104 protein-coding genes, 1 tRNA gene and 1 riboswitch (2 of these 106 cut by a window edge) are annotated in these 115343 nt (G+C 70.7%); of the genes, 45 read left to right on the top strand and 60 right to left on the bottom strand.

Annotated features, from left to right (window positions below):
• Positions 1–839: the 3' portion of a nucleoside-diphosphate kinase gene (locus AB0M95_RS06695; RefSeq protein ID WP_358512186.1), read on the top strand. The gene continues 28 nt to the left of window position 1, outside the view; only the last 839 of its 867 coding nucleotides appear in the window; its start codon lies beyond the left edge, outside the window; the stop codon is at positions 837–839.
• A gap of 79 nt (positions 840–918) precedes the next feature.
• On the opposite strand, the gene AB0M95_RS06700 is transcribed toward AB0M95_RS06695, so the two are convergent.
• Both AB0M95_RS06700 and AB0M95_RS06705 read right to left on the bottom strand, forming a co-directional pair.
• Positions 919–2058: a peptidogalycan biosysnthesis protein gene (locus tag AB0M95_RS06700; protein WP_363760476.1), complete on the bottom strand. Its 1140-nt coding sequence runs from the start codon at positions 2056–2058 to the stop codon at positions 919–921.
• Entirely contained in the window at positions 2058–2948 is an 891-nt protein-coding gene (locus AB0M95_RS06705) for a GNAT family N-acetyltransferase (RefSeq protein ID WP_363760479.1), read from the bottom strand. Before AB0M95_RS06705 ends, AB0M95_RS06700 begins: the two co-directional genes overlap by 1 nt.
• Before the next feature lie 330 nt (positions 2949–3278).
• On the opposite strand from AB0M95_RS06705, the gene AB0M95_RS06710 reads away from it, so the two are divergent.
• The 4 genes from AB0M95_RS06710 to AB0M95_RS06725 are packed head-to-tail and all read left to right on the top strand — an operon-like array spanning position 3279 to position 9660.
• Positions 3279–4373: a hypothetical protein gene (locus AB0M95_RS06710; protein WP_358512177.1), complete on the top strand. Its 1095-nt coding sequence runs from the start codon at positions 3279–3281 to the stop codon at positions 4371–4373.
• The gene (locus AB0M95_RS06715; protein WP_363760482.1) at positions 4370–6247 is read left to right on the top strand and encodes an aminotransferase class I/II-fold pyridoxal phosphate-dependent enzyme; all 1878 of its coding nucleotides are present in this window, start codon (positions 4370–4372) and stop codon (positions 6245–6247) included. Before AB0M95_RS06710 ends, AB0M95_RS06715 begins: the two co-directional genes overlap by 4 nt.
• Positions 6248–6263: 16 nt before the next feature.
• Complete coding sequence (locus AB0M95_RS06720) at positions 6264–8438, top strand: DUF4910 domain-containing protein (protein WP_363760485.1); 2175 nt, start codon at positions 6264–6266, stop codon at positions 8436–8438.
• Complete coding sequence (locus AB0M95_RS06725) at positions 8431–9660, top strand: MFS transporter (RefSeq protein WP_363760488.1); 1230 nt, start codon at positions 8431–8433, stop codon at positions 9658–9660. The genes AB0M95_RS06720 and AB0M95_RS06725 overlap by 8 nt, the downstream gene beginning before the upstream one ends.
• Before the next feature lie 11 nt (positions 9661–9671).
• Here the strand turns inward: AB0M95_RS06725 and AB0M95_RS06730 are convergent, their stop codons facing one another.
• Together AB0M95_RS06730 and AB0M95_RS06735 are read right to left on the bottom strand one after the other, a co-directional pair.
• Positions 9672–10871, bottom strand: a complete 1200-nt coding sequence (locus tag AB0M95_RS06730; RefSeq protein WP_363760491.1) for a hypothetical protein — start codon at positions 10869–10871, stop codon at positions 9672–9674.
• A gap of 209 nt (positions 10872–11080) precedes the next feature.
• Positions 11081–11224: a hypothetical protein gene (locus tag AB0M95_RS06735; RefSeq protein ID WP_358512162.1), complete on the bottom strand. Its 144-nt coding sequence runs from the start codon at positions 11222–11224 to the stop codon at positions 11081–11083.
• A 730-nt stretch (positions 11225–11954) separates the two neighbouring features.
• Here AB0M95_RS06735 and AB0M95_RS06740 point away from each other — a divergent pair.
• The 4 genes from AB0M95_RS06740 (at position 11955) to AB0M95_RS06755 (ending at position 16464) form a co-directional block, all read left to right on the top strand.
• Positions 11955–13280 (top strand): MFS transporter, encoded by a 1326-nt coding sequence (locus AB0M95_RS06740; RefSeq protein WP_363760494.1) that lies wholly within the window; start codon positions 11955–11957, stop codon positions 13278–13280.
• Positions 13281–13559: 279 nt separating this feature from the next.
• Positions 13560–14321: a hypothetical protein gene (locus AB0M95_RS06745; RefSeq protein WP_363760497.1), complete on the top strand. Its 762-nt coding sequence runs from the start codon at positions 13560–13562 to the stop codon at positions 14319–14321.
• Positions 14318–15547, top strand: coding sequence for an argininosuccinate synthase (locus AB0M95_RS06750; RefSeq protein WP_358512153.1), 1230 nt, complete (start codon positions 14318–14320; stop codon positions 15545–15547). Before AB0M95_RS06745 ends, AB0M95_RS06750 begins: the two co-directional genes overlap by 4 nt.
• On the top strand, positions 15544–16464 hold the full coding sequence (locus tag AB0M95_RS06755) for a methionyl-tRNA formyltransferase (protein ID WP_363760500.1): 921 nt from the start codon (positions 15544–15546) through the stop codon (positions 16462–16464). Before AB0M95_RS06750 ends, AB0M95_RS06755 begins: the two co-directional genes overlap by 4 nt.
• 79 nt (positions 16465–16543) lie before the next feature.
• Here the strand turns inward: AB0M95_RS06755 and AB0M95_RS06760 are convergent, their stop codons facing one another.
• Positions 16544–16927: a RidA family protein gene (locus AB0M95_RS06760; RefSeq protein ID WP_363760503.1), complete on the bottom strand. Its 384-nt coding sequence runs from the start codon at positions 16925–16927 to the stop codon at positions 16544–16546.
• A gap of 618 nt (positions 16928–17545) precedes the next feature.
• Between AB0M95_RS06760 and AB0M95_RS06765 the strand changes: the two genes are divergently transcribed.
• Together AB0M95_RS06765 and AB0M95_RS06770 are read left to right on the top strand one after the other, a co-directional pair.
• Positions 17546–17998: a type II toxin-antitoxin system CcdA family antitoxin gene (locus AB0M95_RS06765; protein ID WP_363760506.1), complete on the top strand. Its 453-nt coding sequence runs from the start codon at positions 17546–17548 to the stop codon at positions 17996–17998.
• A gap of 490 nt (positions 17999–18488) precedes the next feature.
• A complete protein-coding gene (locus AB0M95_RS06770) occupies positions 18489–19649 on the top strand; it encodes a DUF262 domain-containing protein (protein ID WP_363760509.1) in 1161 nt (386 codons plus the stop codon).
• A gap of 50 nt (positions 19650–19699) precedes the next feature.
• Here the strand turns inward: AB0M95_RS06770 and AB0M95_RS06775 are convergent, their stop codons facing one another.
• The 14 genes from AB0M95_RS06775 to AB0M95_RS06840 all read right to left on the bottom strand — a co-directional run bounded on the left by AB0M95_RS06775 (position 19700) and on the right by AB0M95_RS06840 (position 36635).
• Positions 19700–19903 carry a hypothetical protein gene (locus tag AB0M95_RS06775; RefSeq protein WP_363760512.1) on the bottom strand — a complete coding sequence of 68 codons (204 nt, stop codon included), beginning with the start codon at positions 19901–19903 and terminating at the stop codon, positions 19700–19702.
• A gap of 216 nt (positions 19904–20119) precedes the next feature.
• Positions 20120–20920: a thiopeptide-type bacteriocin biosynthesis protein gene (locus AB0M95_RS06780; protein ID WP_363760514.1), complete on the bottom strand. Its 801-nt coding sequence runs from the start codon at positions 20918–20920 to the stop codon at positions 20120–20122.
• A gap of 16 nt (positions 20921–20936) precedes the next feature.
• Entirely contained in the window at positions 20937–22187 is a 1251-nt protein-coding gene (locus tag AB0M95_RS06785) for a lanthionine synthetase C family protein (RefSeq protein ID WP_363760812.1), read from the bottom strand.
• Positions 22082–25003, bottom strand: coding sequence for a lantibiotic dehydratase (locus AB0M95_RS06790; protein WP_363760517.1), 2922 nt, complete (start codon positions 25001–25003; stop codon positions 22082–22084). The genes AB0M95_RS06785 and AB0M95_RS06790 overlap by 106 nt, the downstream gene beginning before the upstream one ends.
• A 70-nt stretch (positions 25004–25073) precedes the next feature.
• Positions 25074–25208: an FxLD family lanthipeptide gene (gene fxlA, locus AB0M95_RS06795; protein WP_363760520.1), complete on the bottom strand. Its 135-nt coding sequence runs from the start codon at positions 25206–25208 to the stop codon at positions 25074–25076.
• 31 nt (positions 25209–25239) lie between these two features.
• Complete coding sequence (gene fxlM, locus AB0M95_RS06800; protein ID WP_363760523.1) at positions 25240–26466, bottom strand: methyltransferase, FxLD system; 1227 nt, start codon at positions 26464–26466, stop codon at positions 25240–25242.
• 537 nt (positions 26467–27003) lie between these two features.
• Complete coding sequence (locus AB0M95_RS06805; protein WP_363760526.1) at positions 27004–27291, bottom strand: hypothetical protein; 288 nt, start codon at positions 27289–27291, stop codon at positions 27004–27006.
• A complete protein-coding gene (locus tag AB0M95_RS06810) occupies positions 27288–27701 on the bottom strand; it encodes a hypothetical protein (RefSeq protein WP_363760529.1) in 414 nt (137 codons plus the stop codon). The genes AB0M95_RS06805 and AB0M95_RS06810 overlap by 4 nt, the downstream gene beginning before the upstream one ends.
• The gene (locus AB0M95_RS06815) at positions 27689–27982 is read right to left on the bottom strand and encodes a hypothetical protein (protein WP_363760532.1); all 294 of its coding nucleotides are present in this window, start codon (positions 27980–27982) and stop codon (positions 27689–27691) included. Before AB0M95_RS06815 ends, AB0M95_RS06810 begins: the two co-directional genes overlap by 13 nt.
• Positions 27983–28364: 382 nt before the next feature.
• Positions 28365–29603 carry a helix-turn-helix transcriptional regulator gene (locus tag AB0M95_RS06820; protein ID WP_363760535.1) on the bottom strand — a complete coding sequence of 413 codons (1239 nt, stop codon included), beginning with the start codon at positions 29601–29603 and terminating at the stop codon, positions 28365–28367.
• A 144-nt stretch (positions 29604–29747) separates the two neighbouring features.
• Complete coding sequence (locus AB0M95_RS06825; RefSeq protein WP_363760538.1) at positions 29748–30989, bottom strand: cytochrome P450; 1242 nt, start codon at positions 30987–30989, stop codon at positions 29748–29750.
• On the bottom strand, positions 30990–32135 hold the full coding sequence (locus tag AB0M95_RS06830; RefSeq protein WP_363760541.1) for an acyl-CoA dehydrogenase family protein: 1146 nt from the start codon (positions 32133–32135) through the stop codon (positions 30990–30992).
• Positions 32119–33303, bottom strand: a complete 1185-nt coding sequence (locus AB0M95_RS06835; RefSeq protein ID WP_363760544.1) for an acyl-CoA dehydrogenase family protein — start codon at positions 33301–33303, stop codon at positions 32119–32121. The genes AB0M95_RS06830 and AB0M95_RS06835 overlap by 17 nt, the downstream gene beginning before the upstream one ends.
• Positions 33300–36635, bottom strand: a complete 3336-nt coding sequence (locus AB0M95_RS06840) for an amino acid adenylation domain-containing protein (protein WP_363760547.1) — start codon at positions 36633–36635, stop codon at positions 33300–33302. The genes AB0M95_RS06835 and AB0M95_RS06840 overlap by 4 nt, the downstream gene beginning before the upstream one ends.
• 300 nt (positions 36636–36935) lie before the next feature.
• Here AB0M95_RS06840 and AB0M95_RS06845 point away from each other — a divergent pair, with 300 nt between their 5' ends.
• From AB0M95_RS06845 to AB0M95_RS06905, 13 genes are all read left to right on the top strand, one after another.
• The gene (locus AB0M95_RS06845) at positions 36936–39308 is read left to right on the top strand and encodes an amino acid adenylation domain-containing protein (RefSeq protein ID WP_363760549.1); all 2373 of its coding nucleotides are present in this window, start codon (positions 36936–36938) and stop codon (positions 39306–39308) included.
• 416 nt (positions 39309–39724) lie between these two features.
• Entirely contained in the window at positions 39725–40147 is a 423-nt protein-coding gene (locus tag AB0M95_RS06850) for a hypothetical protein (RefSeq protein WP_363760552.1), read from the top strand.
• A complete protein-coding gene (locus AB0M95_RS06855; RefSeq protein WP_363760555.1) occupies positions 40144–41163 on the top strand; it encodes a BtrH N-terminal domain-containing protein in 1020 nt (339 codons plus the stop codon). The genes AB0M95_RS06850 and AB0M95_RS06855 overlap by 4 nt, the downstream gene beginning before the upstream one ends.
• Before the next feature lie 28 nt (positions 41164–41191).
• Positions 41192–42547, top strand: a complete 1356-nt coding sequence (locus tag AB0M95_RS06860; RefSeq protein WP_363760557.1) for a DegT/DnrJ/EryC1/StrS family aminotransferase — start codon at positions 41192–41194, stop codon at positions 42545–42547.
• Positions 42544–43446: a transketolase gene (locus AB0M95_RS06865; RefSeq protein WP_363760560.1), complete on the top strand. Its 903-nt coding sequence runs from the start codon at positions 42544–42546 to the stop codon at positions 43444–43446. Before AB0M95_RS06860 ends, AB0M95_RS06865 begins: the two co-directional genes overlap by 4 nt.
• Complete coding sequence (locus AB0M95_RS06870; RefSeq protein WP_363760563.1) at positions 43443–44435, top strand: transketolase C-terminal domain-containing protein; 993 nt, start codon at positions 43443–43445, stop codon at positions 44433–44435. Before AB0M95_RS06865 ends, AB0M95_RS06870 begins: the two co-directional genes overlap by 4 nt.
• 19 nt (positions 44436–44454) lie before the next feature.
• Positions 44455–44619 (top strand): lysine biosynthesis protein LysW, encoded by a 165-nt coding sequence (gene lysW, locus AB0M95_RS06875; RefSeq protein ID WP_358512104.1) that lies wholly within the window; start codon positions 44455–44457, stop codon positions 44617–44619.
• Positions 44616–45485 carry a lysine biosynthesis protein LysX gene (gene lysX, locus AB0M95_RS06880; protein WP_363760566.1) on the top strand — a complete coding sequence of 290 codons (870 nt, stop codon included), beginning with the start codon at positions 44616–44618 and terminating at the stop codon, positions 45483–45485. The genes lysW and lysX overlap by 4 nt, the downstream gene beginning before the upstream one ends.
• Positions 45473–46516 (top strand): N-acetyl-gamma-glutamyl-phosphate reductase, encoded by a 1044-nt coding sequence (gene argC, locus AB0M95_RS06885; RefSeq protein ID WP_363760569.1) that lies wholly within the window; start codon positions 45473–45475, stop codon positions 46514–46516. The genes lysX and argC overlap by 13 nt, the downstream gene beginning before the upstream one ends.
• Positions 46517–46528: 12 nt before the next feature.
• A complete protein-coding gene (locus AB0M95_RS06890) occupies positions 46529–47380 on the top strand; it encodes a [LysW]-aminoadipate kinase (RefSeq protein ID WP_363760572.1) in 852 nt (283 codons plus the stop codon).
• The gene (locus tag AB0M95_RS06895; protein WP_358512092.1) at positions 47380–48522 is read left to right on the top strand and encodes a M20/M25/M40 family metallo-hydrolase; all 1143 of its coding nucleotides are present in this window, start codon (positions 47380–47382) and stop codon (positions 48520–48522) included. Before AB0M95_RS06890 ends, AB0M95_RS06895 begins: the two co-directional genes overlap by 1 nt.
• Positions 48519–51818: an amino acid adenylation domain-containing protein gene (locus AB0M95_RS06900; protein ID WP_363760575.1), complete on the top strand. Its 3300-nt coding sequence runs from the start codon at positions 48519–48521 to the stop codon at positions 51816–51818. Before AB0M95_RS06895 ends, AB0M95_RS06900 begins: the two co-directional genes overlap by 4 nt.
• A complete protein-coding gene (locus tag AB0M95_RS06905; protein WP_363760578.1) occupies positions 51815–52717 on the top strand; it encodes a thioesterase domain-containing protein in 903 nt (300 codons plus the stop codon). Before AB0M95_RS06900 ends, AB0M95_RS06905 begins: the two co-directional genes overlap by 4 nt.
• A gap of 95 nt (positions 52718–52812) precedes the next feature.
• Here AB0M95_RS06905 and AB0M95_RS06910 read toward each other — a convergent pair whose 3' ends face one another.
• Entirely contained in the window at positions 52813–53511 is a 699-nt protein-coding gene (locus AB0M95_RS06910; RefSeq protein WP_363760581.1) for a response regulator transcription factor, read from the bottom strand.
• 385 nt (positions 53512–53896) lie between these two features.
• The gene (locus AB0M95_RS06915; RefSeq protein WP_358512081.1) at positions 53897–54256 is read right to left on the bottom strand and encodes a VOC family protein; all 360 of its coding nucleotides are present in this window, start codon (positions 54254–54256) and stop codon (positions 53897–53899) included.
• Between the two features lie 1965 nt (positions 54257–56221).
• On the opposite strand from AB0M95_RS06915, the gene AB0M95_RS06920 reads away from it, so the two are divergent.
• A complete protein-coding gene (locus AB0M95_RS06920; protein WP_363760584.1) occupies positions 56222–56962 on the top strand; it encodes a sulfotransferase family protein in 741 nt (246 codons plus the stop codon).
• A 1032-nt stretch (positions 56963–57994) separates the two neighbouring features.
• Complete coding sequence (locus tag AB0M95_RS06925; RefSeq protein ID WP_363760587.1) at positions 57995–59143, top strand: PLP-dependent aminotransferase family protein; 1149 nt, start codon at positions 57995–57997, stop codon at positions 59141–59143.
• Between the two features lie 134 nt (positions 59144–59277).
• Here the strand turns inward: AB0M95_RS06925 and AB0M95_RS06930 are convergent.
• The 3 genes from AB0M95_RS06930 to AB0M95_RS06940 all read right to left on the bottom strand — a co-directional run bounded on the left by AB0M95_RS06930 (position 59278) and on the right by AB0M95_RS06940 (position 61632).
• Positions 59278–59354 (bottom strand) — tRNA-Lys (locus AB0M95_RS06930).
• A gap of 179 nt (positions 59355–59533) precedes the next feature.
• Positions 59534–60172 (bottom strand): hypothetical protein, encoded by a 639-nt coding sequence (locus tag AB0M95_RS06935; protein ID WP_363760592.1) that lies wholly within the window; start codon positions 60170–60172, stop codon positions 59534–59536.
• A 301-nt stretch (positions 60173–60473) separates the two neighbouring features.
• A riboswitch (cyclic di-AMP (ydaO/yuaA leader) is annotated at positions 60474–60614 on the bottom strand.
• 178 nt (positions 60615–60792) lie between these two features.
• The gene (locus AB0M95_RS06940) at positions 60793–61632 is read right to left on the bottom strand and encodes a LysR family transcriptional regulator (RefSeq protein WP_363760596.1); all 840 of its coding nucleotides are present in this window, start codon (positions 61630–61632) and stop codon (positions 60793–60795) included.
• A 94-nt stretch (positions 61633–61726) separates the two neighbouring features.
• Between AB0M95_RS06940 and AB0M95_RS06945 the strand changes: the two genes are divergently transcribed.
• A complete protein-coding gene (locus tag AB0M95_RS06945) occupies positions 61727–62449 on the top strand; it encodes an SDR family oxidoreductase (protein ID WP_363760815.1) in 723 nt (240 codons plus the stop codon).
• A 475-nt stretch (positions 62450–62924) separates the two neighbouring features.
• On the opposite strand, the gene AB0M95_RS06950 is transcribed toward AB0M95_RS06945, so the two are convergent.
• Together AB0M95_RS06950 and AB0M95_RS06955 are read right to left on the bottom strand one after the other, a co-directional pair.
• Positions 62925–63323, bottom strand: coding sequence for an OsmC family protein (locus tag AB0M95_RS06950; RefSeq protein ID WP_358512063.1), 399 nt, complete (start codon positions 63321–63323; stop codon positions 62925–62927).
• Positions 63324–63352: 29 nt separating this feature from the next.
• Entirely contained in the window at positions 63353–63628 is a 276-nt protein-coding gene (locus AB0M95_RS06955) for a hypothetical protein (RefSeq protein ID WP_363760599.1), read from the bottom strand.
• A 237-nt stretch (positions 63629–63865) separates the two neighbouring features.
• Between AB0M95_RS06955 and AB0M95_RS06960 the strand changes: the two genes are divergently transcribed.
• Entirely contained in the window at positions 63866–64243 is a 378-nt protein-coding gene (locus tag AB0M95_RS06960) for a phage holin family protein (RefSeq protein ID WP_363760602.1), read from the top strand.
• 124 nt (positions 64244–64367) lie between these two features.
• Here AB0M95_RS06960 and AB0M95_RS06965 read toward each other — a convergent pair whose 3' ends face one another.
• Entirely contained in the window at positions 64368–65378 is a 1011-nt protein-coding gene (locus AB0M95_RS06965) for a LacI family DNA-binding transcriptional regulator (RefSeq protein ID WP_358512055.1), read from the bottom strand.
• Positions 65379–65556: 178 nt separating this feature from the next.
• On the opposite strand from AB0M95_RS06965, the gene AB0M95_RS06970 reads away from it, so the two are divergent.
• Positions 65557–66459, top strand: coding sequence for an amidohydrolase (locus tag AB0M95_RS06970; protein WP_363760605.1), 903 nt, complete (start codon positions 65557–65559; stop codon positions 66457–66459).
• Complete coding sequence (locus AB0M95_RS06975; RefSeq protein ID WP_358512050.1) at positions 66456–66965, top strand: cysteine dioxygenase family protein; 510 nt, start codon at positions 66456–66458, stop codon at positions 66963–66965. The genes AB0M95_RS06970 and AB0M95_RS06975 overlap by 4 nt, the downstream gene beginning before the upstream one ends.
• A 28-nt stretch (positions 66966–66993) precedes the next feature.
• Here AB0M95_RS06975 and AB0M95_RS06980 read toward each other — a convergent pair whose 3' ends face one another.
• On the bottom strand, positions 66994–68064 hold the full coding sequence (locus tag AB0M95_RS06980; RefSeq protein WP_363760608.1) for a glycerophosphodiester phosphodiesterase: 1071 nt from the start codon (positions 68062–68064) through the stop codon (positions 66994–66996).
• A gap of 120 nt (positions 68065–68184) precedes the next feature.
• Between AB0M95_RS06980 and AB0M95_RS06985 the strand changes: the two genes are divergently transcribed.
• Together AB0M95_RS06985 and AB0M95_RS06990 are read left to right on the top strand one after the other, a co-directional pair.
• Entirely contained in the window at positions 68185–69228 is a 1044-nt protein-coding gene (locus AB0M95_RS06985; protein ID WP_363760818.1) for a LacI family DNA-binding transcriptional regulator, read from the top strand.
• A gap of 234 nt (positions 69229–69462) precedes the next feature.
• Positions 69463–70059, top strand: a complete 597-nt coding sequence (locus tag AB0M95_RS06990) for a TetR/AcrR family transcriptional regulator (RefSeq protein ID WP_363760611.1) — start codon at positions 69463–69465, stop codon at positions 70057–70059.
• 84 nt (positions 70060–70143) lie between these two features.
• On the opposite strand, the gene AB0M95_RS06995 is transcribed toward AB0M95_RS06990, so the two are convergent.
• The 4 genes from AB0M95_RS06995 to AB0M95_RS07010 all read right to left on the bottom strand — a co-directional run bounded on the left by AB0M95_RS06995 (position 70144) and on the right by AB0M95_RS07010 (position 73761).
• Entirely contained in the window at positions 70144–70506 is a 363-nt protein-coding gene (locus tag AB0M95_RS06995) for a hypothetical protein (RefSeq protein ID WP_363760614.1), read from the bottom strand.
• Positions 70507–70644: 138 nt separating this feature from the next.
• The gene (locus AB0M95_RS07000) at positions 70645–71520 is read right to left on the bottom strand and encodes a carbohydrate ABC transporter permease (protein WP_358512029.1); all 876 of its coding nucleotides are present in this window, start codon (positions 71518–71520) and stop codon (positions 70645–70647) included.
• The gene (locus AB0M95_RS07005) at positions 71517–72404 is read right to left on the bottom strand and encodes a sugar ABC transporter permease (protein WP_358512027.1); all 888 of its coding nucleotides are present in this window, start codon (positions 72402–72404) and stop codon (positions 71517–71519) included. Before AB0M95_RS07005 ends, AB0M95_RS07000 begins: the two co-directional genes overlap by 4 nt.
• 64 nt (positions 72405–72468) lie before the next feature.
• Positions 72469–73761, bottom strand: coding sequence for an extracellular solute-binding protein (locus tag AB0M95_RS07010; protein ID WP_363760618.1), 1293 nt, complete (start codon positions 73759–73761; stop codon positions 72469–72471).
• A gap of 298 nt (positions 73762–74059) precedes the next feature.
• Here AB0M95_RS07010 and AB0M95_RS07015 point away from each other — a divergent pair, with 298 nt between their 5' ends.
• The 3 genes from AB0M95_RS07015 to AB0M95_RS07025 all read left to right on the top strand — a co-directional run bounded on the left by AB0M95_RS07015 (position 74060) and on the right by AB0M95_RS07025 (position 77790).
• On the top strand, positions 74060–74680 hold the full coding sequence (locus tag AB0M95_RS07015; RefSeq protein ID WP_358512021.1) for a pentapeptide repeat-containing protein: 621 nt from the start codon (positions 74060–74062) through the stop codon (positions 74678–74680).
• Between the two features lie 783 nt (positions 74681–75463).
• Complete coding sequence (locus AB0M95_RS07020; protein WP_363760621.1) at positions 75464–75607, top strand: hypothetical protein; 144 nt, start codon at positions 75464–75466, stop codon at positions 75605–75607.
• A 131-nt stretch (positions 75608–75738) separates the two neighbouring features.
• Positions 75739–77790: an ABC transporter ATP-binding protein gene (locus AB0M95_RS07025; RefSeq protein ID WP_363760624.1), complete on the top strand. Its 2052-nt coding sequence runs from the start codon at positions 75739–75741 to the stop codon at positions 77788–77790.
• Between the two features lie 41 nt (positions 77791–77831).
• On the opposite strand, the gene AB0M95_RS07030 is transcribed toward AB0M95_RS07025, so the two are convergent.
• A complete protein-coding gene (locus AB0M95_RS07030) occupies positions 77832–78254 on the bottom strand; it encodes a MerR family transcriptional regulator (RefSeq protein ID WP_363760627.1) in 423 nt (140 codons plus the stop codon).
• An 80-nt stretch (positions 78255–78334) separates the two neighbouring features.
• Here AB0M95_RS07030 and AB0M95_RS07035 point away from each other — a divergent pair, with 80 nt between their 5' ends.
• On the top strand, positions 78335–78481 hold the full coding sequence (locus tag AB0M95_RS07035; RefSeq protein ID WP_363760630.1) for an aldo/keto reductase: 147 nt from the start codon (positions 78335–78337) through the stop codon (positions 78479–78481).
• Positions 78482–78541: 60 nt separating this feature from the next.
• Here the strand turns inward: AB0M95_RS07035 and AB0M95_RS07040 are convergent, their stop codons facing one another.
• The gene (locus AB0M95_RS07040; RefSeq protein ID WP_358512006.1) at positions 78542–79198 is read right to left on the bottom strand and encodes a TetR family transcriptional regulator; all 657 of its coding nucleotides are present in this window, start codon (positions 79196–79198) and stop codon (positions 78542–78544) included.
• Positions 79199–79268: 70 nt separating this feature from the next.
• On the opposite strand from AB0M95_RS07040, the gene AB0M95_RS07045 reads away from it, so the two are divergent.
• The gene (locus tag AB0M95_RS07045; RefSeq protein ID WP_363760633.1) at positions 79269–80585 is read left to right on the top strand and encodes a GH1 family beta-glucosidase; all 1317 of its coding nucleotides are present in this window, start codon (positions 79269–79271) and stop codon (positions 80583–80585) included.
• A 45-nt stretch (positions 80586–80630) separates the two neighbouring features.
• Here the strand turns inward: AB0M95_RS07045 and AB0M95_RS07050 are convergent, their stop codons facing one another.
• Positions 80631–81530 carry a hypothetical protein gene (locus tag AB0M95_RS07050; RefSeq protein WP_363760636.1) on the bottom strand — a complete coding sequence of 300 codons (900 nt, stop codon included), beginning with the start codon at positions 81528–81530 and terminating at the stop codon, positions 80631–80633.
• Positions 81531–81913: 383 nt separating this feature from the next.
• Here AB0M95_RS07050 and AB0M95_RS07055 point away from each other — a divergent pair, with 383 nt between their 5' ends.
• Positions 81914–83350: an aldehyde dehydrogenase gene (locus tag AB0M95_RS07055; RefSeq protein ID WP_363760639.1), complete on the top strand. Its 1437-nt coding sequence runs from the start codon at positions 81914–81916 to the stop codon at positions 83348–83350.
• 269 nt (positions 83351–83619) lie between these two features.
• Here AB0M95_RS07055 and AB0M95_RS07060 read toward each other — a convergent pair whose 3' ends face one another.
• Genes AB0M95_RS07060 through AB0M95_RS07070 form a run of 3 tightly spaced genes read right to left on the bottom strand, consistent with a single transcriptional unit; the run spans position 83620 to position 85759 of the window.
• Complete coding sequence (locus AB0M95_RS07060) at positions 83620–84747, bottom strand: acetate kinase (protein WP_363760642.1); 1128 nt, start codon at positions 84745–84747, stop codon at positions 83620–83622.
• Positions 84744–85517 carry an alpha/beta fold hydrolase gene (locus AB0M95_RS07065; protein ID WP_363760645.1) on the bottom strand — a complete coding sequence of 258 codons (774 nt, stop codon included), beginning with the start codon at positions 85515–85517 and terminating at the stop codon, positions 84744–84746. Before AB0M95_RS07065 ends, AB0M95_RS07060 begins: the two co-directional genes overlap by 4 nt.
• Complete coding sequence (locus AB0M95_RS07070) at positions 85484–85759, bottom strand: hypothetical protein (RefSeq protein WP_363760647.1); 276 nt, start codon at positions 85757–85759, stop codon at positions 85484–85486. The genes AB0M95_RS07065 and AB0M95_RS07070 overlap by 34 nt, the downstream gene beginning before the upstream one ends.
• Before the next feature lie 249 nt (positions 85760–86008).
• Between AB0M95_RS07070 and typA the strand changes: the two genes are divergently transcribed.
• Entirely contained in the window at positions 86009–87862 is a 1854-nt protein-coding gene (gene typA / locus AB0M95_RS07075; RefSeq protein ID WP_363760650.1) for a translational GTPase TypA, read from the top strand.
• A gap of 102 nt (positions 87863–87964) precedes the next feature.
• Here the strand turns inward: typA and AB0M95_RS07080 are convergent, their stop codons facing one another.
• The 4 genes from AB0M95_RS07080 to AB0M95_RS07095 all read right to left on the bottom strand — a co-directional run bounded on the left by AB0M95_RS07080 (position 87965) and on the right by AB0M95_RS07095 (position 91374).
• Complete coding sequence (locus AB0M95_RS07080) at positions 87965–89206, bottom strand: family 16 glycosylhydrolase (RefSeq protein WP_363760653.1); 1242 nt, start codon at positions 89204–89206, stop codon at positions 87965–87967.
• Positions 89207–89352: 146 nt separating this feature from the next.
• The gene (locus AB0M95_RS07085) at positions 89353–90240 is read right to left on the bottom strand and encodes a polysaccharide deacetylase family protein (RefSeq protein WP_358511980.1); all 888 of its coding nucleotides are present in this window, start codon (positions 90238–90240) and stop codon (positions 89353–89355) included.
• A 32-nt stretch (positions 90241–90272) separates the two neighbouring features.
• Positions 90273–90578, bottom strand: coding sequence for a hypothetical protein (locus AB0M95_RS07090; protein ID WP_358511977.1), 306 nt, complete (start codon positions 90576–90578; stop codon positions 90273–90275).
• A 172-nt stretch (positions 90579–90750) separates the two neighbouring features.
• Positions 90751–91374 (bottom strand): XRE family transcriptional regulator, encoded by a 624-nt coding sequence (locus AB0M95_RS07095; protein ID WP_363760656.1) that lies wholly within the window; start codon positions 91372–91374, stop codon positions 90751–90753.
• An 85-nt stretch (positions 91375–91459) separates the two neighbouring features.
• Here AB0M95_RS07095 and AB0M95_RS07100 point away from each other — a divergent pair, with 85 nt between their 5' ends.
• Positions 91460–92302 (top strand): DMT family transporter, encoded by an 843-nt coding sequence (locus AB0M95_RS07100; RefSeq protein ID WP_363760659.1) that lies wholly within the window; start codon positions 91460–91462, stop codon positions 92300–92302.
• A 132-nt stretch (positions 92303–92434) separates the two neighbouring features.
• Here AB0M95_RS07100 and AB0M95_RS07105 read toward each other — a convergent pair whose 3' ends face one another.
• The gene (locus tag AB0M95_RS07105; RefSeq protein WP_358511969.1) at positions 92435–93028 is read right to left on the bottom strand and encodes a sigma-70 family RNA polymerase sigma factor; all 594 of its coding nucleotides are present in this window, start codon (positions 93026–93028) and stop codon (positions 92435–92437) included.
• Positions 93029–93313: 285 nt separating this feature from the next.
• On the opposite strand from AB0M95_RS07105, the gene AB0M95_RS07110 reads away from it, so the two are divergent.
• Complete coding sequence (locus tag AB0M95_RS07110) at positions 93314–94387, top strand: PLP-dependent cysteine synthase family protein (RefSeq protein ID WP_358511966.1); 1074 nt, start codon at positions 93314–93316, stop codon at positions 94385–94387.
• A gap of 111 nt (positions 94388–94498) precedes the next feature.
• Here AB0M95_RS07110 and ftsY read toward each other — a convergent pair whose 3' ends face one another.
• The 11 genes from ftsY to recG form a co-directional block, all read right to left on the bottom strand.
• Entirely contained in the window at positions 94499–95674 is a 1176-nt protein-coding gene (gene ftsY / locus AB0M95_RS07115; protein WP_358511963.1) for a signal recognition particle-docking protein FtsY, read from the bottom strand.
• 112 nt (positions 95675–95786) lie between these two features.
• On the bottom strand, positions 95787–99467 hold the full coding sequence (gene smc, locus AB0M95_RS07120; RefSeq protein WP_363760663.1) for a chromosome segregation protein SMC: 3681 nt from the start codon (positions 99465–99467) through the stop codon (positions 95787–95789).
• 243 nt (positions 99468–99710) lie between these two features.
• Positions 99711–99905 (bottom strand): hypothetical protein, encoded by a 195-nt coding sequence (locus AB0M95_RS07125; RefSeq protein ID WP_114027795.1) that lies wholly within the window; start codon positions 99903–99905, stop codon positions 99711–99713.
• 189 nt (positions 99906–100094) lie between these two features.
• The gene (locus tag AB0M95_RS07130; RefSeq protein ID WP_363760666.1) at positions 100095–100385 is read right to left on the bottom strand and encodes an acylphosphatase; all 291 of its coding nucleotides are present in this window, start codon (positions 100383–100385) and stop codon (positions 100095–100097) included.
• A complete protein-coding gene (gene mutM / locus AB0M95_RS07135) occupies positions 100382–101257 on the bottom strand; it encodes a bifunctional DNA-formamidopyrimidine glycosylase/DNA-(apurinic or apyrimidinic site) lyase (RefSeq protein WP_363760668.1) in 876 nt (291 codons plus the stop codon). The genes AB0M95_RS07130 and mutM overlap by 4 nt, the downstream gene beginning before the upstream one ends.
• 3 nt (positions 101258–101260) lie before the next feature.
• Positions 101261–101974, bottom strand: a complete 714-nt coding sequence (gene rnc, locus AB0M95_RS07140; protein WP_358513019.1) for a ribonuclease III — start codon at positions 101972–101974, stop codon at positions 101261–101263.
• Between the two features lie 263 nt (positions 101975–102237).
• Positions 102238–102417 (bottom strand): 50S ribosomal protein L32, encoded by a 180-nt coding sequence (rpmF, locus tag AB0M95_RS07145; RefSeq protein WP_358511951.1) that lies wholly within the window; start codon positions 102415–102417, stop codon positions 102238–102240.
• Position 102418: 1 nt separating this feature from the next.
• Positions 102419–103000: a DUF177 domain-containing protein gene (locus AB0M95_RS07150; protein ID WP_363760671.1), complete on the bottom strand. Its 582-nt coding sequence runs from the start codon at positions 102998–103000 to the stop codon at positions 102419–102421.
• Between the two features lie 48 nt (positions 103001–103048).
• Positions 103049–103525 carry a pantetheine-phosphate adenylyltransferase gene (coaD, locus tag AB0M95_RS07155; protein WP_358511945.1) on the bottom strand — a complete coding sequence of 159 codons (477 nt, stop codon included), beginning with the start codon at positions 103523–103525 and terminating at the stop codon, positions 103049–103051.
• 16 nt (positions 103526–103541) lie between these two features.
• Positions 103542–104111, bottom strand: coding sequence for a 16S rRNA (guanine(966)-N(2))-methyltransferase RsmD (gene rsmD / locus AB0M95_RS07160; protein WP_363760674.1), 570 nt, complete (start codon positions 104109–104111; stop codon positions 103542–103544).
• A 433-nt stretch (positions 104112–104544) separates the two neighbouring features.
• Positions 104545–106737 (bottom strand): ATP-dependent DNA helicase RecG, encoded by a 2193-nt coding sequence (gene recG, locus AB0M95_RS07165; protein ID WP_363760677.1) that lies wholly within the window; start codon positions 106735–106737, stop codon positions 104545–104547.
• A 457-nt stretch (positions 106738–107194) separates the two neighbouring features.
• On the opposite strand from recG, the gene rpmB reads away from it, so the two are divergent.
• Together rpmB and AB0M95_RS07175 are read left to right on the top strand one after the other, a co-directional pair.
• Complete coding sequence (gene rpmB, locus AB0M95_RS07170; protein WP_114028028.1) at positions 107195–107380, top strand: 50S ribosomal protein L28; 186 nt, start codon at positions 107195–107197, stop codon at positions 107378–107380.
• A 105-nt stretch (positions 107381–107485) separates the two neighbouring features.
• Positions 107486–108145, top strand: a complete 660-nt coding sequence (locus AB0M95_RS07175) for a hypothetical protein (RefSeq protein ID WP_363760680.1) — start codon at positions 107486–107488, stop codon at positions 108143–108145.
• On the opposite strand, the gene thiD is transcribed toward AB0M95_RS07175, so the two are convergent.
• The 3 genes from thiD to AB0M95_RS07190 all read right to left on the bottom strand — a co-directional run bounded on the left by thiD (position 108142) and on the right by AB0M95_RS07190 (position 111847).
• Positions 108142–108948: a bifunctional hydroxymethylpyrimidine kinase/phosphomethylpyrimidine kinase gene (gene thiD, locus AB0M95_RS07180; RefSeq protein WP_358511933.1), complete on the bottom strand. Its 807-nt coding sequence runs from the start codon at positions 108946–108948 to the stop codon at positions 108142–108144. The two genes, AB0M95_RS07175 and thiD, sit on opposite strands and share 4 nt — an antisense overlap.
• A gap of 54 nt (positions 108949–109002) precedes the next feature.
• A complete protein-coding gene (locus AB0M95_RS07185; protein WP_363760683.1) occupies positions 109003–110751 on the bottom strand; it encodes a hypothetical protein in 1749 nt (582 codons plus the stop codon).
• 121 nt (positions 110752–110872) lie between these two features.
• Complete coding sequence (locus tag AB0M95_RS07190; protein WP_363760686.1) at positions 110873–111847, bottom strand: thiamine-phosphate kinase; 975 nt, start codon at positions 111845–111847, stop codon at positions 110873–110875.
• An 83-nt stretch (positions 111848–111930) separates the two neighbouring features.
• On the opposite strand from AB0M95_RS07190, the gene AB0M95_RS07195 reads away from it, so the two are divergent.
• Together AB0M95_RS07195 and AB0M95_RS07200 are read left to right on the top strand one after the other, a co-directional pair.
• A complete protein-coding gene (locus tag AB0M95_RS07195; protein WP_363760689.1) occupies positions 111931–112164 on the top strand; it encodes an Lrp/AsnC ligand binding domain-containing protein in 234 nt (77 codons plus the stop codon).
• A 16-nt stretch (positions 112165–112180) separates the two neighbouring features.
• Entirely contained in the window at positions 112181–112654 is a 474-nt protein-coding gene (locus AB0M95_RS07200) for a DUF3515 family protein (protein WP_358511923.1), read from the top strand.
• 67 nt (positions 112655–112721) lie between these two features.
• Here the strand turns inward: AB0M95_RS07200 and AB0M95_RS07205 are convergent, their stop codons facing one another.
• The 3 genes in view from AB0M95_RS07205 to AB0M95_RS07215 are tightly spaced (at most 40 nt apart) and all read right to left on the bottom strand, a layout consistent with a single transcriptional unit that may run on beyond the window.
• Positions 112722–113837 (bottom strand): D-alanine--D-alanine ligase family protein, encoded by a 1116-nt coding sequence (locus AB0M95_RS07205; RefSeq protein ID WP_358511921.1) that lies wholly within the window; start codon positions 113835–113837, stop codon positions 112722–112724.
• Positions 113838–113877: 40 nt separating this feature from the next.
• Positions 113878–115113 carry an aminotransferase class I/II-fold pyridoxal phosphate-dependent enzyme gene (locus AB0M95_RS07210; RefSeq protein WP_363760821.1) on the bottom strand — a complete coding sequence of 412 codons (1236 nt, stop codon included), beginning with the start codon at positions 115111–115113 and terminating at the stop codon, positions 113878–113880.
• Positions 115114–115127: 14 nt separating this feature from the next.
• Positions 115128–115343, bottom strand: the end of a protein-coding gene (locus AB0M95_RS07215) for an NAD(P)H-dependent glycerol-3-phosphate dehydrogenase (RefSeq protein ID WP_363760694.1). It continues 792 nt past the right edge of the window; only the last 216 of its 1008 coding nucleotides appear in the window; the start codon falls outside the window, past its right edge; the stop codon is at positions 115128–115130.

Here is a 115343-nt window from a genome sequence, read left to right on the forward strand (position 1 = left end):
TTCTCGTTCTCCTACCACCCGACGCGCTGGAACGTCACCTGTGCTCCTCAGTCCTGGACCTGCTGGAGCGTCACGCGTTCACTCCGGTGCGCTACGACGTTCTCTGGCACCGGCCGCCCAACCAGGACGCCTGGCAAGAACGCAACATCTCTTCCGTATGGGAGGCCTACTTCTACCGGCAGGTCGACCTGGTGTTCGATCTCGGACCCACCCTCGCTCTGCTGGTAGAGGACGGGCAGGCGGACGTCTCGCCCGAGCCGCCCCACAAACGGCTGCGCGCGCTCAAGGGCGCGAGCCACCCCGCCGAGGCCGCCCCGGGCACGATCCGCCGCGACTTCCGCGCCATCAACGTGATGCTGGACATCATCCACACCTCCGACAGCCCCGAGGACTCCGAGCTGGAGGCGTCCGTCTTCTTCGGCCCCGGCCTCGGACGGCCGCTGGAGGGCGGCCAGACCGAGCTGCGCGAGCTCGTCGGCCTGCTGGAGGCGGGCATCCCCCGGGAGACCCGGGAGTACGACGACGTGCGCGCGGGGCTGCGCTCCAAGATCACCGCCGCCGTCTGGAACGACCTGACCGCCGAGGCGCGCAAGCTCGCCCCCGGGCTGGCCGCCGACCCCCGCCCCGGCGCGGGCGCCGAGCTGGCCGCGCTGCTCCCGGGCGGCGCGTCACACCCGCTGGCCGAGCTGGTCTCCTGCGAGTTCCTTCCCGACCACCCGCAGGTGGACCTCAAGCGCGCGGCGGCGCAGATGGCCGTCTACGGGCTCACCCTGGACCGCTGGGAGCACGCGGTCCTGCGGACGTCCATGACCTTCCCGCCGCTGCGCAGAGACTCCTGACCCACCCCGAACCCGCGGCGATAGGCACCGTTCGGGGCCTCAAGGGCGCCCCGAACCCGCCGTGCCGGAGGCGCGGCATTTACACGGTCGAGAGCACAGTGGTCGTCGCGTTCGCCACCACTCGGGCGAGCGCGGGGTCCGTGGCGCGCACCCAGCCCGGCGTCGGGACCGCCTCGCACCCGCGTGACAGCTTGGCGCGCCAGGACGCGTGGCCGTACTGGAGCCGCCGCACGCCGGCCTCGGAGGCGACGCGCACGGGCTCGTAGAAGACGGTCGCGAAGTAGGCGTGGCGCGCCTCGTGGCGGCCGTAGTCCATGCCGGTGCTCACGCAGACCCAGACGCCGCCGTGCCGGATGAACAGGCTGTGCCCGACCAGCTCGCCGTCGCCCGGATCGTCGGGTGCGGCCAGCTCGGCGCGGAACAGCAGCGGGGTCGGCACGCCGGCGAACCCCTCCAGGCGGGCGCGCACCTTGTCCCGGTCGGCCGGACGTCCGTCGTTGTACTTGGCCGAGTGCGCGCGCTTCGACGTCACCACGTCCTCGGGGACGGAGGTCATCGGGACCGCGCGCACCCGCACGCCGGCGTCCGCGAGCGCGCGCAGCTCGCGGCGCACCTCACCGCGCCGCTTGCGCGGCAGGGACCCGAGGTAGCCGTCGAAGCCGTCCCCGGGCACCGGCAGCTCGCACGAGTAGGACAGCTCGACGCGGGAGAAGCCGTGGCGGGGCAGCACGTCCTGGAGCGCGGCCGTGGACGGCGGCGTGTAGAGGAAGGCGACGGCGCGCAGCCCCCGCTCCCCCGCCCAGGCGACGATCGCCTCGACCAGCTCGGCCAGGGCGCCGGGGTCCCCGGCCAGCGGGCCGAGCGGGTGGCACTCGTAGCCGGGCAGCATGAGCACGAGGCTGGGGTACCAGCTCTCCGGGGGCGGGGCCTGCCAGGTGGCGCGGTCCGCGCGCGTCTCGGGGCTCAGCGGCAGCTCGCCGGGGTCGCCCGCCAAGATGTACGGCAGGTCGAAGATCTCGCCCTCGGGAACGCCGCGCAGGACGCTGCCGTACAGCGCGAGCCGCGCCTCGCCGTCCTCGCGCAGGACGAAGGTGAACAGATCGCCTGGAACCCGGCCGCGCATGGCCTCCAGCCACTTCTCCGTGGCGAACAGCGGGGCGCCGGCCGTCAGCCGGTTCCACTCCTCGGGACGGCCGGGGACGGCCTCGAACGCGCGCATCAGACGCGCGACAGACAGGCGTCGAGGGGCAGCGGCGACAGGCCGTGTTTGAGCTTGAAGGCGTGGTTGCTGCGCCCGCCCTCCAGGACGAGGCGGCCCTCGCGCAGCGCCTGCGCGACCGACTCGGTGTAGAGGATCGGGTAGGGGCTGTAGTTGGCCCGCGTGTCGTAGTCGACGCCGCAGGCCCAGGCGTGGAAGCGGGTCTCGTCGCGTAAGCAGACCGCCACGCCGACCAGCTTGGCGTCCTCGCGCACCTCGACCAGGCAGGCGTGGTCACCGAGCGCGGTGACGAAGTCCGCGAACAGGGCGGGCGGGTAGAACGCGCCGGTGCCGTGCCGGGCGGTGGTGGCGGCGCACAGCTCGGCGACCTCCATCAGGTCGCCCTCCCCGGTCTCCAGCACGCGGATCGTCGCGCCCGCGTCCTGCGCCCGGCGGCCGTTGCGGCGCAGGTTCGCCCGGCCCCTCGTCCTCGCCCCGGCGATGTAGTCGTCCACGCTCGTCATGCCGCGCAGGTCGACGGTGAAGCGGTACTCGATGTGCTCGGCGGGGAAGCCCTCGGCGATCAGGGCGTCGCGCAGCGGCGAGGTCCGGGGGACGTTGATGAAGCCGTACCAGTCGGCGCCCAGCTCACCGGCGAGCGCGCGCATCTCGCCGGTGACGGCGGCGACGTGGGGCTCGCCGGGCAGCCAGGCGTCGTAGCAGTGCCAGACGTGGCTGAGCAGGCCGCGGTCGCCGTCCGAGACGGGGTAGCGGGGGCGCAGGTGGCCGATCGGGTCGACCCCGCGCAGGAGCGAGACGGGCAGCACGGCGACGGCCCGCCCGTGGTCACGGACGACGAAATAGAAGAACGCCTCGACGCCGGTCAGCGGATAGCGCTCGTAAGCACGCAAATACCGCTGGTGATAAAACACCGGCGCGCCCGCCCTCGATACAACATCATCCCATTCATCCTCGTCAACAGCATCGACGGACTTATGTACTTCGACGGTCAATGACGCGCTCACGGCACCCCCGGCATGGATTCACGGCCCATCGACTACGACGCTTGACGCGAATGGCGTAAATGACCCCATACTAAGCGGACACCACAGCAGTGAGGGAGAAAAGCCGTGGCCCACGTCGTCTTCCATGACAAAGTCGGCGGCTCGGAGACTCTGAGCGCAACCCCTGGACGGCCGCTTACTGAGGTCCTGACGGCGTACGGCATTCCCGTAAACGCCGTGCTTACGACCCAGAACGGGAAAATCGTTCCCGAAGAGACCACGACCGTCGGGGCAGACGACGTGATCGAGATCCGGCAGGTCCGCCACTACGACCTGGACGTCACGCGCAAGCCTCAACGTACCGTTTACGGCACCCCCGATCCCGTTTACGTGAAAACGGTCATGTTCGACGTAAACGGACAGCTCGAGCATCGATCCGAGCAGTTCGACCGCGAGGGCTTCATCCGGTACGTCGAGGAGACGTTCGTCCAGAGCATTCACAGCCACGCGGTGCTCCGGCCCGGCGAGAAGGTCGTCATCGGCCTCTCCGGCGGCCGGGACAGCGTCGCGTTCGTCAAGCTGCTGGAACGCGTCGGCGACCGCGTCCCCCGAGTGCCCATGACCTCGGTCACGATCACCGGCCTGCCCGACTGGGACGAGCCGGCGACGTTCGAGGCCGCCCGCGCCTCCGCCGCCGGGCTCGGCATCGACCAGGTCATCGTCACCGCCGAGGACATCGAGCGCGTCTTCAAGATGCGCCGGCCGTTCGTCGAGGCCATGAACAGCGTCGTCTCCGGCGAGCACCGGCACTACAACATGGTCGTCGGCCACCACGTGCTGCGCCGCATGCTGGAGAACTACGCCCAGGAGAACGGCGCCGGCACGGTCGCGTTCGGCTTCAACGGCGACGACCTCGTGGCCAGCATGGTCACCTGGATCACCAGCGGCTACCGCATGGGCGGCATCCCCGTCCGCGAGATCGGCGGCCTGCGGTACATCTTCCCCCTCTACCGCATCACCAAGAAGGAGCTGATGCTCTACCTGGAGCTCGTCGCCCCCGAGCTCAACCGGCAGGGCACGCCGGGCCGCTTCACCACCGGCCCGCAGGACCGCTCGATCGCCTACGCGCTCGCCGACCACCTGTACGGCCTGTGGCCGGGCGTCGACTACTACCTGTTCGAGTCGTTCGCCAACATGCAGCGCTACATGTTCCCGTTCGTGGAGCAGAAGTGCCGCATGTGCGAAGGGGTCTACATCCTCCAGGAAGGAGTACAGAACCCGCCGGACCTCTGCGACGTGTGCGAGTTCTTCGGCAAGATGGGCTTCTCATGACGCGGTGGTACACCGAGTACTTCACCGCCGACTACTGGAGCTTCGCCCGCCACGAGTACACCGCCGCACGTACGGCCGGTGAGGTCTCGTACCTCGTCAAGACACTGGAGGAGCACGCGCCCGGGCGGCGCGTGCTCGACCTCGGCTGCGGAATCGGCCGGCACGCCGTCGCGCTGGCCGAGCACGGCTTCGAGGTCGTCGGCGTCGACGTCAGCCTGTGGGCGCTGGACCAGGCCGAGGAGTCCGCGCGGCGGGCCGGCGTCCCGCTGACGGTGGTCCTCGCCGACCTGTTCGGACGGGCCGACCTGCCGGAGGCGGACGCGGCGGTCTGCCTGCAGAACTTCGGCTGGGGCACCGACGACGAACAGCGCCGGTTCCTGCGCCGGGTCCGCGAGCGGCTCGTCCCCGGCGGGGTGCTCGTCCTGGACCACTCCAACGTGACCGGCATCCTGACCCGGTACCAGCCCACGGCGCGGTTCGAGGCCGAGGGCGTCGTCTACGACTTCTTCCGCTCCTACGACCCGGTGACCGGCCGCAACCAGGGCGAGCTGCGCGTCACCTACCCGGACGGCACCGTCGCGCGCCTGCTCGACGACGTGCGCCTCTACCAACCGCCCGAGGTCGCGGGGATGCTCCGCGACGCGGGCTACGAGATCGTCCGCGCGGACGCCGACTTCGCCGCCGGGTCCGAGATCCGGATCGACACCCGGTACGTCCAGTTCGTCGCCCGCGCGGCCATCACTCCCGAGCCGGCCGTCCTCGACTACACCCGCGTCCTCCCGGCCCCCGGCGACCTCGACCTCCGCTGGGCCCCCGACGAGATCGAGTTCGTCCGGGACGTGATCGACCAGGTCTGGGCCGAGGTCACCCCGGACGGCCGGCCCACCACCGCGACCGCCGATCCGAGACCGGACGGCCTGCCCGCCTCCGTGCCCGCCGAACCCGTCCCGGACGGCCGGTCCGCCTCGGCTGTCGCCGACCTCGCGCGGCATCTCGCGGTCACCGACCCGTACGGCGGCGAGCGCGCGGCGCCCGTGCTGAGCGCGCACTTCAGCGCCCGCATCACCCCGGACCGCGTGGTCGCGGGTGCGGGCACCACCACCCTGCTGCACGCCCTCGGCGCGCTCGCCGCGCCGGGGACGCTGCTGTGCACCCCGTACTCTCACCCGGACCTGCCCGGCTGGGCGGCCCGGCTCGGCGCGACCCTGCGCCCCTTCGACCCGGCCGACGACGACGCGCCCGGCACGATCTCCCGGCTGCGGCCCGCGCTCGTGCTCGTCGAACGTCCCGGCGTCCTCGGGGAGCTTCTCCCGCCGGACCGCGTCCGCGCCCTCGCCGAGGCGGCCCGGAACGCCGGCGGGCTGCTGGTGCTGGACGAGGCCTGCGCGACGTACGCCGGGCCGGAGGCCAGCGCGGTGCCACTCACCTCCGAGGTCGAGGGGCTCGTCGTGCTGCGCGGCCTGTCCAAGGGGTACTGCTGCGGCGGGCTGCGCGTCGGGTTCGCCATCTGCTCGGCGGACGCAGGGGCCGCGCTGCGCCGGGTCGCACCGCCGCTCGCGGCCTCCGCGCTTCCGCTGGAGGTGGCGATGCGCCTGCTCGAGCGCGGCGATGTGCTCCAGCCCCTGCGTACGGCCCTCGCCACCGCCAAGCCCGAGCTCGTCGCGGGGCTGCGCCGTCTCGGCGTGACCGTGGAACCGGGACATTCGGCGCTGCCGTGGGTCACCGTCGAGGGCGACGTCCCGCCCGGCCTGCTCGGCAAGCCCGTACGCCCGATCTTCGGCCCGCCACGCACCCGCGTCAGCGTCCCCCTGTCGGTGGAACGCCGTACCGCCTTCCGCGCGCTGGTGGACCGGGCGGCCCTGGCGGGCGGATGAACGCCGTGGCGGGCCGGTGAGCGTCCGGGGGGTCGTCGACCGGATCCACGCGTCCTTCGACACGGCTGCGGCGATGGCGGACGTCGCCGCGGTGTGCGGGTTCGACCGCTACCAGGCGTCGTCCGGCGTCATGGCGGCGGCCGAGTACGTCGCCGCCCGGGCCGAGGAGGCGGGTCTCGCCGACGTACGGCTGCTGAAGTTCCCCGCGGACGGTGGCCGCCGCTGGTGGAGCTTCCGCGCCCCCACATCCTGGACACCCCTGCACGCCGAACTGACCGCCGTAACCGGACCGTCCGGAGTGGTTTCGGAGATCGGCGCGGCCGCACCGTCCCCCTTGGGCTCGGCGACCGGGCCCTTCACCGTGTCCGCGCACTCGGACGAGCCGTTCACCGTCGCCGCATACCCAGACGAGCCCTTCACGCTGGCCGCGCATTCCGCGCCGACCGGGCCGGAGGGGGTCGAGGTGCCCATGGTCCGCGTCGGCTCGGGGACCGCGTCGCTGCGCGGGGCACTGGCCGTGCACGACGACCCGGCGATCCCGCTTGCCCGCGCGCTGGCCCAGGCCGAGCGGGAGGGCGCGCTCGGGCTCGTCACCGACCAGGTCTCCGAGGACGGCCAGGTGGGCAGGGTCGAACTGCGGGGCGGCACCTCGCTGCTCGCCTTCAGTGTCCCCCCGGGACGGCTCGCCGGGCTGCTCGCCCGGGGGCGCGCCCGCGTCACCGTCACCGCGCACGACACCGCGCCCATGCCCCTGGTCACCGGCCTGATCCCCGGCGACGAGGCCACCGAGGCCCTGCTGTACGCCCACCTGTGCCACCCGCGCCCGAGCGCGAACGACAACGCCTCGGGCGTGGCCGCCCTGCTCGGCATCGCGCGGGTGCTGGCGGGCCCTACCGGTGAGGCGCAGCGCGGCTTCGGCGCCCGCCCACGCCGGGGCATCCGGTTCGTCTGGGCCCCCGAGTTCACCGGCATGGCCGCCTACCTGCACGATGTCGCGGCCTCCGTCCCCATGGCCGCCGTCAACGTGGACATGGCGGGCGAGGACCAGCGGCTGTGCGGCGGGCCGCTCATCGTCGAGCGCGCACCCGACCACCTGCCCGGGTTCGTCAGCGCGCTCGCCGAGCACGTCGTCACCCTGCTCCCCCAGGCCGCGCGCTCCTACACCGGGGCCGTGGCGTGCGACACGTGGGCCTGGCGCGCCACGCCCTTCGTCGGCGCGTCCGACCACAGCCTGCTGGCCGACCGCTCGATCGGCTGCCCCGCCGTCACGCTCGGGCACTGGCCGGACCGGTTCAACCACAGCTCGGCCGACACCCTCGACAAGGTGGATCCGGAGGAACTGCGCCGCACCGCAACCGTCGCCGCAGCCACGATCGCCGTCCTGAGCACCGCCACCCCGGCCGACCGCCCCGAACTGGAAGCCATCGCCACCCGCTGGGCGGCGTCCCGCCTCCTGGAGTGCCTCCCCAGCCGCGCCCCCTCTTCCGACATATCCGAAATGTCGGCAGATGGAACCGAGCGCCACACGGCCGACGAGGCGGACCTTGATGCTCGGCGCGGAGTGCTGGAGGCGGGGCGGGCGGGCGCGTTGTTGTGGCATCGTACGGACGTGGCGATGGCGGCGCTCGGGTGGATCGACGAGCTGTGCGGGGACCGCGGCGGGTCCGCGTCCCGGCGATGGATCCAGGACCTCGCCGCCCACATCGCCACCTTGTTCCCAGCGTTCCCAGCGTTCCCAGCGTCCCCAGCGTCCCCGGCGTCCCCGGCGTTCCCGGCCCCGGCGGACGCGCGCGCGGGCGGGACGCCGTCCATACCGCGGCGGACCTGGGAGGGGCCGTTCAATCTGCGCGGGCTCGCCGAGGCGGCCACGCCGGATGGGCGGGAGTGGATCGGGGGACGGCTGGCCGAGGAACGGGCGCGCGGGTACGCGCTCATGCTGGCGCTGGCCCATGCCGTGGACGGCGCGCGCGACCGCGAGGCCGTGGCCCGGTACGCCGAACACGCCACGGGCCTTCCCGTCGAGGACGGGTTCGCCGGGCGGTTCCTCGACATCCTGGTGGAGGCGGGATGGGCCGCCGAAACGGCCACCGTCGACGAAGGGAAAGCGGGGCCTGATGGGGGCGCTGTGGGCGGGGTAACGGCGGGATCGGCCGCCAGGGATGGAGGTGCCGGTGCGCCGGCTCATGCGTGACCCCAGATTCGTCCTGCTCTTCGCGAGCCAGGCGATCAACATGTTCGGCGACCGGGCGCTGCTCGTCGTGCTGGCCATCTGGGTGAAGGAACTGACCGGGTCGGACGCGCTGGCCGGCGTCACGTTCGTCCTGCTGTCGCTGCCGTCCCTGCTCGCGCCGCTCACCGGGCTGCTCGTCGACCGGTTCCCCCGGCGCCTCACGCTGATCGTCAACGACCTCGCCGCGACCGTCCTCGTGCTGTGCCTGCTGCTGGTGCGGGACGCGGGCGACCTGTGGATCGTGTTCGCCGTCACGCTCGGCTACGGCATCTCCAACCAGATCTTCAACGCCGCGCGCGGCGGCCTCGTCCACTCCATGGTGCCCAAGGAGTTGCTCGGCGACGCGAACGGCCTTTTCGGCTCGGTCGGCCAGGGCCTGCGCATCATCGGCCCGCTGCTCGGCACGGTCATCTTCGTGACGGCCGGGCTCAGCGGGGTCGCGCTCCTCGACGCGAGCACGTTCGTCGTGTCGGCGATCATCCTGATGATGCTGAAGAGCACCCCCGACCTGGTACGCGCCCGGGACAAGGTGCCGGGGCGGCTGATGGGCGACCTCACGGCGGGCGTCTGGCACATCCTGCGCGACCGCGAGCTGCGCGGCGCGGTCCTCGCGGTCGGCCTCGCGCTCGGCGCGGGCGGGCTGCTCAACACCGCGATGTTCGCCGCCGTGGACGAGGGCCTGCACCGGTCGACGGCGTTCATCGGCATCGTCGCCACGTTCCAGGGCGCGGGCTCGATCGCCGGGGGCGTGGGCACCGGAATGCTGATCAGGCGGTACGGCGAGGCGCGCGCGGCGGCCATCGGGTTCGCGTTCGGCGCGGTCGGCATGGCGCTGGTCATCCCGACCCACGAGGTCGGCATGTGCGTGGGCGCGGTGCTGGTCGGCGTCTCGATCCCGGTGTTCCTGGTCGCGACCACGACGCTCGTGCAGCGCCGCACGGAGGGCGAGCTCCAGGGGCGGGCCCTGACCGCGATGGAGGCGCTGATCGACATCCCGTTCATCGCGTCGCTGGGCCTCGGGTCGCTGATCATCCAGTTCGTGCCGTTCCGCTTCATCTACGCCATCAGCGCCGTGGCGTTCATGAGCGTGGCGGTGTACGTGCTGGTATTGCGCCGCGGCGGGGCGGCCTCGGGCCCGGAGGTGCCGGCGGCCACGACCGCGTCGGAGCCGACCGCCTCCTGAAGGCGCCCAGGTCAGCGCCAGGTCGCGAGCGGGACGAGCATCTCGTCCGGAGTGAGCGCGCCGTGCTCGAAGGCCATGCCGGGCACGGGGAGGGGGAAGCGGGGCGAGGTGGCGATGGCGACGACCTCGCCGAACCGCTCCCCCACGGCGGCGGGAAGACCGGTGGACCCAAGAACGGGCAGGCCGCTGGACCGGAGACCCGGCAGACCGGTGGACCCCGGACCGGACGGGCCGGTGAGCCCGAGGGCGGGGAGGTCGGCGGCGGGGACCACCAGGGCGTGGCCGTCCATGGCCTCGCGGAGCCGTTCCAGCACCTCGGCGGCGCGGCCCGCGCGCGGGTGGAGCCAGCGGGTCCGGCCCGCGCCTCCGGCGGGGAGGCGGCACAGCTCGGGGGTGTCGACGCGGGCCCAGGCGACCTCGAGCGCGGCGTCGGGCTCGCAGGGCACCTGGCCGTGGTCGGAGTGGGCGAGGACGGTCCACCCGCGGCGGGCCCAGGACAGCGCGTGCCGTTCCAGCGCCTCGACCGCGCGCGCCGCCCGGTCGTCGTAGCCGTGCCGGTGGACGTGGTCGTCCAGGTTGACGTACGTCCAGAGCAGGAGGGGACGGTCGTCGCGGTGGGCGGCCAGGACGTCCTCGACGTCGCGGGCCACGGCCTCGACCATCCGCCCGGGGTCGGCCGCGTCGGCGGAAAGCGCCCGGGGGTCGGGTCGTGGGCCGCGCGAGGCGCCGGCGAGCAGCGCGGACGCCCAGGGGCTGTCGATCGCGCCGATCTCCCGCGCCTTGGCCACGGGCCGCGCGCGCGAGGCTGCGACCTGGAAGACGGTGGGCAGCGCGGCCAGGACGCCGGGCGCGACGGGACTCCCGACGGTGACGGGGACGCGAGGGGCGCGAAGGCCGTCGGCGGCGCGAGGGCCGTACGGGGTGGCCGGACCATGGGGCGCGCCGGGGATGCCCGGAGCATCGGGCCCGGCGGGGGCGTCGTGGGGGCCGGCGAGGATCGTGCCGAAGATGACGTCGGCGAGGGCGTCCTCGATGGGGGAACGGTAGGCCGCGCCGACGACGAGGTGATCGGTGAGCGGGACTCCGGTGACGGCGGTCATCCAGGCCGTCGCGGAGGTGCTCGGGAACGTGGAGGTCAGGCATTCGAGGGCTGCGTCGCGCCACCCCGCGCGGGCGGCCCGCCACGACAGGCCGTCGACCGCGAGTACCACGATTCCCCGGGCGGCACGGTCGAGCTCGGCCAGAATCCGCCCGGGTATCGCACACAACGATTGCTTCGGATGCGGGGTGATGCCGCCCGCGTCCGCAATCGCGCATTCATTGATCAGTGCGATATCGTCCAGCAAGGGAGTCGATCTCCGCACAGTGGATTAACCGGCGCGAAGATCGACGCCGGCCGCTCGGTCGAACCGACGCTTCGTCACATATTCGGGACGCAGTCGGTGCAGGTCGTGCGGAACTTGATCGCCAGCTCCGCCTGGCGCGCGGCCAGCATGTTCTGCACCAATTCCGGCGTGAGCAGAACGGGGGTTTCGGTCGTCTTCTGTACGAGCTTGGGCGTCATCCCTACCTCCTACGGGAAATTGACGGCTACCCAAAATGTCGGGCGAATGTAGCGTAAAATACGCCTAGATAGCTGTCAACAGGAAAATGTACGGTAAACGACCCCATAAAGCCCTGACGGCATGACGTGGGACATCTCCGCAGGACACGCCCCCAAGCCACCCCCACGATGCCCCGCCGCCGGACCCCCGTGAATAGGCACCGGCCTCCGGTCCCGGCACGGCCGGAACTCAGGGTTACCAGATGTGATCCGTTATTCGCCGGGCCGCGCGGCCCCTCCGCCGCCCGCCCTCCATAGGGAACGACCACATCCCCCGTCCGTGCGGTCCGAAACCCCGGTCACGCTCCCCCGGACCCGTCCGTTTCCGTCTGACGATACGGGACGCCCCGGTCACGGACCAGAATGACAGGACCAAAATGACAGGGCGCCCTGGGGCCGGACCCGAAAGAGCGGGCTCCCGCACGCCGTCCCTGCTCGGCGCGCGCCCGCCCGGCGCCGTGGCCGTGGCCGCACGACCGCCGTGCCCGCGGAACCCCCGCTCCCTTTGGACCCCGCGGCCGCGTGACGGCGGGCCCCGCGTGAATGTCCACGTCCGTGTATCCGGTGTAAGCGTAGGGATTATCGGACCGGAAAAATGTGAAACACAGCGGTAATTGACGCCCAACACCGCCTTGTGATCACAATACTGCACGATTAGCAACGCCACGCCTATCGACCCACGGAGGATCCGTTGTCCACGGAGAGTCAGTCAGACTCCGACGCGCCGGAACTCGCCGCACCACGAGACCGGGGACTCTGGTCCAACCACGACTTCACCAAGTTCTGGGTCGGCGAGACCATTTCTCTGATGGGCGTGCAAGTCACCGCGCTGGCGTTGCCTCTGACCGCCGTACTGGCGCTGAACGCGGGCCCCGAGGAGACCGGCGGCCTGCGGTTCGCCCAGTTCGTGCCGTTCCTCTTCCTGTCGCTGCTGTTCGGCGTCTGGGCCGACCGGCGCAGGAAGCGGCCCCTGATGATCGGCGCGAACATCGTCAGGTGCGTGCTGATCGGCCTCGTGCCGCTGCTCGCCTGGATGGAAGCGCTCAGCATGTGGTCGCTGTACGCGCTGGCGATCGGCATCGGCATCTGTACCGTCCTGTTCGACGTGTGCTGGATGTCGTACGTGCCCACGCTGGTCGACAAGAAGCACCTGGTCTCGGCCAACGGCAAGGTCAACTCAAGCTTCTCGGTAGCCGATCTGGCCGGCCCCGGCATCTCCGGCCTGATCGTGCAGATATTCACCGCGCCGTGGGCCCTGATCATCGACTCGTTCTCCTACTTGGTCTCGGTGATCACCCTCTCGTCGATCCGCCGGCCCGAGCCGGAGCCGTCGCCCGGCGCCGAGCGCCATCTGGGCAAGGAGATCCGGGAGGGCATCGTCTTCGTGACGAGCAACCCCTTCCTGCGGATCATCGCCACGATCGGGTCCGCGTACAACTTCTGCTACATGTTCATCGACGGCCTCTTCGTGCTGTACTGCATTAAGACGCTTGGATTCGACCCCTTCACGCTCGGCCTGACGCTGAGCCTGAGCTCGGTCGGCGGCCTGCTCGGCTCGCTCGCGGCCGGCACCTTCATCAAGCGCTACCAGTACGGCCGCGTCTACATGGTCGCCGTCGTGATCGGGTACTGCGGCCCGCTGCTGGTGCCGCTGGTCACCGGGCCGACCTGGCTCGCCGCGGTCGTGATCGGCGGAGGGTTCGTGTTCACCCGGTTCGGCCTGTCGGTGGCCAACGTCGTGGCGCTCAGCCTGAGGCAGGCCGTGACCCCGCAGCACCTGATGGCGCGCATGACGGCCGGAATGCGCACCCTGCTGTCGGGTCTGGGCACCCTCGGCGCCCTGGCCGGCGGGTTCGTCGGCGCGAGCATCGGCCTGCGCGAGGCGATCTGGGTGGGGGCCATCGCCTCCGCCGCCGCCACGCTGCCGCTCTTCTTCTCCATCATCCCGCGACTGCGCAAGCTCCCGGAGAGCCCCGAAGAGGCCCTGGAGTTCGCCACCGCCCAGCGCACGGCCTGACCCGCACGCGGCGCCGGCCGGCACGAGGCCCGCGCCCGGGATCCCCGCCCGGGCGCCACGGGTCCCTCTCGCCGTGCGCCGGCACCGCCACGGGCTCCCTGTTTCACGACGGCTCTCGTAAGAGATTTCGATAGACGCGTTTCATAACTATCAGTATTGCCTTCCTGCACGGAGCGCGGCTTATGCTGCACTCCGGATCCGGCCGCCCGCCATCGGGAATCCAGTCCCTTGTCCATAAACCCATGATTCAAGCCACAGCGATACTCCAAGGAGGCGGCCATGTCGGACGTCGACACGCTGCTACTCGATCTGGAAACGCATCTCGCCACGAGTGTGAGCGAGGAATCCATTGCGCGGGCGCGGCGTAATTTCTCCTACCTGGGCCACGCCAAGGTTCCCTTTCTCGTCCCCGACTCCGTGAAGAAGGCCATCGCCGCCGAGGTCAACGAGCTCCTCGAGGTCGGCAGCGTGCGCCGCGAGGTCAGCTTCAAGGAGACCGACTTCAGCCCCCGCCGGATGCGCAACGTCCGGCGCAAGGAGATCGCCGAGTTCGGCACGGTCATCCCTGAGATCTACAAGTCGGCCAAGCTGCTGCAGGGCCTGGCGCAGGTCGCCGGCGAGCCGGTGCACCCCTGCCCGTACGAGCCCGAGCAGTACGTGATCACCTGCCTGGAGAAGGACGGCGACACGCACGGCTGGCACTGGGACGACTACAGCTTCGCCGTCGTCTGGGTCATCGAGACCCCGCCGATCGCCGACGGCGGTTTCGTGCAGTGCGTGCCCGGCACGACCTGGAACAAGTCCGACCCGCAGATCAACCGGACGCTGGTGAAGCACCCGATCTACTCGGTCGAGCTCTTCCCCGGCGACCTGTACCTGATGCGGACGGACACCACTCTGCACCGCGTGTACCCCGTGGCGAACGGCACGCGCAAGATCATCAACATGGGATACGCGTCCACGCAGAACCTGACGATGGAACTCTCCCACGAGACCATGGACGGTCTCTGGGCCGAACCGGAAACCGTGGAGGTCTCGTGACCAGCAACGCCGGGAAATCGCCCGAGCACATCGTCCTCGCCTTCTCCGGCGGACTGGACACCTCCGTTGTGCTGGTGTGGCTCCAGGAGCGCTACAAGTGCCCCATCACCGCGTTCGTCGCCGACCTCGGCCAGGGTGAGGAGCTGGAGACCGCCCGCCGCAAGGCGCTCGCCCTCGGCGCGGTCGACGTGAAGATCGTCGACCTGCAGGAGGAGTTCGCGAGCGACTACGCGTTCCCGATGTACCGGGCCGACGCGATGTACGAGGGCCAGTACCTGATGGGCTCGTCCATCGGCCGCCCGCTCATCGCCGCCGCCCAGCTCCGGGTCGCCGAGGAGGTCGGCGCCGACGCCGTGGCCCACGGCGCGACCGGCAAGGGCAACGACCAGGTCCGGTTCGAGTACACCTACGGCGCGCTACGGCCCGACATGAAGGTCATCGCCCCCTGGCGTGACTGGGAGTTCTCCTCGCGCAACGACCTGCTGGCGTACGCGAGCAAGAACAACATCGAGGTCGACCTGTCCAGCGGCGAGCGGCCGTACTCGATCGACACCAACCTCCTGCACACCTCCTACGAGGGCGTGGCGCTGGAGGACCCGGCGCTGCCGGTGCCCGCGGGCCTGCTCACCCGGGTCAAGGACCTGCTGGACGCCGAGCCGGAGCCCGAGGTCGTGCGGGTGTCCTTCGAGAAGGGCAACCCGGTCGCGGTCAACGGCGAGGCGCTGTCCCCCGCCGGGGTGCTGCGCGAGCTCGGCGCGATCGGCGCGCGGCACGGCGTCGGCCGCCTCGACATCGTCGAGAACCGCATCTTCGGCATGAAGACCCGCAACGTCTACGAGGCGCCGTCCGGGACGATCCTGTGGCACGCGCACCGGGCCGTGCAGTCGCTGGTGCTCGACCCCGAGGTGCTGCACCTCAAGGACGAGTTCATGCCGCGCTACGCTAGCCTCGTGTATCGGGGTCTGTGGTTCGCGCCGGAGCGTCTGATGCTCCAGCACGCCATCGACTGGAGCCAGGACGTCGTGACCGGCGAGGCCAGCCTGCTGCTGTACCGCGGCAACGTCCAGGTCGTCGGCCGCACGTCCCCGCACAGCCGCTACGACATCGCGTTCGCCACCTTCGAGGCCGACGACGTGTTCGAGCAGCGCGACGCCGCCGGGTACATGAAGGTCAACACGGTCCGCTTCCGGGCCGGGCGGCGCGCCGCCGGCGGAGCCGCCCAGTGAGAGTCCTGTTCATGGGGTACGGGGAGCTGGGCGCCAACATGCTCGGCGGCCTCGTCAGGCGCCACGACGTGGTGACGGTGCTCACCCACGTGGCCGAGTTCGGCGGGCTGGGCGAGCCCGACGTGGAGCAGTTCGCCGGCAAGCTGGGCATCCCCCTCATCTACTCCTCCACGGCGGCCGAGCCGGAGCTGTGGCAGAAGGTGGAGGAGCTCGCGCCGGACGTGATCGTCTCCACGAACTGGCGGACCCGCGCCCCGATCGAGCTGCTGCGCGTCCCGCGGCTCGGCGCGCTCAACGTGCACGACGCGCTGCTGCCGGAGTACGCCGGGTTCGGCTCGGTCAACTGGTCGATCAGGGACGGGCGCACCGAGATCGGCCTGACCGTGCACTTCATGGACGCGGAGCTGGACACCGGCCCCGTGGTGGCCAGGGCGCTGGTCCCCATCGGCCCGCACGACACTGCGGGCATGGTGCTCCAGAAGCTGATGAGCGAGTACGTGCCCGTGACGCTGCGCGCGCTGGACCTGGTCGGGGCCGGGCACACCGGCGAGCCGCAGCCGACGACGGGGGGAACCTTCTACCACAAGATCGGGCTTGAGGACACTCGGATCGACTGGCGCGATTCCACCACCGAGGTCTACAACCTGGTCCGCGGGCAGAGCGACCCGTTCATCAACGCCTGGACGACGCACAACGGCGCCCGGCTGTTCGTCAAGGTGGCCCGCCCGCCCGAGCGCGGCTACTGCGGCACGCCCGGCCGGATCATCAGGGCCGCCGAGGACGGGGTCGCGGTCGCCTGCGGGCGTCGCGGCGACCCGGACGCGCGCGGGCTGATCCTGCTGCAGGTGAAGACGGAGGACGGCCCGCCCGTCCGTGCCGTCGACTACTTCAGGAAGGTACGCGGCTACCTGGAATAGCCCGGTGGATCCGTGAGAGGCGGCCGCCCCGCACCGGGGCCGGCCGCCTCTGCGTTTCCCGTCGTCACACGCCGTCGGGTCACTCGGCGGCGACCGCCTCGACCTCCAGCAGCCAGATCGGGTCGTAGATGCCGGTGATGATGATGGTCATGGCGAACTGGTGGCCGGCGAAGTTCTCGTTGCGCACCCGCGACAGCGCCGCGCGGTACTGGCGGTCGCTGAGGTAGATGGTCAGCTTGACCAGGTTGGTCACGTCCATGTTCGCGGCCTTCAGCAGGGACCGGATGTGACCGAACACGAGCCGGGCCTGGTCTTCGAAGTCGGGCGGGACATGGCCGTCGACGGTTTCGGGGATCTGGCCGCTGATGTAGAGAAGCCGTGAGAAACCGGTCAGCTCCTTGGCGTTCGCGTAGTAAGGGCCGGTGCCAGGGACCTCAGGGGAGGTGATCGTCCGCATCTCCATGGTCATGAGTGTGACACAAACACGCACCCCCCGAAGCGCCCATCGGGCCTGCTCCAGCAAACCTTCCGGCAACGCGAAACGGCGGGTACGGGGTCTATCCGCCCCATACCCGCCGCCCGGCGTTTGAACTCGCGTCAGAGTTTCATCGTGGCCAGGTTTGGCGCACGGACCAGAAGTCGCTGCTCGTCGAGTCCCTACTGGTGCAGATTCCGCTCCCGGCGTGCAGGCAATCAGGCAATCCGATTTGATACTGATTGCACCATTTATGTCCTCGACTCCCCTATTGTGATCATAAGTGCCCATGTCCGAATATGCACAGTTGCGAGCCGAGTTGGCCGAGCTGCGCAAGACCAAGGGCGAGCCTGGGTCAGCGCTGGAGTTCGCCGCTCCCACTGGCGAACACGAGTGGTACTCCGATGCCTGCCGGGGATGCGGCGCAGACCTGGCCCGATGCCCAAGAGCGGGAGGATCCGCCGTCAGGTGCATGAGCTGCTCAAGCCGCGGATCAATTGGTCTCCATAGCCACTCACCCCTTGCATGGCGGTATATGGACGGTATACCGTCCATATACCGCCATGGAGCCTGTAGCGCGCGGCATACACAGAGAGGAGAGGTCGCATGAAGACGTCCGTCTACCTCCCCGACGCCCTGGCCGAACAGGTCAAGGCGCATGGGATTTCCATCTCAGAGGTGACTCAAGAGGCCCTGCGCCAAGCGGTGCAGAAGGCCGAGCTGAAGGAGAAGTTCATGAGCGACATCCACGCCGTCGCGGAGCGCCTCCGCGCCACCATCGATGCAGACCTCACAGCGGCCCGTGCAAAGGGTCACGAGCACGGAGTCAAGTGGGCGAAGGAGTACGCCACATTTGGCGAACTACTCAAAATTAGCTTAAGGGTGGAATCAGAGTCGGATGAGGAGGAAGTATGGCCGAGCGTCGAGACGTTCTTGGCCGACATGAGAAGCGGCGACAAGACCTTCTCTATGCCGCGCCCAGATGACGACAGTCCGTACTGGCAAGGCTTCTTTGACGGCTGCGCGGAGGTGTTCCTGGCCGTCCAGGATCTGCTCTAACTCCTCCGACCGAAGCGCTCTAACTCCAGTGGCTAGGTTCGGCGCATCCGAGAAGCCCCGTCACTCCTCCCGGATGGCGGGGCGTTCTCCTGTCTCCGCTCGCCGACTCTCCCTGTCTGCGACGTAGCTTCCTCACCACAGAAGGATGATCACCCATCCCTCTTCGCGGAGCAGGGCGATGGCCTGCTGGCCTTACCCCCGGAGATCCCCGAGTTCCGCAACGCGCACCAGAACGCGCACACCGGTATGTGGTCGGCCGTGCACAAGCTCAGCGGCAGACCTTGAGGCCAGCCTGCGCTGGAGCGGCGGGCCTGCGCGGTCCAGATCGCCCAGAGCCGGCGCCGCCGAGCCTGCCCATACGGACGAGGAGGAGCAGGCCCGCATCAGCCGCCTCGAACTCGCCGCCGATCGTGACTGCCATCTCCAAGCGGCCGACGTTTCGCCGGGCGATCGTCGGTGGGGCGGGCAGCGGCCTAACTAGGATGGCTACATGACTTCGGAGGGAACGCAGACGGCACCGGATGTGGTAGAGGATGTCTTCGAGGGGATGGCCACCGGTATCGAAGTGGAGGACTCCAGCAGCGTCGAGGAAGTGATCCACCGGCCGTGGAATCCGGAACAGGTTCGTGTAACGACGAGCGTGTTCTCACTGCGTAACATACTCGACCTGATCGACGAACGCTCCCTTGAACTCGCGCCGGACTTTCAACGTGGCCAGGTTTGGCGCACGGACCAGAAGTCGCTGCTCGTCGAGTCCCTACTGTTGCAGATTCCGCTCCCGGCGTTCTACTTCGCCGAGGACAGCGACGGTGCGTTCCGCGTCGTTGACGGAGTCCGGCGACTGTCCACGCTGTACGACTTCGTGCGCGGCTTGGACCCAGCGTTCCGACTCAAGGGCGTGGCGTATCTCAAGGACGTAGAAGGGCTGCGTTTCCAAGACCTCGCCGTACAACTGCAACGCCGGATCAACAACACACAGCTGGTCATCAATGTGATCGACCCGGGGACACCTCCGGAAGTCATGTACGACATCTTCAAACGGATCAACACCGGCGGCACACCGCTCAACGTGCAGGAGATCCGGCACTGCATGAGCCGGCCGCGTAGCCGCGACATCGTCAAGCGTATGACGCACACCGACGCGTTCGCCAAGGCCACCAATGGCCTGACCGGTCACATCAGGATGAACGACCGCGAGATGGCCCTGCGCTTCGCAGCGTTCTGGCTGCTTGGCATGGACGCGTACATGGAGAATCCGGTGTTGGAAGCCTTCCTAATGGACGCCACTCGCCTGCTGGACGATCCGGAAGCCGCGTCGGACGCGAAGGTACAGGAGTTGGAAAGCGCCTTTGAGGCGGCGATGACCAGCACGTACCTGATCTTCGGTGAGCACACATTCCGCAAGTGGCCCCAAGACGCAAGCGGACGGAGTCCGATCAACCGGGCGCTGTTCGAAACCTGGTCGATCGCAGTAACCGGCTACAGCGCCCAGGATCTCGCCGCGCGCCGTGAGGACATCGTGGCAGCCGCTCGTCATCGGATGACTACTGATGTCGAATACCTCAACGCCATCACCTCGTCTACCGCTGACCGGCGGAGGGTCGCGTATCGGTTCGAGGCTGCCGCCGAGGATGTGAGGGCAGGACTGTGATCCGCTCCCTGGATATCACGCATTTCCGGTGCCCTCGGTCGCGGTGAGCGTCACGGCTGACCTCCCTGCTCAGCCTCGCCCAGGACCACGACGGCGCAGTCCTCGCACGCCATGGGGTCGAACCGGCTCCAGATCACGGGCACTCCCGTGCCGTGCCCGATGAACAGGACGTCGATCCCTGCCAGAGTGCCAGCGCAGCGGCGGGCGTGGCTGTCCAGCACCGGCATTGTCTGGGCCATCGTCGCCGGAGTCATGACAGGATCCCCGCGCTGGTGAGGACCTGACGCACCGAGCTGGTCGCTTCGTGCGGGGCCGCGAGCGCCCGCTCGACCTCCTCCCGCGGCAGAAACCCGCAGGTGACCTCGCGGGCCAGGCGAACCGCGTATGGTCACGCGCACCCCTCGAAGCGCCTATCGGCCCTGCTCCGGCAAACCTTCCGGCAACGCGAAGCCGAAGCCGCTCGCGCTGACTCAAAGGGCTCTGGAATCGTGGAAGACGACCTCGACCGCGAGGGCGGCCATGGTCGCCTGGTCCATGCCGCTCAGGCCCGCGCGGTTGAAATGAAAGATGAGGTGATGGGCGAGGACGGCTCGCAGGCCGCGCTCGAGTTGGCCGTGGCGGTTCAGACGGGCGAGGGTCTGGCCGGTTTGCTCGAATGCGGCGATCCACGCCTGATAACCGTGCAATGGTCCGCGTTTCGCGGGGTCGCACAGGCCTGCGGCGTCGATGGTCATGAGGGTATGCATCGCATCGAGGAATTCCCGGGCGCTCTCGGGGGCCCTGGGGATGATGTTCTCGTACGGCCGTAGTTCGGCAACCCTCGCCCACACGTCGCCCTGCTCGAACCAGTCCAGACCGGCTCCGCGCAACAACACGCCGCACAGCAGGATCGAGGTTTCCCGCTGGCGAAGCGGCGGGTCGGTCTGAAGCCGGCGCAGCAGGTGGCGGCTGTCGGCGTGGAAGAGCTTGCACGCGGCGTCCATGCCCGCGGGGCCGCCGAAGGCGACGGGTTCGAACTCGCAGATGACCGAGATCCATGTCATCGACTCGCCGACTTCGGTCAAGGCGTGAAGTACCGTGTCGGCGGCTGCTGGGCTGGTGGGCAGCCATCGGAACCGCCACTGCTCCTTGCGGGTGAAGAACCAGGCGGAGACGAGCCCGTGCTCCTCGGCGTCTCTCAGGACCGGCCCGATGCGGGCCACGGCGAGGCGTTCGGCGTCGTGGCGGTCGGCGAAGCTGACGTTGGCTTGCCGCCATTGGCCAGGCTGCACAGGTACCTCTTTTCGGTCAGCGGAGGAGCAGGCAGGCGTCCCACGAGGTGGTGCGTGATGTGTGGTGGGCAAGAGTGTGGAGGGCAAGGCCGTAACCTGCGGATCCGGTCAGGAGCCCGGGGGGTGTGTCGGTAGCGGCGGGGCCGTCGACAAGCAGTTCGGCGACGCGAGGGAGCTGTAGGTCGTGCGGGGCGAGCGCGTCGGCCGCGAAGGCGGTGACGGTCATGAACAATCCCGCCGTGCCGTGACACAGGCTCTGGTCGACGATTCGCCGGAGCTGGCGCGGGTCGTTCAGGCAGCCGGTCAGGGCGGACTCGGCGGTGACCCGGCGGGCGGTATCACCGGTCGCGAGAGCGGCGAGCTGCTGGGCGCGCGCGATTCCAGGCGTGCCGTAACACCAGGAGGGGCGCAGCGGCCCGGGTTGTGTGGTCCGCCCCTGCTGGAGTTCGGCGAGGGTGACCATCTCGGGCCACCAGGAGCCACCGGGGTGGTCCTGCTGCCAGTCGTCCAGCCACGCACAGATCCGGCCCATGGCCTCCACCTGGCCTGGCACGACCAGGTCGCCTCGGGCGGTGAGAGCCAGAAAGGCCAGCGGCCCGGCGATGCCGTGTGCCATCCCATTGTTGGCGTGCCCGCCAAGCGGGTCTTCAGCTGCGCGGCCGGCGGAGGACATCGTCCACCAGCCTGGGAGTCCGTCGACCGGTTCGGTGAGAGCAACGAGGTAGGCCAGCACGTCCTTGACCAGGTCGCCGCCGGGGTCACGTCTCCACAGGTGAGCGCCGAGACCGGTCAGGCCGCTGATCAGATCGAACTCGGCGAGGGCGGGCCGTTCGCCCCGCGCGAGCCGCTGAGAGGCCGCGTTCAACCGGTCCCGGGTGACGGTCGCGACGCCTTCGTCCAGGACCGCCTGCGCGTGCCGGTACCCAGGCCGGCGCGCGGGGTGGAGCGCGAACGCCAGCGCGGGCGCCCCGTGGTAGAGGCAGGCGTCGGCGCCGATTGTGAGTTCGTCCTGAGCCGCTGTGGTCAGCCAGGCGTGCGCGTCCTGCCACCCGCCGATCCCCGCAGTGGCCCGCTCGATATGCAGGAGCGCGATTCCGGTGGCACCACCGCTGAGTGACTGGACCGATGACCCGACCGGGTGAGGTCTGCTGAGCTGCCGGGCTATGTAGTCGGCGTGGCGGCGAGCTCGCTCGCGAACGTCGATGTGCCGCTCCTTTCTCCTCGGACGGTCAGGCCTTGAGCGACGGCCCGGGCCAGCCGCAGACAGGTCCGCTCGGACTCCGCGTCGATTCCAATCATGCGGGCGTGGTGCAGATGCAGCAGGTCGGCCATAACGACGTCCACGTCCGGGCCGTCGAGCAGCGCCCGGTAGGTGGTGAGCGCCATCCGCCGCCGTTCCAGAAGCCGCCGTGGCGGAACGTTCGCTGGTTGCCGGGCCTGCTCCAGCACGTTCCGATCGAGCGCCTGGCGCCCACCGTGGGTGATGTGCTCCACGAGCCAGCGCGGTCCGTCGGCACCGAGGAAGCCTGTCGCGAGGTCGACCAGGCTCGCTGCGGTCATGGCGGAAGCGTTCAGGTTGGTGCCCAACTGCGCGACCGCGACGGCAGAGTCTGCTGCGAACACGGCTTCCGCGGCGGCCAGTGCAGGTCCGGTGCCGAACCGGCCGGTCTCCGGCCGGTAGGTGTCCAGAGTGAAGTCGCGAAGCAACCCGGCACGATGAACGATGTCGGCCCATTGCCCGAACGAGCGGGCGGCGCGCCCGTACTGGTCCCCGTCGTGCAAGCGCAATCTGATCCGCAGATGCGGTGTGGGGGTGTCGTAGCGGATGAACCACCAGTCGTCGGGGGCACCGTGCTCCCAGTCGCCGAGCAGAGCCGGCAAGGAGGTCGTGAGCAGATCGGTCTGGCGTCCCAGGTGCCCGAACAACTTCGCGTACAGCCACGGCGAGACCCCTGGCAGGTGGCCAGGACCGTGATGGATCCGTAAGGGCCGTAAGGGTCGTGCCCATGAGCGCGGTGCCGCAGTGGAGGCGAGGGGAACAACGATCTCGTGGGGGCGGCCGCCGATCCAGCCGTCATCGGTTCCATGCTCGATCAGCGTCGCCTTTCCGGCCCGGTCCAGGTGGCGGCGCAGGAGCGCCAGGTGCGCGCCTTCGGTCAGGTCCAGGCGGATCAGGACGTCATCGTCGCCTAGCCGCACCACATCCGGGATGTGGTGGGAGTGCCGTCGCTCCTGGAACTCTCGCGCCCATTCCGAGGTGGTGGCGGTCGAGGCGGGCAGGGTGGTGGCTGTGAGGTTCCACCGGGCCGGGCTGAGGACCGTGCGGCCGTATCGGACCCGTGGAAGGAACGCGAACCGGTCGGCGACCAGGCCCCAGAAGAACGGGGTGCAGGGTGAGGACGTCCCGGTGCTGACCTCGCATAGGAACCGGGCCAGCGGGTGGGCGCCGTGACGCAAGTCGACCGCGTTCAGCATCAACGGCTCGACCGCGCACCCGCGCGACAGGGACACCAGGGCAAGGCTGCGGGTGTCGGCGGTGACCGCCAAGTCATCGAGATCGACCGGGGAGTCCAGTGGGTGACGATGTTCCCCGAGCGACAGCACCGGCAGGATGTCCGGGGTCCGGGCGAGGCTGTCAGTGCGGGCGAACAGAGGGGTGCTGGACAGCTGCACGGCCATCGCGCCGACCGTGCTCGTGGGAAGGCCCCGGTAGGCCTCGGCGATACGGTCGCGTTCACCGGCGTCGAGAAGGTGCAGGAACCGGCCCACCGAGGTCCCGGCGTGCCGCGACGCGCACGCCACCGTGAGGGTGAAGCACCCGGCGTCCAACGCGGCCGGGGTAGGGGCGTTCAGCCTGACCCGCAACTCCGTGTGGGGGACCACCCCGGCGCTGCCGGCAGTCTCCAGTCCAGCCACCATCTCCTCGTCGAGGACCAACTCGGCGCAACCGTCCAGAGAGGCGCTCTGGGCGAGGCCAGCCAACGCGATGTCCCTGTGCTCCGACGGCGGGCTGTCCTTGAACAGCGTTCCCCGGAACCCGGCGGGATAGCCGAGCCCCCTATCGGGGTCCAGCAGCTCCCGGACCCCGACTAGCGCGCCGGGACCATAATGGTCGACGAACGCGGTGTGATAGGTCTGCCAGGTGGGCCGCCCCGGCGCTACCCGGACCAGGATCGTGGCAGCCGCCTCGATCTCACCGATCACGGCGGGCGGCAGGGTGATCGAACAGTCCAGCCGCAGCCCGACCGACAGCCGTCGGCCCGGGTCGAGAGCGGTGGGGCTGACGTCGATCCCCTTCAGCCCGTCGAGTTGGGCGGCGACATTGGCGTGGGGATCGGTGACGGTCATCGGCGGCCGCAGACTGGTGAGCAGGATCCGTTGGCGCACCAACTGGGTGAGCATATCCTCAATGATCGTGACAGGTGTCAGGGGAGACTCGGCGGTCAGCTTCGCCAGGAGGTCGCCGAAGATGATCGGGGACCTGGCCTCCTGGAGGACCCTGCGGACCGCAGCGGTGTAGCGCACGGATACGTCCGACACCGGTCCCTCGGCGCACGGCTGACAGGGCAGCACCCAATCGCCGCCCCGCTCGAACCCCAGGTTGTTCGCCATGACCGGCAACTGCCGGAGCAACTGCGGTCGGCTTTCCAGCGCGCTTATCACGTCAGTGAGCCACGTGGAATCCGGTTGGCGCACGGCGGTGTGCCGCCCGCCGAACATGACCGACGCGGTGGGGCCCACGTCGATGGGGCAGACTCCGGCGAACAATCCGAATGGTGTGGCCCGGCTCGTCCACCGCAAGAGATAGCGCATCAGGGCCTCGGTCGCGCGGCGGACCTGACGCGGCTGGAATTCGCCTGAGTTCTCGCACAACGCAGTGAGGACGCGAGCCAGGTCTGGGCTCGCGACTTCGATGGCTTCGGCCACACCTGCCAACGGCCAGACCTGGCGTACCCAGGCCACCTGCCCGGAAACGTCGTCGTCGGTGAGGTCTGGCCAGGGTGGGAGGACCAGATCGTCTGGGTAGGCAGCGACACGAATGACGGCGGCGTCCACGACCCGAAAGCCCGGTTGATGCACCACTGCTGATCCTCCGTTCGGGGTGAGGGTGTTCCCGGCCCTGGAACGGAGGGCCGGGAACACCAGGACGGGTCTAGCAGTTGGCGATGCCTGCGCTGCCCGGGGTGTCACCGCAGTTGTCGCTGGTGCAGTCCTCGGTGGCGGCTCGCGGGACCACGGGCCCGGCAGCAACGAGACGGACGTCGAGGTTGAAGTCGGTCGGCTCCATCACAAGATCCTTTCGAGGTGGAAGGGATGTGCTACCTGGCCGTCGGCCAGGAGATCACTAGACGGGAATGCTTCTTCTCGAGCACGAACCCGTCGGGCAGGTGCGCGTCCGGTGTGCCCGCCGGGTGGACCGACAGGTGGGGGCCCGGCCGTCCAGCTCGGTCCCACGCGGCGATCCGCTCGGCCAGCAGCTGCGCGGACCGCTCCGCGTGCGGGCCGTGCGCGAACGCACCGAACTCGAACAGCTCACGGTCGGCGTCGACCGGACGGGGCTTGGTGCGGTAGGCGAGGTTCGGGCCGTCCACGAACGCCGGCGTCCCGTACTGCCACGGCAAGGCCACGATGCCGTCGTCGATCGCTTCCTGCGACGCGGTGATCAAGCAGAAGCCTGGCAGGGTCGTGGCGAGCCACAGATCCTGATCGCTGAACGGGACTTTCGCGCCCACCGTGATGCCGGTCCAGACCTCAGCACGGGGCAGGTCCAAGACGCCTGACAGCACCGCCACATCGATGCCCTCCCGCTCGTCCAGCCACAGCCCGACCGCGTCATCACCCAGCAGAGGGATCCCAGTTCCCCGATGGGCTCCCGCGCCCTGCATCGGCACGAACCCGCACATCTGGTGGCCACGGCTCACCAGCCGGTCACCCTGGTGCTCCAGGATCCAGGAGCGGGTCATGCCCTTGGTGCGGAGCGGGACGACGAGCCGCCCTCCCTTGGCGAGCTGGGAGGCCCAGGCCGGGGGGACGTCCCATGACCCGACCGTGACGATGATCGCGTCGAACGTGCGGCCGGGCCCGACCTCGAACTCGGCGTCCGCGCAGATCACCTCGATGTCGGTGTAACCCGCATCGGCCAGGCACCGTTCGGCGCGGTCGGTGATTTCCGCGTCGATATCGATCGTGGTCACCGAGCCGGTCGGCCCGACGACCTCCCGGATCAGTGCCGCGTTGTAGCCGCCGCTGCCGACCTCAAGAACCCGATCACCGGGCTTCAGCTCGGCCTGGCCCAGCATCATCGCCTGGAGCCAGGGAGCCGACACCGAGCTGACGGTCACGCCCCTGTCGTTGTACTTGGTGACGATCGCAGTGTCCTCGTAGGCGGCCTTGAGATCGGCGTCGCCCGTGAACAGGTGGCGGGGGACCGTCCGCAGCGCCCTCTCGATCTCGACCGACAGCACCACACCCAGGGCCCGGTGCCGGGCAGCGATCCGTTCGACCAGCGCACTCCGAAGCTCCTCGGCGCTCATCGTGTCCAACATGCCGCCTTCTCTCTGATCAGGCCGCCGCTGCGGCCCCGAAAACGTCACCGGCGGATCCCTGGTGACGGATGAAACCCCGACGATCGGCCCGCATGGTGAAGGGCAGAGTCACCGTCAAAAAGTGTCACGGGTCGCCACCATGCGGCAGCCCATGTCCACGATCGGTCACCGCCCGGAACCGTACGGCCACGCGCAAGCGGCCAGGGTGCGTGGGCACCGGCCATCTTGTTCGACGGCACGGCGGGACGTGCTCGAATCCGGCCGGTTCCTTTTCCCCATCCCGCATCTGCCTTGTAACCGACGTTGAGATGCGCACGCGGACGCCGTCGCGGGTGATCGCGACGCTCAACCCACCGCCGCGTGCTTCCGCCGGCAGGCCCAAGGCGTCGGCCCACTGCCGGACCGTCTTGTGCTGCCGCGCGAGGTCCCGGGATACGGGCACGGTCAGAACACCGGCCCTCTCCAGGTGCCAGGTAAGCCCCGGCGGTTCGGGGTTCTCGCGCTCCAGTTTGGCCATGACCTTGACCGACGGCCGTGTCATTGGGCCTGCCCGAGGAGGATGCGCTCCCACAGCGTCGCGACGTCGGAGTGGGTCATCCGGTGTGTCTGCGCGATGGCGCCCTTCCCGGTGCGTTCGATGTAGCCGCGGCCGCCGGCCGTGACGAGGGAGTACATGACCGGCTTGCACTGGCAGGTCCAGCGCAGCACCCGCCGCCGGTCCTCGCTGCTGGTGGCCGCTTGCCAGGCGATGCGCTCGGCGTCGGCGTTCGGATCGGGGACGTGCGGGCCGTGCCCGGCGTTGCCCTCGGTCGCGGTGAGCGTCACAGCTGCTCTCCCTCCTGCTCGCTCTGGCCCAGGACGACGACGGCGCAGTCCTCACACGCCATGGGATCGAACCGGCTCCAGATCACGGGCACCCCGGAGATCTCCGCCACCCGCGCCTGGACCGCGCACGCGGCGGCGACCATGGCGTTGGGCGTGGCCACCTTCCACAGGACGGCGTGCCGGATCCAGGACAGGGTGAGGAACGCGACCGCGAACAGCGGACCGCTGACGGCCGGCCCCGACGCGGGTGTGGGTGCCTCCTCGTCCCGCTGGTCGACGAGGGTCAGGCGCGGGAAGTAGCCGCCCACCGAGATCCGCGCGCCCGGCCCGAAACCGTAGGGATCGCGCTGCTCGCCGCCACGCTCGGCGGGTTCGCGGGAGCGCCTGCCGAGGTCGGTCACGCGACCCACGCCCAGTCTCGGCCGATCGATGCCATCGCGCCGAGCTCGGCCTCGCGCATCTGCTCGCGCAGGTCCTCAACGGTGGACGCCTCGACCCTCAGGGGGGAAAGGACGCCCCAGACGGCGATGGCCACGAACCGGCGGATGCCGATGCCGTAGAAGATGCACCACCCAGGCTCGCCCTGGTCGAGCTGCTCGGCGGCGGTGCGCTGCGCGGGGTCCCAGCGGCGGGGGCTCACGCGGGCGATCGGCTCTCCTGCCCGGTGCCGTCCTGGCGTCCGCGGCTTCACGCGGCCGCTCCCTGCCGGTAAGGCGGGCGCCCGTGGAGCATGGGAGTGCGCTGCGGCAGGCCAGCCGCGTAGGGGGCGTGGCCGCACCACCGGCAGCCCAGCGGCTTGGGTGGGGCGTCGGCATGGTGACGGATACGGATGAGTCGGGGCATTCGGGGGGTGGGGGCGGTCTTAGGATTACCCACGGGTCGCACCTCCTGCGTGCGGTCAAGGGCCCGTCCGGTGTGACAGCACCGTGGCGGGCCCGCCCTATGTAGCGGGACTCTGACGGGTCAGGGTCAATGCACAAGGCGACCGTATGGAGTGTCACGCCCGGCCGTACAGACACGAAGCATGGCCGTTCGGCGCTCGCCGGGATTGAACGGCTACGAGACGTGGTCCTTTAGTCCTCGATGTCCAGGAACGCCGCGAGGTCCCGCTGTTCTGCGGTTAGCGTGCGTTTCCTGGTTCTGAGCACGCCATCGCGGAACGCGTCCGCCGCGAGTCGCTGGTACCGCAACCACTCGGGCGCGTCGGCGCGCAAGGCCGTGAGCAACCGGGTCGTCTCGTCTCCACGCCGCAACATCGCATGGGCGCGCGCCACGTCAAGCCGGTGCCGGTTCCAGTTGTCGCTAGTGGCACGCCCGAAACCCTGGGGCACGCGCTCCGACAACTCCAGCGCGACGTCCGGCTTACCGGCGACCATGACATTCTCAATTGCCTTCAGCTCCACTGTGAGCGGCCCGAATGTCCCCCAGCCGCGCAGGTGGTCCGTGACCTCAGCGCCGACAGCGGTTCCCGCCGTCCGCGCAAACCCGATCATCTCCTCGGCGAGGGCAGGCTTGTTGTTACGGGATGCGGCGGCCGAAGCCCGGAGCATCAACCAGCCCCACGCGGACAGTTCCTCACGCGTCGCCCGCGATATCAGCGGCTCGATCTCGTCGGCGCTGCCGACCGCGACGTCCTCTGCCTCGTCGAGGCGTCCCTGTCGGAGCAGAATCCATGCTTGGCCGATGATGGCTGATGCCGCATTGAGCCGGTCGCCCGCTGCCACCGCGTCGTGGACCGCACCGCGTAGCGCCATGTGGGCGAGGTCGTAGATGTGTACCTGCGTCAGGTAACGTCCGGCCAATTGGAGGATCTCGGAGCGCACTGCGAGAGCCTCAACGTGCTCTGGAGCGGTCATGTAGAAGTCGACGGCCGCTTGAGCGGACCGGATCAGCTTCGGCAGCAGAGACGCCATGTCCGCATACCGGTCACGGTGGTACGCCTGGGCTATCGCCACCGCGGCGGACCGCAACTGAGTCAGGTCGGGTTCCTCGTGGATCTCCTCGGCGAAGCGGAGCTTGCCGTTCAGGGTGACCGCCGGGCTGATGACCTGCCGCAGCGGCAAAAGGTTGATCTTCTCTCTGTCGCTGGTCCGATCCGGTCCCGAACTCGACTGCTCGAACAGCTTCGACGTCCGTACGTCGAAGGCCCTCGCAAGAGCGTGGTAGGTCTCGATGCGTGCTCCGCCGCCCTGCTCGATCTTCTTGACCACGCCGACACTGAGCCCGGCTTGCTGCGCGAGCGCCTCCTGAGTGAGGCCGCGACGGCGGCGGAGTTCCCGTACCCGGTCGCCTGTCGTGTCACCTTCGGGCATAGGTCCTGCGCCTCCCTGAAGCTCTCGACCCCTTCAGGCTACGGCTCAGGGCGGGCACCCCCGAAGCAAACTGCTCCGGCGAACCTTCCGGCGACACGAAACGGCGGGTACGGGGCCGGTCCGCCCGTACCCGCCGCCCGTAGTTCAGCCCTTGTTCGGGTGGAGGGTCACCGGTAGATGTGTGATGCCGTTGAGGAAGTTGGAGCCCAGGTGACGGGGCTCACCGGCGAGCTCGAACAACTCGACCTGCTCGACCAGCTCCTCGAGCAGGAGCTGGACGCCGGTCTGCGCGGGCGAGTTGCCGATGCACCGGTGGGAGCCGAAGCCGAAGGCGACGTGCTGGTTCGGGCTGCGCACCGGGTCGAAGGTGTAGGGGTCGGCGAAGATCTCCTCGTCCCGGTTGGCCGAGCCGATCCAGGCGGCGACCAGCCCGCCCTCGGGGATGACGTGGCCGCCGAGTTCGACCTCCTGGGTCGTCCGGCGCAGCAGGTGGTTCACCGGGCTCGACCAGCGCAGGGTCTCCTCCAGCGTGAGCGGCAGCGTCGAGCGGTCCGCCTCACGGATACGCCGCCACAGGTCGGGGTTCTCGGCCATGGTGAGCACCAGGTGCGAGGACGCCTGCGGGATCGTCGGGTTGGCGCCCATGATGAAGGCGTAGCAGTTGACGAGGACCTCCTCGTCGGTGGCGGGACGCCCGTCGACCTCCATGCCGAGCAGCAGCGAGATCAGGTCGTCGGTGCCGGGTTCGTCCCTGCGGTCCTGGATCAGCTCGATGAACATCGAGAACAGGAAAACGTGGGCGGCCCGCAGCGTCGCGGCCTCGTCGCCGATCGAGAACGCCGGGTCCTCGGGGGCCATGCTGGCCACCGTCCAGTGCGCGGCCTCGGTCCACTTGTCCTGCGGGATGCCCATGAGCTCCCCGGCCACCAGCATCGGCAGCATGGTGACCAGCTTCGCCATGTCGGCCTGCCCCTCGGCGATGGCCCCGGCGACCAGCTTGGCGACCCGTTCGCGGATCTTCGGCTCGTGCCGGCGCATCACGCGGATGGACAGCGCGCTGATCGTGGCCCCGCGCACCTGGCCGTGGCGCGGCGGGTCCATCAGGTGGATGGCCTGGCCCGCGGCGGTGTCCCGCTCCAGGACGCTGAGCATGGTGCTGTGCTCGGAGCTGAACCGCCGGGTGTCGCGCAGGATGTCCACGACGTCGCGGTAGCGGGTCACCGACCAGAAGGGCGTCCCGTCCGGGGCCTCCTGGCGCCACACCGGGGCGGTCTCGCGCAGCGTGCGCCAGGCGGCGTGCGGGTCGCCCGAGCGGTAGAGCTCGGTGCCGTACAGATCGATCTCGTCCAGGGATACGGATTTCGCGCCCGCGTCGGTCAAGCGCATCTAGCTCTGCCTTTCATCTGAGGGAGCCGCCGCGTCCGAGGAGGCCGCGGCCGGGTGGATCGCGGCCAGGCGGTGCCGGCCCGCCTCCTGCCAGAGCGCGCCGGGCGGCCCGAGGCGGGTCGCCGCGGACCTGATCACCTCGAAGAAGCGATGCACAGGCGCGCCCAGGGTGAGCCCGCGCGCGCCGTGCGCCTGGACCGAGATCCTGATCGTGCGCAGCGCCACCTCGGCGGTCCAGGCCAGCGCCTCGACCGCCTCCCGGGAGAAGGGCTCCCCCGCGTCGGCCTGCCAGGCGGCCCGGTACACGAGCAGCCGCGCGGCTTCCAGGTCGATCCTGGCCTTGGCGAGGGGGAAGGCGACGGCCTGGTTGTCCAGTACGAACCGGTCGAACTGCCGCCGGTTCGCCGTGTGGGTGACGGCGAGCGCGTGCGCGCCGAACCCGAGCCCGAGCAGGTACCCGGCCTGGCGCACGCGGTGCCGGGCCAGCAGTCCGGCCGGGTCCGACAGCGGGCGTCCCGCGCCGAGGCCGCCGACGACCTGGCCGGACGTGACGGTGACCTCGTCCAGGGACAGGGCGGCCGGGCTCTCCACCGGGCCGCTCCACGGGTAGGCCGGCCCGGCCGCGCCCCGCCACACCGTGGACGGCAGGACGGCGAGCAGGACCTCGCCGTCGCCCTCCTCGGCGCGGAAGGCGGCGCAGCACGCCTGGTCGGGGTGGACGTCCTCGACCGTGACGGCGCCGGACGGACGCCAGCCGCCCTCGGACCGCCGGGCCCGGACCGCCGTCGGGCGGCAGACCTGGTCCAGCCCGGCCGCCACCACGACCTGCTTGCCGGCCACCACCGCGGCCGCGACGTCGGCGCCGGGCGCGTCCTCGCCGGCCTCGGCGAGCGAGTCCACCACCAGCATGCCGCCGGAGTAGACGTCGGGCAGCGCGCGGCGGCCGAGCTCGACGGCGATCGTGACGCCGCAGGACAGGCCGAGGTCGAAGCCGCCGAGGTCGATCGCGGCGGCGAAGGCGAACCCGTCCATGTCGGCGAGCGCGGCCAGCGCCGAGGTGCCGTCGCGGCCCGGCTCGGCGACGCTCAGGCCCTCGCGTACGGTTCCGGCGATCCGTTCCAGGACGGGATCAGATTTCAGATCCACCGCCGGCACCCCCGATCACGTCAGGCCGGTCGAAGGCCGAGCTCGCGACCAGCTCCAGCATCATTTCCGAGGTCCCGGCCGAGAGGGTCAGGCCCGGGCTCTCGCGGTACCCGGCCTCCAGCACGGCGGCCTTCTCCGGGCTCAGCGCGCGCAGCCCGTACCCGTGGCCGTGCACGAGCGCGGCCCAGATCGCGACCTGGGCCGCGGTCTCGCTGGTGTGGTACTTGCTGATGGCGGCCGACGTCGGGTCGAGCGGGCCGCGGCCTAGCTGGCTGATGGTGCTCCAGGCGAGCAGGCGACCGGCGTCGACGGCGGCGCCGTACCTGCCGACCTCCTCCAGCAGCGCGTCGTCGGTCGTCTCGGGGATCAGGCCGGTGAGCGTGGCGTCGTACCAGCGGGCGGCCTTGAGCGAGTAGTCCAGGCCGGTCCGCTCGATGGCCAGGCAGCGGGTGAGCAGGGACCAGCCCTCGCCCTCCGCGCCCAGCAGCGCGTCCGCGCCCACCCACACGCCGTCCAGCTCGACGCGGTCGTACTGCTCGTCGGCGAGGCCGGCGATGTGGCCGCGGGTGACGCCCTCGGCGTGCAGGTCCACCAGGAACAGGCTGATGCCCTCGTACTTGGTGGTGCCGGTCCCGGTGCGGACGGCGCACAGGCCGATGTCGCTCATGCCGCTCTTCAACCCGAACACCTTGGTGCCCGAGAGCCGGTACCCGTCGCCGTCGCGGACGGCGGCGGCGCGCAGCGAGGCCAGGTCGGACCCGACCTCCGGCTCGGTGTACAGGACGGTGGCGAACAGCTCGCCGCTCGCCAGCTTGGGCAGGTAGCGGGCCTTCTGCTCGTCCGAGCCCGCCTCCAGCAGGAACAGGCCGACGATCTGGACGCTGAGCACCTGCAGCATGTCGGGCATGCCGCCGCGCACCAGCTCCTCGATCACCGCCGCGGCCTCCAGGTGGCTGACGCCGCGCCCGCCGTACTCCTCGGGCCAGCTCGCCGCGAACAGGCGGTGCGCGGCGATGGCGCGGTACAGCGGGCGGACGTCGGGCTCGCGCTCGCCCGCGGCCGTCACTCGGGCGAGGTCGTCGAGGGCCGCCCGCACGGGGGGCGTGCCGAGGACCTCGCGGACCTCGGCACGCAGCGCGCGCTCGGCGTCACTCTCTCCGAAGTTCATGCGGAGCCGTCGCCCTCCTGGTCGCCGAGGAGCTTGGCCACCTCGTCCTCGGGCATCTGCTCCAGCAGCGCCAGCAGTTCCTCGTCCGACATCGACTCCTGCTTCTGCGCGTCCACCACGCCGCCGAGGTGGGCGACGGTGGGCGAGCGGAAGAACTCGGCCAGGCCGAGGTCCACGCCGAACCGGTCGCGGATCCGCGACACGAGCTGGGTGGCCTGCAGGCTGTTGCCGCCGATCTCGAAGAAGTTGTCGTGGATGCCGACCTTGCTGAGCCGCAGCAGCGGGGCGAAGATCTCCTCCGCCAGCACCCGCTCGGTCTCGGTGGTGGGCTCGGCCGAGACGCCGCCGGTCCTGGCGCTCTCGTCGGGGGCGGGCAGCCTGCGCGCGTCCACCTTGCCGGCCACGGTCAGCGGGAGCTGCTCCAGCAGCACCACGTACGCGGGCACCATGTGCCGGGGCAGGTGCTCGGACACGTACCCGCGCAGCAGCGTCACCTCGGGGCTGGTCCCGGCGGCCGAGCTGACGTAGGCCACCAGGTGCTTCTCGCCGACCTCGTCGGTCCACGCCTGCACCGACACCTGGCCGACGTCGGGGTGGGAGGCGAGCACGGTCTCGATCTCGCCGAGCTCGATGCGCTGGCCGCGGATCTTCACCTGGGCGTCGATGCGGCCGAGGCACAGCAGGTTGCCGTTGCGCAGCCGCTTGACCAGGTCGCCGGTGTGGTACAGCCGGCCGCCCTGCGCGGTGCCGAACGGGTCGTGCACGATCTTGGCCTGGGTGAGGAACGGGTCGTTGAGGTACCCGGGGGTGAGGCCGACGCCGCCGATGACCAGCTCGCCCGCCACGCCGTACGGCAGCAGCTCCATGTGCTGGTCGACGACGTGCGCGACGTGGTTGGCGTACGGCAGGCCGATCGGCGGGCCGGACTCGAAGTGGCCGATGCACTCGTAGTACACCATCGCGACCGTGCACTCGGTGGGGCCGTAGCCGTTGAACAGGCGGCGGCGCCGGTTCCACCGGTTCACCAGCTCGCCGTTGAACATCTCGCCGCCGACCATCACCAGGCGGGCCGCGGTGAAGCGCTCAGGGGTGAGCAGGGCCATCACCGGCGGCGGCAGGTCGATGATCGTGGTGCGGGTCTCCTCGATCAGCTTCTGCAGCGCCTCCATGTCCAGGCGCTCCTCGTCGCGGACGAGGTTGATGCGCGCGCCGCGGCACAGCGCGGTGAAGATCTCGAACACCGAGACGTCGAAGGTGAGCGACGCGAACGCCACGATACGGTCGCTCGGCACGATGTCGAACATCTCCGAGATCGCATCGACGAACTCGACGACCGAGTGGTGCTCGATGAGCACGCCCTTGGGCCTGCCGGTCGTCCCGGAGGTGAACAGGACGTACGCGATGTCCTTCAGTCCGGGCCCGTAGTCGAGGTTCGTGTCGTCGTACCCGGCGAGGGTGTCGGCGAGCTCGTCCAGGACCAGCACCTTCGGCCCGCCCTCGGGCAGATTACCGGCGACGGAGCTGTGCGAGAGCACCACGGCGGGCGCGGCGTCCGCGAGCATGCCGGCCACGCGCTGCGGCGGGTGGGAGCTGTCGATGGGAACGTAGGCGGCGCCGGCCTTCAGCGTCGCGAACATCGACACGATCAGGTCGTGGTCGCGGGGCATCGCCAGCGCGACCCGGCCGCCCCGCTCGACGCCGTTCTCGGCCAGCAGGCGGGCCAGGCGGTTGGCGCGGCCGTTCAGCTCGCCGTACGTCATCTCCGTGCCGCCGGCGACCACGGCCACGGCGGCCGGGTCCCGCTCCACCTGGAGTTCGAACTCCTGCGGCAGCGTGGTCGTGGCGTTCGGGCGGGTGGGGCCGTTCCACTTGGTGAGCAGTTCCTCCCGCTCGGCCGGCGTGATCACCGGCACCCGGGAGATCGGCGTGTTGAGGAACGGGATGAGCGCGCGCAGGGCCTGCTTGTAGTGCCCGGCCAGCGCGTTCATCGTGTCGGCGTCGAACAGGTTGGTGTTGTACTCCAGGGTGAAGATCAGCCCGTCGGTGGTCTCCATGAGGCCCCAGGTCATGTCGAACCGGGCGGTGTCCAGGTCCGGAGACTCGGGGACGACGGTCAGGCCGGGCAGCCGGGGCGGCTCGGCCAGGTTCGACAGGCCGAAGCCGATCTGGAACAGCGGGGTGCGGGCCGGGTCGCGGGGCGGGCGCACGACGTCCACCACCCGGTCGAAGGGCAGCTCGCCGTGGGCCATCGCGCCCTGGACGACGTCGTGCACGCGGCCGATGAGCTGGCGGACGGTGGGGTCGCCGGACAGGTCCGTGCGCAGCACCAGGATGTTGATGAAGTAGCCGATCATCCGCTCGACCTCGGTGCGGCTGCGGTTGGCCGCGGCCGAGCCGACGGTGAGGTCCTCCTGGCCGGTGTGGCGGTGCAGGACGATGAGGAACGCCGCCAGGTACACCGCGAAGGTGCTGGTGCCGGTCTCCCGGGCCAGGCCGTGCAGGTCCTCCATCACGTCGATGGGCGTCGAGTGGTGCAGGGTGGCGCCGTCGAAGGTCGCCTCGGCGGGGCGCGGGCGGTCGGTGGGGAACTCGACCACGGGGGCGCCGGTCAGCCGGTCGCGCCAGTACCCGTTCAGCTCCTCCAGCACCTTGCCCTGCAGCCAGTCGCGCTGCCAGGTGGCGTAGTCGGCGTACTGCAGGGCGGGCGGCTCGGGCGCCTCGATGCCCTCGACGCCGGTCCTGATGCCGTAGAACGCGGCGAGCTCCTGGCAGAACACGCCCATCGACCAGCCGTCCCAGATCACGTGGTGGACGACCAGCACCAGCAGGTGGTCACCCTCGTCGATCCGGTACAGCATGACCCGCCACAGCGGCGCGGCCGTCAGGTCGAACGGCTCACGCGCGGCGTCGGTCGCCAGCTTCCTGGCGGCGGCGAGTCGCTCGTCGGCGGTGGACCCGGCCGGCTCGATGACCGGCACCTCCACCGGCACCGTGGCGTGGATCCGCTGGAGGCCCTCGCCGTCGCGGTCGTGAAGGCTCGTGCGCATGGACTCGTGCCGGCCGACCACGTCGGCGAAGGCCGCGCGGAACGCCTCGACGTCGAGGTCGCCGCCGATCCGGAACGCGCCGGGGACGTTGTAGGTGGACTGGCCGGGGGCGAACTGGTCCAGGAACCAGAGCGATTCCTGGGAAAAGGAAAGCGGCGCGGTGTCCCCGCTCTGCCTCGGCTGCATGACGGCGGCGCTCCGCTGCTTCTCCGACTTCAAGCGGTTCAGCAGTTCCGTCCGATGGTCACCGGGTTGCCGCGCAAAATCGTCATGTAGCTCGCTCATGCTCATCCCATTTCCGCACCGACTTTTCCAGGGTTCCACGATCCACACTAGGGATCGGCGCGCAGAACCGGCATCCGTGAGCGCGTGAAGTTCGGCGAAACGGTGCGCTTAACCGAAAGGCGGGATCGGCCAAGAAACTTGCAACGTCATCCGGTGAGAGGTGAAACCAGGCTGCCTTCATACCAATGGATCACGTATTCCAAGGTTCATGCGCCATGGCGTACGGTGACGGTTCCGAAAGCAGTACGAGGGCGCGCGACGCGCTCGGCGGAGATTCCCGTGCGGGGGAAGGTCACAGCCATGCCAGATACCGATCACTTCGAGCTATGGACGGACGAGCCCCGGCGCGCGGGCCGGCCCGCGCCGGACGGCACGGTCGAACTGGCCCTGCCGGAGGCGGACGCGGCGGCCGTCCGCGCGCTCGCCTCACACGGCGGCGCGAGCCTGGGGGCGGTGGCGCTGGCCGGGTTCGCGGCCGTCCTGCACCGGTACACCGGCCGGGCGGACATCCCCATCCAGATCGGCCCAGAGACCGGCCCAGAGCCCGGCGCCGAGACCGTCCAGGCGGACCTTTCGGGCGATCCCGGCTTCGCGGAGCTGCTCGGGCGGCTCAAGCTCGACCAGCGGCAGGCGGCGTTCACCGCGGACGGCCTGTCGGTGACGCTCGACGGCTTCGGTGACCCCGATGGCGCCGGTACGGAGCCGCGCGTCCTGGCCGGCCACGACCGCGCGCTCTACCACGAGGACACCGCCCGGCGCCTGGCCGGCCACGTCGCGACGCTGCTCGCGGGCGCCGCCGCCGACCCCGCGCTGCCCGTCTCGCGCCTGCCGCTGCTCACCGCCGCCGAGCGGGAGACCGTCGACGGCTGGAACGCGACCGAGGTGGACTACCCGACGGCGCACACCGTGCCCGAGCTCATCACCCTCCAGGCCCGCGCCACCCCCGACGCGGTGGCGATCCGGTTCGAAGGCACCTCGGTCACCTACCGTGAGCTGGAGGAACGCACCAACCGGCTCGCCCACCGCCTGCGCGCGCTCGGCGTCGGCCCCGGCTCCGTGGTCGCGGTGCACCTGGAGCGGTCGGTCGAGCTCGTGGTCGCCCTGGTGGCGACGCTGAAGGCGGGCGGCGCGTACCTGCCGCTCGACCCGCAGTACCCGCCGGCCCGGCTGATGTTCATGGCCGGGGACGCGGGGGCCCGCGTGCTGCTCACCCGCCGGTCCCTGGCCGCCCGGCTGAACGTCCCCGACCTGCGCCCGGTCTGCCTGGACGACCCGGCCGAGGGGCTGGACGACCTGCCGGCCGAGGCCCAGGAAGGGGCGCCGGGCCTCGCCGACCTCGCGTACGTGATCTACACCTCGGGCTCCACCGGGATGCCCAAGGGCGTGATGAACACCCACGCGGGCCTGCTCAACCGGCTGCTGTGGATGCAGGAGGCCTACCGGCTCGGCCCCGGCGACGCGGTGATGCAGAAGACGCCCTGCGGGTTCGACGTCTCGGTGTGGGAGTTCTTCTGGCCGTTCATCGCCGGCGCCCGGCTGGTCGTGATCAAGCCGGACGGGCACAAGGACATGGAGTACCTCGGCGAGGTCGTCGAGGCGGAGCGGGTGACGTTCCTGCACTTCGTGCCGCCGATGCTCGCGCTGTTCCTGGAGTTCGCCGACCTGTCGAAGTGCGGGTCGATCCGCCAGGTGGTGTGCAGCGGCGAGGCCCTGTCGGCGGACCTGGCGCGCCGGTTCTTCGCCTCGGGCCTGTCCGCCGGGCTGGACAACCTGTACGGGCCGACCGAGGCGGCCATCGACGTCACCCGGTGGACCTGCGGCCCGCAGGACGCGATCACCCCGATCGGCGCGCCGATCGCCAACACCACCGTCCACGTCCTGGACGCGCACGGCAACCGGATGCCCGTCGGCATGGCCGGTGAGCTGCACCTGGGCGGCGTCCAGCTCGCCCGCGGCTACCTCAACCGGCCCGAGCTGACCGCCGAGAAGTTCGTGGCCGACCCCGAGGACCCGGACAGGCGGCTGTACGCCACCGGCGACCTGGCCCGCTGGCGCGCGGACGGCGTCGTCGAGTTCCTCGGCCGCATCGACCACCAGGTCAAGCTGAACGGCTCCCGGATCGAGCTGGGCGAGATCGAGGCCGCGCTGCTGGACCACCCCGGCGTCGCGCAGGCCGTGGTCGTGCTCGGGGAGGACAACCGGGGCGAGCCCGCGCTGGTGGCCTACCTGGTGTACCGGGGCGACCCCGAGCCGGGTGGCCGGGTGCGCGCCCGCCTGGCCGAGCGGCTGCCGGAGTACATGCTGCCCACGATGTACGTGGCGCTGACCGAGATCCCGCTGTCCCCGAACGGCAAGGTCGACCGCGGCGCCCTGCCCAAGCCCACCGTCCGGGACCTCGGCACCTCGGAGGCCGAGTTCGTCGCGCCCCGGGACGACGTCGAGCGCCTGCTCGCCGACCTGTTCGGCAAGGTGCTCGGGCGCGGCCCGATCAGCATCAAGGACAGCTTCTTCGACCTCGGCGGCCACTCCCTGCTCGCCGCCAGGCTCACCGCGCGGCTGCGCAGGAGCTTCGGCATCGACGTGCCCATGCGCATGCTCTACGCCGGGCCGACGGTGGAGAGCCTCGCGGTGGCGCTCGTGGAGGCGGCGCTCGTCGCCGAGAAGGACAAGTGAGACGGCGCGGCGCGGTCGCGTTGTCATCACGGCGTTGAATCGCGCCGCCAAATCTCATCGCGGCGTGCCATCGGCGGCGCACGGCATCAACGGGTGGCGTCGGCGGGAGTCCCGCTCATGTGGATGTGTACCCGAGTGCCCGACTTGTAGATTCGCGGCAAGTGGAGCATTCTCCCCGGCGGGGTTGAATCGTTGACGGAGGTTACGTGGACATGGTTTCTGAGGTGAAAACCGGTGTCCTGCCGTTATCCGTCGTCACCATGACGAGCCTGCGGCCCGTCGACTTGACGGAGCATTGGAACAATCGCGGGATTTCGGCGGCCGGAGAGACCGGATCAGGTGGTTTCAACGTGTGGCGTAATTCGTTTCCGGCCGAATACCTGCCGCCACCGGGCGCGCAGGTGGAGGTGGACGGGGTGCCATTCCGTTTCGGCGGACCGGATCCCGCCGGCGACAACATTCGCTGCGCGGGCCAGTACGTCGAACTCCCCGAGGGCCGATACGACTGGATCCACCTGCTGACCGCCGCCGAACGGCGGACCGAGGACACCGTGGCGCTGCACTTCGCCGGCGGCGAGGTGGACTTCGAGTCGCTGCGCGTGTCGGACTTCTGGGCGCGGGCGCACGCGGCGTTCGGCGAGGCCAAGGCGTTCGAGACGCCGGTCATGCACTACCCGCACCACGTGCAGCCACGGGTGGAGGCCCTGATGTGGAGCCAGCGGGTCCCGGTGACCCGGCGCGCGCCCCTGCGCGGCCTGCGGCTGCCGCGCAACATCGCGATCCACGTGTTCGCGATGACCCTGCAGACGCCCGGCGAGCCCGTGGCGGAGCGGTCATGAGCACGACGCCACCCGCCGCGCCCGCGCTGTGGTACCGCGACCTGATCAGCTGCCTGCAGTCGACGCTCGCCGCCGCGCTGCTGCGCGAGGGCCGCGACCCGGTGGACGCGCTCGGCGCGCACTGGGAGTTCCTGTTCAAGCCGGGGGACGTCACCTCCGAGGAGTTCTACTACCCCTGCCGGTACCCGGGCGACCTCGGCCGCAGCCTGGCGCCGCACCACGGCCTGTCCACCACCTGGCACCGCCCGGCCGACCCCGGCGACCCGCTGGAGGACGTGCGGCGCGCGCTCAAGGACGGGCACCACCCGGTCATCGCGGTGGACAACTTCCACCTGCCGTTCCGTCCCGCCTACCAGGACGTCCACGCCGCGCACCTAATCGTCGTGTACGGCCTGGACGAGGCGGCCGGGCAGGCGTACGTCAGCGACGCGATGCCGCCCGCGCACGCCGGGCCGATCCCGGTCGACGCGCTGCTGGCTGCGTGGACCTCGGCCAACCCCAAGGACGTGCAGGACGCGTTCTTCAGCGACTCCGCCATCGGCGGCCGCTACCTGACCGTCACCGTCGGGGACGCCCCGGCGACCACCCCCGCGTTCGTCCGCGAGGTCCTCACGGCCGGCGTCGCCGGGTTCGAGGCCGACCGGGACACCGCGGGCTGGGGCGGCCTCGCGGGCGTGCGGGACTTCACCACGAGCCTCGCCGACCGGGCCCGCGCCGGCGACGCCCGCGCCCTGGAGGAGGCGTACCCGTTCGGGTGGGGCATGCAGGCCCAGGCCGCGCTGCACGCCGAGTTCCTGCGCTCCTGCGGGACGCGCTGGGAGCTGCCCGCGCTGCGGGAGGCGGGCCGGCTGGCGGAGCACGTCGCGCACGCCTGGACGGGGGTGCGGATCACCGCCGCGCACGGCAGGCGCGATCCCGCCGCGGCGGCGCCCGACCTGGCCCGGCACGGGGGACGCCTCGTCGCCGCGTACGAGGCCGCCGTCGCGGGACTGCGCGAGGCGGCCGGGTTCCTGTGACGGCCTTCCCAGCCCTGGAGGGGACACCTTGACCAGCCCAGAGACCATGCCCGGCGCCGCGGCGCCCGGGCGAGACCGCGGCGCGGCCGGCGACAGGGATCGGCGGCTGGCCGCGTTCGGCGGCAGGCCCGCCGTGCCGAGAGAGCTGCGCAACCCGCCCTGGCCCGTGATCACCGACGACGACCGGGCCGCGGTGCTCGGCGTGCTCGACGGGGCCGCCCTGGTGTCGGACACCGACGGCGAGACGGCGGTGTCGGTCCTCGAGCGGCGGTGGGCCGAGCGGACGGGGGCCGCGCACTGCGTGGGCACCTCCAACGGCACCACCGCGCTCCAGCTCGCGCTCGCGGCGCTCGGCGTCGGCCCGGGCGACGAGGTGATCGTCCCGGCGCTGAGCTTCATCGCCAGCGGGCTGGCCCCGCTGCACCAGATGGCGATCCCGGTCTTCGCCGACATCGACCCGGTCACGTTCAACATGGACCCGGCGGCGGTGGAGGCCCTGGTCACCCCGCGCACCGCGGCGATCCTGCCGGTGCACCTGCACGGCCACCCCGCCGACATGGACGCGCTGAACGCGATCGCCCGCCGCCACGGCCTGGCGGTGCTCGAGGACGCCGCGCAGGCGCACGGCGCGTACTACAAGGGCCGCCCGGTCGGCTCGCTCGGCGACGCCGCCGCGTTCAGCCTCCAGGTGACCAAGAACCTGCCGACCTGCGGCGAGGGCGGCCTTGTCACGATAAATGATGACAAGGTGGCGGAGACGGCCCGGATGACCCGCCAGTTCGGCGAGGTCATCGAGGCCGGCCGCGACCGCGACTACATCTCCTACATCCTCGGCTGGAACCACAAGCTGAGCGCGGTGCAGGCGGCGTTCACGCTGTCCCAGCTGGAACGCTTCGACGCCTACGACGCCGCCCGGCGCGAGAACGTCACCGCCCTGCTCGCCCGCCTGGCCGAGCTGCCCGGCCTGATCGTCCCCACTTGCGCCGGGGACGTCACGCACGCGTGGCACATCCTGCGCTTCCGCTTCGACCCGGCCGCGGCGGGCCTGCCGGACGTGCGCCCCGAGGCGTTCCGCGCGGCGCTGCACCGCCTGCTGCGCGCCGAGGGCGTGCCCGTGTCCCGCTACCAGTTGCTCGCGCTGCCCGAGCAGAAGGTCTTCACCGACCGGATCGGCTACGGCTCCGGCTACCCGTGGACGGCGGGCGACCCGGTCGCCGACGCCGAGCACCCCGTGGCCACGCAGGTCATCGCCGACTCGCTCACGCTGCAGAAGCGCCACCTCAACCCGGACGCCGGACCCGCGCTGCAACGGTACGCCGACGGCTTCGAAAAGGTCTGGGCGAACCTGGACATGGCCGCCGCGATCGCGAAGTCGGCCCGGTGACCGCCGTCGCGGGCGCCGACACCGGCGCCGAGACGAGCCCGCCGGTGGCCGTGGAAACGACCCCGGAAACGGGCGCCGCACCGGACTCCGAGTTCCTCCGGGAGACCGCCCTGCGGATCCGCCGCCACATCGTCGACATGTGCGCGGGCCCCGAGGGCGGGCACCTCGGCGGCTCGCTGTCCAGCGCGGACATCCTCACCGTCCTGTACTTCTCGGTCCTGCGCTGCGACCCCGCCGCGCCGCACGACCCCGCCCGGGACGTTTTCCTGCTCAGCAAGGGGCACGGCGCGATCGGCCTGTACGCGACGCTCGCCGAGCGCGGCTACTTCCCCGTGTCCGAGCTGGAGACGTACGCCCGTCCCGGCGGGCGCCTGATGGGCCACCCCGTGCGCGCCGTCCCCGGCGTGGAGATGCCGACCGGCTCGCTGGGGCACGGGCTCGCCCTCGGCCTCGGCTTCGCGCTGTCGGCCCGGCTCGCCAGCCGGACGAACCGGGCGTTCGTGCTGATGGGCGACGGCGAGCTGCAGGAGGGGTCCTGCTGGGAGGCCGCCATCGCCGCCTCAGCCCAGGGCGCCGACAACCTGGTGGCCGTCGTCGACAGGAACGGCCTCCAGCTCACCGGCGAGACCGAGGGGATCGCCCCGCTGGAGCCGATGGCCGAGCGCTGGCGGTCCTTCAACTGGGCGGTCCGCGAGGTGGACGGCCACGACCACGAGGCGCTGCGCGAGGCGCTGGCCTCGGCGCCCTGGGAGCCGGGACGCCCGAGCCTCGTCGTCGCCCGCACCGTCAAGGGCCAGGGCCTGCCGATGGTCGCGGGCAAGGTCCACAGCCACTACGCCACCCTGTCCGAGCGGATGCACGCCCGGGCGGTCCGCGCGCTGCGGGCGGGTGAACGATGAGCGCCGCGGCCACCCGGACGGTGTACCGGGACGCGCTGGTCGAGCGGATGGGCGCCGACTCCACGGCGGTGTGCCTGGACACCGACACCGGCCTGTTCTCCGGCGTCGACTTCGGCGACGCCGCCGCCCGGTACATCAACCTGGGCATCGCCGAGCACACGCTGATGGGCGTGGCGGCGGGCATGGCGGCCTCCGGCTGGCGTCCGTACGTCAACACGATGGCCGCGTTCGCGGGTGCCCGCGCGCTGGAGGCCGTCAAGATCGACATCGCGTACAACGGGCTGCCGGTCCGCATCATGGCCACGCACAGCGGCGTCTCCGCCGGGCACCTCGGCCCGACGCACCACGCGCTGGAGGACCTGGCCGTGATGCGGGTCCTGCCGAACATGACCGTGGTCGTCCCGGCCGACGGTGCCTCCACCAGCGCGCTGCTCGGCCAGGTCGCCGAGCTGCCCGGCCCTGTGTACGTCCGGCTCGGCCGCAAGCCGACCCCGTCGCTGCCCGAGGACACCCCGCCGCCGGTGCTCGGCCTGATCCAGCGGTTGCGCGACGGCGGCGAGGTGGTGCTGGTGTGCGCCGGCCCGCTGCCCGTGCTCGCCGCGCTGGAGGCCGCCGAGACGCTCGCCGCCGAGGACGGGCTGGACGTGGGCGTGCTGCACGCGCACACGCTCAAGCCGTTCGACACCGCGACGCTGACCGCCGCGACGGCCGGCGCCCGGCTGGTGGTCACGGTCGAGGAGCACTGGCCGGCCGGCGGCCTCGGATCGGCCGTGGCCGAGGAACTGGCCGAGCACGCGCCGCGCCCGCTGCTGCGGATCGCCATGCCCGACCGGTTCGTCGACACGGTCGGCGGCCAGGAGCGGCTGATGGCGGACAACGGCATCACCGCCGAAGGCGTCACGGCCCGGATGCGCGCCAAACTCGCCGGGCTCGCCGGGCCTGCGGGAACGGCCACCGTGCCCGGCACACAGACCCGCCCGAGTCCATGACGGAGAAGAGGAGAACCCCATGATCGCCTGCCCCGAGTGCGAGGCCACGGTCGACCTGCCCGACGCGCCACGCCTCAACGAGATTCTGGAATGCGGTGACTGCCACGCGGAGCTGGAGATCCTTTCTCTGGAGCCGACGCTGGTCGGGCTCGCCCCCGAAGTGGAAGAGGACTGGGGAGAGTGACCTCGCCCGGCACCCTCGCCGTGGTCGCCTCCCGGATCCGCACCGACGAGAAACGCATCTTCGACGCGCTGGACCGGCGGGCCGTCTCGTACGTCCACGTGGACAGCCGGACGATGTGGAGCTCGGCGGACATCGCGCCGCTGCCGTGGGATCGGGCACTGAACCGGGAGATCGGGCATGTCCGCGCGGCGTACGCGGCGCACAGCCTAGAGGCGGTGGGCACCCTCGTGGTGAACAGCGCCCGCGCCACCGAGGTGTGCGGCGACAAGTGGCGCACCTCGATGGCGCTGCGGTCCGCGGGGCTCCCGGCCCCCCGGACCGCGCTGGCCCTGACCCCCACGGCGGCGCTGACGGCGATCGAGGAGATCGGCTACCCGGCGGTGCTCAAGCCGCTGGTGGGCTCGTGGGGGCGGCTGGTGACCTTCGTGCCCGATCGGCAGGTCGCCGAGACGGTGCTGGAGTACATCGCCGCCCTGCCCTCCCCGCACTCGCACGTGGTCTACGTCCAGGAGTTCGTCGACAAGCCGGGACGCGACATCCGCGCCCTGGTGATCGGCGGCGAGGTGCTGGGCGCGGTCTACCGGCGCAGCGAGGAGTGGCGGACGAACGTGGCGCGCGGCGCGGTGACCGAGCGGTGCGAGGTCACCGACGACATGGCCAAGCTCGTGTACGGCGCGGCGAGGGCGACCGAGGCGGACATCGCCGGGGTCGACCTGGTGGAGGACGAGGACGGCAGGCTGCTGATCCTGGAGGTCAACGACACCGTCGAGTTCTCCGGTTTCCAGCACGCGATGGGAGATCGGGTGGACGTGGCGGGAAGGATCGTGGATCACGTGCTGACCGGGGTACACAAATGGCGCGGGTGACCATCGTCGGCGGTTCCGGCTACATCGGCGGCGAACTGCTGCGGCTGCTGCTCGGCCACCCCGAGGTCGAGGTCGCCGCCGTCACCTCCACCCGGCTCGCGGGACGCCGGGTGGACGGCGCGCACCCCAACCTGCGCGGCCTCACCGACCTGACGTTCACCGACCCCGAGAAGCTGGACGAGTGCGACGCGCTGTTCCTGGCGACGCCGCACAAGGAGACCATGGGCCGGATGGCCGGCTTCGTGAAGCTCGCGCCGCGCGTCTTCGACCTGTCGGCCGACTTCCGGCTCCGGGACCCGGCCCTCTATCGGCGCTACTACGGCCTGGCGCACGAGGCCGCCGACCTGCTGCCCGAGTTCGTGTACGGCCTGCCCGAGCTGCACCGGGACGAGCTGCGCACGGCCGACCGGGTGGCCGTCCCGGGCTGCATGGCCACCGCGGCGATCCTCGCCCTGCACCCGCCGGCCGCCGCCGGGCTGGTGGAGCCGGAGGTGACGATCGACGCGCGCACCGGCTCCAGCGGCTCGGGCGCGTCGGCGGGCTCGGAGAACCTGCACGCCGAACGCAGCGGCGCGATGCGCGTGTTCGCCCCGACCCGCCACCGGCACGAGGCGGAGATCGGCCAGGAGACCGGCCTGTCGGCCCGGATGAGCGCCACCGGCGTGGAGGCGGTGCGCGGCGTCCAGGTGATGTGCCGGGCACGGCTGGTGCCGGGCGCCGACGAGCGGGCCGTGCGCTCGGCGTTCCGCGCCGCGTACGCCGAGGAGCCGTTCGTCCGCGTGGTGGCGCAGAAGCGCGGCCTGTACCGGCTGCCCGAGCCGAAGATCCTCAGCGGGTCCAACTTCTGCGACGTCGGTTTCGCCGTGGACGACGACGAGCCGGCCGAGGGCCAGGGACGGGCGGTGGTGCTGGTCGCCGCGCTGGACAACCTCGTCAAGGGCGGCGCGGGCAACGCGGTGCAGTGCATGAACATCCGGTACGGCTGGCCGGAGCGCGCCGGGCTCGCGTTCGCCGGGCTCCACCCCAACTGACGGAAGGCGGGCATGACCGACATCACTGTGGTCAAGTGCGGGGGCAACGCCGCGGTCGAGGCCGACGAGGTGTGCGCCGACGTGGCCGCGCTGCGCGAGCGCGGCGCCGAGCTGATCCTGGTGCACGGCGGCTCGGCGGACATCGAACGGCTGGCCGCCCGGCTGGGCGTGCCCAGCAGGCAGGTGGTCGCCCCCGACGGCGTGCCCGCCCGCTACACCGACCCCGCCATGCTGGAGGTCGTCACGCTGGCCCTCGCCGGCATGGCCAAACCCCGGCTGCTCACCTCGCTCGCCGCCCTCGGAGTGCCCGCCGTCGGGCTCACCGGCCTGGACGCCGGCCTGCTGCGCGCCCGCAGGAAGGCCGCGCACCGCGCCGTCGTGGACGGCGTCCGCGTGATGGTCAGGGACAACCAGGTCGGGACGATCACCTCCGTGAACGCCGGCCTGCTGCGCACGCTGCTCGCCGCGGGCCTCGTGCCGGTGATCTCCCCGCCGGCGCTCGCCGAGGACGGCCGCCCGGTGAACGTCAACGCCGACCGGGTCGCGGCCGCGGTGGCCGCGGCGGTGGGCGCCGCGCGGCTGGTCATGCTGACCGGCGCGCCCGGAGTCCTCGCCGACGTCGCCGACCCGGACTCCGTGCTGCCCGTCGTCGAACTCTCCCCGCACGACCCGCCCGCCCACCGCGCCGGCGGGATGGGACTCAAACTGATCGCCGCCCGCGAGGCCCTCACGGCGGGGGTGCCCGAGACGCTGATCGCCGACGGACGCCGGCCCCGGCCGGTGACGGCCGCGCTGGACGGCGCCGCGACCACGGTCGTCCTGGCGGGACGGGACCGCATCGACACCATGGAGACGAGCCCCTGATGAATCATCGGCCCAGCGCAGGCCCGGTTGGCGAGACCTTCGCGATCGGGCTGCTCCGCCGCATGCTGGAGATCGACTCCCCGTCGCACCACGAGGCGGTGCTCGCCCGCACCCTGGTCACCATCATGCGGGAGCTCGGCTTCAGCGCCTACGTCGACGAGACCGGCAACGCCGTCGGCGAGATCGTCCGGGGCGACGGGCCGACCGTGATGCTGCTCGGCCACATGGACACCGTCCCCGGCACGCTGCCCGTCCGCTCCATCAGCGGCAGCCTGTACGGCCGGGGCGCGGTGGACGCCAAGGGCCCGCTCGCCGCGATGATCTGCGCTGCGGCGGGGACACCCGAGTTCCGCGGCAAGGTGGTGGTCATCGGCGTCGTGGAGGAGGAGACGCCCTCCTCGCGGGGCGCGATGGCGATCCGGCAGAGCCACAACCCCCCGGACGCGCTGATCGTCGGCGAGCCGAGCGGCTGGTCGAGCGTCGTCATCGGCTACAAGGGCAAGCTGGACATGCGCTACCAGGTGACGGTGCCGCCCACCCACCCGAGCAACCCGGTGCCCAAGGCGACGGAGCTGGCGGTCCGCTGCTGGAACTCACTGGTGGACCTGCTGCCGCCGCAGCCCGGCCACGCCGTCTTCGACCAGCCCACCGCGACACTGGTGTCGATCAACGGAGGCCTGGCCGCCGCCGAGATGGAGATGAGCGTACGCACCTCGCCGGACTTCGACTCGGCCGCCCTGGTCCGTGACCTGCGCGAGCGGCTCGGCGGCGCGGGCGAGCTGACCGTCGTCAACTCGGTGGCCGCCTGCCGCACCCACCGGCGCGACCCCGTGGTCCGCGCGCTGTTCGCCGGCATCGCCAAGCAGCAGGGACGCGCCACGGCCAAGCTGAAGACCGCCACCTCGGACATGAACACGCTCGCCGAGGTGTGGGACGTGCCGATGGCCACCTACGGGCCCGGCGACAGCTCCCTCGACCACTCCGAGGACGAGCACATCGTGCTGGCCGACTACCTGCGGGGAATCGCGGTTCTCTCCAGCGCCCTCAACGACCTGTCCGACCTGCCATACCACGAAGCGCGGAGATCGACCCTGGCCGGACCGACCAGCAGTGCTCCCGTGCAGACACGGAGGAACCGATGACCGAGATGCTCAAACGCCTGGCCAGGCTGCCCGAGGACAAGCGCGCCCGTTTACTCGCCCAGTTACGCGCGGGGGCCGAGCCCGCCTCGAACCTCGGGCCGACGGCCCGGCAGGGCACGGGACCGGTGCCGCTGTCCTTCAACCAGGAACCCCTGTGGACGCACCACCGGCTCTCCCCCGACGAGCCGACGTACAGCATGCCGTTCTGCTACCGCCTGCGCGGCGAGCTGGACGTCGAGGCGCTGCGCGGCGCGCTCACCGGGCTGGTCGCCCGGCACGAGTCGCTGCGGACCAGCGTGACCGAGCGCGACAACACCCCGGTTCAGGTGATCGCGCCCGAGATGCCGGTCGAGATGCTGATCGTCGAGGCGTCGAGCGAGCAGGAGGTGGAGTCGCTGCTCAAGATCGAGGCGCGCATCCCCTTCGCGATCGAGACGGCGCCGCTGTGGCGGATCCGCCTGTACCGGCTGGCCTCCGACGACCACTACCTGCTGTTCAACGTGCACCACATGATCTTCGACGGCTGGTCGACGACGGCGCTGGTCCGGGACCTGGCCGAGCTGTACCGCGCGGGAAAGAACGGCGTCGGGCCGGATCTGGCCGAGCTGCCGGTGCAGTACGCCGACTACTCGATCTGGCAGCGTGAGTGGCTGGCCGGCAAGCGGCTGGAGGAGCTGAACACCTGGTGGCGCGAGCGGCTCGCCGACGCCCCCACCCTGGAGTTCCCGACCGACCGGCCGCGCCCGACCCAGGTGACGTTCAATGGCGCCGGGATGCAGACGAGCCTGCCGCCCGAGCTGGACCGCGCCGTGGACGGGCTCGCCCGAAAGCTCGGCGTCACGCCGTTCAACATCTTCACCGCCGGGTTCGCCGCGATGATGCAGCGCTACAGCGGCCAGGACGACGTCGTGATCGGCTCGCCGAACGCCAACCGGCGCTTCAGCTCGCTGGAGACGGTGACCGGCTTCTTCATCAACCAGCTCGTCCTGCGGTTCGACCTGTCGGGCGACCCGACCTTCCGCGAGGTCATCGACCGGACGCGGACCGTCGTCCAGGACACCTTCAGCCACGGCGACATCCCGTTCGGCAAGCTGATCGAGGCCGTCCGGCCGCCGCGCGACCCGTCGCGTCAGCCGCTGTTCCAGATCGCCTTCGCGGTGACCGACTTCGCGCCGCCCATCCAGCTCGACGGCATCGAGGTCGGCATCGTCGGGACGCACACCGGGACCTCCCGGTTCGACATGGCCTGGGGCCTGACCCGCAACGGCGAGCAGACCACCATCGAGTGCGAGTACAACACCGACCTGTTCGACGCCGAGACCGTCGAGCGGTTCGCCGCCAACTACGGGCAGTTCCTGCTCAACGCCTGCGCCACGCCGCAGACCCCGCTGTCGTGGATCGAGGCGCTGGACGATCGCGAGTACAACCGCGTCCTGTCCTTCGGCGACGGCCCCAAGCGGGAGGTGCGCCACAACACGATCACCGCCGAGTTCGAGGCGCGGGTCGCCGAACGCGCCGGGGAGACGGCGCTGGTCGTCGACGAGGTCCCGGTCACCTACGCCGAGCTGAACCGCAGGGCCAACCGGCTGGCGCACCACCTCATCGACCTCGGCGCCAAGCCCGGCCAGGTGGTGGCGCTCGCGCTGCCGCGCTCGGCCGACCTGGTGGTGTCGGTGCTGGCGGTGCTGAAGTCCGGCGCCGCCTACCTGCCGCTCGACCCGACCAACCCGAGCGCCCGCATCGCGCAGATCCTCGGCGACGCCGACGCGCTCGCCGTCCTGACCGACTCCTCGCTCAGCGAGCGGGTGGCCGAGGCGGGACGCCAGCTCGTCGTCCTGGACGAGATGGGCGACAAGCTCAACACGGCGCCGGACACCGACCCGCAGCCCACGGCCGGCCCCGACGACGTCGCGTACATCATCTACACCTCGGGCAGCACGGGGCAGCCCAAGGGCGTGCTGATCGAGCAGCGCAGCGTCGTCAACTTCATCGACACCGTCCAGGAACTGTTCGAGCTGACCCCGGACGACCGCGTCCTCGGCTTCGCCTCGCTCAACTTCGACGTGTCGGTGTTCGAGATCTTCTCCGCGCTGCTCACCGGCGCCCGCCTGTACCTGGCGGTCGACGAGGAGCGGCTGTCCATCGAGCGGCTCCAGGCGCTGATGGAGCGGTCGGGCATCACGGTCATCGACCTGCCCCCGGCCGTGATGAACCTGCTGGAGCCGGAGACGTTCGACGCCCTGCGCATCGTGTTCGTCGGCGGCGAGGCGTTCTCCGCCGAGCTGGTGAACCGGTGGAACCCCGGCCGCCGGCTGTTCAACGGCTACGGCCCCACCGAGTGCACGGTCACGATGATCGTCGAGGAGTGCCCGGGCACCTGGGAGACCACCCCGCCGATCGGCCTGCCGATGACCAACCACGTGGCGCACGTCCTGGACCAGCACCTCAACCCGGTGCCGTGCGGCGTGCCGGGCGAGCTGGTCATCGGCGGCGAGGGCCTGGCCCGGGGCTACCTGAACCGGCCCGAGCTGACCGAGGAGAAGTTCGTCGCCGACCCGTTCGGCACCGCCCCCGGCGGGCGGCTGTACCGCACGGGCGACCTGGTCAAGCGACTGTCCGACGGGCGGATCGTCTTCATCGGCCGCATCGACCAGCAGGTGAAGATCCGCGGCCTGCGCATCGAGCTCGGCGAGGTGGAGGCGGGCATCGCCACCTTCCCCGGCGTCGCCCAGGTGGCCGTCGAGCCGTGGGCGGACGCCGCCGGCGAGCGTCACCTCGTGGGGTACGTCTCCTCCGGCAAGGACCTGCTCGACATGAACGCGCTGCGCGAGCACCTGGCCGGGCGGCTGCCCGCGTACATGATCCCCTCGTACTTCGTCGACCTGCCCGAGCTGCCGCTGAACAGCAGCGGCAAGGTGAACCGGCGCGCGCTGCCGGACCCCGAGCCGCTGGCGGGCAGCGGGCCGGTGGCCCAGCCGAGGACCGAGACCGAGCGCGTCCTGGTCCAGGAGATCATGGGCCCGCTGCTGCGCAACGAGCGCGTCGGCGTCGGCGACGACTTCTTCCAGCTCGGCGGCAACAGCCTGCAGGCCGCCCAGCTCATCTCGTCCATCAACCGCCGCTTCAAGGTGCGCATCTCGCTGGCGGACTTCTTCCTGTCCCCCACCCCGGCGCACATCGCCGGCATCGTCGACTCCCAGCGCATGGACGACATGAGCGAGGACGAGCTGCTCACGATGCTGGAGTCCATGTCGGAGGACGAGGTCAACGCCCGTCTCGAAGGGGAGAACCGATGACCTCCACCGATTCCCAACCCAACGAGGACAAGCTGAGCAAGCTGTCCCCCGAGCGCCGCAAGCTGTACGAGCAGATGCTCGCGCGGCGGGCGCAGGCGGCGGCCGTGCGCGACAGCCAGGCCGTGGTCATGCGCCCCGGCACCGAGCCGCGCACCCTCGTGCTGATGAACCCGAGCGGCGGCGCGCTGTTCTGCTACGTGCCGCTGACCCGGGCGCTGCGCGAGGGGTTCCCCGTGCTCGGCTGCCTGAGCAGGCCCGGCGACCGCGCCAAGCCGATCGAGCGGCGGCTGGTCGACGTCGGCGCCCGCATCCTGGACGAGCTGGCCGCGGAACTGGACCCGTCGGCGTGCGTGTTCGCCGGGTGGTCGTTCGGCGGCTGCCTGGCCTTCGAGGTCGCCCGGCAGCACGCCGAGCGCACCGGGGCCCGGCAGCCGGTCATGATCTTCGACGCCGAGTACGCCGTGGACCTCGGCGTGGCCGTGCCCGACGAGGAGGAGCTGCGCCGGCAGTTCGTCTACGACGTGTCCCGGCTCCAGGGCGTGCCGACCAGTGAACTGGGCTGGCTGGTCAAGCCGCTGGACAGCCTCAGCCCGATTCCGGACATGCTGGCCAGGGCCGGCGTGTCGCTGGACCTGTCGGAGGAGGAGACGGCCGACCGTTACCACATCTTCGCCGGGGCCGCCGAGGCGCTGTACCGTTACCACCCGCCGGCGCCGTACGACGGCCCGGTGTACGCGCTGATGGCCGGGGCGCACGCGGCGACCACCGAGGCGTGGCGGCGGCAGTCGACCGGCGAGTTCCACCACCTGGCCCTGTCCGGTGACCACTACAGCGTGTTCGACGAGCGGAACCTGCCGCGCGTGGCGCACGCGGTGGAGGAGGCGCTGGCCCGGGTCTGACGGGTTTCACGCGGAAGGCCCCTCACCCCGGCGGAGGTGAGGGGCCTTCCCTACGGCCTGTTGAGCGTTTCAGTCGCCCGCCATGTCTGGCCCGGTCAGTTGTTGGCCAGGTCGTACTCCGTCTGCATCATGCCGGCGCGGTAGGCGAACGACACGAGCTGGGCGCGGTCGCGCAACTGAAGCTTGTTGCGCAGCCGGTAGATGTGCGTGCGGACCGTGGCCACGGAGATGGACAGGGTCACTCCGATGTCCTCGGTGGACATCCCGCGCGCGGTGAGCAGCAGCACCTCGCGCTCGCGCTCGGTGAGCGCGGCCGCGTACGGCTGCAGCATGTCGTCCGGCTCGGTCTTGTGCTGGCGGAACCAGTCCAGCAGGCGCTGCGTCATCCGCGGGGTGAGCATCGCCTGTCCGCTGGCGACGGTCCTGATCGCGGCGACGAGGTCGTCGCGACTGGTCTCGCGGGTGAGCAGGCCGCTGGCGCCGGCGTGCAGCACATTGGTGAGTGTGTCGTGAGTCAGCGTGTCGTCGTGCTCGTTGGTGGCGAACACCACGACTCTGGGGACGGGGTCGAGTTCCTCCCGCAGCAGGCGGCGGATCAGCTCGATGCCGAGCATGCCCTGCAGGGTGAGGCCTGTGACCACCACGTGTGGCCGATACGTGCGGACCAGCATGATCGCGCGTTGCCCGCTGTCCGTGGTGTCCACCACGGTGATGTCGGACTCCGCGTCCAACAAGGTACGCAGACCGTCCCTGACCAGGGTGGTCTCGTCGCAGATCAGGACCCGACAGTGCACGGTTATAACACCTGCCCTGAACTGGTCTGTTCGACGACGACCTCGGTCGGTCTCTCTCGCTTCCCGGGTACTCGCAGCAAAGCGAACCTCACTAATTCCTTTTCGCGCAAGTTCCTTTTCGAGAGCCGTTCACCTGCCGGCGACCATCCCGTGCGCGGTGTCCCCCCACATAACCTGCGCGGAATACCTTGTCATTCGAAGAATTCAAATGACGTCGCACGACCTCGCCCAAGTCCGAACAAACCCCCAGCAAAAGGGATCTCCATGCCCGCCCTAACGAGAAGCTTGCATCTGCGACCGAACTCTGTCAAGCCTGGTTCTTTAGTTTGTCTCAAGAGCAGTCGGCTATTGCGCTGCGTAAGTGGAGCTAAACGCTACGTAATCGTCATCGCTCCGCGGCGCTGCGGAGAACACAGAATTCGTTCCCCTCGGGGTCGGCCAGCACCACCCAACCCTGACCGTTGGGCCTACGGCGATCGGCCACCAAACGCGCGCCGATTCCGATCAGACGGTCGACCTCGACGTCGCGGAGGACATCCGGCCGCAAGCAGAGATGCACGCGATTCTTGACGGTCTTCGACTCGGGGACCCGGGCGAAGTAGAGCACCGTCTCATTCGGCAGCGTCACCGTCGCGTAGAAGGAATCGTAATCATCGACGGGCTGTCCCGTGACCTCGCTCCAGAACCGCGCCAGCTTGACAGGAACCGCGCAGTCGAAGGTCACATTTTGCAATAGGGATGGCACCTGGAGATTATCCCGGCGGTGGACGTCGCATGTCAATCTTGACGACAGGACCGAATTCACGCATTTCGGTCGCCTCTAATCCGGGATCGACCCCACCTACTTAACCTCAATAGGGGATGTCCGAAAACCGGCGTCCATGACGCTCGCGGCGCGCGCACACGGCGCGCGGGCGTCCCCGGGTCGCGATCCGGGCGACATTCCCCGAGGTCGCGATCAGAGCCGGGTCCGAGGCTCCACGGTCGCCGCGTTCACGACCGTCCATAGGAGGACGTTCCAGGTGGCCGCCCCTTTTTGGCCATGACCTCAGGGCCGGGCCGCATTCCTGGGCGGGCGACGCGCGGGTACGGAATCGATCAAGCGACCTTGGCGACATGTGCCAATATGTTCGATCATGGCACCGATATCCCAAATTGCGCTTACTGGGGGTTCCGCCGCCCGGACGTGTCCCCGGGCGACCATGATTTACGGCGCCCGCCCCGCCCGCCTCGCACGGCGAGCCGCGTGAAGGCCGTACCGCCGACCGGCTTCTGAACATGGCATTCCACCGTACGACTCCCGTACGGTCCCGGCCCCACCGGCGATGCCCGCCGCCCACAGGCCGGTGGTATCGGTCCGCGAACGCGGTCCGCCTCCCCACGAGAACATTCCGCCACCCCAGTGATCCGACCTCTGCCCCCTATGCGCCGGCCCCCATCCCACCACCTCGCCGCAGGTCGTACCACGTACGAATGCGCACGTCGACGAGCGCCCACACCGCGCATTCCCCGCACCGCGAATCGGACACAGAGGATTCCGCGCCATGAATTCCTAACCCGTTTCGACCGTCCAGGCGACCGTGCCCGGCGATCTCCCCGATTCGGTTCGCCGGTGTGCACGCCGCCTGAATACGGAGGACCCGAACCCGGTCCACCGCCGAAAACGGACGGCCTCACCACCCGTGCACGCAGGCATGGAGAGGAATGCGACGCGAGGCCTCCGGCCGTCCGGCCTGAAATCCTCCTGACAAATGAGCGGCCTTTTTCCCAGGGCGTCCGAAAATGATTCCCCGGCGGAACCGGCGGCCGGCGGCCTTCCGAGTTCTCCGGGCACCGTCACACCGATTTCCGCGAGGCATTCGCAAGGTGAACACGGGCGCGAACGGAGGCGCACAGAGTAACGGAATTCACGGCATCCGCGAGCCACCTCCGCCGACGCCGTTCACGGCATCCACCCATTCACCGCTCCGGCCGCCCCCGAAACGCCGTCGCGCTGAATCCAGAGCATTCCGCCGAACCCGGCGGCGCGCCGGCGGCGGGCACCGTGCATCGTATTCCCGGCATGAACGGCCGAATACGACCGCGCGTTCCAGGCGAATGCGGGGACGCGCAGGACGACGCGATGAGCCGGTCCGTTCCGCCGTGCGGGAGCCGCCCGGCGGGAGATGTTCTCCGGAGACGCGGCGCGTGTTCACACCCGCGACGGCGACCGTCCGCGAGAACGCGCGAAGATTGCCGGCCCCGCGTCCGCTCGGATTGCCGGAGGCATTGCCGTGTACACGCGCGAACAGCCCGCGTAATCGCCACGAGGAGGCCCGGGTAATCGCCACAAGGAGATGGCCCTTGGCCTATCCGGCGCAATGTCCGGGGAAACCGGTGCCCGCCGGGCAGGCAGATGAGCATTCGGCGTCCTGATCCCCGGAGACCGCGCCGTACCGGGCCCGCCCACCGAATTCCGCCAGGCGTCCGCGCGGGATACGGAAATCGGCGGATCCGGACCCGGCCGCCTCCTTCCAAGCCACGCCCACCAGGCACGGACAGGCGAGTCTTCGCAGGTCATGGCGTCATGGCCCAGCCATCCACGCTCTCACGCCGGGCTCGCGTGAAGCGCCGATCGGCGCACTCGAACCACCCGCGACCCACATGCGGAAATCGACGGCGAACCGTCATATCCTTTCCGCACGACCACGAACAGGCGGAGGCCAGCGTAATGAACGACGGAACCCAGGAAGCGCCCCGGATTTTAGCATTGTGGAGCGCGCCGCGTTCCCGGTCGACCGCATTCCTGAGAATGATGGCCGCCCGTGGCGACTACACCGTGGTGCACGAACCGTTCTCGCATGTCGCCGATTTCGGCGAGGCGCAGGTGGGCCCCTTCACGGCGCGCACAGAAGCCGAGTTGATCGCTACCCTGCGTGAGCTGGCCGCCCGCGAGCCGGTCTTTTTCAAGGACACCACGGACTTCCACTACCCCGGGCTGCTCGCCGACGAGCGCTTCCTCACGGAGGCGACCCACACCTTCATCATCCGTCACCCCGAACAGGCCATCGCCTCCCACTTCAAGCTCAACGCCGACCTCGGCCGGGACGAGATCGGGTTCGCCTGGCTCGCCGAGATCTACGACGCGGTCGCGGCCAGGTCGCAGACGCCTCCCGTCGTGATCGACTCCGAGGACCTGATCGAGAACCCGGTCGGCACGGTCAAGGAGTACTGCGCCCGCGTCTCGATCCCGTTCGTCCCCGACGCGCTGAGCTGGCAGCCCGGGGTGCGCGACGACTGGCGCAAGACCCAGCGCTGGCACGAGTCGACGAGCCGCACCGACGGCTTCGTCCGCACCGCCGGCACCGACACCGACTTCGTCCGCGACAACCCGAAACTCGCCGCCTACCTCGACTACCACCTCCCGTACTACGAGCACCTGCACGCCGCGCGGATGCGCGTGCCGAACTGACCAGCAGGCCCGGCCGGCCCGTGCCGAACCGCCGCGCCCGCAGAGTCGCCCGGTGCGGTGTCCACGTGCGATCGCCGGGCCGTCTCCTTCCCGCTCACCGCGGTCCTTTGATTCGGCGACGGGTCGGCGGGGTGTGGAACGGCGAATCCTGCGCCGCCGTACGGGGTCATCCGGTCGCCGTTCGCGGCCCTGTGGCGGTGAGCACGCCTGCCACAGGGTCTCCAGCCGGTTAGTCGGGAATTCGTTTCCCCCTCCGGCGCGGCATCCGGGCACCTGGGCGAACACAAACCGAATTATGTTCAGTTTCGCCGTCAGTGGGGATTGGCCCGCCCGTCATCGCCCACTTGCTCCCCCTCATTCGCCTTTCTTCCGATCGCACAGATCACCCGCCCACAGGGCGTACACGCTCCACCGCCGTCCGTCCAACCGCCCGCCCATGACTGGTCCGCTGACCAGTGGTCGAGGGCCGTTGTGGAGCCTGTGCAGCGGAAACACCACCACCCCCGCGCCGGGCATATCGCACCGGGCATATCGCGCCGGGATGGTCCGCTCTCACGAAGTCAGGCGGCGGGCGATTCCCGGGCCTTCAAATGAGGGCCTGGACGGCTCCATTCTCCCGCCCCTCACAGGCACGCCGCCGCACCGCGCCCCCGCCCAATGAGCACCGCGCCCCCGCCCAATGAATTGACACGACCACGGCCCGCCAGGAAGCCCCGCGATGCTTCCGTCTCGCCACCATGCCGATTTCCACGCTGTGATGCCCAATAGACACGGCACGTCGCCGCCCTGGCGGTTCGCTCCCGCATCGTCCCTCGTCTTCCCACCATTTCCCGAGCCCTCCTCACATTCCGTGACACCGCGCCGATTCCACTTTCCCCTGCTGATCCCACCTATACGTGCGCATGGTGGGGTGAGCGCGCGCGGCGGGGCCTTGACTGCGGCGGAGCGTCCCCGATATGACTCAGGTGATCACTCTGCTCCCGGCGGCCACCACCCGCCGCCGGCCGCCGTCCACGAGATTGGGCCCGGGTCATGCAGGCACCGCGACAGCTTCCGCCGATGTGGACACCGGGCATCGTCCAGGGCGTTCCCCCGGACGGAGTCCTCGACCTCGCGGACGGGTATCTGGACCCCGAGCTGCTCCCCACCGGGATGATGGCCAGCGCCTACGCCGAGGCGCTGGACGAGTACGGGCCCGCGGCGCTGACTTACGGGGCGAACGCGGGGGTGGCGCCCCTGCGCGGCGCGCTGGCCGAGCGGGCGAAGGCCGCGGGCGGATACCCGTGCGGGCCCGAGAACGTCCTGATCACCGCCGGGACCTCACAGGCGCTGCACCTCCTGGCGACAAGGCTCGGCGCGCCGGGCGACGTCGTGCTGTGCGAGTGGGCCAGCTACCACCTCGCCAAGCGGATCTTCTCCGACTGCGGCTTACGGACCGTGCCCATCCCTGAGGACGCCGAGGGTCCCGACCCCGCCGCGCTCTCTGACCTGTTGCTCGACCTGCGGGCGGACGGCGACCGGGCGGCGTTCGCGTACCTCATCCCCACCTTCCACAACCCCACGGGCCGCGTGATCGGCGGGCGGCGACGCGCCGATCTGCTGGAGGTCGCCCAGGATCACGGCCTCCCGATCGTCGAGGACGACGCCTACGCCGAGCTCTGCCTCGACCCGATCGACCTGCCCGCCCCGCTGGCGGCGATGGCCGGGTACGACGGGGTCGTGCGGCTGTGCAGCTTCGCCAAGACCCTCGGCCCCGGCCTGCGGCTCGGCTGGATGCTCGCCGACCCCGCCCTGGTCACCAGGCTCGCCGGCGAAGGCCTGCTGTCCAGCGGAGGCGGCGTCAACCACCTCACGTCCCTGGCGGTCACGCCTCTCATCCAGCACGGCGCCTACGACCGGCGCCTCCTCTGGCTTCGCGACCAACTGAAGGCCAGGCGCGACGCCCTCGTCTCCGGCCTGCGCGCGGGAGGAGCCGACGCCTTCGCCGTCCCCCACGGCGGCTTCTTCCTCTGGCTGCACGGCCTGAACGCCCAGGCCATCGAACCCACCGGCGTCCGCGCGATGGACGGCGCCCTCTTCGGCCCCCTCGCCGAGCCGGGCCTTCGCCTCAGCTTCAGCTTCAGCTCCCCCACGGACCTGGAAGAGGCCGGCCACAGACTCGCCTCGGCCTACCGAGCCTGACAGCCAGGCGGTGTTACCGCCGCGTTGCCGCACCGGCCCACCGCCAAGGGTGTCGCGCCGGTCCTTTACAGGCCCGGAAATGACTGTGGGCACCCTCCGCCAGCAGAGGATGCCCAGGTCATCGGCATTAACCGTGGTGCGCCGCCAGGGACTCGAACCCCGGACCCGCTGATTAAGAGTCAGCTGCTCTAACCAACTGAGCTAGCGGCGCATTGACTACGGCGACTTTAGCAGCACCCGCGCGGGTGCGCACATCGAGTGGACGGCGTATCCGGTGGCTCGCGGTGGCCCAGGCTTCAGGGGGCCGCCGCTCTCAGCCTCGCCCTTCGCGTCCGGGACCGACCTACCGGGGTCTTCGTGACGGGGGCCTCACGCCGAGGGAGTCGTGGCTCAGTCGCCGGCCAGGACGACCGGGGTGCGCGGCGGAGTGGCGGGGTGGTGGTCGTAGGACGCCCAGGCACCGCTGGAGAAGGGGACGGGGAGGTTCTTCTTGCCCTTGCCGTCGCCCCACTTGGTGACCACGTAGTCGACCTTGATGTGTCCGGCGTCGAAGCCCTTCACCGTGAGGGTGGAGTCGCTGAAGGTGCCGCCGGTCAGTTCCGCGAAGGTCTTGCCGTCGATGTCGAGCATCACGCCGCTGCTGGAAGGGATGCCGGGGCCGCGGTCGCCGATGAAGAAGGGCGCCTTCTTTCCCTTGTACATCACGTATCCCTCGGTGCCGAGCGGCCAGCTCGGGCTCGCGAAGAGCCCCTTCTGCATCGGCTTGCCGATCGCGGGCATGCCCGTGTCTCCCATACGGCCGGAGGCGTCGTCCCAGAAGTACGAGGCCTTCGTGGATCCATGGAGAAGGACGGGCTTGCCCTGGAAGGCCGGTTCGGTGACCGCGCCGTCGGCGGGCACGGGGGCAAGGACGCTCTGCGCGTCGGCGTCGGCGATGGCGGTCGCGCCGAAGGCCGTCACCGCGGCGAGGCAGGCGCCGGCGATGCAGGAAGCCGGTCGCCAGGTGGGGGGGACAGCGAATGAAGTCATGGGGAGGTCGGATCTTTCATCAGAAGACAAGGACCGCGACTCCGGGCCGAGGGCGGCACCGATGCGGGAGTGGAAGGCGCTGTCTGATCACTGGATCGGCGAGACCATGTCAATCGCCGGGATCCGCGCGTTTCCGTGCTAGTGCAGAAAGTTGTGGCGTCAACCACCACGTCACAGAGGGCGAGCTACTCGCCCGGTGAGACGGCTGCTCCGAGCCGATTTGTCCGCCGCTTCTGACGGCGAGATCCGGGGCTTAGGGTAGCCCGGGGGATGGGTGCCGCGGAGTGGGGTGCTCCACTCGATCTCCTCTCCAATCACGCCTACCGGGTTAGCTGACGGGTTCGGGATTGGAGTCGCTCCCTACCGCTCGCGCGGATTCACCCCAAGGACTTGGGTCCCCGGTTCCCCTCGGCCCCGTTGCGGGCTTCGGAGATTCGACGTTCGGGGCGGCGGCCTTCGGGCTGAAGACCAGGTCACCGCCCGTCTTGGGTTAAGACCTTACCCACCAAGTCAGGACAAAGCCAACATTACCCCTCGAAAGCATTAGAAGATCTACCTTTCCCACCCAAACCTCGCGTTTCAGACATGGATGGGTGACACTACGGGCACAGAACAGCCGGTCAAAGACGTGTTGCCACGCGGATCAGGTCGGCGACTGCGCGAAGCCGGCTCTGCGGCGGCCAAGCGATCACCGTTGTCACGGGCGGGGCATCCAGGACCGGAACGGCGGCGAGATCCCGGCGCAGGTCGGTGCTGGTGGACTCGGGCACGATCACGGTGGTACGGCCGAGCGCGATCAGCTGGAAGAGCTGTGTCAGGTTCCGTACCTCTGCCCCTGGTCCCTCCGGGTAGTTGCCGCCAGGACCGGGCCAGCGAGCCATCGGGAGTTCCTGCAATGCGGTGACCTCGGCCATCCGAACCTGAGAGCGGCCGGCAAGTGAGTGAGAGGTGGGCAGGATCGCCACCTGTCCCTCGGTATACAGAATTTCGGTGTCGAGTCCGACCGTCGAATCGAATGGCAAGTGCAGCAGAGCCACATCGGCTTGCCCGTTCTGCAGCAATTTTTGCTGCTGATGCGCCTCGCAGAGCAACAGATCGACGGTCGCTGCGCCGGGCTCCGCGCGGTAGGCATCGAGCAGTTTGGCCAGCAACTCGCCGGCGGTGCCGGATTTGACGGCGAGGACGAGGTGGGGGCGCCTTTGCGCAGCCTGCTGAGTACGCCGCTCAGCTGCGGCCACCGCGCTGAGGATCGCGCGCCCCTCCGACAGAAGCACGGCCCCGGCCTCGGTGAGCGTGACCTTGCGGCTGGTGCGCTCCAGCAGCGTGACGCCGAGCTCTCGTTCGAGCCGGGCGATGGCGCGGGACAGGGGCGGCTGGGCCATCTCCAGACGCTGGGCGGCCTTGCCGAAGTGCAGTTCCTCGGCGATCGCGACGAAGTACCGCAGCTCGCGTATCTCCATGGATTCACAGTACGGTCGATTGATGTCGCTCGGATATTGCCGCAGTACCGAGATGGTGTTGGTGCCTGATCGAAGTGCAGCCATGCTCGGTGTCATGAGCGAGAAGACGATCGCACTGGTCACCGGCGCGAACAAGGGAATCGGGTACGAGATCGCGGCCGGGCTGGGCGCATTGGGCTGGAGCGTCGGTGTCGGCGCTCGAGACGAGCGGCGCAGGACGGACGCCGTGGCGAAACTGCGCGCGGCAGGTACCGACGCGTTCGGCGTGCCCTTGGACGTCACCGACGACGAGAGCGTGACCGCCGCAGCGCAGCTGATCGAGGAGCGAGCGGGACGCCTTGACGTGCTGGTCAATAACGCCGGCGTCGCAGGCGACTGGCCAGAGGCACCTACGACCATCGACCTGGAGACCGTGCGGCGGCTGGTGGAGACCAACGTCATCGGCGTCATCCGGGTCACCAACGCGATGCTGCCGCTGCTGCGCCGCTCGGCGCACCCGCGGATCGTCAACCAGTCCAGCCATGTCGCCTCGCTGACCCTGCAGACCACACCCGGTGTCGAGCTCGGGATCAGCGGGGCTTACTCACCGACGAAGACCTACCTCAACGCCGTCACCATCCAGTACGCCAAGGAGCTGAGCGGCACCAACATTTTGATCAACAGCGCCTGCCCCGGCTACGTGGCCACCGACCTCAATGGGTTCCGCGGTACTCGGACCCCTGAGCAGGGCGCGTTGATCGCCATCCGGTTGGCGGCTCTGCCCGACGACGGGCCCACCGGTCAGCTGTTCGACGACGATGGCGTCGTGCCATGGTGATGTTCTGACGTGTTGCTGCTGGGCTGCGGCTCAACGCGCCCCACCAGCGCCCGGTGAGCAGCCGTCCCCCACGGCCTGAGCTCGTTCTTTCGCCTCCGGCCCGTACGTGACCGCCCGGATGGGGAATCGGCGGCTCCTGGAACGGTACGGAGGAGAGATGTGTCCCGTGCGCGGGGGTGGGTGGGGACAAGTCGGGGCCGGGCAGTCCCCCGCCTGCCCGGCCCCGATCTCAAACGGTCCAGCGCCGATGCCTTCCCCCAAACGCATCGGGCGGTCCCGCTGAACGGACGCGGTCCCCCACCGCGTCCTTTTTGAGAAAAGCTCTTGTCCGCACCCTTGCGGGTGCCAGGTCCCATCCCTCTTGACCTGCCTTAACACTACATACGGGGGCCTGAGCTGCTCGTCATCGCAGGGTATAGATTCGGTCTAAGTCCCGGGGTTGACCGGGTACGGATGGACCCGCAGGCGCAGGCGGCTATTCGGGCAGTTCGACCTTGACCTCGACGCCCTGCTGCAGGGTGCGGCTGACCGTGCAGTGCCGCTCGTGGACCCGCTGGGCGACGGCGCGGAACACTTCGTCCGCCTCGGGGTCGCCTTCGGGAAGCTCGACGTCATAGGTCACCGTCACGGTGCCGAGCATGTTCGATTCGATCTTCGCGGCCTCGACGGTCATCGCGAGCCGGACGAGCCGGTGCCCGCGCTGGGCCGTGAGCGGCTCGACCGTCACGATGTTGCAGCCACCCACCGCCGCGAGGAGCAGTTCGACAGGGGTGAAGACCCCGTTCTCGTCCCCGCCGCCGATGGCGACCCGCGCTCCGCGGTCGTTGCTCGCCACGAAGCCGTCTTCTGTACGCTCCACATTCACCGTTGCCATGGATGGAGCCTAGAGCCGACTCCGACGTGTCAGGCGTCCGGGTGCTTGGCGAGGTAGGCGATGTAGACCGGCCGCAGCGCCTCGCCGAGCTCGCCCTCCCCCGAGGCCATGGCGTCGCTCAGCAGCGCGGACACGCGGCTGAGGTCGTTGGCCGACTCGTCGGAATGGCCGCTCGCGGCCTCGGCCGCGGGGATGACCTTCAGCAGGTCCCACAGGAAGCCGAAGTCACCGTGCGCGACCGCGTAGCGCACCGCCCTGTCGTGAAGCTCCTTGGGCGGCAGCGACTCCAACTGGTCCCGGTCCATTGAGTATCACCCCCTTTCACCCCTTTCCCCGCGATCAGGGGGATATGCAGATCACCGCAAAGAACGATCACCCGCCGATGTTCGCCCCGCGTCCCCCGCCGGTCAAGGGCCGATGAAGAGATCGGCCAAGGGGCCGGTCAACCGGCACGCGCCGGGTCCGGAAAACACGGCCGAGCTGGGGCACCCGGGCCCTCCAGCCCTACCGCTCCCAGGGCAGGTCATGGGAACATCACCTATGTGAAGATCATCCTCAAGATCCTTGTGGTCGCGGGCGCGCTCTGGGCCGCCACCCGCCTGATCGACGGAATCACCGTCGCCCAGACCACCACCACCAAGACGGTGGGCACCCTCGTCGCCGTCGCGCTCATCTTCGGCATCGTCAACGCCGTGCTGAAGCCGATCATCAAGACCATCGGCTGCGCGTTCTACGTACTCACTCTGGGCCTGTTCGCCCTGGTGGTGAACGCGCTCCTCCTGCTGCTCACGAGCTGGATCGCCGAGCAGCTCACGCTGCCGTTCCGGGTGGAAGGCTTCGGGGCGGCCTTCCTCGGCGCGATCGTGGTGGGCGTGGTCAGCTGGATCCTCGACATGCTGCTCGGCCTCAACGAAGACTGAAACGAAGACTGCACGAAGACCAGAGGAAGACCACAGCAAGACCGCGCGAGGACCGGACGAGAACCGCACGACAACCAGACGAAGACCGGTCCGAGACTCGACGAACACCCGGCGGCGGACCGTCTCAGCGACGGCTGAGGACCGAACCGCGTTCGCGCAGTTCGGGGGCCTGGATGATCCTGCGCCTGCGCACCTGCCCGTCCGCCGCGGCGGCCACCAGCCGGACGGCGGCGCGGACGATGCCGTCGATGTCCCAGTTCACGGTGGTGAGCCCGGGGGTGAGCAGGCCGGACATCGGGTGGTCGTCGTATCCCATGATCGAGACGTCCTCCGGCACGCGCAGGCCGGCCTCCGCGGCGGCCGCGTAGACGCCGTAGGCGATGAAGTCGGAGAAACAGAAGGCCGCGGCCGGGCGGGAGGCCCCGGAGAGCAGCGCGCGGGCCGTGTCGGTGATGGCGGGCAGCCCGTGCGGGGCGTTGACGACCTCGATGTCCAGCCCGAGGCGGTCGGCCTCGGCGATCACGTGCAGGTCGGCGGGGCGGTCGGGCGTGCTGGGCCGGGTCGGGGTGAGGACGGCGATGCGGTGGTGGCCGCGGTCGCGCAGGTACTCCAGGGCCAGCGTGACGCCCCTGCGGTTGTCGAAGACCACCTCTCCGGCCGTCTTGGCGTCGACCAGCGCGTCGCCGATCGCGACCACCGGGACCGTCTCGGCGAGCTGGCCCCACATCTGCGCGGCGGGGTCCACCGGCTGGACGATCATGCCGTCGACGCGCTGGTCGCGGAGCTGCCGGGCGAGGGTGCGCTCGCGGGCGGGGTCACCGGCGGCGTCGAGGATCAGCGCGTAGCGGTCCTTGTCGCGCAGGGCTCTGCCGATGCCGACGGCGAGCGACTGCTGCCAGAGGTCTTCGAGCGAGCCGCACAGCAGGCCGATCATGCCGGTGCGGCCGCTGGCGAGGGCGCGGGCGATCGGGTCGGCCTCATAGCCGAGCTCGGCGGCGGCCTGACGCACGCGCGCGATCGTCTCCTCGGAGACCTGCATGCCGCGCAGCGCGTACGAGACGGCGGCGGGTGACAGGCCGGTCGCCTGGGCCACCTCGCGGATCGTCGCGCGTTTGCGCGGCTGGGATCGCGACATCACTTCAGCTTATGCGGAAACCCCGGCGCCCGAGGGCATCCGGGCGCCCGGTGGTGTTGACGCGGCACGGGTGAAGCGGTTCACTGAATCGTATCACTGAAGCGTTTCACAGCATCCCAGAGGCAATGCCGACAATATCGATAGGAATTGTCGGATACAGTGGGCGCAAGGAGGTGACATGGGCATCGACGTGCATCAGCACATCTGGACGGCCGGGTTCGTCGACTCGCTGCGCGGTCGCGCGAAGCCGCCGTTCCTGGACGGCTGGACGCTGTACCTCGACGGCGAGGCGCCGTACGAGGTGAACCCCCGCGACCACGACCTGGACCACCGGCTCGCCTTCAACCGCGAGCACGACCTGGACCTGGCCCTCGTGTCGCTGTCCAGCCCGCTCGGCATCGAGCACCTGCCACCCGAGGACGCCTGGCCTCTGATCGACGCCTATCACCAGGGCGCGCTGGAACTGCCCGCCTCTTTCCGCGCGTGGGCCTCCACGTGCGTCGCCGAGATCGACCCGTCCCCGACCGCCAAGGCCCTGGACTCCGGCTTCGCCGGGCTGCAGCTCCCCGCGACCGCCCTGCGCGACGCCGCCGGGTACGCCCGCGTGGCGCCGCTGCTCGACCTGCTGGAGGATCGGGACCTGCCGCTGTTCGTCCACCCGGGCCCCGCCGCGGCGTGCGACGACGCCCCCGGCTGGTGGCCCGCGGTCGTCCCGTACGTCCAGCAGATGCACGCCGCGTGGTACGCCTTCCGGGCGTTCGGCCGACCGAGGCACCCCCGCCTGCGCGTCTGCTTCGCCCTGCTGGCCGGCCTCGCCCCCCTGCACGTGGAGCGCTTCATCGCCCGGGGCGGCTCGTCCCGGGGCACCGTCGACCCGGACGCGTTCCTGGAGACCTCGTCCTACGGCCACCAGGCCATCGACGCGATCACGCGGGTGGTCGGCATCGAGGTCGTCGTGCTCGGCTCGGACGCGCCCTACGCCTCCCCGCCGCGGACGCTGCTCGGCGAGGCCGCCGACCACACGATCGCGGTGACCAACCCCGCACGCCTGCTCGACACGAAAGGAGCCGTGCCCAGATGAGCTGGGAATCCCTGCCAGAGCGATTCCTCGACAAGCGCGAACTTCGCGCCCTCGTCGAAGACCTCGCGGACCGGCCGGACCTGTGGTCACACCACATCGCGTTCGGCGAGACCGGAGAGGCCCGTCATTACGCCTCCCTCCACCGCGACTCCTTCGTGGACATCTGGGTCATCTGTTGGCGTCCCGAGGACGACACGGGCTGGCACGACCACGACGTGTCGTCCGGAGCGGTCCGGGTGATCGCCGGCACGCTGCTGGAGTCCAACCCTCGCATCGGCGGCGCGCACGTCGAGACGCTGGTTTCGGAGGGCGAGTCGCTGGCGTTCGGGCCCGAGCACATCCACCGCATCAACGGGCAGGCCGAGCACAGCGTGTCGATCCACGCCTACTCTCCCCCGCTGTGGCGGCTCGGGCAGTACTCGATCAGCGAGGACGGCGTGATGCGCCGCGCCTCGGTCAGCTACGCCGACGAGCTGCGCCAGGTGGACGCCGAGGCGCTGGTCTGAAGCTCTCGGGGCCCCTCGGAAGGCACCGTCACGTGAGGGCGTCGCGGGCACGGCTCGCGACGCCGGGGTCGTCGGTGAACACGCCGTCGACCCCCAGCCCGTACAGGCGTGTGAGCCACCCCGCGACGTCGCCGTGCTCGGCGGCGTACCCGGGGGCCTTCGGGTCCCCGGTGCGGAAGCCCGCGGGCAGGTAGGCGTTCTCCGGCCGGACGGTCCAGACATGGATGGGCAGGCCGGCGCGGTGGGCGTCGGTGACCAGGGACGTCGGCGCGCCGCGCCCGTCGTCCCCCGGCACGACCAGGCGCACGTGCACGCCGATGCCGTCGGCGTACCCGGCGATCTCGCGCAGGCCCTCGGGCGTGGCCAGGTCGCGGTACGTGCGCGGGTCCCCCGCGACGACCAGGTCGCGGGGAGCGCCGGTCGCCTCCATGAGCTGGATCAGCCGCAGGCGCGTCGTGCCGCGCAGCGCCCGCAGGTTGGCCGTCTCGAACGACTGGATGAACACCGGGTCGGTGCGTTCGGTCCAGCCGTACTTCGCCAGGGTGGCGAGCATCGGCTGCTCCAGCGGGAGCTCGATGGACGTGAAGTACCCCGGGTGCTTGGTCTCGGGGTAGACGCCGACCCCGGCGCGCCGGGCGAGGGCGACGATCTCGTCGAACGTCGCGATCGTGGACGTGCCATCGAATGCGGCGCTGCGGGGACGCAGCTCGGGCAGGCGCTCGACGGCGCGCAGCGTGCGCAGCTCCTCCAGGGCGAAGTCCTCGGTGAACCAGCCGGTGAGCCGCCGCCCGTCGATGGTCTTGGTCGTCCTGCGCGCGGCGAACTCCGGGTGCGCGGCGACGTCGGTGGTCTGGGAGATCTCGTTCTCGTGCCGGGCGACCAGCACGTGGTCCTTGGTGGAGACCAGGTCGGGTTCGATGTAGTCGGCGCCGTCCCGGATCGCGGTCTCGTAGGAGGCCATGGTGTGCTCGGGACGGTACGCGCACGCGCCGCGGTGCCCGATGACGAGGGGATGAGGGACGGGCCCGGACCCGCCGGGCGCCGCGACGCCGCCCGACAGGGAGACGACGCCGGCCACGATCCACGCAAGAGCGATCACGCTGCGATGTTAAGCCAGGTCACGGCCGCGTCCTCGTCAACGACACGTAAAGAGCGGCGGCCCTCAGCGGTCCGCGGGCGCGACTGACAACGTTGTCAGGCCTCGCCGAAATGCGGGATGATGCAGACCGTGGCAGAGACCAGGCGCGGGCGTCCCACCATGAACGACGTCGCCGCGGCGGCCGGTGTCGCGCTCAAGACCGTCTCGCGTGTGGTCAACGAGGAGCGCGGGGTCAACCCGGCCACGGCCGAGCGCGTCCGGCAGGCCATCGCCCTGCTCGGATACCGCCGCAACGACGGCGCCCGCGTCCTGCGCCGGGGCCGCACGGCGAGCATCGGGCTCGTCATCGAGGACGTCGCCGATCCGTTCTACTCCCTGCTGAGCCGGGCCGTCGAGGACGTCGCGCTCGGCAACGGCTCCCTGGTCTTCACCGGCTCCTCCGGCGAGGACTCCCTACGCGAGCGCGAGCTGGTCCTCGCCTTCTGCGCCCGCCGCGTGGACGGGCTGATCATCGTGCCCGCCGGGGACGACCACGACTACCTCGTCCCCGAGTTGACCGCGGGCATCCGCGCCGTCTTCGCCGACCGCCCCGCCGGGCCGGGGCTGGAGGTGGACACCGTGCTGTCCGACAACGCGGGCGGGGCCAGGGCCGCGACCGCCCACCTCGCCGCCCACGGCCACCGGCGCATCGCCTTCCTCGGCGACAACGCGGCGATCTTCACCGCCGAGGAGCGACTGCGCGGGTACCGCGAGGCGCTCGCCGCGGCCGGGCTGGCGTACGACCCGGCACTGGTCGCCATGGGCGCCCCCGACCAGGAGCGCCTGCGCGCCGACCTCGCCCGCCTGCTCGCCCTCCCCGGCCCGCCGACGGCCCTGTTCACGGGCAACGGCCGCACCACCGTCACCGCGCTCCGCGTCCTCGACGCCCTGGACGCCCGCCCGACCGCCACCGCGGGCATCGCGATCGTCGGCTTCGACGACTTCGAGCTCGCCGACCTGCTCAGCCCGGCCGTCACCGTCGTCGCCCAGGACCCGGCGGGCCTCGGGCGCGCCGCCGCCGAGCTCCTCTTCCGCCGCCTGTCCGGCGAGACGGGCCCCACCGAACGCCTGCGGCTGCCCACCCGCCTCGTCGCCCGCGGCTCGGGCGAGCTGCCGCCCTCCTGATTCCTCCGTGCGGCCCTCGTGGGGCACGGGGCTGGGAGCCGTTTGGGGTGTGCGGACCGGTCCGGGTGAGATCGTGTTGACCCGTACGCCCTGAGGGCCGAACTCCTCGGCCGGCGCCTTCCCGAACGCCGTCTGGTCGCCGCGGCACGGACGGTCACACTTGCAACATTCACGATGCAAGTCGCCGTCCAGTCGTCTCTTTCCAGGTACTGTTTCTCTGGGAAGGAGACTCGCGTGGAACAGCAGGGCCGCCCGCTCCGTGCGGACGCGCAACGGACCGTACGGGCGATCCTCGAGGCCGCGGAGCGCACGCTCGGCAAGAACCCGGCGGCCTCGATGGAGGAGATCGCGGAGGCGGCCGGTGTCGCAAGGACCACGGTCCACCGTCGCTTCGCCAGCCGGGACGCCCTGGTGGACGCGATGACCCGATGGGCGGCCCAGCAGTTCCACGCCGCCGTGCTCGCGGCCCGCCCCGACAGCACGCCACCCCTGGTCGCCCTCTACCAGGCCACCGCGAACGTCCTGCGGGTGAAGATCGGCTGGGAGTTCGCGATGAGCCGGTCGTCGTCCGATCCCGACGTGGAGCGCATCCACGCGGAGGTCCGCGAGGTGTGCGCGCGGTTGCTGAACCGGGCCAGGGACGCGGGGCTGCTCCGGGCCGACGCCGACCTGGAGTGGGCGCGCCGTTCCTACTACGCGCTCATCCACGAGGCGATGCGGGACGGATCCGAGGGCGGCGACGCCGACGCGCTCGCCACGCTCGTCGTCGACACGCTTCTCCATGGCGTCGGAGCCGGCCCCTCCGGTCTCACGGGCACGGTCTCGCCATAGCCTGACGCGGTCGCGACCGCCCGCCCCGCCGCGGAGTTCCTCAAGCGCGACGCCCGGGTCCCGGAATCAGCCGGGGTCGGGGCGTCACTTCCAGACGAGGTCCTCGCCGTCCAGCCAGTAGCCGCCGTAGTCGTAGAAGTACTTCGCGGCGGCCCAGTTGCCGGTCGCCCAGCCGTCGCCGACCCGGTAGAGCCGCCCGGTGTGCGTGCGCCAGTGCGGCAGGCACGCGCTGGCGTACGTGCCCGTGGCGCGGAAGGACACATCCGGGGCTCCCCCCGGCCCGGGGCCGGTCATCTTCTCGTACCTGGCCACCGTCCCCTTGGTCGCCGCGTGACAGCTCGCCGCCCTCGCGCCGGCGGGCGTGGGGTGGACGGTGAACGAGGGTGCCATGGCGACACCGGCGGCGCCGGCGCCGGCGAGGATGGCCAGACGGGTGCGTAGGCGCATGAAAGGATTCCTTCTCGGTGGGATGCCGTTCGCTCCGAGCATGCCCACCGAGCACTTGTCACTCAAAGTAGTCAATCAGTTACTCTATGCTGCCCCCATCCGGACGCCCCCTCGGGAACACCGCCGCGTCCCGAATAGTCAGCCCTTGAGGGCGCCCGCCATCAGGCCGCGCATGAAGAAGCGGCCGAGCAGCACGTAGACGAGCATCGTCGGGACCGAGGCGAGGATCGCGGCCGCCATCTGCTGGCTGTACGGGACGGTCTGGGCGCCCGCGATGTTGTTGAGCATGACGGTCGTCGGCCACGAGGTCGGCCCGGTCAGGAACACCGCGAAGAGGAAGTCGTTCCACATCGAGGTGAACTGCCAGATGATGACGACGGCGAGGGCCGGCCCGGAGACGGGGATCACGATCGACCAGAAGGTGCGCAGCATGCCGGCGCCGTCGACGCGGGCGGCCTCCATCAGCTCGTCCGGGATCGTCACGTAGTAGTTGCGGAAGATCAGCGTGCAGATGGGGATGCCGTAGACGACGTGCGCGAGGATCAGCCCGGGGATGCCGCCGTAGATGTCCAGGTTCACCATGAGCTGGACGAGCGGGATCATCACACCCTGGTACGGGATGAACATGCCGAACAGGAACAGCGTGAACACCACATCGGCGCCGGGGAAGCGCCACTTGGACAGGACGAACCCGTTCATCGCGCCGAGCGCCGCCGAGAGCAGCGACCCCGGGATCGTCAGCAGGAAGCTGTTGGCGATGCCCGGCTTCAGCTTGTCCCAGGCCACCTGCCACGCCTCGGTCGTCCAGACCTTGGGCAGGCTCCACGCCTGGCTCGGGTCGGCCTCGGTCAGGGGCTTGAAGCTGGTGACCAGCAGCACGTAGATCGGGATCAGGAAGACCAGGACGAAGCCGATCAGCAGCACGAACCTGACGTAGACCGGCCAGCGCGGCCCGCGGACGACCTGCGGCGCCGCCTTCTGTGCCTGCGGCGGGGCCGCGACAGCGGTGGTCATGGGCGCTTCTCCCTGCGGGCGTTCCAGATCAGGTACGGGACGACGAAGACGGCCACGCTGAGCACGATGTAGGCGGCGATCGTCGCGCCCTTGGCCGGGTCGTGGGCGTCGAAGACGGCGACCCACATGAACACGGCGGGCACGTCCGTGATGATCTGCTTGCCGGACACCGAGACGATCAGGTCGAAGACCTTGAGTGAGATGTGCCCGAGGATGATCAGCGCGGACAGCGTGACCGGGCGCAGGAACGGGAAGACGACGTACCGGTAGACCTGCCATTCCTTGCAGCCGTCGACCCGCGCGGCCTCGCGCAGTTCCTCCGGGACGCCCCGGAACCCGGCCAGGAACAATGCCATGACATATCCGGACATCTGCCAGATCGCGGGGATGGCCATGGCCGCCATGCCCCAGTCCTGGCCCCGGAACCAGTCGTTCTCCAGGAACCCGAGCCCGACGCTGCCGAACAGCCGGTTCAGCCCGACCGCCTGCTCGCCCTGGCCGCTGTTCATCAGCCACCGCCATACGACGCCCGTGGCGACGAACGAGATGGCCATCGGGAACAGGTAGATCGCGCGGAAGCCGCCCTCCCCCTTGATCCCCTTCTCCATCAGGAAGGCGAGCAGCCAGCCGAGAGCCAGCGCGCCGCCCACGAACACCACCGTGAAGACGACCGCGTGCCTCACCGAGATGCCCCAGCGTTCCTGGTCCCACAGGGAGACGAAGTTCGTGAGCCCGACGAACTTCCCTGCCGAGATCTCGTCGTGCCGGTCCGTCATCGCCAGCCGGAAGTTCCAGCCCAGCATGCCGTACACGAAGACCGCGATCGCGATGATCGACGGCGTGACCAGGAGCAGGCCCGGCAGCCATCTCTTGACGCGCGACACAGATACCCCCAAGAGGCTCGCGCCCGCGCGCGGAGGCGGCGCGGGCGCGAGCCGGACGATCAGCTCACTGGTTGTTGGTCTGCGCGGCTTCCACCAGCGCCTGCTGCAGCTTGGCCGCGTCCTTGCTCTGCAGGAACAGGCCCACCGCCTCGGTGATGGCCGTCTTCCAGGCGTCGTTGGCGACGACGCCGTGCTGGATCGACCCGGCGAGCTTGTCGCTCGCCCACTGCGCGAGGTCCCACTCCAGGTAGTCGGTGTAGAGGGACTTGTCGGCGTCCTTGCGGGCGGGGATGGAGCCCTTCTTGGGGTTGAAGGCGTCCTGGCCCTCCTTGCTGGCGGCGACCTTGAGCCACGCCAGCGCGCCGTCCCGGTTCGGGGCGCCCTTGGGCAGGGTGAAGCTGTCCGACAGCCACAAGAAGGTGCCATCGGTGCCCGGCGAGGCCGCCCAGTCGAAGTCCTCCTTGGACTTCTTGCCGAGGCCGCCGTCCGGCGGGTTGTGGAAGTAGCCGTAGGCCCAGTCGCCCATGATGTTGAACGCGGCGGCGCCGTCGGCGACCTGCTTGGAGGCGGGCTGCCAGTCGTCCTGCGGCGGGCCCGCGTACGACAGGATCGTCTTGTAGTCCTCCAGCGCCTTGGTCACGGCCGGGCCCGACCAGTCCGCGCCCTTGACCCACAGGGCGTTGTAGGCGTCGGTGCCGAGCGAGCCGAGCAGCACGCTCTCCAGCAGGTGGACGTCCGTCCACTCCGAGCCGATCGACAGCGGGATCTTCCCGGTCTTCTTCACCGCCTCCAGGGCCGTGATGAACTCCTCGATCGTCTTCGGCGCCCCGGCGACGCCGGCCTCCTTGAGTACCTTGGGGTTGAACCACAGGACGTTGGAGCGGTGGATGTTCACCGGCACCGAGTAGACGTTGCCCTCGTAGGTGAGCTGGTCGACGAGCTGCTGCGGGAAGACGTCCCTCAGCTTCAGCTCGTCGTACAGGGAGTTCAGCGGCTCCAGCTTGCCGGCCTTGATGTAGCCCTGGAGCTCGGCGCCGGCGTGGCCCTGGAAGGTGTCCGGCGGCTGGTCGGCCTGGAGCTTGCTGGAGAGCAGAGCCCGCGCCTTGTCACCCGAGCCGCCCGCGACGGCGGCGTCGAAGAACGTCAGGCCGGAGTTCTGCTTCTCGAATATCTCGCGCATGGCCTTGAGCCCGTCGGCCTCGCCGGGGCCCGTCCACCACGAGAAGACCTCGACCTGTTTCTTGGCCGCCGCCTGCCCGTCGCCGGTGCCCTTCTGGTCGCCACCACCGCCACAGGCGGAAAGGGAGAGCACGCCTGCCACGGTGACCGCGACGGCCGACATCCACCGTCGTCGCATTCTGTCCGGTCCCTTCGGGGGGTAGAGGGGACGCTGTCCACGCGTTTCTTCCCTATGGGACGCCTGGTGACAACGTTGTCAGATTTACGCAATCAACCCACTTGGCGGGCGAGGACGTCAAGGCCGCGCGCATAACGTTGCCATATAGCCACACAGCCACTCAAGCTCACACACCCAAACAGCCACATAACCACACACTCGCACAGCGGGACAGCGCCCGTCACCCGGTTCCCGGGCGGGACATGGAAGTATCGGCGCATGACCGCCATCGCTTCCTCCCCCGTCCCGCGGCGTCGCCGTGGCTGACCGCAAGCGTGGGCGCCCCGTCCCCGAGACGCACACGTCCGTCATCGCCGACGACTGGGAGACCCTCGACCTCTCCGGGCAGAACCAGGCCAACGTGGCCTTCATCGACGTAGACCTCGCCGAGGCGACCGGCGAGGGCGCGGTGTTCAGCGAGTGCGTGTTCCGGGGCACGCGGTTCAACGCCGCGCAGTTCTCCGACAGCGCCTTCCTCAACTGCCATTTCGTTCGGTGCTCGTTCTTCGACGCCACGTTCACCGGGTGCAAGCTGGTCGGCAGCGTGTTCGACGGCTGCTCCTTCGACCTGCTGAAGGTCCGGGGCGGCGACTGGTCGTTCACCGACCTGTCGGGGGCGAACCTGAACGGCGCCTCGATCTCGGACGCGCGCATGCGCGAGGCCGACCTCACGGGCGTGCGGCTCGTGGAGGCCTCGCTGCGCGACGTGGACCTGTCGGGGGCGTCGCTGCCGCGGGCCGACCTGACGCGGTGCGACCTGCGCGGCAGCGACCTGTCGTCCCTGGAGCCGCTGACCGTGCAGCTCAGGGGCGCCGTCGTCGACCTGCGCCAGGCGATGATGATCGCCACCGCCCTGGGCCTGGACGTCCGCACCGACTGACACGCCGCCCCCGCCCGGAGCGGCGGAGGAGGCGAGCCCGGACCGGGGCGCACGGCCACCGACCCGGGCTCGCGGACCGCGTGGCCCCGGGCTCCGGTCTCCACCCCTCCGAGGCGACCTCACCCGCACCGCCGGCCACGCGGCGTCTCACTCGTGCGGTCTTCGTCCACGGCCGGGCGCACGCGCCGTGACGGGCGCGTCTTCACGGAGGTCGAGGGGTGGCGGCGGATGGCGGGGGATGGCGGGGATGGGGTGGACGATGACGGCGGGCGCGCTATTACGCAGTGTTCCATCAAATAGCGGAGCGCGCTCGGCCCATGCCGGGATTCGACTGCAATCCATCCCATACCGCCCAACATGACGACATAGCCGCGTTTTTGTTGACGCATCAAGGGCAGGCGAAGATCGCGGTGAGGAGCACCTCAACGCCGCGCCCCTGACTCCCGAGAGGGCCATCCGGATGACACGATGCGCCCACCTTTGTTGTGAAGAAATCGCTACAAGTCCCTCCAATTCCCTCCTTCCGAAATTATCGTCTGATTGACTACTCTGCTCTGACCAAGGGACGAGATCGGCAGTGCCGCGAGAACGGGCACACCCCGACCCTCGCCATCAGACCCAGCCGTATGTCCGAAATGTACGATCAACCCCGACCCGACTGCACGAAGAGTGATCAATGCAGGCCAAGGCTGCGCAGCGCCGTCACGGAAGGTAAGATTCCACGAGCACCGGCCACCCAGGCGCGTCCGAGGCCGGTGAGCCATCTCACATCGGGAGACTCAGTTGGAAACCGTCGACCTCGAAGACCTGGGCCTCGAACTCCTCCTGATCATCGCGCTGCACGAGGAGGCCGAGCGCCTCACCGCCCGGCTCCCCGGGCCCTCGGACGGCGCGATCGAACAGGGCCGCACATACCGGCGAACGTGACCACCCCGCCCCGTCATTGGCCATCGGCCGGACATTAGCGGCGCTGCCCAAGTAATTGCTCGTTTCAACTTGAATGCCGTGGTTTACCGGGCCGTCTTTAAACTGTCGGTGGCGCCGGTCACACTGCGAGCATGGCCGATCTCCCCCAGGAAACCTCCGCTCCGAGCGTCTCCGATCCCGCGCGGTCCCCCGTGTCCCCGCCTCCTGACGCCAGGGACGGCTCCCCGACCCCGCAGTCGCCGCCGAACGGCGCCCTCCCCCGATCCTCCGCCGCGGCACCACGCGACGACGAGGCGATCGACCTCGGCGAGGTCACCGTCAGCGACTGGTACGCCCACAACGAGACCATGGCCGGCATCGGTTTCCTCACGGTGGCCCGCAGGCTCCCCGCCCTCATCGCCCAGGCCGTGCGCATGGCGTGGCAGGCCAGCCCCCGCGACACCCTGGCGACGATCTCCCTGAGCACGCTCGGCGGCGTGTTCACCGCCTTCGGGCTGCTGGCGACCACCGGCGTGCTGCAGGCCCTCTTCTCCTCCGGGCCCACCCCCGACCGCGTCCGTGCCGCCCTCCCCAGCCTGCTGCTGGTGGGCGTCGCCGCGGCGCTGCGCACCGCCCTCCAGGCCGGGGCCGGGTGGGCACAGTCCCGCCTGGAGCCTCAGGTCAGCCGCATAGCCCAGACCCAGCTCTACGACCTGACCAGCCGCGTCGACCTCATCGCCTACGACGACGTCGCATTCCACGACTCGCTCCAGCGCGCCCGCACCCGCGGCGTGAGCATGGTGGACAGCGTGGTCAACTCGGCGATCGACGTGCTCACCGGCGGGATCGGCATCGCAGCCGCCGCCGGTGTGCTCGGCATCCTCCACCCCGTGCTGCTGCCCCTGCTCGTGCTGGCCGTGATCCCCGACGCCTGGGCCGCCGTCCGCTCCGCCCGCGAGCGGTACACCACGATGTACGCCCTGGTGCCGGCCCGGCGGCGCAAATGGATCCTCAGCGACCTCATGGCCGACCGGGACACCGCCGCCGAGATCCGCTCGTTCACGATGCGCCGCTTCCTCATGCGCCTGTACGACGCGGTGACCGACGCCGAGCAGGCGGTCGTCCTGCGGCTGGCGCGGCGGCAGATGGTCGCGCGCGTGGTCGGGGAGGCGCTCGGCGGGGTCGGCACGGGCATCGTCTACGTCGCGCTCGGGCTGCTGCTCGCCGTCGGCGCCGTCCCGCTCGCGGTGGCGGGCACGGCCGTCCTCGCCATCCGCTCCGGGCAGAGCTATCTGTCCACGCTCATGTACGCCACCAACCGCCTGTACGAGGAGGGCCTCTACTTCACCGACTTCCTGGAGTTCTGCGCCGACGCCCGCGCGCGCCTGGCGTCCGACCGGCCTGGCCCTGCACCCGCCTCGTTCGAGCGCATCACCGTCGACGACGTGACCTTCCACTACCCCGGCAACGAGCGCCCCGCCCTGGACCACGTGTCGATCCACATCGATCGAGGCGAGGTCGTCGCGCTCGTCGGTGAGAACGGTTCGGGCAAGACGACTCTGTCCAAGATCCTCGCCGGGCTGTACGACCCCGGCGAGGGGCGGGTCCGGTGGGACGACGTGGAACTCGCCGGCGTCGACCCCGAGGACCTGCGGCGCCACATCGCCGTCATCGCCCAGGACCACACCCGCTGGCCGCTGACCGCCAAGGACAACATCACCATGGGCCTGGACAAGGGCGTCGAGGCCCTGCACGCCTCCGCCCAGGTCGCCGGGGCCGACCAGGTCATCGCCGAGCTGCCGCACGGCTACCGCACGCTGCTCGACCGCCGGTTCAAGGACGGCCACGAGCCCTCGGGCGGCCAGTGGCAGCGCATCGCCGTGGCGCGCGGCTTCTACCGCGACGCGCCGCTGCTGATCTGCGACGAGCCGACGGCCGCGCTGGACGCCCGCGCCGAGCACGCCCTGTTCGAGCGCGTCCGCGGGCACGCCGACGGCCGCACCGTCCTGCTCATCACCCACCGCCTCGCCAGCGTGCGCTACGCCGACCGCATCTACGTCCTGGACCACGGCAAGGTGATCGAGCGGGGCACGCACGACGAGCTGATGGCCCTCGGCGGCCAGTACGCCGACCTCTACACCATCCAGGCCAGCGCCTACGGCTCCACGGGCGATCACCGGAAGGAGGCCCCCAGCCAGGCCTGAACAGGTCTCGTCACAGGTCTGAACGGAGCCCCGGGCGTGGCTCAGCGGGAGGCGTCGGACTCGACCGTCTCGGCCGCCTGGCACGAGGCCGGGTCCCCCGCGAGCGCCTGTACGTCGCGGTAGTACCGGATCTTCCACTTGATCGCGTCCTGCTGCTCCCTGAGCTCGGCGATCTTCTGCTCGACCTCGCGGTCGTGGCTCTCCAGCAGCGCGATGCGCTCCTCGATGGTGCCGTCGCCGCTGCGCACGAGCTGGGCGAAGCGGATCATCTCCGCGATCGACATGCCCGTGCCGCGCAGGCAGCGCACCATGCCGAGCCAGCTCAGGTGCGAGTCGTTGAACCGCCTCTGGCCGGCGGCGTTCCGCTCGATCGGCTCCAGCAGGCCGATGCGCTCGTAGTACCGCAGGGTGTCCAGGCTGAACCCGGTCTCCTCCGCGACCTGTCCCGGTGTGTAGACGCTCACGGGGTCGAGCATGTCACCTGGAGTGGGCTCCAGGTCAAGGTGGTTGACCTGGAGCCCACTCCAGCGTGCAAGGTGTCGCGGTGGTCATCGCATGGCTGACCGCGCAGGGCATCGTGCCCATCGTGGGGGCAAGCACGCTCGCCCAGGTGGACGAGCTGCTCGGCGCGCGCGATGTCAAGCTGGACGACGGGCAGCGCGCCCGCCTGGAAGACCCGGCACTGGCCTGACCCCCGGCCCGCCCCGGCGGGCGCTCCGGGCCGGGCGAGGTCACCGGGCCGGCGGTGGCGTCAGTGGCCCGGCAGGTGGTCGGCGAGGTAGCCGCGCACCAGGCGCTTGCACTCGGAGATCAGCTCGGGGTCGCCGCCGGGGTGGGCACGGAAGGCGAGCTTCAGCACGGCGTCGGCGGCCTCGACCGCGACGATGAGCGCGCGGTCCAGGCCCGGCCCGGCGGGCGCGCCCAGCAGCTCGATGGTCAGCGCGCGCAGCCGATCGGCGACGATGACATTGTTCTCCAGCGCGGCGTCCAGCAGGCGCTCGCTGCCCTTGAGCGCGGGCCCGCCCGGGGTCGGCAGGATCTCGCCGAAGTCCATGATGGCGAAGCCGGGCGTGCTGCGCTTCATCGCCACGAACTCGTCCACGGTGAGGTCCACCGCGCCAGTCCAGTCGGAGATTCCGGCGGCGGCGAGCCGGGCGGTGATCCGGGCGAGGAACGCGTCGAGGTTGCGCAGCGCCAGCGCCCGTACGAGCCCCTGCTTGTCGGGGAAGAACTGGTAGAACGTGCCGATCGGAACGGCCGCCCTGCGGGCCACCTCCTTGGTGGTCAGCCCGTCGTAACCCACCTCGTCGAGCAGGCGGGCGCACTCGTCCAGCATGCGCTCGACCCGCTCGACACTGCGGCGCTGAGCGGGGCGGCGGCGGAGCGTCGCGGCGGAGACGTTCGTCATTCCCCCATCATCCCTCTGTTGACTTGCCACCGGCTTAACATGAGGTCCACTCATTCCACCGGAGGTCATCATGTTCCTTTGGGGCACCACGACCGCGTCCTACCAGATCGAGGGAGCCGTGGCGGAGGACGGCCGGGGCCGGTCGATCTGGGACACCTTCGCCCACGAGCCGGGCAAGGTCAAGGACGGTCACACCGGTGACATGGCGTGCGACCACTACCACCGCTGGACCGAGGATGTCACGCTCATGGCCGCTCTGGGCGTGAACTCTTACCGCTTCTCCATTTCGTGGCCGAGAATTCTCCCATCGGGCCATGGAACGGTCAACGAGGCCGGTCTCGGCTTCTACGACCGGCTGGTCGACGGCCTGTGCGCCGCGGGCATCGTCCCGGCGGCCACGCTGTTCCACTGGGACCTGCCCCAGGCGCTGGAGGACGAGGGCGGCTGGTTGAACCGCGACACCGCGAGCCGCATGGCGGAGTACGCCGCCATCGTGGCCGCCCGCCTCGCCGACCGCGTGCCGATCTGGATCACCCTCAACGAGCCGTTCGTCCACATGGTGTACGGGTACGCCCTCGGCACCCATGCCCCGGGCAGGACCATGTTCCTGGACGCCCTGCCCGCCGCCCACCACCAGCTCCTCGGCCACGGCCTCGCCGCGCAGGCGCTGCGGGCGCACGGGGCCGAGCGGGTGCTGGTCACCAACAACTGCACGCCCGTCTGGGCCGCGTCCGGTGCGGAGGAGGACGTGCGGGCCGCCGAGGCGTACGACACGCTGCACAACAGGCTGTTCAACGACCCGGTGCTGCTCGGCCGCTACCCCGGCCTGTCGGCCTTCGGCCTGGAGACCATGCCCGCCGTGCGGGACGGCGACCTCGCCACCATCGCCCAGCCGCTGGACGGGCTCGGGATCAACTACTACAACCCCACCCGCGTGTGCGCGCCCGGGGAGACGCCCATCCTGCCGTTCGAGGACGCCGGGATCACCGGCCACCCCACCACCGCCTTCGGCTGGCCGGTGGTGCCGGACGGCCTGCGCGAGCTGCTCACCGGCCTCAAGGCCCGGTACGGCGAGGCGCTGCCGCCGGTGTACGTGACCGAGAACGGCTGCTCGCAGGAGGACGAGCCCGGCCCGGACGGAGTGGTGGACGACCAGGCGCGCATCGCCTACCTCGACGGGCACATCGCCGCCGTGGCCGCCGCGATGGCCGAGGGGGTGGACGTGCGCGGCTACTACGTCTGGTCGCTCCTGGACAACTTCGAGTGGGCCGAGGGCTACAACCAGCGCTTCGGCCTCGTCCACGTCGACTACGCGACCCAGCGCCGCACCCCGAAGGCGTCCTACCACTGGCTGCGGGAGAGGATCGCCGCACGCGCGACGCCCTGACGCGCCGGAAGGCCGGGCTAGATCGACAGGGCTAGAGCGACCGGGCTAGAAGACCGACACGTGCACGTGGTCGTAGTGGTTGGCGGTGACGCCGCCGCGGTCGGACATCGTGCGCCAGCCCGCGCCCGTGCGGATGTCGTAGTAGCGCTGCCGCCAGATGATGTACATGATGCCGAGCGAGCGTCCGTTCTCGATGCACCACTGGGCCAGGGCGTCGCCCCGGGCCTGGGAGGCGGCGTCGGGCATGCGGCCGCCCGTGCTCATCATGAAGTCGCAGGCGCGGCCCTTGCCGTGCTCGCCGGGGTCGCCGGGCCGCAGGCACCCGACGCCGAACGGCATCGGGAAGCGCTGCATGATGACGCTCCTGATGCTGATCATGCGCGGGGTGAGGCCGCTGCCGGCGTCCGGGGTCTGGAAGCCGAACTTCTTCAGCAGCTCGTCGACCTGCCGCTTCTTGGCCTGGAGGTCCTTGATCTCGTCCCTCAGGTCGGCGAGCTTCTTGTCGGCGAGCTTCTTGGCGGCCTTCTGGTCCTTGATCAGCCGGCCGATGTGGTTGACGCGCTGGTTCTTCTCGTCGGCGAGGTAGGTCACGGTCGCGACCTGGCTGAGGATCGTGTCGGGGTCGCCGCTGTAGGTGAAGACCCTGGGCCCGTCGATGGCGCCGGACATGTACGACTGGGCGTAGAACTGGGCGATCTGCCGCTCGGCGGTGGCCAGGTCCGAGCGCAGCTTCTTGACGCGGTCACCGGCCTTGGCGGCGGCGCGGCGTACGTCCTCCAGGCTCTGGATCTCGCCGCGGTACGCCTTCTGCAGGTCGGCCGCCTGCTTGGTGAGCTTGTCGAGCTGCGCCTGGGGGCTCGGCTTGGCCTCTGCGGACGGTATGACGAGCACCGAGAACAGCCCGAACAGCGCGGCGGCCAGCCCCGCCACACGGCCTGAACGCATCAGCCCTCCCACTTCCGGACACCCCGAGACTCTAGAAGCCGATCTTCGGAGCCGCCACACGATCGGAAGAAGCTACACACCGTTGGCGAACTATCTACCACTTTAGGAAGTTGCAAGAGCTCGGTTTCCGAAGAATTGGGCCCGACCGGATTCCGGACATCTCATGATTTGCCGGTAGATCATCGGGCACGACGGGCGGCGGGGCGGACGGGCGACCGATCCTATCGGCGGCGGCTCGCCGGAGTAGCCGAGTCTTGCCAACCCGGCCAGAACATGATTCGGTCTCAAGCGTCCGGCCGTCGCGCGGGCCCGCCCCCCGCACGACGGGGCCGGACGACCGAGCACCCGCCCGATCCGACCGTCCGACCGTAGGAGGCAGGCCCATGCTCCAGTACGACCGTCTTTTCATCGGGGGCGACTGGGTTGCTCCCGCGGGCACCGCGACGATCGACGTCATCTCCCCGCACACCGAGGAGGTCGTCGGACGCGTGCCCGACGGCACCCCCGCCGACATGGACCGCGCGGTGTCCGCCGCCCGCCAGGCCTTCGACCACGGCCCCTGGCCGCGGATGACCATGCCCGAGCGCGCCGAGGTGGTCGGCCGGCTGGCCGCCCTGTACGCCGCCCGCCAGGCCGAACTGGCCGACGTGATCACGCTGGAGATGGGCTCCCCCATCGCGTTCTCGCAGATGGCCCAGGCCCCGCAGCCGCTCGGCATGCTCCAGTACTTCAGCGAGCTCGGGAAGACTTTCGCGGTCGAGGACGAGCGCCCCGGCGTCTTCGGCCCGGTCGTGGTACGGCGCGAGCCGGTCGGCGTGGTCGCCGCCATCGTGCCCTGGAACGTGCCGCAGTTCGTGATCATGACCAAGCTCGCGCCCGCGCTGATCGCCGGCTGCACGGTCGTGATCAAGCCCGCGCCCGAGACACCTCTGGACTCCTACCTGCTCGCCGAAATGATCAAGGAGGCGGACGTCCCGGACGGTGTGGTCAACATCGTCGCCGCGGGCCGCGAGGCGGGCGAGCACCTCGTCGCCCACCCCGGCGTCGACAAGGTCGCCTTCACCGGCTCCACGGCCGCCGGACGCCGCATCGGCGCCATCTGCGGCGAGCAGCTCAAGCGGTGCAGCCTGGAACTCGGCGGCAAGTCGGCGGCGATCATCCTGGACGACTGCGACCTGGGCGCCGCCATGGGCTTCCTGTCCATCGCGTCCCTGATGAACAACGGCCAGGCGTGCGTGGCGCAGACGCGCATCCTGGCCTCCACCTCCCGGTACGACGAGGTCGTCCAGGCGATCTCCGACATGGTCGCCGGGCAGCGCGTGGGCGACCCCGCCGACCCGGCCACCGGCATCGGACCGCTGGTCGCGCGGCGGCAGCAGGAGCGCGTGGAGGGCTACATCAGGGCCGGCATCGACGAGGGCGCCAAGCCGGTCGTCGGCGGCCTCGACCGCCCGCGCGACCGCGGCTGGTACGTCGCCCCGACCGTATTCGCCGGCGTCTCCAACGACATGCGGATCGCCCGCGAGGAGATCTTCGGCCCCGTGCTCTCGGTGATCCCGTACACCGACGAGGACGACGCCGTCCGCATCGCCAACGACAGCGACTACGGGCTGTCCGGCTCGGTCTGGACGGCCGACACCGAGCGCGGCATGGACATCGCCCGCCGCGTCCGCACCGGCACCTACGGCGTCAACATGATGAACACCATGGACCCGTCCACGCCGTTCGGCGGCTACAAGGACAGCGGCATCGGCCGCGAACTCGGCCCCGAGGGCCTCGCCGCCTACCTGGAGTACAAGTCCATCGCCCGTCTCGGCTGACTGTTCGGGGCGCCAAAAGGGGCGCCTCGAACCGCCGTGCCGGCGGCGCGGCAATAGGCACGGCCGGGACGACGCGCCACGAGCGGAGGGAGGAAGGGGCCCGTCCTTCACCCCTTCCTCCCTGACGGCGGTGGACCGCCGGCTCGATGGCGCCCTCTCGTCCGTGCGAACGGAGAGCGCCACAAGCAGGTGCGAGATCGCCCCCGTCAGGAGAGGGACGCGAGCTCTCCTGGTGGATCTCATACCTCCTTCGTGGAGGTAGACGACATTTATTGGGGTTTGGTTCGCGCCACTATGGCGAAAGTTTCCCGGGCGATCTCCAGTTCCTCGTCGGTCGGCACGACGGCGACCGTGACGGCGGAGTCGTCGGTGGAGATGACGCGGGTGCCCGTGGCGGTCACGTTGCGCAGCGGGTCCACCTGGATGCCGAGCTGCTGGAGCCCGGCGAGCACGCTGCTCCTGACCAGCGAGGAGTTCTCGCCGACCCCGCCGGTGAAGGCGATCACGTCGACCCGTCCGAGCACGGCGCAGTAGGCGCCGATGTACTTGCGCAGCCGGTGGCAGTACACGTTGTAGGCCAGCGCGGCGTCCTGGTCCCCGGCCTCGACGCGCGCGATGACCGCGCGCATGTCGTTGTCGCCGCACAGCCCGAGCAGCCCGCTACGCCGGAAGAGCATCGACTCGACCTCGTCCGGGCTCATGCCCGCGCGGATCAGCATGAAGATCGCCGCCGGGTCGATGTCCCCCGAGCGGGTGCCCATGACCAGCCCCTCCAGCGGCGTCATGCCCATGGAGGTGTCGACGCACCGCCCGGCCGAGACCGCCGAGGCGCTGGCGCCGTTGCCGAGGTGCAGGACGATCACGTTGGCGGTGTCGGGCTGCCCGACGAGCCCCGCCGCCACGCGGGAGACGTAGGCCGTCGAGGTGCCGTGGAAGCCGTACCGGCGCACGTCGTGGCGCTCGGCGATCTCGCGGTCGATGGCGTAGGCGCGGGCGGCGGGCGAGATCGTGCTGTGGAAGGCGGTGTCGAAGACCGCGACCTGCGGCACGTCCGGCCACCACCGGCGCGCCCACTCGATGCCCGCGAGGTTGGCGGGGTTGTGGAGGGGCGCGAGCGGGACTGCCGCCGCGATCTGTTCGACCACCTCGTCGGTGATGAGCGCGGGCGCCCTGAGCCGCGGTCCGCCGTGCACCACGCGGTGGCCGATCGCGGTCAGCCCGGCGGACTCCACCGCGCCGTCCCGCGCCACCCGGCCCAGCGCGGCCTCGTGGTCCCGGACGTCCGAGCCGGGCTCGCCGATGTTCTCGATCTTGACCGCCTCGGCGCGCGCCGGCCCCTCGGGGTCGATGAGCTGGTACTTCACCGACGACGAGCCCGAGTTGAGCACGAGGATCACGGGGCCACCTCGCGCGCGGCGCCCGGGCGGGAGATCCACCGGCCGATCCGCCGGACGAGGTCGGGGGTCGCGGCCGACTCGGCGTGGCCGTACCCCGGCTCGATCCACAGCTCCTTGGGCTCGCGGGCCGCCTCGAAGAGCTGGTGGGCGTGCTCCAGAGGGAAGAAGTCGTCGGCGTCGCCGTGGACGATGAGCAGCGGCACGGGCGAGACGCGCCCGGCGGCCTCGTACGGGGCGAGCGGCACCGGGTCCCACGAGGTGGAGCGGATGCGCGTGCGCTTGGCGAGGCGCGCGGCCAGGCGTCCGGGCGCCTTCTCTATGGCCCAGTGGACCTGCCGCATCGGCCGCGTGCCCCGGTAGTACCAGCGGGCCGGGCCGCTCACCGCGACGACGGCGTCCTCGCCGCCGTGCAGGGCCGCGTGCCGGACGGCGACGGCCGCGCCCATCGAGAACCCCACGGTCGCGACCCGCGAGTAGCCGACGGAACGGGCGTGCGCGACGGCGGCGTCCATGTCCAGCACCTCGGCGTCGCCGACCGTGGAGAGGCCGCCCGACCTGCCGTGCCCGCGGAAGTCGAACGCGACCACGCCGCCGAAGCCGCTCAGCACGTGCGCGATGCGCCGGGTCGTGGGATCGCGCCAGGAGCCGGTGAAGCCGTGGGCCAGGATGATGCCGAGGCTCGCGTCGCCGCGCGAGGGGGTGTGCGCCGCGTCGATCCGCACACCGTCCTTCGTCATCAGCGTCGCGGAGAAACTAGCGGCGAGTGGCATGAGTCGAGCTTATGCGCGAGCGCCTCCGCGCAGGAGACCCAGCCCGCCGGTGCCGGCATGGCCGTGCGCGCCTCCGCCTTGGCCGAGATCGGCATGACGAACCCGGCCGCGAACGCGGCGACCACCAGCGCCCATACGGCGAGACGGCATCGTGCGCCCATGTGCCGCCTGCACGCGAACGGGCCGAAATCCTCGACGGCTTGTTCGGTGGCGGCGAATCGCGTCTGTCCTTCGTCCGCCATGCCGACTGTCTTCCCGAGCCGGGGGGTGTTAGTCGCGCGTGCTCTTTCCTTGACCGGGAACACGCGACGAGATGGGGGTCCGGAGCCGGGCGTTCGACCTGGTCATCCGGGTCACGACCCATTTGTGAAATCTATGCGAATTGTCCACCGGCGCGCGGACCCGGCACGTGGCGGTGAGGACGATCAACTAAAATGGATTGAGCCGCAGAGTCCGCGGCCGGCCTCCACGAACCAGAGCGAGATTCCATCATGCCTTTGAACAGCCGCGACGACCTGCGGAACCTCGCGATCATCGCGCACGTCGACCACGGCAAGACCACGCTGGTGGACGCCATGCTCTGGCAGTCCGGGGCCTTCCGCGCCAACCAGGACGTGGACGAGCGGGTCATGGACTCCAACGACCTGGAGCGCGAGAAGGGCATCACCATTCTCGCCAAGAACACCGCGGTCAAGCACGGAGACCTGACCCTCAACATCATCGACACCCCCGGCCACGCCGACTTCGGCGGCGAGGTCGAGCGCGGGCTGTCGATGGTCGACGGCGTGGTCCTGCTGGTCGACGCCTCCGAGGGCCCGCTGCCCCAGACGCGCTTCGTACTGCGCAAGGCGCTGACCGCCAAGATGCCGGTCATCCTCTGCATCAACAAGGTCGACCGCCCCGACGCCCGCATCTCCGAGGTCGTCGACGAGGTCTACGAGCTCTTCATGGACCTGGACGCCACCGAGGAGCAGATCGACTTCCCGATCGTCTACGCCTCCGCGAAGGCCGGCCGGGCGAGCCTCACCCGCCCGCAGGACGGCGGGATGCCCGACTCCGAGAACCTGGAGCCCCTGTTCGAGACGATCGCCTCGACGATCCCGGCGCCGGTGTACGACCCCTCGGCCCCGCTCCAGGCCCACGTCACCAACCTGGACGCCTCCAGCTACCTCGGGCGCATCGCCCTGTGCCGCGTCCACCAGGGCACGATCAAGAAGGGGCAGCAGGTCGCCTGGTGCCGCACCGACGGCAGCATCCAGCGGGTCAAGATCAGCGAGCTGCTGATGACCGAGGCCCTGGAGCGCAAGCCCGCCGAGCAGGCCGGGCCCGGCGACATCATCGCCATCGCCGGCATCCCCGACATCATGATCGGCGAGACGCTGGCCGACCCGGACGACCCGCGCCCGCTGCCCCTGATCACGGTCGACGAGCCCGCGATCTCGATGACCATCGGCACCAACACCAGCCCGCTGGTCGGCAAGATCAAGGGCTCGAAGGTCACCGCTCGCCTGGTGAAGGACCGCCTCGACAAGGAACTGGTCGGCAACGTCTCGCTGCGCGTGATCGCCACCGACCGTCCCGACGCGTGGGAGGTCCAGGGCCGCGGCGAGCTGGCGCTGGCCGTCCTGGTCGAGCAGATGCGCCGCGAGGGGTACGAGCTGACGGTCGGCAAGCCGCAGGTCGTCACCCGCGAGATCGACGGCAAGGTGCACGAGCCGGTCGAGCGGCTGACGGTCGACGCGCCCGAAGAGTACCTCGGCGCGATCACCCAGCTCCTGGCCATCCGCAAGGGCCGCATGGAGCACATGACCAACCACGGCACCGGCTGGATCCGCATGGAGTTCGTGGTCCCGGCCCGCGGCCTGATCGGCTTCCGCACCGAGTTCCTCACCGAGACGCGCGGCACCGGCCTGGTCCACCACGTCTTCGAGGCCTACGAGCCGTGGTTCGGGGAGCTGCGCACCCGCAGCAGCGGCTCACTGGTGGCCGACCGCGCGGGCGCGGTCACGGCGTTCGCGATGCTCAACCTCCAGGAGCGCGGCACGCTGTTCGCCTCGCCGGGCACCGAGGTCTACGAGGGCATGATCGTCGGCGAGAACAGCCGCGCCGACGACATGGACGTCAACATCACCAAGGAGAAGAAGCTCACGAACATGCGGTCCTCCACGAGCGAGGAGACCGAGAAGGTCATCCCGCCGCGCACGCTCTCGCTGGAGCAGGCGCTGGAGTTCTGCCGTGAGGACGAATGCGTCGAGATCACCCCGGAGACCGTCCGCCTGCGCAAGGTCGTGCTGGACGCCGCGAGCCGGGCTCGCACCGCCGCCCGCGCCAAGCGCGGCAACTGACCCGCGAAAAGGGCCCTCCCCCACCGGGGAAGGGCCCTTCGGTCGTCCGGGGACGCGCGGGTCGGCTACGCGCCCGCTTCCGGCCTGCGGGAGACGCGGAGGTCAGCTACGCGTCCACCTCTGGGCGGCGGTGCCGTTGCAGTCCCAGATCTGCAGCCGCGTGCCGTTGGCGGAGCTGCCGTCGGTGGCGTCGAGGCACCTGTTCGACTGCGGGTTGACGATCTGCCCGGTTCCGGAGTTGTAGGTCCACTTCTGGGCGCCGGTGCCGTTGCAGTCGTACAACTGCACCTTGGTGCCGCCGGCCGTGGAGCCGCCGGTGACGTCGAGGCACTTGCCGAGGGCGCTCACCGAGCCGTCGCCGTTCCAGGACCAGCTCTGGGCGCCGGTGCCGTTGCAGTCGTAGAGCTGGACGGCCGTGCCGTTGGCGGTGTTGGCGCCGGCCACGTCGACACACTTGCCGCCGATGCCGGTGACCCTGCCGCCCGTGCCGCCCGTGGGCTGGGCATAGACGCGGACGTAGTCGACGGTCAGGCTCTGCGGGAAGGTGGTGGAGCCGTCGGGGTTGCCGGGCCAGTACCCGCCGACCGCCAGGTTCATGATCATGAAGAACGGGTGGTCGAACACCCAGCGGTTGCCGCCGAGGTCGGCCGGGGTCCGGCGCTGGTACTCGTTGCCGTCGACGTACCAGACGATCAGGTTCGGGGACCAGTCGACGGCGAAGGTGTGGAACGCGTCGGCGAACGCGCCGCCGATCGAGTACCCGGCGCCGATGCCGCCGGCACCGGAGTAACCCGGGCCGTGGATCGTGCCGTGGACGGTGCTGGGCTCGCGGCCGATGTTCTCCATGATGTCGATCTCGCCGTTGTTGGGCCAGCCGACCGACCCGAGGTCGTTGCCGAGCATCCAGAAGGCGGGCCAGATGCCCTGGCCGCGCGGCAGCTTCATGCGCGCCTCGAACCGGCCGTAGGTCCGGGTGAAGGTCGCGGAGGTGAGCAGGCGGGCGGAGGTGTACTGGCAGGTGCCGTAGTGGCACTGGTAGTTGGCCGGGTTCTCCTGACGGGCGGTGATCACCAGGTTCCCGGCGCCGTCCATGGCGGCGTTGCGGGTGCTGTCGGTGTAGTACTGCAGCTCGTTGTTGCCCCAGCCGCTGCCGCCGATGTCGAAGCGCCACTTCGACGCGTCGACGGCACTGCCGGCGGCCCCGTTGAACTCGTCGGACCAGACGAGCGGGCCTGGGGCGGGGGCGGCGCTGGCGGTGCCGCTCATGGGGACGAGCAACGCCAGCACCGCGAACAGAGCGGCACCGATGGAGAGAAGCGTTCTGGAACTGGGGGGGCGGACCATACGGGTCACCTCATCGGATCCGTGGATGTAGCTTTACGGAAACTTTCGGGCAACAATATTGTCCATGTCAAGAGAGCGCTCTCATGAAATTTCGGACATCGTCGTGGGCACGGCGATGTCCGTGGATATGCCGGTGCGCGGACCCCTCAGGAGCGCTTGCGCTCCCCCTCGGCGGCCTCGCCCGCGTACCGCTTGCCGGCGGCCAGCTCGCGGCCGCCGTACAGCTCCGAGACCGTCACGAAGGTGTAGCCCTTCTCCGCGAGCTCGTGGAGGAGGCGCGGCACGGCATCGGCGGTGGTCCTGTGGATGTCGTGCATCAGCACGACCGAGCCGGGCCTGGCCTCGGCGGCGCGACGAGCGATGACGGCGCTGTCCTTGTCACGCCAGTCCATGGTGTCGACGTCCCACAGGATCTGCGCGAGACCGGCGCTCCGCGTGGCGTCCCCGACCTTGGCGTCCGTGGCGCCGTAGGGCGGGCGCATCAGCCGCATCGTGACGCCCGTGACCGCCCGCACCGACTCCTGGGTGCGTTCGAGCTGGACGGACAGCGCCTCGCGGGACAGCGACGGCAGCGAGGGGTGGTCCCAGGAGTGGTTCCCGATCTCGTGCCCCTCGGAGATCATGCGCCGCAGGTACGGCTGCGTCACGGGGTTGACCATCTGCCCGACCACGAAGAACGTCGCCTTCGCGTGGTAGGCGGCGAGCATGTCGAGCACCTTGCCGGTGTAGTCGAAGGGCCCGTCGTCGAAGGTCAGGGCCACGCACTTGACCCGGTCACAGCGGATCGACCGGCGGTTCGGCGCCACGACGGGACGGGTGCCCGGCCAGCCGGGCTGCTGCACGATCACCCGCAGCGCCACGAGCGCGGGATCGGCGGCCGGGCGGACCGGCGCGGACGTCCGGACGCGGACGACCTCATTCCTCTGGCTCCTCCGGCTCGGCGCGGACACCTCCCCGCATCCCGACAGGACCAGCGCCATCGAGAGCGTGAGCGGAAACCACAGCCACAGTACTCCAGCGCGACATCCAGCCACCCGCTCGCTCCCCCCGAAACAGCGGCAGGGGGCTACGGATACCTTTCGGCCGTTTCCCCCCGAAGAGTCTTCGCCAGCTCCTCCCACCAGGGAGGAATCTCGGCGTGCAACTCCGCGTAGCGACGTGCCACCCGAATGGCACATCCGACCGGATCCGTACCCAGATGGCGACGTTTCACCACACCCTCCTGCCAACGGTAAAAGCCATCACGGAACGTGACGACCAGCCCGATCCAGACAGAAAGGATGGCGTCGTCGCACACCACGTACGCGTCGGCGACTCCCAGCCCCTCCAGCTCAACGCGCAGCTTCGCCATGGCCGCGCGGGAGTCGGTCACCCGTCCACCCCCCGGATGACCCTCGGCCGGACGGGGACACGGCCGGGAACTCGGCCGGGGGGATGACTCTTCAGCGCAGACACACCGATGATGTACCCGTATGGGCGCCTCCTTTGCACCACACGGAGCGAGACGTGATGCGTCCGTGAGACGACGTTCACGAAAACTGTGCCTAAGGGGCGCCCCGAACACGCCGTGCCGGGGGCGCGGCCACAGGCGCATCGGGGGTTTGGCGGGGTTCGGTGACGACCATGATGAAGCGCAGGCGGCCGGCGGTCTCGTTGGCGTAGCGGTGGGGGCGGTCGGCGCTGAACAGCACGGCCTCGTCGAGCCCGACGACGTGGCTCTTCCCGTACACCGACAGGGTCAGCTCGCCCTCCAGGACGGTCAGCATCTCGCGCGTGCCGGCCGGGTGCGCGTCACCGTCGTGGTGCTCCCCCGGCGCGAGCGCCCAGTCCCACATCTCCAGGATCGCCGGGGCGTCGGACCCCACGAGCAGCCGCGCGGAACCGCCCTTGTCGCTGCGCCACAGCGTGACGACGTCGGAGGCGTGCACCACGCGGACGACCGGCGTGTCGGACACCTCGACCAGGCGGGCGACCGTGACCCCGAGGGCGTCGGCGATGCGGGTGAGCGTGGTCACGCTGGGGTTGGTGCGGCACTGCTCGATCTGGACGAGCATGCCCCGGCTCACCCCCGACCGGGCGGCGAGCGCGTCGAGGGTCATGCCCCGGTGGGCGCGCTGGGCGCGGACGTTGCTGGCGATCGCCGCCGTGATGGTCTCCGGATCCGGCATGAGTGCAGTTTAGTGACAGTTGTGTGCAATGGATTAGTCCCAATATATTGCACTAACAGTGCAATCCAGTGAAGGGTGAACCGCGATGACGGCCGTGCTGCTCGCGACCATCTGCGCCGTCGTGTACGGCATGGCCGACTTCTTCGGCGGTCTCGCCACGCGGCGCTCGCGTGTCCTCGCCGTCGTCCTGCTCACCCAGATCGCCGGGCTCCTGTTCGTGATCCCGCTGCTGCCGCTCCTCCCGGGCACTCCCGGCATGGGCGCGCTGGCCTGGGGCATGGGGGCCGGGCTGTGCGGCGGGCTCGCCGTCATCTTCTTCTATCGTGCTCTGGCCGGCGGCGTCATGTCGGTGGTGGCGCCGACGACCGCGACCATGTCCGTGGCGCTGCCCGTCCTGGTCGGCCTGGCCATGGGCGAACGCCCGGAGCCGCTCGCGCTGGCCGGGGTGGCGCTCGCGCTCGGCGCGGTGATCCTCGTCGGGCGCGACTCCGCCCCCGCGGGCGGCAGGACCACGCTCGGGCCGGTCGTCCAGGCGCTCGCCGCCGGCCTCGGCTTCGGCGCGTTCTTCATCCTGCTCAAGCAGGCGCCCGAGGGCTCGGGCCTGTGGCCGCTGTTGGGCGCCCGCTTCGCCTCGATCCTCCTGGTCGCCGCGCTCGCCCTGGTCAGCAGGCGCACGCTGCGGCCCGGGCCGGGGGCGATCCCCACGATCGTCGCCGCGGGCGTCATGGACATGGGGGCCAACGTGCTCTACGTCCTGGCGGCGCAGCGCGGCCTGCTGGTCGTGGTCGCGGTTCTGGTGTCGCTCTACCCGGCCAGTACGCTCCTGCTCGCCCGCTGGGTGCTCAAGGAGCGCCTGAACGCCCTCCAGGCGTCCGGAATCGGCCTCGCCCTCGGCGCCATCGCGCTGATCGCCGTCACCACGACCTGACCCCCGCCGCGAACCCCAGCCCCCGGACATACCCGGACATACGACCCTGGACATGACGAAGGCCGGCCCGGCGGGGTGCCGTGCCGGCCTTGGTGAGCGCGCGTCAGGCGGTCGGGAGCTCCAGGGCGCCCGTCAGGCCGCCTGGAACTCCGGGGTGAGGCGTACGCCCTCGTCGTGGGCGTAGCCTTCGAGCATCGTCCTGAGCTGGCGGCGACCGCGGTGCAGGCGGGACATGACCGTGCCGATCGGCGTGCCCATGCGCTCGGCGATCTCCTTGTACGCGAAGCCCTCGACGTCGGCGAGGTACACCGCGACCCGGAAGTCCTCCGGGAGGGACCGCAGGGCGTTCATGACCACGCTGTCCGGGAGCTGCTCCAGGGCCTCGGTCTCGGCGGAGCGCAGCCCGGTCGACATGTGGGACTCGGCGGCGGCGAGCTGCCAGTCCTCGATGTCCTCGGCGGCCGACAACTTCGGCGACCGCTGCTGCTTGCGGTAGTCGTTGATGAAGTTGTTCGTCAGGATGCGGTGCAGCCACGCCTTGAGGTTCGTCCCCGGCCGGAACTGGTGGTAGGACGTGTACGCCTTGGCCACCGTCTCCTGCACGAGATCCTCGGCGTCCGCCGTGTTGCGCGTGAGGCGCATCGCGGACGCGAAAAGCTGGTTGGTGACGGGCATGACGTCACGCTCGAACCACGCGCGACGCTGCTGTTCGGTCATCGAGATCATCTAATCCCCCTCAAACCTGCCTGACCCCCGTTACCCGCCCGGCATGAACCCATGCAGGTTCGGTAACCGCTTTACTCCATCTGACGGCTCATCACATGCTCATGGTTCACCCATAAGAGTGACGTTAAGGGTTGTCGCTGGTCAGGAGGGTCATCAAGCGATTGGCCGACGGTGGCCACGTCACACCGAGGCCGGACAAGTTTCATTATAGTAACAGACGTCACCCAAAACGGTGAAAAATGTGGTAAGGCTCACATGGAACCGGGCAGCCGGTACCGTGGCGACATGAAGTACGTGGACCGGCATGATCCGACGACGCGGGACTGGGTGGCCGAGGCGATCCGCACGGTGGAGGCGGACGCCAACCGCAGCTGCGACACCCACCTGCACGTCTTCCCGCTGCCCCCGCGCTGGGGCGTGGACCTCTACCTGAAGGACGAGTCCGTCCACCCCACCGGTTCGTTGAAACACCGGCTGGCCAGGTCCTTGTTCCTGTACGGCCTCGCCAACGGGCACATCGGCCCGTCCACCACCGTCGTCGAGGCGTCCAGCGGCTCGACCGCCGTCAGCGAGGCGTACTTCTGCCGCATGCTCGGCCTGCCGTTCGTCGCCGTCATGCCCGCCTCCACCTCGCCGGAGAAGATCGCGCTCATCGAGTTCTACGGCGGCAAGTGCCGGCTCGTGGACGACCCCCGGGCGATCTACGAGGAGTCCCACCGTCTGGCCGAGGAGACCGGCGGCCACTTCATGGACCAGTTCACCTACGCCGAGCGCGCCACGGACTGGCGGGGCAACAACAACATCGCCGAAAGCATCTACCAGCAGATGGCCCTGGAGCGCCACCCCGAGCCCGCCTGGATCGTCGTCGGCGCCGGCACAGGCGGCACCTCGGCCACCATCGGCCGCTACATCCGCTACCGCCGCCACGCCACCCGCCTGGCCGTCGTGGACCCGGACGGGTCGGCGTTCTACCCGGCGTGGGTCGGCGGCGAGGACGCCGGGACGGCGCGCGGCTCCCGGATCGAGGGCATCGGCCGCCCGCGCGTCGAGCCGTCGTTCCTGCCCACGGTCATCGACCGCATGATCCAGGTGCCGGACGCCGCGTCGATCGCCGCGATGCGCTGGGTGCGGGAGGTCACCGGGCTCGACGCCGGCGGATCCACCGGGACCAACGTCGCGGCGGCCGTGGAGCTCATCAAGGAGATGCGCGAGAACGGCGAGCGGGGCAGCGTGGTGACGCTGATCTGCGACGGCGGCGAGCGCTATCGGGGCACGTACGGCGACGACGGCTGGCTCGCCGAGCACGGCATCGACATCGACCCCCCGCTCGGCGAGCTACGCGCGTTCCTCGGTTCCTGAGCTCGTGCCGTGCCTATGGCGCTCTCTTCGTGCACGCGGTGAGGGCACTCCAGAGCCCTCACATGCCTATGACGCTCTCTCCGTTCGCGCGGTGAGAGCGCCCTTGAGCCCTCACGTGTTGCCGAGGATCGCGTCCACGAAGACCTCGGCGTCGAAGGGCGCCAGGTCGTCGGGGCCCTCGCCGAGGCCCACCAGCTTGACCGGGACGCCCAGCTCGCGCTGGACCGAGACGACGATGCCGCCCTTGGCCGTGCCGTCCAGCTTGGTCAGCACGATGCCGGTGACGTTCACGACCTCGGCGAACACCTGGGCCTGCCGCAGGCCGTTCTGGCCGGTCGTGGCGTCCAGCACGAGCAGGACCTCGTCCACCGTGGCCTTCTTCTCGATGACGCGCTTGACCTTGCCGAGCTCGTCCATCAGGCCGGTCTTGGTGTGGAGGCGGCCGGCGGTGTCGACGATGACGGTGTCGACCTTGTCGTCGATGCCCTTGGTGACCGCGTCGAAGGCCACCGACGCCGGGTCGGCCCCCTCGTCCTTGCGGACGACCTCCGCGCCGACGCGCTCGCCCCAGGTCTGGAGCTGGTCGGCGGCGGCGGCGCGGAAGGTGTCGGCCGCGCCGAGGACGACCTTGCGGCCGTCGCCGATGAGCGCGCGGGCGAGCTTGCCGGTGGTGGTGGTCTTGCCGGTGCCGTTGACGCCGACCACGAGCACGACGGCGGGACGCTCGCCGTGACGCGCGGTGTGCAGCGTACGGTCGAGGTCGGCGCCGATGAGCGTGAGCAACTGCTCGCGCAGCAGGCCGCGCACCTCGCCGTGGTCTCGGGAGCCGAGCACCTTGACCTTGGTGCGCAGCTCGTCGACCATCGCGCGCGTGGGCCCGACGCCGACGTCGGCGGTGATCAGCGTGTCCTCGACCTCGTCCCAGACGTCGTCGTCGAGGCGGTCGCGGGACAGCAGGTCGAGCAGGCCCTTGCCGAGCGAGGTCTGCGAGCGGGCCAGCCGGGCGCGCAGGCGCACCATGCGACCCGCCGACGGGGGCGGGATCTCGATCTCGGGGACCACCACGGGCTCCACCGGCCGCGCCGGGGGCGGGACGGTGGTCGTGACGGTTTCGTCCTCGATCACGCCGGTGGGCGGGGCCTGTTCGCGCTCCGGAAGGGTGGGCGCCTGCGGCGGCGTGACCGGCGGCGCGTGTCGTTTCGTGGGCCGGAACAGCAGGAACATGCCCCCCGTCGCGAGCAGCGCGACGAGGATCACGATCAGAATGATGCCAAGATACCCATCCACAAGAAGCCAGTTTTCCAGACGGGCGGGCGTGGTGACGCCCGGGCTCACCCATCCTGCGGCGGTTATACCGATATTTCCCGACTTGTAGGACGAACTTTGAAGATCATTAAGTTCAGGCGGTTTCCCGCTCGCGAAGCCGCTGGCTGATCACCTGCGTGACCCCGTCCCCGCGCATGCTCACCCCGTACAGCGCGTCCGCGATCTCCATCGTCCGCTTCTGGTGCGTGATCACGATGAGCTGCGAGCTCTGCCGGAGCTCCTCGAACAGCGTGAGCAGCCGCTGGGTGTTGGTGTCGTCCAGCGCCGCCTCGACCTCGTCCATGACGTAGAACGGCGACGGGCGGGCCTTGAAGATGGAGATCAGGAACGCCACGGCCGTCAGCGACCGCTCCCCGCCCGACAGCAGGGACAGGCGCTTGACCTTCTTGCCCGGCGGCCGGGCCTCGACCTCGACCCCCGTGGTCAGCATGTCGGACGGATCGGTCAGCAGCAGGCGTCCCTCACCGCCGGGGAACACGCGCGTGAAGATCGTCTCGAACTCGCGGGCGACGTCCTCGTACGCGGCCGTGAAGACCTGCTCGACCCGCTCGTCGACCTCCTTGACGACGAGCATCAGGTCGCGCCGGGTCTTGCGCAGGTCCTCGAGCTGGGAGTTCAGGAAGGTGTGCCGCTCCTCCAGCGCCGCGAACTCCTCCAGCGCCAGCGGGTTGACCTTGCCGAGCTGCGTCATCTGCCTCTCGGCCGTCCGCGCCCGCTTCTCCTGCTCCTCGCGGACGTACGGCACCGGCTCGCCGTCGCCCACCGGCACCGGCTGCTCGGGACCGTACTCGGCGGTCAGGGCGTCGACCTCGACGCCGTACTCCTCCATCGCCCGGGTCTCCATCTGCTCCAGGCGCAGCCGCTGCTCGGTGCGGGCGACCTCGGTGCCGTGCACGCGGTTCACCAGCTTGTCCAGCTCGCCGGACAGCTCCCGCACCCGGACCCGGACGGCCTTCAACTCGGCGTCGATCTCGCCCCGGGCCCGCTCGGCGTCGTCGCGCTCGTCGGCGGCGGCCGCCAGGGACGCCTCCAGCACCCCGAGCGCACGCCCGGCGCCGTGGACCACCGCCTCGGCGACCTGCGCCTGCGCGCGGCGGCGCTCGCGCAGCGCGGCGGCCCCGGCGCGCTCCTCGCGCTCGCGCCTGGCCGCCCGCATGAGCTGGTCGGCCCGGCCCGCGATGCCCTTGACGCGCTCCTCGGCCGTACGGACGGACAGGCGGGCCTCCATCTCGGCCTGCCGGGCGACCGAACAGGCCGAGGCCAGCTCGTCGCGCGTCTCGGTGGTCGGCTCGGCCGCCAGCTCGTCGGCGTACTCGGCCTCGGCGAGGCGCTCCTCCAGCTCGGCCACGCCCGCGAGATGGCGGTCGCGGGCCTCCTCGGCGGCGGTGACGTTCGTGGCCAGCCGCTCGCACTCCTGGCTCGCGGCGTTCGCGGCTGCGTCGAGCTGGGCCAGCCTGCGGGCCACGGCGGCCTGCCGCTGGTCGGCCTCGCGCTGCCTGCCGCGCAGGCCGTCCAGCACGCCCTGCGCGGCCTTCACCCCCGCCTGGGCGGCGTCCACGCCGGTCTGGGCCTGCGCCGCGCGTGCCTGGGCGGCCTCGACGGCCTGCTGGGCGGCGCGCTCGTCCTCGGCGGCCTCCTCCAGCGCCTCGCCCGTCCGCTCGGCGGTGGCGGCGGCCTCGGCCAGGGCGGCCACGGCCTCATCCAGCGCGGTGCGCATCTGCAGGACGGACGCTCCGCCGCCGGATCCGCCGTAGGCGTAGTGGGCGCCCACCAGGTCGCCCGCCCAGGTGACCGCCCGAAGATCCGGGCGTTCCTGGACGAGCCGGGTGGCGGCCGGCAGATCGTCCACCACCACGACCCCCGCCAGCAGGCCCTCGGCGGCCGGGCGCAACTCGCCCGGGACGGTGACCAGGTCGGCCGCCCACTGGGCCCCGCCGGCCGGGGCGGGCCGCGTGACGGGAGCGGCGGAGGCGACGACCAGGCCCGCCCGGCCCGCGCCCTTGGCCCGCAGCAGCTCCAGCGCCTCCACGACGGTGGCCTGCGACTCGACGGCCACCGCCTCCGCCGCCGCGCCGAGCACGGCGGCCACGGCGACCTCGGCCCCGGACCGCACGGCCATCACGGCGGCGAGCGGCCCGAGCACGCCGGGCAGATCGGCCGCCAGCAGCGCCGCGCCGCCGTCCGCGCCCTGTGAGAGGCCCATCTCCAGGGCGTCCCGCCGGGCCTCCAGGGCGGCGAGGCCGCGCTGCGCCTCCTGGTCGGCCGCGCGGGCCGCGGCCACCGCCGACCTCGCCTCCGCGAGGGCCTTCCTCGGGGCCTCGACGGCCGCCCTGGCCTCCTGGACCGCGGCCCTGGCCTCCTCGACCACCACCTCGGCCTCGTCGACGCCCTCCTGCGCCAGGGCCAGCTCCTCGGCCAGGCCGGGCTCGGCGGCGGGCTCGGCGAGGCGCTCGGCCTCGTGGTCCTCGCGGGCGCGCTCGCTGCGCTGCCGCGCCTCCGCCAGGGCCTTGCCGAGACGCCCCATCTCCTCCTCGGCGGCCCGCGCGCGACCGCGCACCGCGGCGACCTCGCCCCGCAGCCGTGCCAGGCTCTCCCGCCGGTCGGCCGCAGCCCGCGCCGCGGCGGCCAGGCGGCGCTCCTCGCCCGCCAGCGCCTCCTCGGCCTCCGTACGCCGCCAGACGGCCTGTTCGAGGACGGCCTCGGCCTCCTCCAGCTCGGCCTTGAGCGTCTCCTCGCGCTCGCGGACCTCGGCGGCCTCGCGCTCGTAGTCCTCCGGGTCGCGCCCGCGCCGCTCGATCGACGCCGCCTCGACGGCGTGCCGCTGCCGTTCGCTCGCCAGCGTCTCGACGCTGTGGAAGCGCTCCTTCAGGGCGGCCAGGCGGTAGTAGGTCTCCTGGGCGGCGGCCAGGCGGGGCTGGGCGGTGCTCTCGGCGACCTCCAGCTCGGCCTCACGCGTCTGGCCGGTCTCCAGCTCGCCCTCGACCTCGGCGCGCCGGACGCGCACGGCGGCCTCGTCGGCGGCCTCCTGGTCCAGGCGGGTGCGCAGCCGCACGACGTCGTCGGCGAGCAGGCGCAGCCGGGCGTCGCGCAGGTCGGCCTGGATCACCGCGGCCTTGCGCGCGATCTCGGCCTGGCGGCCCAGCGGCTTGAGCTGGCGGCGCAGTTCGTTCACCAGGTCCTGGACGCGGGTGAGGTTGGCCTGCATGGCGTCGAGCTTGCGCAGCGCCTTCTCTTTGCGCTTGCGGTGCTTCAGGACGCCCGCGGCCTCCTCGATGAAGGCCCGGCGCTCCTCGGGGCCGGCGTGCAGGACGGTGTCGAGCTGGCCCTGGCCCACGATGACGTGCATCTCACGGCCGATGCCGGAGTCCGACAGCAGCTCCTGGATGTCGAGGAGCCGGCAGGTGTCGCCGTTGATCGCGTACTCGCTCTGGCCCGACCGGAACATCAGCCGGCTGATCGTGACCTCGGTGTAGTCGATCGGGAGCGCGCCGTCGGTGTTGTCGATCGTCAGCGTGACCTCGGCGCGGCCGAGCGGCGGCCGGGAGGACGTGCCGGCGAAGATGACGTCCTCCATCTTGCCGCCGCGCAGCGACTTGGCGCTGTGCTCGCCCATCACCCAGGCGAGCGCGTCGACGACGTTGGACTTCCCCGACCCGTTGGGGCCGACCACGCAGGTGATGCCGGGCTCGAACCGCAGGGCGGTCGCCGAGGCGAAGGACTTGAAGCCGCGCAGCGTCAGGTTCTTCAGATACACCGCGCCGCCGACCTCCCCGCCGAATCCGATCCGCCGAGGTCACCCGTGACCTGGACGATCCATGCGGGGCACACTACTCGCTCGGGCCCACGTGTGTGCCTAAGGCGCCGTCTTCGTTCACGCGGTGTGCGGGCACGAACCGGGCCCCCGTGGGTGCGCCAGGGGTGCCGGGGAGAACTGGCTGTACAACACGAAGGGACGCCTTTGCGGGGCGTCCCTGACGGTGTGTTGCCGTACCGATCCTCAGGTGAGGGCCGGCTCGCGATCCTGCAGACGGGTGAACTCCTCGTCCCGCGACTGCGCCGCGAGAGCGTCGTTCTGCGCCTGGAGCCTTGTGAGCTCAGCCTCCAGATCCCGGATCCGCTGCTGAAGACGGCGCATTTCCGAGACCATCCGAGGGTCGAGACCGCCGACGTGGCCGAGTAGAGCCTTCGCCATGGTTAAGGGTCCTCCACGCTGAGTGACCAAACTGGGTCGCGCACTTGTAACCGCGGGAGGGGTGCGCGTGTTTCCTCTCAAGAGTCGCACCGGCGATGGAGGCGGTCAAGTTGAACGCTCCCCATGAATGCACCAATGGGCACTCCCGACATGTAAATATACCGCATTTAGGGGGTTTAAGGGAAGCGGCTACCGCTCCACAAATCCACCAAAACCACCTCGAACCGGCGTCCAGCGCTCCACCACTGCATCTACCCGTCCCGGCGTCGTACCACCCCTGAGCAGGGCGAGGAGCTTCTCACACACCTCGCGAGGGCCCTCCGCGACGACCTCCACCCGGCCGTCGGCCAGGTTCGACGCCGACCCCACGAGGCCGAGCTCCAGGGCCCGCGCCCGCGTCCACCAGCGGAATCCGACCCCTTGGACGTGGCCCCGGACCCACGCATTGAGACGTACGTCACCCGAGTCCGAAATGCTCATTGAAGTGTCCTGGGTTGACATCGCGGACAACTGTAGGAGGACCTGTTCATGAACGCTTCGCGCAGGACGGGCGCGCCGCAGCGTCCGCACGGCTCGCCCTCACGGCCGTAGACGTTGAGCGACCGGTCGAAGTAGCCGCTCTCGCCGTTCACGTTGACGTACAGGCTGTCGAACGACGTGCCGCCCTGGCCCAGGGCCTCCCCCATGACCTCGCGCACCGCCGCGAGCAGCTCGGCCGCCTTGCGCGCGCCCAGCGCCCGGGTCGGCGTGCCACCGTGCAGCCGCACCCGCCACAACGCCTCGTCCGCGTAGATGTTGCCGACCCCGCTGATCAGCGACTGGTCGAGCAGCGCGCGCTTGATCTCGGTCTGCCGGACGGCCAGCTTCCGCGCGAACGCGTCGTCGTCGAAGGCGTCCTCCAGCGGATCCGCCGCGATGTGGACGATCGGCTCGGGCACCGAGCGCGCCAGAGGCACCAGCGGCGCCACCAGCAGGTGCCCGAACGTGCGCTGGTCGACGAACCGCAGCTCGGGGCCGCCGTCGTCGAAGCTCAGCCGAACCCGCAGGTGCTTCTCCACCGGAGAGCCCGGATCCACGACCAGGAGCTGGCCGCTCATGCCCAGGTGGGCGAGCAGGGAGTCGACGGCCTCGCCCGGCCGCCCCGCCTCGCCGAGGGGCATCCAGAGGTACTTGCCGCGGCGCTCGGCCGACAGCAGGGTGCGGCCCGCCAGCCTGCCGGCGAACTCGGCGGCCCCCGGCACGTGCCTGCGGATCGCGCGGGCGTGCAGGACCTCGGCCTCGACGATCGTGCGGCCCGCGACCCAGCGCGACAGGCCGCGCCGCACGACCTCGACCTCCGGCAGCTCGGGCATGATCTAGCTAGCCGCCTTCTCCAGCTTCTCGCGGGCCTCGCTGCGCGCGCGGATCGCCGTCCACGCGGCCTCGGCGGCCTGCTGCTCGGCTTCCTTCTTGCTGCGGCCGGCGCCCGAGCCGTACTCCTGGCCGCCCACCCGGACGACCGCGGTGAACGACTTGGCGTGGTCGGGACCGCTCTCGTCCACGTGGTACTCGGGGACGCCGAGCATCTCGGAGGCCGTCAGCTCCTGCAGCGAGGTCTTCCAGTCCAGGCCCGCGCCGAGCGACGCCGAGCGGACGATCAGCGGGTCGAACAGCAGGTGGACCACGCGGAACGCCTCGTCCAGGCCCTTGTCGACGTACACGGCGCCGATCAGCGCCTCCAGGGTGTCGGCGAGGATCGAGGACTTGTCCCGGCCGCCCGTGCCCTCCTCGCCCCGGCCGAGGCGCATGAAGCGACCGAGGTCCAGCGTGCGGGCGACGTCGGCGAGCGCGCGCATGTTGACCACCGCGGCCCGCAGCTTGGCGAGCTGCCCCTCGGGCAGGTCGGGGTGACCCCGGAACAGCGTGTCGGTGACCACCAGGCCCAGCACGGAGTCGCCCAGGAATTCCAGGCGCTCGTTGGTGGGCAGGCCACCGTTCTCGTAGGCGTACGAGCGGTGCGTCAGCGCCCGCTCCAAAAGGGAATCATCCAGCCGGACGGCGAGGACGTTGAACAGCTCGTCCCTCGCGATCTCTACGGCGACCGGCTTACCACCTGCGGCCACGTCTCCTCCTCGGACGGTTTCTCCGGCCGTCACGCAGCACGTCACGACCTTGGTCGCGATGGCGGATAACGCGGGAAGTGCCCGAAAACGTGGTGGACGCCGGGAGATTGCGGCAACCCCGGCGCCCACCACGGCCGCGGGCGAACCGCCACCGCACGCCTTCACGGCGGACGGTCATGGGCCGGATGACGTCGCATCCGGCCGCATCACCGGCCACCGCAGGGGCGTGATCAGGCCGACGGTTCGATGACCTGACGGCGGTTGTAGGTGCCGCAGGTCGGGCAGACGACGTGCTGCAGCTTCGGCGACCGGCACTGGTTACAGCTCACGAGCGCGGGCGCGGCGGTCTTCCACTGCGCGCGGCGGGCGCGGGTGTTGCTGCGCGACATCTTCCGCTTGGGGACGGCCACGTCAACCCTCCTGGTCTTTCTGGTCGTTTCCGTTCTGACTTTGCAAACTCCGCAGCGCCGCCCAGCGGGCGTCGACCTTCTCATGCCCGTGGTCAAGGCCGGCCTCGGCCAGCTTGGCCCCGCACTCCACGCACAACCCGGGGCAGTCTTCACCGCACACCGGGCTCAGCGGCAGTGCGAGCACCACCGCGTCGCGGAACGTCGGTTCCAGGTCGAGAAGCTCGCCGTCGAGGAGCAGGTCGTCCTCGGCGGCGTCCTCCGCGGAGTAGAAGAAGAGCTCCTGGAACCCGACCTCGATCTCCGAGTTCAGGGGATCCAGACAGCGCGAGCATTCTCCGCTGAGCGGAGCCGTCGCCGTGCCCGTCACGAGCACGCCTTCCATCACCGCCTCGAGCCGCATGCGCAGCTCGATCTCGGCGCCCTTGAGGACGCCGATCATGCCGACGGAAAGGTTCGCCGGTGCCGGGAGCGCACGGGAGATCTCACGCATAGATCCCGGTCGTCGCCCCAGATCGTGAGTGGAAATCACCCAAGGGGCTCGGGGGTCGAGGCTATGCAGCGTCTTCCTGCTCTCTTGAGGCATGGCGAATCCCCGCCGTCGTACAAGGCCGATTAGAAAGGATACCAGGACTCAGCCGCGTAGCCGCTCGACGAGCATCTTGCGAACGAGCTCGGGCACGAGCCCGGAGATGTCCCCGCCATAGCGGGCGATCTCCTTCAGCCTGCTCGACGACAGGAACGAGTATTCCGGATTGGTCGACATGAACAACGTCTCGACACCCGACATCCGGTAGTTGAGCTGGGCCATCTGCAACTCGTAGTCGAAGTCGCTGACCGCGCGCAGCCCCTTCACGATCGTCGGGATGCCCTGCTGCTTGCAGAAGTCGACCAGCAGCCCGTGGAACTTCTCCACCCGCACGTTGCCGTACTCGCGGGTGACCGCCTCCAGCGTCTGGATACGCTCGTCGACGGTGAACAGGCTCTTCTTCTCGACGTTGATCAGCACCGCGACGACGACCTCGTCGTAGAGCCGGGACGTCCGGCCGATGATGTCGAGATGGCCGTTGGTGACGGGATCGAAGGACCCCGGGCAGACGACACGACGCAAGGCTTACCCCCCAGTTTCACTGGTTCCCGGCGGCGCGACCGTACCAAACGGACGCTTCACCATATCGACGGACCCTCTCCTCTTCGAACCCCGAAGGCCAGATCAGATCCTTCCCGCGTGACTCGCGCTCCACCGCGACCAGGGCGTCCTCGGCGAGCCATCCGTTGTCGCGCAGCCGCTCGAGAACCTCCTGGACGGCCTCGTCGGTGACCGCGTACGGAGGGTCGGCGAACACGAAGTCGTACGGCTCCGGGCACGCGCCGGCCACCACCCGCTCCACCTTGTCACCCGTCACCACGGCCCCGGCCATGCCCAGCTCCGCGATGTTCGCCCGGATCGTCCGGATCGCCTTGGTGTCGTTCTCCACCAGCAGCGCGTGCGCCGCCCCACGCGACAGCGCCTCCAGGCCGACCGCGCCCGACCCGGCGTACAGGTCGAGCACCCGCGCGCCGTCCAGCGGGCCCAGCAGCGAGCCTACGGTCGAGAACAGGCCCTCCCGGGCGCGGTCGCTGGTCGGCCGCGTGCCACGCCCCGGCGGGACGGAGATGCGCCGCCCACCGGCGGTCCCTGCGATGACTCGGGTCACCTGCCCATTCTCTCCGCCCCACGCGTGCGGCGAGTCCTCAGGTCAAGAGTGGCCAAGTGTCGGCGACGAATGCGCAAGGGTCGTTCCCCCGGGCCCCCCGAGCCCACATGATGAGTTCTGCGGCCTTCATGGTGACCCAGGGGAAGGCCGACCGGCGTGATCGTGAGCCCTTCCGCGCGCCGGTGCCCTCGGCACCTGACCCGAGGGTGGGCCCAGCCGGGGACGGCATTCGGGGGGAGGCCGTCCCAAGGCTGGGCCCTGGGTCATTTTTCGTTTCGGGGCCCCGGCCCGTCCCGTTTCGGGCCCCCGGCCCTGCCCACCAAGCCCGCGAAATCCGTCCTCGACCGCGAGGACGTGCGTATCAGCACAGGACGGCCGGCTCCGGGCCGTCCCGCGCCGATGATCACCGCGCCCTCCTCAGGCGAGGAGGGCCTCAGGTCTTTTCGAGGTAGTCGGAGCGGGTGTCGGTGAGGAGGCGGTCCAGCTCGGTCTTGAGCGGTTCGTGGGCTTCGAGTGTCGGGTCGGCGGCGAGCAGGGCGGTGGCCTCCTCGCGGGCGGATCTGATGATCTCTTCGTCGCGCAGGAGCTGGAGCATCTTCAGGGAGGACCGGCGGCCGGACTGGGCCGCGCCGAGCACGTCGCCCTCGCGGCGCTGTTCCAGGTCGACGCGGGAGAGCTCGAAGCCGTCGAGGGTGGCGGCCACCGCCTCGAGCCGGCCGCGCGCGGGGGTGTCCGGCGGGAAGTCGGTGACGAGCAGGCACAGACCGGGCAGCCCGCCCCGGCCGACACGGCCGCGGAGCTGGTGGAGCTGGGAGACGCCGAACCGGTCGGCATCCATGATGACCATGACCGAGGAGTTCGGGACGTCGACGCCGACCTCGATCACGGTGGTGGCCACCAGCACGTCGATCTCGCCCCGCGTGAACGCGCGCATGATCGCGTCCTTCTCTTCGGGGGCCAGCCGCCCGTGCAGGGCCTCGACGCGGAGCCCGGCCAGCGGGCCGCCGGCGAGCATGGGGGCGACCTCCATGACCGCGAGGGGCGGCCGCCGCTCGTCGCCCCCGCGCTCGTCGCCGCCGAAGTCGCCGTCGAGGTCTCCCTCGTCGCCTTCCAGGTCGCCGATGCGGGGACACACGATGTACGCCTGCCGCCCGAGGCCGACCTCCTCGCGGATGCGGCCCCACGTGCGGTCGAGGTAGTGAGGCTTGTCGGCGGCGGGCACGACGTGGGTGGTGATCGGCGCGCGCCCGGCGGGGAGCTGGCTGAGGGTCGAGACCTCCAGATCGCCGAACACCGTCATGGCGACCGTACGCGGGATCGGGGTGGCGGTCATGACCAGCACGTGGGGACGCCCTCCCCCGGCCTTCTCGCGCAGCGCGTCACGCTGCTCGACGCCGAAGCGGTGCTGCTCGTCGACGACGACCAGGCCGAGGTCGGCGAACTGGACGTGCTCCTGGAGCAGGGCGTGGGTGCCGACGATGATGCCGGCCGCTCCGGAGGCGGCGTCCAGCAGCGCCACGCGCCGCCCGGCCGCGCCCATCGACCCGGTGAGCAGGGTGACGGCCGTGCCGCCGAACATGCCGCCGGTGGCGAGGTCGCCGAGCATGCGGGTGATCGACCGGTGGTGCTGCTGGGCGAGCACTTCGGTGGGGGCGAGCAGCACGGCCTGCCCGCCGGCGTCGACGACCTGGAGCATCGCGCGCAGGGCCACGACGGTCTTGCCCGCACCGACCTCGCCCTGGAGCAGGCGGTGCATGGGGTGGGCGCGCGCGAGCTCGGCGGCGATCTGGTCGCCCACCTCGACCTGGCCATCGGTGAGCTTGAACGGGAGGCGCCCGTCGAAGTCGGCGAGCAGGCCGTCGTCGCGGCGGGGCCTCGGGGTGGCGGGCCACGCGGCCGCCGCCAGCCGCCGCCGCGCGAGCACGGCCTGCAGGGTGAACGCCTCGTCGAACTTGAGCCGCTTGCGGGCCCGCGTCACGTCCTGCTGGTCGCGCGGCCGGTGGACGGCCTCCAGCGCGTCGGCGAGGCCGGCCAGGCGGTGGCGGGCGCGGACCTCGGAGGGCAGTGGGTCGGGCAGGGGGCCGAGCGTGTCGAGCACGACGCCGATCGCGCGGCGGATCACCCAGGACGAGATGCCGCCCGCGGCCGGGTAGATGGGCACCGGCGCGGCGGCGAACTCGGCGGCGGAGGCCTCGGTCTCTTCGAACGGCTCGAACTCGGGATGGTTGAGCTGCCACTTGCCGGTGTCGCCGCGCCCGAAGCGCCCGACCTTGCCGGAGAACATCGCGCGGGTGCCCGGCTGCAGCCTGCCCTCGACGACGTGCGAGACCCTGCCGAAGAAGGACAGATAGATCTTGTTGCGCCTGCCGTCGACGACCTCGACCTCCAGCCACGTGCCGGAGCGGTTGCGCATGGGCTTGCGCATCAGGCGGGAGACCTCGCCCACCACGGTGACGTGCTCGTCCACCTCGAGGGCGTCGAGCGTGGTCAGCTCGCCCCGCTCGGCGTACCGCCGGGGGTAGTGGCGCAGCAGATCGCCGACCGTGGTGATGTTGAGCGAGCTTTCTAGGGGCTTGGCCGTCTTGGGGTCAAGCGCCTTGATGAGCGGCTCGTCGAAACGCGTCACGTCAACCAGTTCTACCGCCCCGGGCCGACAAGAACGGCCGTCCGGCGCCACGTGGTCCGTGGCCGGTCACTGGACTCCGATGAGCAGCGGATAGCCGCCCTGGCCGCCCTCGTGGACGGCCATCTCCACGGCCACCCAGACGTGCCCGTGGCGGGTGTGCCCGGCGGCGTCGGTCATCGCGACCACGTCGTCGTCGAAGCGGCGCGGAGGGACGGGACGGAAGGGCGGGTGGGGTGGCGGGTCTTGGGGGTTGCTCTGGCCGGGTTGTGGGGCGCGGGGATGGCGGGGATGCGCTACGGTTGGTGGTACGAGATTATCCCCGTTCGCCGCTTCCCTCGTTTCGCGTGCCGGTGGTGGCATCGGATACCCTCGTGTAGCTAGCCGGTTGTCCCGGCGTGCCCGACCACCGCTTCTACCTCGGTTTCGGGCCTATCGACTGATCTAAGGAGCGATGACCGTGGCTTCCGTCTGCGACGTCTGCGGCAAGGGGCCGATCTTCGGCAACAACATCTCGCACTCGCACCGCCGCACCCGCCGCCGCTGGAACCCCAACATCCAGCGTGTGCGCGCCATGGTGGGCAGCACGCCGAAGCGGCTGAACGTGTGCACCTCCTGCATCAAGGCCGGTAAGGTCACCCGCTGACCCTGGCTTTCCGCTCGGCCCGTCGTCCTCTCGCAGGCGGCGGGCCGTCGTCGTTCACGGCCGCCTCAGGGCGTGGCGCGGGACGGGATGGGTAGCTTCTCTCTCGTGCTGAATCCGCCCATTCGCCTGAGCGTGAACGCCTCCACAGGCCAGAAGGTCACCGTGTCGGTCATCGGGCTGATCTTCCTCGGCGTGCTCGGCGGCATCGCCGGCGTCGCGGCCCTCGCTCTCAGAACGACCGAGCCCGGCTTCGCCGCCGACGGGTTCACGGGGTCGCCGTTCGACCCCGACGGGAGCGGATTCCCCTCGACGGCGATCAAGGGACTGTTCCTCGTGGCCGCCGCGCTGATCGTCGGCTGCCTGGTGACCATGGTGCTCGGCACGTACCGGCGGCAGGCGATCCTCAACGGCACCGTCCTGGAGGTCCGGGGCCTGCTGGGCACGCGCAGGGCCGACCTCGCGAAGTCCCGGGTGTGGATCGACTCCGAGCCGGAGTACGTCAGGAACCCGCACGGCGAGGGGAACATCCCCACCGGGCGCCGAGTCCCCCACCTGATGGCCGAGGACCCGCTGAGCGGCCGAAAGGTGCGGCTGCGCCTGCACAGCATGGCCCGCACCCTGCTGCCGCCGCACGAGCTGAACGCGCTCGCCGAGGCCGTGGAGTCGGGGTCCGGCTCGCGTCCCGACGCGGACGCCTCGCAGGCGGCCAGGACCGCGACGATGCTGCGCCGCCTGGCCGACGACCCGATCGCCCGCCTGCTCTAGGAGCCGGCGGCCCGTTCCCGGCGCCAGCGCCAGGCGTGGTCGACGGGGCCGATGCCCGCGCCCAGCGGGAACCCGTGCGCGATCGCCCCGGTGACGTACTGCTTGGCCTTGCCCACCGCCCCGGGGACGTCCTCGCCGAGCGCGAGGTGGGAGGCGATGGCCGAGGCCAGCGTGCAGCCGGTGCCGTGGGTGTGCCGGTTGTCGTGCCGCTCGGCGCGGAACCGGAACTCGCGCGTGCCGTCGGTGAGCAGGTCGACCGGCGGGCCCGGCAGGTGGCCGCCCTTGATCAGCACCCACGCGGGCCCGAGCGCCAGCACGGCCTCGGCGGCGGGGCGCAGGCCGTCCTCGTCCTCGACCTTCACCGAGGTGAGCTGCTCGACCTCCCACAGGTTGGGGGTGACGACGGTGGCGACGGGCAACAGGCGGTCCTTGACGACGTCCACCGCCTCGGGGTCGAGGAGCGGGTCGCCGTGCTTGGAGACGCCCACGGGGTCGACGACGACGGGCGCGTCCACGCCGGCCAGCACCTCGGAGACCACCGTGACGAGCCGCGGGGACGCCAGCATGCCCGTCTTGACGGCCTGGGCGCCGATGTCGCCGAGCACGGAGTCGAGCTGGGCCCGCACGGCCTCGGGCGGCAGTTCCCAGTAGCCCTGGACGCCGACGGAGTTCTGGGCGGTCACGGCGGCGATCACGCTCATGCCGTGGACGCCGAGCGCGAGCATCGTCTTCAGATCGGCCTGGATGCCCGCGCCTCCGCCGGAGTCGGACCCTGCGATCGTCAGCACACGGGGAGGAGTCACGCGTCCATCAAACCAGGCGCGCGGCGGCGGCACGTCCCGGGACCGCCGCCGGGCTCAGCGGCCGGTGTCCCGCCGGATCCGCGCGGTGCTCGCGTCCAGGCTGATCTGGCACTTGCCCTCGGCGAGCCCGCAACTGGCGGGGAGGGTCGCGTCGCCGTCGGCGGTGAAGGAGACGACGGTGGACTCGTTCACGCCCAGCCGAACGGCCGAGGTGAGCACCAGCGTGGCGCCGTCCTGCTCCCAGGTGACGCCCCGCGCGGCGGTGACGACCCCGCCGACGGGCACCCGCAGCGTCCAGCCGTCCAGCGCCGGGCCGGTGTTGACGACCGAGAGCCTGCCGGTGTAGCCGGTGTCGCTGAGGTCGTCGACGCCGAAGTCGACGGCGACGCGGCCGGGTGCCGTCTGCCTGCCGCCGTCGGACATCGGGCTCGCCTGGGGCGACTGCTGGGGCTGCGTGGGCTGCGCGGTGATGGACGGCTCGGCGGAGCTCACGGGGTCGGGGTCGTGCGCCTGGGGGTTCTCCGGGCCTCCGTTCATGTTCTGCTTGGGGCTGGGGTCGGACTCGGGGGTGTTCCGGTTCGTCGCACTGGGCTTCGGGGCCGGGGTCGCGCGGGTGTGCCGGGGGGTGGGGCGCGCGGAGGGGGTGGCGCGCCGCCGCGTGTCCTGCGTCGCCGTCGGGTCCGCCGAGTCCTCCGGGGACGCCGTCTCGTCGGGCGGGGCCGAGTCCGTGGCGGACGGATCGGCCGAAGCCGCGTCTTCCTCGCCGGTCCCGCCGCCGGGCGTGGGGTCGGCCTGGGCCACGGACGCGCAGGTCCGGCCCTGGGGGCACCCCGGGGTGGTGGTCATGTTGATCTGGCTGGACGAGAGCTTCACGCCGATGACGGTGGCGGTGACGGCCATCACGACGGCGACTGCGGACAGGACGGCGACGGTGCGTCCCCGGCCTCCCTTTCGCTCCTCGGTGCCGGTGTGGCGGTCCGCCCGCCTCGCGCGCCGCCGGCCGGGCTCGGCGCCGCGACGCCCCGGCTCGTCCTCGGGGGCGCGGCCGACCCGCAGGATCGTGCCCGTGTGCGGGTACGTGCCGGTGTCGGCGGACGGCTCCGTCCGCGTCTCACCGGCCTCGGGGAACGGCCCGACGGCCCTCATCTGCCCGGTGTGCGGGAACGCCTCCCCCGCCTCAGGGTAGGTGCCCACGGCCCGCATCTGCCCCGTGTGGGGAAAGGCCTCGCCCGATTCGGGGAAGGACCCGACCGCCTGCATCTGACCCGTGTGCGGGAACGCGTCCGTGGGCTCGGGGAAGGACCCCACGGCCTGGAACTGGCCCGTGTGGGGAAACGCCTCGCCCGCCTCGGGGAAGGACCCGACCGCCCGCATCTGACCCGTGTGCGGGAACGCGTCCGTGGGCTCGGGGAAGGACCCCACGGCCTGGAACTGGCCCGTGTGGGGAAACGCCTCGCCCGCCTCGGGGAAGGACCCGACCGCCCGCATCTGACCCGTGTGCGGGAACGCGTCCGTGGGCTCGGGGAAGGACCCCACGGCCTGGAACTGGCCCGTGTGAGGGAAGGGGCCGGTGTCAGGTGGCGGAAACTGTGAGCCCGTGGGATCGGTGACCGGCGATGGGCGCTCCCAGGCGCGCGGCCAGGGAGCGGCGGCCGGCTCGGCGGACGACGCGGGCGGCGCGGGGTCCGCGGGAAGGGCGGGGTCGTTCAGCCACTCCTGGGTGCCGCGCTCGTCGTCCCAGCCCGAATCATCGTGCTCGTCCCACCCATCACCGGCCCCCCGGCCTCGGCGTCCGCGTCCCATGAAGCGCCTTCCTCGAAAAATAGCAGCGCCCCACTTCATAACACCTTTAACACTTCTATGTCACAATATTCACGATATTCGTGGCTCTCGCCTGCGGTCACACGCCCCGGGGAGCGGCCCGTCACGACCGGAAGTGGTCCCACCCTCCGTACGCCTCCTCATGGCCCCTGACCTGCACGCCTTTCCCCTCGGCGATCCTTCCGACGACGCGCCACTCCGCGGGCAGCGGCACCTCGGCGGGGAAGACCGCCGCGAGCGCGTGATCTTCGCCACCCGTGAGGATCCACCGCAGTGGGTCCTCCCCCAGCTCGGCCGCGGCCGCGGCCAGCGGCTCGTCCAGGGGGAAGGCGTCCGGGTCGATCTCGACGCACACGCCGCTCGCCTCCGCGATATGGCCGACGTCCTGCAACAACCCGTCGCTGACGTCCAGCATCGCGGTGGCGCCGAGCGCGGCGGCGGCGGGACCGCAGGCGTACGGCGGGCTGGGGCGCCGGTGCGCGTCCTCCAGTTCGGCGAACCGCTCGGAGGTCCCCGCGCGGCCCGCGAGGAACAGCGCCAGGCCCGCCGCCGCGCGCCCGAGCCGCCCGGCCACGGCGAGCACCTGCCTCGGCTGCGCGCCCGACCGGGTGACGGGCGGGCGTCCGCCCAGGTCGCCGAGGGCGGTCACGGCGAGCACGACCTGCTCGGAGCGGACGATGTCGCCCCCGGCGACGCTCACGCCGATGGGCGCGCACTCGTCCCTGAACCCGTCGGTCAGGCCGTCGAGCCACTCCGTCGGCAGGTCTCCGGGCAGGCCGAGGCCCACGACCAGGGCGGTCGGGGCGGCGCCCATCGCGGCGACGTCGGCGAGGTTCTGCGCCGCCGCCTTCCTGCCGACGTCGTACGGGCTGGACCAATCGCGGCGGAAGTGCCTACCCTCGAGTAGGAGATCCGTCGTCACGACCATCCGCCCATCGGGAGCACGAACGACCGCGGCGTCATCGCCGGGACCGAGCAATACCGCCGGAAATTGAGGCAAGCGTCCGACAATACGTGCAATGATCCCGAATTCGCCAAGATCTGCGACTGTGATAGCACACCTCCAGGTGTGTTCCATGTACGGTGGCGAGTCGGCACTGATCTAGATACGGCATTGACACGATAGACAGCAGCGAGCTTCGCCCCCGCCGGGAGGACGTGATGGTGCACGCTTACATCCTTATCCAGACAGAAGTTGGCAAGGCCGCCGAGGTCGCGGGGGCGATCAAGGTCATCCAGGGTGTGACCCAGGCGGAGGACGTCACCGGCCCGTACGATGTGATCGTCCGCGCCGAGGCCAAGAACGTGGACGAGCTCGGCAAGCTCGTGGTCGCCCAGATTCAGGCGGTCGAGGGAATCACGCGTACTCTTACCTGTCCGATCGTCCATATCTGAGCGACTTCATCCGGGGGTGACCGTGGTACGAGCCGTCGCCGCCGTCGCGGCCCTGGCTCTGCTGCTGACGGGGCTGCTGGCGGGGTGCGGTGGAGCCGTCCGGGTCGACCCTCCGGCTCCCGAGGGGGAGACGGCCGTGGCCTGCGCCGCCATGGTGAAAGGCCTCCCCTCCACTCTGGACGGCGCGGAGCGCGTCCCGTCCGAGCCCGCCTCGCCGTACGTCGCGGTGTGGGGCTCGGGGGAGATCGCGCTCCGCTGCGGCGTCCCGCGGCCCGCCGCGATGGACCCGATGCAGCAGATCCCCGAGATCGACGGCGTGCCGTGGTTCGCCGACCCGGTCAGGCCGTCGCTGTTCACCGCCATCTCCCCCCGCGGCTACGTCGAGGTGACGATCTCCCGGGCGCACCAGGCGGCGGTGGTGCTGCTCGACCTGGCCTCCCCGGTCAAGACGGCCTTCCCGCCCGCCGGCACGGGCTCACCACCCACCTGAGCCGACCGCCGCGCCCACCTGCGCCCACCCAGCCCGAGGAGCCGCCGGTGAGCCGGCCATCCGAGCGTCACCGCAGGCCCGCGGGCCGGTCGAGCGCCAGCCGGATCAGCCGGTCGACCAGCTCGGGGTACGACACGCCGGAGGCCGCCCACAACTGCGGGGCCACAGACACCGCCGTGAACCCGGGCATCGTGTTGATCTCGTTGACGATCAGCCGCCCGTCCGGGGTGTAGAAGAAGTCGACGCGGGACAGCCCCTCGCAGCCGAGCGCCTCGAAGGCCCGGACGGCCATCTGCCGCAGCTCCTCGCTCGCCGCCGCCGGGATGTCGGCGGGCACCGCGAGCGACATGTCCGACCCGATGTACTTCGCCGAGAAATCGAAGAACTCGTGGTTCTCGTTGACCAGCACCTCGCCGGGCAGGCTCGCGGCGGGCGGCTCGTCCCCCAGGGACTCCAGGACGGCGCACTCGATCTCGCGCCCGACGATCGCGGCCTCCACCAGCACCTTCGGGTCGTGCTCGCGCGCGTACTCGACCGCCCGCTCCAGCTCGCCGGCGTCCCCGGCCCGCGAGATGCCCTGGCTGGACCCGGCGCGGGACGGCTTGACGAACACCGGCCAGCCGAGGTCCTCGACGTCCTTGAGGACGCGGTCGCGGTCCAGCCGCCAGTCGCGGTCGCGCACCACGACGTACGGCCCGACGGGGAGCCCGGCGGCGGCCAGCAGCGTCTTCATGTACGCCTTGTCCATGCCGACCGCGCTCGCCAGCACGCCCGAGCCGACGTAGCGGACGCCGGCCATCTCCAGCAGGCCCTGGATGGTGCCGTCCTCACCGTACGCGCCGTGCAGCATCGGGAAGACGACGTCGACCTCGCCGAGCGAGCCCGGGATCCGTCCCGGGTCGAGCGTCACGAGCTGCCCGGTGCCCGACGGCAGCGCGAGGGCCGTGCCGCCGCCGTCGACCGAGGGCAGTTCGCCGCCCTCGATCGCGAAGCTCTGGTCCTCCGAGGCCAGCACCCACCGGCCGTCCGGGGCGATGCCGATGGGCACGACGTCGTACTTGGACCGGTCGATGGCGTCGAGGACGCTGCCGGCGCCCATGAGGGACACCGCGTGCTCGGAGTTGCGACCGCCGAAGACGACCGCCACGCGCACGCGCGGCCGGGATGGCTGCTGGTGGTTCATGATTCCCGAATCTACCTTGCGCCCCTGTCGTCACCGCTTGTCAGGTACGCGTGGCGGCGTTCGAGCGCAGCGCGTCGAGGGCGTCGGTGACGTCCGCGATCAGGTCCTCGGCGTCCTCGAGGCCGACGGAGAAGCGCACGGCGCCCGCGTCCACCCCGGACGCGGTGAGCCCGGCCTCGTCAAGCCTGCCGCGGGTGGTGGAGGCGACGTGGGCCACCTTGGTCCGCGTGCCGCCGACGGAGGTCGCGATGAGCGCGAGCCGGAGCGTGTCCGCCAGCATGACCCCCGCCTCGTACCCGCCGTGCGGGGTGACCGTGACCGACGCGCCGAACCGCGTGCCCTCGGGGCCCGCGTCGAAGAGCTGGCGGGCGAGCTGGTGGCCGGGATGGGAGGGCAGGCCGGGGTAGTCCACGCGGCGGACGGCCGGGTGCTTGGCCACGGCCGCGGCGAAGACCATCGCGGTCGCGCACATGCGGCGCACGCGCAGCGGCAGCGTCTCCAGGCTGCGGCGCAGCAGGAACGCCTCGTCCGGGGACAAGGTGGACCCGGTGTCGATACGGACCTCACGGACTTTGCCGATCAGGTCGGGACGGCCCACCACGGCCCCGCCCGTGCAGTCGTCGTGCCCGCCCAGGTACTTGGTCGCGGAGTGGAGCACCAGGTCGGCGCCGTGCTCCAGGGGACGGCAGACCACGGGCGTGGCCAGCGTCGAGTCGACCACCAGCAGCGCGCCCGCGTCCCGGGCGATGCGGTAGAGGCCCCGGATGTCGGCGACGGCCATCGTCGGGTTGGTCAGCGTCTCGGCGTATATGATCTTGGTGCTGGTCTTCACGGCGGCGTGCACGCGGCGCAGGTCGGAGTAGTCCACGAAGTCCACCGAGACGCCGAAACGCGCCAGCACGTTCGTCAGCAGCGAGTACGTGCCGCCGTACACCGGCGCGGGGGCGACGACGTGGGAACCGGAGCGCAGGAAGGCCAGCAGCACGGCGTTCACGGCCGCCATGCCCGACGCGAACGCCTGCCCGGCGACCTCCTCGGGCGCCGCCGCGCCCTCCAGCGAAGCCACGCCCGAGGCGAACGCGGCCACCGTGGGGTTGTCGATCCTGCTGTAGGCGAAGCCGGGCGCCCGCTCGCCCAGCACGTCGGCGTACTCGGCCGAGTTCTCGAAGCTCCAGGACGCGCTGCGCCACACGGGCAGCCCGATCGGGAGTTGGCGGGGGGCGGGCGCGGGGGGCAGGTGGATCGCGCGGGTGTTCTCGCCGAGTCTCCTGCGCATGCGTCGGGAAGGGGTCACACGCCGTACCGTTCCGGCTTGGGAGTCCGCGACATGAGCAGCATCGCGGCCTCGCTGGGGGTCATTCCGTCGTGGACGACGCCGACCACCACCTCCGTGATGGGCATCTCGACGTCGTGCTTCCTGGCCAGGTCGAGAACCGACTCGCAGGACTTGACCCCCTCCGCCGTCTGCCTGGTGGCGGCGATGGTCTCGGCGAGGGTCATGCCCCT

The organism is Sphaerisporangium sp. NPDC051017, assembly GCF_040683095.1.
In the GTDB taxonomy this organism is placed as follows: Bacteria; Actinomycetota; Actinomycetes; order Streptosporangiales; family Streptosporangiaceae; genus Sphaerisporangium.

Coding starts and splice junctions, on each gene's coding strand:
- AB0M95_RS06700 (WP_363760476.1), bottom strand. CDS start 2,058: ATGCGCGCGTTCGAGGCCGTCCCCGGCCGTCCCGAGGAGTGGAACCGG.
- AB0M95_RS06715 (WP_363760482.1), top strand. CDS start 4,370: ATGACGCGGTGGTACACCGAGTACTTCACCGCCGACTACTGGAGCTTC.
- AB0M95_RS06725 (WP_363760488.1), top strand. CDS start 8,431: ATGCGTGACCCCAGATTCGTCCTGCTCTTCGCGAGCCAGGCGATCAAC.
- AB0M95_RS06735 (WP_358512162.1), bottom strand. CDS start 11,224: ATGACGCCCAAGCTCGTACAGAAGACGACCGAAACCCCCGTTCTGCTC.
- AB0M95_RS06745 (WP_363760497.1), top strand. CDS start 13,560: ATGTCGGACGTCGACACGCTGCTACTCGATCTGGAAACGCATCTCGCC.
- AB0M95_RS06760 (WP_363760503.1), bottom strand. CDS start 16,927: ATGGAGATGCGGACGATCACCTCCCCTGAGGTCCCTGGCACCGGCCCT.
- AB0M95_RS06765 (WP_363760506.1), top strand. CDS start 17,546: ATGAAGACGTCCGTCTACCTCCCCGACGCCCTGGCCGAACAGGTCAAG.
- AB0M95_RS06770 (WP_363760509.1), top strand. CDS start 18,489: ATGACTTCGGAGGGAACGCAGACGGCACCGGATGTGGTAGAGGATGTC.
- AB0M95_RS06775 (WP_363760512.1), bottom strand. CDS start 19,903: ATGACTCCGGCGACGATGGCCCAGACAATGCCGGTGCTGGACAGCCAC.
- fxlA (WP_363760520.1), bottom strand. CDS start 25,208: ATGGAGCCGACCGACTTCAACCTCGACGTCCGTCTCGTTGCTGCCGGG.
- fxlM (WP_363760523.1), bottom strand. CDS start 26,466: ATGTTGGACACGATGAGCGCCGAGGAGCTTCGGAGTGCGCTGGTCGAA.
- AB0M95_RS06820 (WP_363760535.1), bottom strand. CDS start 29,603: ATGCCCGAAGGTGACACGACAGGCGACCGGGTACGGGAACTCCGCCGC.
- AB0M95_RS06825 (WP_363760538.1), bottom strand. CDS start 30,989: ATGCGCTTGACCGACGCGGGCGCGAAATCCGTATCCCTGGACGAGATC.
- AB0M95_RS06835 (WP_363760544.1), bottom strand. CDS start 33,303: ATGAACTTCGGAGAGAGTGACGCCGAGCGCGCGCTGCGTGCCGAGGTC.
- AB0M95_RS06840 (WP_363760547.1), bottom strand. CDS start 36,635: ATGAGCGAGCTACATGACGATTTTGCGCGGCAACCCGGTGACCATCGG.
- AB0M95_RS06845 (WP_363760549.1), top strand. CDS start 36,936: ATGCCAGATACCGATCACTTCGAGCTATGGACGGACGAGCCCCGGCGC.
- AB0M95_RS06855 (WP_363760555.1), top strand. CDS start 40,144: ATGAGCACGACGCCACCCGCCGCGCCCGCGCTGTGGTACCGCGACCTG.
- AB0M95_RS06870 (WP_363760563.1), top strand. CDS start 43,443: ATGAGCGCCGCGGCCACCCGGACGGTGTACCGGGACGCGCTGGTCGAG.
- lysW (WP_358512104.1), top strand. CDS start 44,455: ATGATCGCCTGCCCCGAGTGCGAGGCCACGGTCGACCTGCCCGACGCG.
- argC (WP_363760569.1), top strand. CDS start 45,473: ATGGCGCGGGTGACCATCGTCGGCGGTTCCGGCTACATCGGCGGCGAA.
- AB0M95_RS06890 (WP_363760572.1), top strand. CDS start 46,529: ATGACCGACATCACTGTGGTCAAGTGCGGGGGCAACGCCGCGGTCGAG.
- AB0M95_RS06895 (WP_358512092.1), top strand. CDS start 47,380: ATGAATCATCGGCCCAGCGCAGGCCCGGTTGGCGAGACCTTCGCGATC.
- AB0M95_RS06900 (WP_363760575.1), top strand. CDS start 48,519: ATGACCGAGATGCTCAAACGCCTGGCCAGGCTGCCCGAGGACAAGCGC.
- AB0M95_RS06905 (WP_363760578.1), top strand. CDS start 51,815: ATGACCTCCACCGATTCCCAACCCAACGAGGACAAGCTGAGCAAGCTG.
- AB0M95_RS06920 (WP_363760584.1), top strand. CDS start 56,222: ATGAACGACGGAACCCAGGAAGCGCCCCGGATTTTAGCATTGTGGAGC.
- AB0M95_RS06925 (WP_363760587.1), top strand. CDS start 57,995: ATGCAGGCACCGCGACAGCTTCCGCCGATGTGGACACCGGGCATCGTC.
- AB0M95_RS06935 (WP_363760592.1), bottom strand. CDS start 60,172: ATGACTTCATTCGCTGTCCCCCCCACCTGGCGACCGGCTTCCTGCATC.
- AB0M95_RS06940 (WP_363760596.1), bottom strand. CDS start 61,632: ATGGAGATACGCGAGCTGCGGTACTTCGTCGCGATCGCCGAGGAACTG.
- AB0M95_RS06945 (WP_363760815.1), top strand. CDS start 61,727: ATGAGCGAGAAGACGATCGCACTGGTCACCGGCGCGAACAAGGGAATC.
- AB0M95_RS06950 (WP_358512063.1), bottom strand. CDS start 63,323: ATGGCAACGGTGAATGTGGAGCGTACAGAAGACGGCTTCGTGGCGAGC.
- AB0M95_RS06955 (WP_363760599.1), bottom strand. CDS start 63,628: ATGGACCGGGACCAGTTGGAGTCGCTGCCGCCCAAGGAGCTTCACGAC.
- AB0M95_RS06965 (WP_358512055.1), bottom strand. CDS start 65,378: ATGTCGCGATCCCAGCCGCGCAAACGCGCGACGATCCGCGAGGTGGCC.
- AB0M95_RS06970 (WP_363760605.1), top strand. CDS start 65,557: ATGGGCATCGACGTGCATCAGCACATCTGGACGGCCGGGTTCGTCGAC.
- AB0M95_RS06975 (WP_358512050.1), top strand. CDS start 66,456: ATGAGCTGGGAATCCCTGCCAGAGCGATTCCTCGACAAGCGCGAACTT.
- AB0M95_RS06985 (WP_363760818.1), top strand. CDS start 68,185: ATGCAGACCGTGGCAGAGACCAGGCGCGGGCGTCCCACCATGAACGAC.
- AB0M95_RS06995 (WP_363760614.1), bottom strand. CDS start 70,506: ATGCGCCTACGCACCCGTCTGGCCATCCTCGCCGGCGCCGGCGCCGCC.
- AB0M95_RS07000 (WP_358512029.1), bottom strand. CDS start 71,520: ATGACCACCGCTGTCGCGGCCCCGCCGCAGGCACAGAAGGCGGCGCCG.
- AB0M95_RS07010 (WP_363760618.1), bottom strand. CDS start 73,761: ATGCGACGACGGTGGATGTCGGCCGTCGCGGTCACCGTGGCAGGCGTG.
- AB0M95_RS07025 (WP_363760624.1), top strand. CDS start 75,739: ATGGCCGATCTCCCCCAGGAAACCTCCGCTCCGAGCGTCTCCGATCCC.
- AB0M95_RS07040 (WP_358512006.1), bottom strand. CDS start 79,198: ATGACGAACGTCTCCGCCGCGACGCTCCGCCGCCGCCCCGCTCAGCGC.
- AB0M95_RS07045 (WP_363760633.1), top strand. CDS start 79,269: ATGTTCCTTTGGGGCACCACGACCGCGTCCTACCAGATCGAGGGAGCC.
- AB0M95_RS07050 (WP_363760636.1), bottom strand. CDS start 81,530: ATGCGTTCAGGCCGTGTGGCGGGGCTGGCCGCCGCGCTGTTCGGGCTG.
- AB0M95_RS07055 (WP_363760639.1), top strand. CDS start 81,914: ATGCTCCAGTACGACCGTCTTTTCATCGGGGGCGACTGGGTTGCTCCC.
- AB0M95_RS07065 (WP_363760645.1), bottom strand. CDS start 85,517: ATGCCACTCGCCGCTAGTTTCTCCGCGACGCTGATGACGAAGGACGGT.
- AB0M95_RS07070 (WP_363760647.1), bottom strand. CDS start 85,759: ATGGCGGACGAAGGACAGACGCGATTCGCCGCCACCGAACAAGCCGTC.
- typA (WP_363760650.1), top strand. CDS start 86,009: ATGCCTTTGAACAGCCGCGACGACCTGCGGAACCTCGCGATCATCGCG.
- AB0M95_RS07080 (WP_363760653.1), bottom strand. CDS start 89,206: ATGGTCCGCCCCCCCAGTTCCAGAACGCTTCTCTCCATCGGTGCCGCT.
- AB0M95_RS07095 (WP_363760656.1), bottom strand. CDS start 91,374: ATGCCGGATCCGGAGACCATCACGGCGGCGATCGCCAGCAACGTCCGC.
- AB0M95_RS07100 (WP_363760659.1), top strand. CDS start 91,460: ATGACGGCCGTGCTGCTCGCGACCATCTGCGCCGTCGTGTACGGCATG.
- AB0M95_RS07105 (WP_358511969.1), bottom strand. CDS start 93,028: ATGATCTCGATGACCGAACAGCAGCGTCGCGCGTGGTTCGAGCGTGAC.
- AB0M95_RS07110 (WP_358511966.1), top strand. CDS start 93,314: ATGAAGTACGTGGACCGGCATGATCCGACGACGCGGGACTGGGTGGCC.
- AB0M95_RS07125 (WP_114027795.1), bottom strand. CDS start 99,905: ATGGCGAAGGCTCTACTCGGCCACGTCGGCGGTCTCGACCCTCGGATG.
- AB0M95_RS07130 (WP_363760666.1), bottom strand. CDS start 100,385: ATGAGCATTTCGGACTCGGGTGACGTACGTCTCAATGCGTGGGTCCGG.
- mutM (WP_363760668.1), bottom strand. CDS start 101,257: ATGCCCGAGCTGCCGGAGGTCGAGGTCGTGCGGCGCGGCCTGTCGCGC.
- AB0M95_RS07150 (WP_363760671.1), bottom strand. CDS start 103,000: ATGCCTCAAGAGAGCAGGAAGACGCTGCATAGCCTCGACCCCCGAGCC.
- AB0M95_RS07185 (WP_363760683.1), bottom strand. CDS start 110,751: ATGGGACGCGGACGCCGAGGCCGGGGGGCCGGTGATGGGTGGGACGAG.
- AB0M95_RS07190 (WP_363760686.1), bottom strand. CDS start 111,847: ATGGAACACACCTGGAGGTGTGCTATCACAGTCGCAGATCTTGGCGAA.
- AB0M95_RS07195 (WP_363760689.1), top strand. CDS start 111,931: ATGGTGCACGCTTACATCCTTATCCAGACAGAAGTTGGCAAGGCCGCC.
- AB0M95_RS07205 (WP_358511921.1), bottom strand. CDS start 113,837: ATGAACCACCAGCAGCCATCCCGGCCGCGCGTGCGCGTGGCGGTCGTC.
- AB0M95_RS07210 (WP_363760821.1), bottom strand. CDS start 115,113: ATGCGCAGGAGACTCGGCGAGAACACCCGCGCGATCCACCTGCCCCCC.